98 protein-coding genes, 1 pseudogene and 1 riboswitch are annotated in these 101,663 nt (G+C 70.7%); of the genes and pseudogenes, 51 read left to right on the top strand and 48 right to left on the bottom strand.

The window, feature by feature from the left end; all coding sequences use genetic code 11:
• The 3 genes from BZZ08_RS13765 to BZZ08_RS13755 form a co-directional block, all read right to left on the bottom strand.
• On the bottom strand, positions 1 to 648 hold a 648-nt coding region (locus BZZ08_RS13765; protein ID WP_104632478.1), incomplete at its 3' end, for an NADH-quinone oxidoreductase subunit C.
• Positions 645 to 1,262 (bottom strand): NADH-quinone oxidoreductase subunit B, encoded by a 618-nt coding sequence (locus tag BZZ08_RS13760; RefSeq protein WP_104632477.1) that lies wholly within the window; start codon positions 1,260 to 1,262, stop codon positions 645 to 647. The genes BZZ08_RS13760 and BZZ08_RS13765, both read right to left, overlap by 4 nt.
• The gene (locus BZZ08_RS13755; RefSeq protein WP_104632476.1) at positions 1,253 to 1,693 is read right to left on the bottom strand and encodes an NADH-quinone oxidoreductase subunit A; all 441 of its coding nucleotides are present in this window, start codon (positions 1,691 to 1,693) and stop codon (positions 1,253 to 1,255) included. The genes BZZ08_RS13760 and BZZ08_RS13755 overlap by 10 nt, the downstream gene beginning before the upstream one ends.
• 195 nt (positions 1,694 to 1,888) lie before the next feature.
• On the opposite strand from BZZ08_RS13755, the gene BZZ08_RS13750 reads away from it, so the two are divergent.
• The 7 genes from BZZ08_RS13750 to rarD all read left to right on the top strand — a co-directional run bounded on the left by BZZ08_RS13750 (position 1,889) and on the right by rarD (position 11,091).
• Positions 1,889 to 3,115, top strand: a complete 1,227-nt coding sequence (locus BZZ08_RS13750) for a sensor histidine kinase (protein ID WP_104632475.1) — start codon at positions 1,889 to 1,891, stop codon at positions 3,113 to 3,115.
• A gap of 112 nt (positions 3,116 to 3,227) precedes the next feature.
• On the top strand, positions 3,228 to 4,595 hold the full coding sequence (locus tag BZZ08_RS13745) for a sensor histidine kinase (protein WP_104632474.1): 1,368 nt from the start codon (positions 3,228 to 3,230) through the stop codon (positions 4,593 to 4,595).
• Between the two features lie 369 nt (positions 4,596 to 4,964).
• Positions 4,965 to 5,624 (top strand): response regulator transcription factor, encoded by a 660-nt coding sequence (locus tag BZZ08_RS13740; RefSeq protein ID WP_007443820.1) that lies wholly within the window; start codon positions 4,965 to 4,967, stop codon positions 5,622 to 5,624.
• A gap of 270 nt (positions 5,625 to 5,894) precedes the next feature.
• Entirely contained in the window at positions 5,895 to 7,832 is a 1,938-nt protein-coding gene (locus BZZ08_RS13735) for a 2-oxoacid:acceptor oxidoreductase subunit alpha (RefSeq protein WP_104632473.1), read from the top strand.
• A complete protein-coding gene (locus tag BZZ08_RS13730) occupies positions 7,825 to 8,883 on the top strand; it encodes a 2-oxoacid:ferredoxin oxidoreductase subunit beta (RefSeq protein WP_104632472.1) in 1,059 nt (352 codons plus the stop codon). The genes BZZ08_RS13735 and BZZ08_RS13730 overlap by 8 nt, the downstream gene beginning before the upstream one ends.
• A 158-nt stretch (positions 8,884 to 9,041) precedes the next feature.
• The gene (locus tag BZZ08_RS13725; protein WP_104632471.1) at positions 9,042 to 9,896 is read left to right on the top strand and encodes an SDR family oxidoreductase; all 855 of its coding nucleotides are present in this window, start codon (positions 9,042 to 9,044) and stop codon (positions 9,894 to 9,896) included.
• Between the two features lie 139 nt (positions 9,897 to 10,035).
• Positions 10,036 to 11,091 carry an EamA family transporter RarD gene (gene rarD, locus BZZ08_RS13720; protein ID WP_104632470.1) on the top strand — a complete coding sequence of 352 codons (1,056 nt, stop codon included), beginning with the start codon at positions 10,036 to 10,038 and terminating at the stop codon, positions 11,089 to 11,091.
• A gap of 21 nt (positions 11,092 to 11,112) precedes the next feature.
• Here rarD and BZZ08_RS13715 read toward each other — a convergent pair whose 3' ends face one another.
• Complete coding sequence (locus BZZ08_RS13715; RefSeq protein ID WP_198601455.1) at positions 11,113 to 11,748, bottom strand: CGNR zinc finger domain-containing protein; 636 nt, start codon at positions 11,746 to 11,748, stop codon at positions 11,113 to 11,115.
• A 21-nt stretch (positions 11,749 to 11,769) separates the two neighbouring features.
• Here BZZ08_RS13715 and BZZ08_RS13710 point away from each other — a divergent pair, with 21 nt between their 5' ends.
• Together BZZ08_RS13710 and BZZ08_RS13705 are read left to right on the top strand one after the other, a co-directional pair.
• Positions 11,770 to 12,240 carry a VOC family protein gene (locus BZZ08_RS13710; RefSeq protein ID WP_104632469.1) on the top strand — a complete coding sequence of 157 codons (471 nt, stop codon included), beginning with the start codon at positions 11,770 to 11,772 and terminating at the stop codon, positions 12,238 to 12,240.
• A gap of 166 nt (positions 12,241 to 12,406) precedes the next feature.
• Entirely contained in the window at positions 12,407 to 13,372 is a 966-nt protein-coding gene (locus tag BZZ08_RS13705; protein WP_104632468.1) for a M28 family metallopeptidase, read from the top strand.
• Positions 13,373 to 13,436: 64 nt separating this feature from the next.
• Here the strand turns inward: BZZ08_RS13705 and BZZ08_RS13700 are convergent, their stop codons facing one another.
• A complete protein-coding gene (locus BZZ08_RS13700) occupies positions 13,437 to 14,846 on the bottom strand; it encodes a tetratricopeptide repeat protein (RefSeq protein ID WP_198601454.1) in 1,410 nt (469 codons plus the stop codon).
• A gap of 248 nt (positions 14,847 to 15,094) precedes the next feature.
• On the opposite strand from BZZ08_RS13700, the gene BZZ08_RS13695 reads away from it, so the two are divergent.
• Complete coding sequence (locus BZZ08_RS13695; protein ID WP_104632467.1) at positions 15,095 to 15,697, top strand: flavodoxin family protein; 603 nt, start codon at positions 15,095 to 15,097, stop codon at positions 15,695 to 15,697.
• Here BZZ08_RS13695 and BZZ08_RS13690 read toward each other — a convergent pair.
• The 4 genes from BZZ08_RS13690 to BZZ08_RS13675 all read right to left on the bottom strand — a co-directional run bounded on the left by BZZ08_RS13690 (position 15,687) and on the right by BZZ08_RS13675 (position 20,330).
• Positions 15,687 to 16,631, bottom strand: a complete 945-nt coding sequence (locus BZZ08_RS13690) for an ABC transporter permease (protein ID WP_104632466.1) — start codon at positions 16,629 to 16,631, stop codon at positions 15,687 to 15,689. The genes BZZ08_RS13695 and BZZ08_RS13690 overlap by 11 nt on opposite strands.
• Positions 16,618 to 17,601, bottom strand: coding sequence for an ABC transporter ATP-binding protein (locus BZZ08_RS13685; protein WP_104632465.1), 984 nt, complete (start codon positions 17,599 to 17,601; stop codon positions 16,618 to 16,620). Before BZZ08_RS13685 ends, BZZ08_RS13690 begins: the two co-directional genes overlap by 14 nt.
• Positions 17,602 to 17,653: 52 nt before the next feature.
• Positions 17,654 to 18,907: a LolA family protein gene (locus tag BZZ08_RS13680; RefSeq protein ID WP_104632464.1), complete on the bottom strand. Its 1,254-nt coding sequence runs from the start codon at positions 18,905 to 18,907 to the stop codon at positions 17,654 to 17,656.
• A gap of 412 nt (positions 18,908 to 19,319) precedes the next feature.
• Positions 19,320 to 20,330, bottom strand: coding sequence for a polyprenyl synthetase family protein (locus BZZ08_RS13675; protein WP_104632463.1), 1,011 nt, complete (start codon positions 20,328 to 20,330; stop codon positions 19,320 to 19,322).
• A gap of 794 nt (positions 20,331 to 21,124) precedes the next feature.
• Positions 21,125 to 21,281, top strand: a riboswitch (cyclic di-AMP (ydaO/yuaA leader).
• A 1-nt stretch (position 21,282) separates the two neighbouring features.
• Here BZZ08_RS13675 and BZZ08_RS13670 point away from each other — a divergent pair.
• Positions 21,283 to 21,774: a transglycosylase SLT domain-containing protein gene (locus BZZ08_RS13670; protein WP_104632462.1), complete on the top strand. Its 492-nt coding sequence runs from the start codon at positions 21,283 to 21,285 to the stop codon at positions 21,772 to 21,774.
• 23 nt (positions 21,775 to 21,797) lie between these two features.
• Here BZZ08_RS13670 and BZZ08_RS13665 read toward each other — a convergent pair whose 3' ends face one another.
• Entirely contained in the window at positions 21,798 to 22,607 is an 810-nt protein-coding gene (locus tag BZZ08_RS13665; RefSeq protein ID WP_104632461.1) for an HAD family hydrolase, read from the bottom strand.
• A 580-nt stretch (positions 22,608 to 23,187) separates the two neighbouring features.
• On the opposite strand from BZZ08_RS13665, the gene fahA reads away from it, so the two are divergent.
• The 8 genes from fahA to BZZ08_RS13625 all read left to right on the top strand — a co-directional run bounded on the left by fahA (position 23,188) and on the right by BZZ08_RS13625 (position 32,698).
• Complete coding sequence (gene fahA / locus BZZ08_RS13660; RefSeq protein ID WP_104632460.1) at positions 23,188 to 24,414, top strand: fumarylacetoacetase; 1,227 nt, start codon at positions 23,188 to 23,190, stop codon at positions 24,412 to 24,414.
• Between the two features lie 244 nt (positions 24,415 to 24,658).
• Positions 24,659 to 25,597, top strand: a complete 939-nt coding sequence (locus BZZ08_RS13655) for a M56 family metallopeptidase (RefSeq protein ID WP_104632459.1) — start codon at positions 24,659 to 24,661, stop codon at positions 25,595 to 25,597.
• 186 nt (positions 25,598 to 25,783) lie between these two features.
• The gene (locus BZZ08_RS13650; RefSeq protein ID WP_104632458.1) at positions 25,784 to 26,572 is read left to right on the top strand and encodes a GntR family transcriptional regulator; all 789 of its coding nucleotides are present in this window, start codon (positions 25,784 to 25,786) and stop codon (positions 26,570 to 26,572) included.
• A 41-nt stretch (positions 26,573 to 26,613) separates the two neighbouring features.
• On the top strand, positions 26,614 to 26,841 hold the full coding sequence (locus BZZ08_RS13645) for a 4Fe-4S dicluster domain-containing protein (RefSeq protein ID WP_030145386.1): 228 nt from the start codon (positions 26,614 to 26,616) through the stop codon (positions 26,839 to 26,841).
• Between the two features lie 14 nt (positions 26,842 to 26,855).
• Positions 26,856 to 28,214: an ABC transporter substrate-binding protein gene (locus tag BZZ08_RS13640; protein WP_104632457.1), complete on the top strand. Its 1,359-nt coding sequence runs from the start codon at positions 26,856 to 26,858 to the stop codon at positions 28,212 to 28,214.
• A complete protein-coding gene (locus BZZ08_RS13635; RefSeq protein ID WP_104632456.1) occupies positions 28,211 to 29,107 on the top strand; it encodes an ABC transporter permease in 897 nt (298 codons plus the stop codon). Before BZZ08_RS13640 ends, BZZ08_RS13635 begins: the two co-directional genes overlap by 4 nt.
• A complete protein-coding gene (locus tag BZZ08_RS13630; protein WP_104632455.1) occupies positions 29,085 to 29,957 on the top strand; it encodes an ABC transporter ATP-binding protein in 873 nt (290 codons plus the stop codon). The genes BZZ08_RS13635 and BZZ08_RS13630 overlap by 23 nt, the downstream gene beginning before the upstream one ends.
• Before the next feature lie 11 nt (positions 29,958 to 29,968).
• Positions 29,969 to 32,698, top strand: a complete 2,730-nt coding sequence (locus BZZ08_RS13625) for a fumarate reductase/succinate dehydrogenase flavoprotein subunit (RefSeq protein ID WP_104632454.1) — start codon at positions 29,969 to 29,971, stop codon at positions 32,696 to 32,698.
• A gap of 39 nt (positions 32,699 to 32,737) precedes the next feature.
• On the opposite strand, the gene recQ is transcribed toward BZZ08_RS13625, so the two are convergent.
• A complete protein-coding gene (gene recQ / locus BZZ08_RS13620) occupies positions 32,738 to 34,762 on the bottom strand; it encodes a DNA helicase RecQ (protein WP_104632453.1) in 2,025 nt (674 codons plus the stop codon).
• 232 nt (positions 34,763 to 34,994) lie between these two features.
• Here recQ and BZZ08_RS13615 point away from each other — a divergent pair, with 232 nt between their 5' ends.
• Positions 34,995 to 35,594, top strand: coding sequence for a Uma2 family endonuclease (locus BZZ08_RS13615; RefSeq protein WP_104632452.1), 600 nt, complete (start codon positions 34,995 to 34,997; stop codon positions 35,592 to 35,594).
• Between the two features lie 76 nt (positions 35,595 to 35,670).
• Here BZZ08_RS13615 and nuoN read toward each other — a convergent pair whose 3' ends face one another.
• Genes nuoN through BZZ08_RS13545 form a run of 14 tightly spaced genes read right to left on the bottom strand, consistent with a single transcriptional unit; the run spans position 35,671 to position 51,833 of the window.
• Entirely contained in the window at positions 35,671 to 37,329 is a 1,659-nt protein-coding gene (nuoN, locus tag BZZ08_RS13610) for an NADH-quinone oxidoreductase subunit NuoN (protein ID WP_104632451.1), read from the bottom strand.
• Positions 37,326 to 38,897 (bottom strand): NADH-quinone oxidoreductase subunit M, encoded by a 1,572-nt coding sequence (locus tag BZZ08_RS13605; protein WP_104632450.1) that lies wholly within the window; start codon positions 38,895 to 38,897, stop codon positions 37,326 to 37,328. Before BZZ08_RS13605 ends, nuoN begins: the two co-directional genes overlap by 4 nt.
• Positions 38,898 to 38,902: 5 nt before the next feature.
• Positions 38,903 to 40,867, bottom strand: a complete 1,965-nt coding sequence (gene nuoL / locus BZZ08_RS13600; protein WP_104632449.1) for an NADH-quinone oxidoreductase subunit L — start codon at positions 40,865 to 40,867, stop codon at positions 38,903 to 38,905.
• Between the two features lie 14 nt (positions 40,868 to 40,881).
• Positions 40,882 to 41,181 carry an NADH-quinone oxidoreductase subunit NuoK gene (gene nuoK, locus BZZ08_RS13595; RefSeq protein WP_104632448.1) on the bottom strand — a complete coding sequence of 100 codons (300 nt, stop codon included), beginning with the start codon at positions 41,179 to 41,181 and terminating at the stop codon, positions 40,882 to 40,884.
• A complete protein-coding gene (locus BZZ08_RS13590; protein ID WP_104632447.1) occupies positions 41,178 to 42,050 on the bottom strand; it encodes an NADH-quinone oxidoreductase subunit J in 873 nt (290 codons plus the stop codon). The genes nuoK and BZZ08_RS13590 overlap by 4 nt, the downstream gene beginning before the upstream one ends.
• The gene (gene nuoI / locus BZZ08_RS13585) at positions 42,047 to 42,724 is read right to left on the bottom strand and encodes an NADH-quinone oxidoreductase subunit NuoI (protein WP_241965469.1); all 678 of its coding nucleotides are present in this window, start codon (positions 42,722 to 42,724) and stop codon (positions 42,047 to 42,049) included. The genes BZZ08_RS13590 and nuoI overlap by 4 nt, the downstream gene beginning before the upstream one ends.
• A complete protein-coding gene (gene nuoH, locus BZZ08_RS13580) occupies positions 42,717 to 44,096 on the bottom strand; it encodes an NADH-quinone oxidoreductase subunit NuoH (RefSeq protein WP_104632446.1) in 1,380 nt (459 codons plus the stop codon). Before nuoH ends, nuoI begins: the two co-directional genes overlap by 8 nt.
• A complete protein-coding gene (locus tag BZZ08_RS13575) occupies positions 44,093 to 46,624 on the bottom strand; it encodes an NADH-quinone oxidoreductase subunit G (RefSeq protein ID WP_104632445.1) in 2,532 nt (843 codons plus the stop codon). The genes nuoH and BZZ08_RS13575 overlap by 4 nt, the downstream gene beginning before the upstream one ends.
• Positions 46,621 to 47,970 (bottom strand): NADH-quinone oxidoreductase subunit NuoF, encoded by a 1,350-nt coding sequence (gene nuoF / locus BZZ08_RS13570; protein WP_171987339.1) that lies wholly within the window; start codon positions 47,968 to 47,970, stop codon positions 46,621 to 46,623. Before nuoF ends, BZZ08_RS13575 begins: the two co-directional genes overlap by 4 nt.
• Positions 47,967 to 48,839, bottom strand: coding sequence for an NADH-quinone oxidoreductase subunit NuoE (gene nuoE / locus BZZ08_RS13565; RefSeq protein ID WP_104632444.1), 873 nt, complete (start codon positions 48,837 to 48,839; stop codon positions 47,967 to 47,969). The genes nuoF and nuoE overlap by 4 nt, the downstream gene beginning before the upstream one ends.
• Positions 48,836 to 50,158 (bottom strand): NADH-quinone oxidoreductase subunit D, encoded by a 1,323-nt coding sequence (locus BZZ08_RS13560; RefSeq protein WP_104632443.1) that lies wholly within the window; start codon positions 50,156 to 50,158, stop codon positions 48,836 to 48,838. Before BZZ08_RS13560 ends, nuoE begins: the two co-directional genes overlap by 4 nt.
• Positions 50,155 to 50,910, bottom strand: a complete 756-nt coding sequence (locus BZZ08_RS13555; RefSeq protein WP_104632442.1) for an NADH-quinone oxidoreductase subunit C — start codon at positions 50,908 to 50,910, stop codon at positions 50,155 to 50,157. Before BZZ08_RS13555 ends, BZZ08_RS13560 begins: the two co-directional genes overlap by 4 nt.
• The gene (locus BZZ08_RS13550; RefSeq protein WP_006133126.1) at positions 50,907 to 51,461 is read right to left on the bottom strand and encodes a NuoB/complex I 20 kDa subunit family protein; all 555 of its coding nucleotides are present in this window, start codon (positions 51,459 to 51,461) and stop codon (positions 50,907 to 50,909) included. The genes BZZ08_RS13555 and BZZ08_RS13550 overlap by 4 nt, the downstream gene beginning before the upstream one ends.
• A gap of 12 nt (positions 51,462 to 51,473) precedes the next feature.
• The gene (locus BZZ08_RS13545; protein ID WP_003974383.1) at positions 51,474 to 51,833 is read right to left on the bottom strand and encodes an NADH-quinone oxidoreductase subunit A; all 360 of its coding nucleotides are present in this window, start codon (positions 51,831 to 51,833) and stop codon (positions 51,474 to 51,476) included.
• 823 nt (positions 51,834 to 52,656) lie between these two features.
• Between BZZ08_RS13545 and BZZ08_RS13540 the strand changes: the two genes are divergently transcribed.
• Both BZZ08_RS13540 and def read left to right on the top strand, forming a co-directional pair.
• Positions 52,657 to 53,490 (top strand): C40 family peptidase, encoded by an 834-nt coding sequence (locus tag BZZ08_RS13540; protein WP_104632441.1) that lies wholly within the window; start codon positions 52,657 to 52,659, stop codon positions 53,488 to 53,490.
• Positions 53,491 to 53,621: 131 nt separating this feature from the next.
• Positions 53,622 to 54,248 carry a peptide deformylase gene (def, locus tag BZZ08_RS13535; protein ID WP_104632440.1) on the top strand — a complete coding sequence of 209 codons (627 nt, stop codon included), beginning with the start codon at positions 53,622 to 53,624 and terminating at the stop codon, positions 54,246 to 54,248.
• 70 nt (positions 54,249 to 54,318) lie between these two features.
• On the opposite strand, the gene BZZ08_RS13530 is transcribed toward def, so the two are convergent.
• A complete protein-coding gene (locus BZZ08_RS13530) occupies positions 54,319 to 55,611 on the bottom strand; it encodes a geranylgeranyl reductase family protein (RefSeq protein ID WP_104632439.1) in 1,293 nt (430 codons plus the stop codon).
• Between the two features lie 97 nt (positions 55,612 to 55,708).
• Between BZZ08_RS13530 and BZZ08_RS13525 the strand changes: the two genes are divergently transcribed.
• Positions 55,709 to 56,230 carry a GNAT family N-acetyltransferase gene (locus tag BZZ08_RS13525; RefSeq protein WP_104632438.1) on the top strand — a complete coding sequence of 174 codons (522 nt, stop codon included), beginning with the start codon at positions 55,709 to 55,711 and terminating at the stop codon, positions 56,228 to 56,230.
• Positions 56,231 to 56,341: 111 nt separating this feature from the next.
• Positions 56,342 to 56,698 carry a PASTA domain-containing protein gene (locus BZZ08_RS13520; RefSeq protein ID WP_104632487.1) on the top strand — a complete coding sequence of 119 codons (357 nt, stop codon included), beginning with the start codon at positions 56,342 to 56,344 and terminating at the stop codon, positions 56,696 to 56,698.
• Here BZZ08_RS13520 and BZZ08_RS13515 read toward each other — a convergent pair.
• The 4 genes from BZZ08_RS13515 to BZZ08_RS13500 are packed head-to-tail and all read right to left on the bottom strand — an operon-like array spanning position 56,685 to position 61,150.
• Positions 56,685 to 57,380, bottom strand: coding sequence for a demethylmenaquinone methyltransferase (locus tag BZZ08_RS13515; protein WP_104632437.1), 696 nt, complete (start codon positions 57,378 to 57,380; stop codon positions 56,685 to 56,687). The genes BZZ08_RS13520 and BZZ08_RS13515 overlap by 14 nt on opposite strands.
• Positions 57,381 to 57,422: 42 nt before the next feature.
• The gene (locus tag BZZ08_RS13510; RefSeq protein WP_104632436.1) at positions 57,423 to 58,508 is read right to left on the bottom strand and encodes an acyltransferase family protein; all 1,086 of its coding nucleotides are present in this window, start codon (positions 58,506 to 58,508) and stop codon (positions 57,423 to 57,425) included.
• On the bottom strand, positions 58,508 to 60,721 hold the full coding sequence (locus tag BZZ08_RS13505; RefSeq protein WP_104632435.1) for a bifunctional polysaccharide deacetylase/glycosyltransferase family 2 protein: 2,214 nt from the start codon (positions 60,719 to 60,721) through the stop codon (positions 58,508 to 58,510). The genes BZZ08_RS13510 and BZZ08_RS13505 overlap by 1 nt, the downstream gene beginning before the upstream one ends.
• 18 nt (positions 60,722 to 60,739) lie before the next feature.
• Positions 60,740 to 61,150 carry a hypothetical protein gene (locus BZZ08_RS13500; protein ID WP_104632434.1) on the bottom strand — a complete coding sequence of 137 codons (411 nt, stop codon included), beginning with the start codon at positions 61,148 to 61,150 and terminating at the stop codon, positions 60,740 to 60,742.
• A gap of 193 nt (positions 61,151 to 61,343) precedes the next feature.
• On the opposite strand from BZZ08_RS13500, the gene BZZ08_RS13495 reads away from it, so the two are divergent.
• Positions 61,344 to 62,354, top strand: a complete 1,011-nt coding sequence (locus tag BZZ08_RS13495) for a chitinase (protein WP_104632433.1) — start codon at positions 61,344 to 61,346, stop codon at positions 62,352 to 62,354.
• A gap of 31 nt (positions 62,355 to 62,385) precedes the next feature.
• Here the strand turns inward: BZZ08_RS13495 and BZZ08_RS13490 are convergent, their stop codons facing one another.
• The 4 genes from BZZ08_RS13490 to BZZ08_RS13475 form a co-directional block, all read right to left on the bottom strand.
• On the bottom strand, positions 62,386 to 62,985 hold the full coding sequence (locus tag BZZ08_RS13490) for a hypothetical protein (protein WP_104632432.1): 600 nt from the start codon (positions 62,983 to 62,985) through the stop codon (positions 62,386 to 62,388).
• A 7-nt stretch (positions 62,986 to 62,992) separates the two neighbouring features.
• On the bottom strand, positions 62,993 to 64,192 hold the full coding sequence (mqnC, locus tag BZZ08_RS13485; RefSeq protein ID WP_104632431.1) for a cyclic dehypoxanthinyl futalosine synthase: 1,200 nt from the start codon (positions 64,190 to 64,192) through the stop codon (positions 62,993 to 62,995).
• A gap of 78 nt (positions 64,193 to 64,270) precedes the next feature.
• The gene (locus tag BZZ08_RS13480; RefSeq protein ID WP_104632430.1) at positions 64,271 to 65,014 is read right to left on the bottom strand and encodes a prepilin peptidase; all 744 of its coding nucleotides are present in this window, start codon (positions 65,012 to 65,014) and stop codon (positions 64,271 to 64,273) included.
• Positions 65,011 to 68,010 (bottom strand): bacterial transcriptional activator domain-containing protein, encoded by a 3,000-nt coding sequence (locus tag BZZ08_RS13475; protein ID WP_104632429.1) that lies wholly within the window; start codon positions 68,008 to 68,010, stop codon positions 65,011 to 65,013. The genes BZZ08_RS13480 and BZZ08_RS13475 overlap by 4 nt, the downstream gene beginning before the upstream one ends.
• A gap of 304 nt (positions 68,011 to 68,314) precedes the next feature.
• Here BZZ08_RS13475 and BZZ08_RS13470 point away from each other — a divergent pair, with 304 nt between their 5' ends.
• Together BZZ08_RS13470 and BZZ08_RS13465 are read left to right on the top strand one after the other, a co-directional pair.
• Complete coding sequence (locus tag BZZ08_RS13470) at positions 68,315 to 68,941, top strand: hypothetical protein (RefSeq protein ID WP_241965468.1); 627 nt, start codon at positions 68,315 to 68,317, stop codon at positions 68,939 to 68,941.
• A 23-nt stretch (positions 68,942 to 68,964) separates the two neighbouring features.
• On the top strand, positions 68,965 to 69,987 hold the full coding sequence (locus tag BZZ08_RS13465; protein WP_104632427.1) for a hypothetical protein: 1,023 nt from the start codon (positions 68,965 to 68,967) through the stop codon (positions 69,985 to 69,987).
• Here the strand turns inward: BZZ08_RS13465 and BZZ08_RS13460 are convergent.
• On the bottom strand, positions 69,977 to 70,222 hold the full coding sequence (locus BZZ08_RS13460; protein ID WP_241965467.1) for a hypothetical protein: 246 nt from the start codon (positions 70,220 to 70,222) through the stop codon (positions 69,977 to 69,979). The two genes, BZZ08_RS13465 and BZZ08_RS13460, sit on opposite strands and share 11 nt — an antisense overlap.
• A 35-nt stretch (positions 70,223 to 70,257) precedes the next feature.
• Complete coding sequence (locus BZZ08_RS13455; RefSeq protein ID WP_104632426.1) at positions 70,258 to 70,683, bottom strand: ATP-binding protein; 426 nt, start codon at positions 70,681 to 70,683, stop codon at positions 70,258 to 70,260.
• Between the two features lie 212 nt (positions 70,684 to 70,895).
• Between BZZ08_RS13455 and whiJ the strand changes: the two genes are divergently transcribed.
• The 8 genes from whiJ to BZZ08_RS13420 are packed head-to-tail and all read left to right on the top strand — an operon-like array spanning position 70,896 to position 75,355.
• Positions 70,896 to 71,747 carry a transcriptional regulator WhiJ gene (gene whiJ, locus BZZ08_RS13450; protein ID WP_104632425.1) on the top strand — a complete coding sequence of 284 codons (852 nt, stop codon included), beginning with the start codon at positions 70,896 to 70,898 and terminating at the stop codon, positions 71,745 to 71,747.
• Between the two features lie 11 nt (positions 71,748 to 71,758).
• Positions 71,759 to 71,950 (top strand): DUF397 domain-containing protein, encoded by a 192-nt coding sequence (locus tag BZZ08_RS13445; protein WP_104632485.1) that lies wholly within the window; start codon positions 71,759 to 71,761, stop codon positions 71,948 to 71,950.
• Positions 71,951 to 72,009: 59 nt separating this feature from the next.
• Positions 72,010 to 73,224, top strand: a complete 1,215-nt coding sequence (locus tag BZZ08_RS13440) for a putative T7SS-secreted protein (RefSeq protein ID WP_241965466.1) — start codon at positions 72,010 to 72,012, stop codon at positions 73,222 to 73,224.
• Positions 73,181 to 73,606, top strand: a complete 426-nt coding sequence (locus BZZ08_RS39520) for a hypothetical protein (protein ID WP_241965465.1) — start codon at positions 73,181 to 73,183, stop codon at positions 73,604 to 73,606. The genes BZZ08_RS13440 and BZZ08_RS39520 overlap by 44 nt, the downstream gene beginning before the upstream one ends.
• Before the next feature lie 25 nt (positions 73,607 to 73,631).
• On the top strand, positions 73,632 to 74,027 hold the full coding sequence (locus BZZ08_RS39515) for a hypothetical protein (protein WP_241965464.1): 396 nt from the start codon (positions 73,632 to 73,634) through the stop codon (positions 74,025 to 74,027).
• A gap of 37 nt (positions 74,028 to 74,064) precedes the next feature.
• Positions 74,065 to 74,670 carry a hypothetical protein gene (locus BZZ08_RS13430; protein ID WP_104632423.1) on the top strand — a complete coding sequence of 202 codons (606 nt, stop codon included), beginning with the start codon at positions 74,065 to 74,067 and terminating at the stop codon, positions 74,668 to 74,670.
• Positions 74,671 to 74,692: 22 nt separating this feature from the next.
• Entirely contained in the window at positions 74,693 to 75,034 is a 342-nt protein-coding gene (locus tag BZZ08_RS13425; RefSeq protein WP_104632422.1) for a hypothetical protein, read from the top strand.
• 24 nt (positions 75,035 to 75,058) lie between these two features.
• The gene (locus BZZ08_RS13420) at positions 75,059 to 75,355 is read left to right on the top strand and encodes a hypothetical protein (protein WP_133169196.1); all 297 of its coding nucleotides are present in this window, start codon (positions 75,059 to 75,061) and stop codon (positions 75,353 to 75,355) included.
• A gap of 47 nt (positions 75,356 to 75,402) precedes the next feature.
• On the opposite strand, the gene BZZ08_RS13415 is transcribed toward BZZ08_RS13420, so the two are convergent.
• From BZZ08_RS13415 to BZZ08_RS13375, 9 genes are all read right to left on the bottom strand, one after another.
• Positions 75,403 to 75,864, bottom strand: coding sequence for a TadE/TadG family type IV pilus assembly protein (locus tag BZZ08_RS13415; RefSeq protein WP_104632420.1), 462 nt, complete (start codon positions 75,862 to 75,864; stop codon positions 75,403 to 75,405).
• The gene (locus BZZ08_RS13410) at positions 75,861 to 76,295 is read right to left on the bottom strand and encodes a TadE/TadG family type IV pilus assembly protein (RefSeq protein ID WP_104632419.1); all 435 of its coding nucleotides are present in this window, start codon (positions 76,293 to 76,295) and stop codon (positions 75,861 to 75,863) included. Before BZZ08_RS13410 ends, BZZ08_RS13415 begins: the two co-directional genes overlap by 4 nt.
• On the bottom strand, positions 76,296 to 76,676 hold the full coding sequence (locus BZZ08_RS13405; RefSeq protein ID WP_241965470.1) for a TadE family protein: 381 nt from the start codon (positions 76,674 to 76,676) through the stop codon (positions 76,296 to 76,298). It lies immediately after the preceding gene.
• A gap of 193 nt (positions 76,677 to 76,869) precedes the next feature.
• Positions 76,870 to 77,130, bottom strand: coding sequence for a hypothetical protein (locus tag BZZ08_RS13400; RefSeq protein WP_104632418.1), 261 nt, complete (start codon positions 77,128 to 77,130; stop codon positions 76,870 to 76,872).
• 89 nt (positions 77,131 to 77,219) lie between these two features.
• Positions 77,220 to 78,140: a type II secretion system F family protein gene (locus BZZ08_RS13395; RefSeq protein WP_198601453.1), complete on the bottom strand. Its 921-nt coding sequence runs from the start codon at positions 78,138 to 78,140 to the stop codon at positions 77,220 to 77,222.
• Positions 78,137 to 79,138 carry a type II secretion system F family protein gene (locus tag BZZ08_RS13390; RefSeq protein ID WP_198601456.1) on the bottom strand — a complete coding sequence of 334 codons (1,002 nt, stop codon included), beginning with the start codon at positions 79,136 to 79,138 and terminating at the stop codon, positions 78,137 to 78,139. The genes BZZ08_RS13395 and BZZ08_RS13390 overlap by 4 nt, the downstream gene beginning before the upstream one ends.
• Before the next feature lie 50 nt (positions 79,139 to 79,188).
• Positions 79,189 to 80,496 (bottom strand): CpaF family protein, encoded by a 1,308-nt coding sequence (locus BZZ08_RS13385; RefSeq protein ID WP_104632416.1) that lies wholly within the window; start codon positions 80,494 to 80,496, stop codon positions 79,189 to 79,191.
• A complete protein-coding gene (locus BZZ08_RS13380; protein ID WP_104632415.1) occupies positions 80,493 to 81,386 on the bottom strand; it encodes a hypothetical protein in 894 nt (297 codons plus the stop codon). The genes BZZ08_RS13385 and BZZ08_RS13380 overlap by 4 nt, the downstream gene beginning before the upstream one ends.
• A 17-nt stretch (positions 81,387 to 81,403) precedes the next feature.
• Complete coding sequence (locus BZZ08_RS13375) at positions 81,404 to 82,126, bottom strand: hypothetical protein (protein WP_104632414.1); 723 nt, start codon at positions 82,124 to 82,126, stop codon at positions 81,404 to 81,406.
• 502 nt (positions 82,127 to 82,628) lie between these two features.
• Between BZZ08_RS13375 and BZZ08_RS13370 the strand changes: the two genes are divergently transcribed.
• The 3 genes from BZZ08_RS13370 to BZZ08_RS13360 are packed head-to-tail and all read left to right on the top strand — an operon-like array spanning position 82,629 to position 85,233.
• A complete protein-coding gene (locus BZZ08_RS13370) occupies positions 82,629 to 83,537 on the top strand; it encodes a hypothetical protein (RefSeq protein ID WP_104632413.1) in 909 nt (302 codons plus the stop codon).
• 47 nt (positions 83,538 to 83,584) lie between these two features.
• Positions 83,585 to 84,352: a hypothetical protein gene (locus tag BZZ08_RS13365; RefSeq protein WP_104632412.1), complete on the top strand. Its 768-nt coding sequence runs from the start codon at positions 83,585 to 83,587 to the stop codon at positions 84,350 to 84,352.
• Complete coding sequence (locus BZZ08_RS13360; RefSeq protein ID WP_104632411.1) at positions 84,349 to 85,233, top strand: hypothetical protein; 885 nt, start codon at positions 84,349 to 84,351, stop codon at positions 85,231 to 85,233. Before BZZ08_RS13365 ends, BZZ08_RS13360 begins: the two co-directional genes overlap by 4 nt.
• 27 nt (positions 85,234 to 85,260) lie before the next feature.
• On the opposite strand, the gene BZZ08_RS39835 is transcribed toward BZZ08_RS13360, so the two are convergent.
• Entirely contained in the window at positions 85,261 to 85,395 is a 135-nt protein-coding gene (locus BZZ08_RS39835; protein WP_274543267.1) for a hypothetical protein, read from the bottom strand.
• 613 nt (positions 85,396 to 86,008) lie between these two features.
• Here BZZ08_RS39835 and BZZ08_RS13350 point away from each other — a divergent pair.
• The 12 genes from BZZ08_RS13350 to BZZ08_RS13295 all read left to right on the top strand — a co-directional run bounded on the left by BZZ08_RS13350 (position 86,009) and on the right by BZZ08_RS13295 (position 95,287).
• Positions 86,009 to 86,680, top strand: coding sequence for a hypothetical protein (locus BZZ08_RS13350; protein WP_198601452.1), 672 nt, complete (start codon positions 86,009 to 86,011; stop codon positions 86,678 to 86,680).
• Positions 86,677 to 87,762: a hypothetical protein gene (locus BZZ08_RS13345; protein ID WP_104632410.1), complete on the top strand. Its 1,086-nt coding sequence runs from the start codon at positions 86,677 to 86,679 to the stop codon at positions 87,760 to 87,762. Before BZZ08_RS13350 ends, BZZ08_RS13345 begins: the two co-directional genes overlap by 4 nt.
• A gap of 104 nt (positions 87,763 to 87,866) precedes the next feature.
• Entirely contained in the window at positions 87,867 to 88,439 is a 573-nt protein-coding gene (locus BZZ08_RS13340) for a hypothetical protein (protein WP_133169195.1), read from the top strand.
• 122 nt (positions 88,440 to 88,561) lie between these two features.
• Complete coding sequence (locus BZZ08_RS13335) at positions 88,562 to 88,861, top strand: WXG100 family type VII secretion target (protein ID WP_104632408.1); 300 nt, start codon at positions 88,562 to 88,564, stop codon at positions 88,859 to 88,861.
• Positions 88,862 to 88,865: 4 nt separating this feature from the next.
• Positions 88,866 to 90,227 carry a putative T7SS-secreted protein gene (locus BZZ08_RS13330; RefSeq protein WP_241965463.1) on the top strand — a complete coding sequence of 454 codons (1,362 nt, stop codon included), beginning with the start codon at positions 88,866 to 88,868 and terminating at the stop codon, positions 90,225 to 90,227.
• Between the two features lie 58 nt (positions 90,228 to 90,285).
• On the top strand, positions 90,286 to 90,669 hold the full coding sequence (locus BZZ08_RS13325) for a hypothetical protein (protein ID WP_133169194.1): 384 nt from the start codon (positions 90,286 to 90,288) through the stop codon (positions 90,667 to 90,669).
• A complete protein-coding gene (locus BZZ08_RS13320) occupies positions 90,656 to 91,312 on the top strand; it encodes a hypothetical protein (protein ID WP_241965462.1) in 657 nt (218 codons plus the stop codon). The genes BZZ08_RS13325 and BZZ08_RS13320 overlap by 14 nt, the downstream gene beginning before the upstream one ends.
• Positions 91,309 to 91,911, top strand: coding sequence for a hypothetical protein (locus BZZ08_RS13315; protein WP_104632405.1), 603 nt, complete (start codon positions 91,309 to 91,311; stop codon positions 91,909 to 91,911). The genes BZZ08_RS13320 and BZZ08_RS13315 overlap by 4 nt, the downstream gene beginning before the upstream one ends.
• Before the next feature lie 111 nt (positions 91,912 to 92,022).
• The gene (locus BZZ08_RS13310) at positions 92,023 to 92,328 is read left to right on the top strand and encodes a hypothetical protein (protein ID WP_104632404.1); all 306 of its coding nucleotides are present in this window, start codon (positions 92,023 to 92,025) and stop codon (positions 92,326 to 92,328) included.
• Positions 92,329 to 92,330: 2 nt separating this feature from the next.
• Complete coding sequence (locus BZZ08_RS13305; RefSeq protein WP_104632403.1) at positions 92,331 to 93,548, top strand: hypothetical protein; 1,218 nt, start codon at positions 92,331 to 92,333, stop codon at positions 93,546 to 93,548.
• Between the two features lie 54 nt (positions 93,549 to 93,602).
• Positions 93,603 to 94,517: a hypothetical protein gene (locus BZZ08_RS13300; RefSeq protein ID WP_104632402.1), complete on the top strand. Its 915-nt coding sequence runs from the start codon at positions 93,603 to 93,605 to the stop codon at positions 94,515 to 94,517.
• A gap of 53 nt (positions 94,518 to 94,570) precedes the next feature.
• A complete protein-coding gene (locus BZZ08_RS13295; RefSeq protein ID WP_198601451.1) occupies positions 94,571 to 95,287 on the top strand; it encodes a hypothetical protein in 717 nt (238 codons plus the stop codon).
• 407 nt (positions 95,288 to 95,694) lie between these two features.
• Here BZZ08_RS13295 and BZZ08_RS13290 read toward each other — a convergent pair whose 3' ends face one another.
• Complete coding sequence (locus tag BZZ08_RS13290) at positions 95,695 to 95,997, bottom strand: WXG100 family type VII secretion target (protein WP_016326975.1); 303 nt, start codon at positions 95,995 to 95,997, stop codon at positions 95,695 to 95,697.
• 286 nt (positions 95,998 to 96,283) lie between these two features.
• On the opposite strand from BZZ08_RS13290, the gene BZZ08_RS13285 reads away from it, so the two are divergent.
• The gene (locus BZZ08_RS13285) at positions 96,284 to 100,858 is read left to right on the top strand and encodes an FtsK/SpoIIIE domain-containing protein (protein WP_104632400.1); all 4,575 of its coding nucleotides are present in this window, start codon (positions 96,284 to 96,286) and stop codon (positions 100,856 to 100,858) included.
• A 75-nt stretch (positions 100,859 to 100,933) separates the two neighbouring features.
• On the opposite strand, the pseudogene BZZ08_RS39510 reads toward BZZ08_RS13285, so the two are convergent.
• Positions 100,934 to 101,663, bottom strand: a pseudogene (locus BZZ08_RS39510) (serine/threonine protein kinase); the annotation flags it as partial.

Below are 101,663 nucleotides of genomic sequence, written 5' to 3'. Positions count from 1 at the left end.
GCGTTCGCCCGCCCCGCGGGCCGGGCGCTCCCCGGCCGCACGCCCCGCGCCCCGGGCCGGGCGCGCCGGAGCGGGAGGCAGCTGGCCCTTCAGCGGGCCCCACTCGTTGGGATCGGGCACGCCCGGCGGCAGCATCTGGCGGCGACGGGGACCGCCGTGATCGGACTCGCCGGGCTCCTTGGCCCCGGGCCAGGCCTTGGCGACGCGGGCGGCGAGGACGAAGTCCTTGCGCAGCGGGTGGCCCTCGAAGCCCTCCGGCAGGAGCAGGTGGTCCAGCGCGGGGTGGCCCTCGAAGGCGACACCGAACATCTCGTGGGTCTCGCGCTCGTGCCAGGCCGCACCCGCGTACACCGCGACGGCGGTGGGCAGCACCGGGGCGTCGTGCGGGACGGTCGTACGCACAAGCAGCCTGCGGACCGGTCCCAGCGCGACGACGTGTGCCGCGACGCGGAACCCGGTGCCCGGCTCGTCGACCGCGCTCAGCCAGTCGAAGTAGGTGCAGCCGAGCCGGTCGCGTGCCGTCTCCAGGGCGGTGATCCAGGACGTCGGCGGCACGTCGACGGTCAGGAGGTCGTACGACTCCCCCGCCTCGGCGTCCGGACCGAAGAGTTCCTCGGCGCCCGCGGGCAGCCAGCCGACCGCGGTCATCGGCCCTCCTCGGCGTCGGGGGCCGGAGCCGGAGCCGAGGCCGGCGGTCGTACCAGGCCGCTCCGCAGCGCGGCGGTCGACGGCCGGGGCGAGGTGCCGTACCGCTCCCCCAGCGACTCCCGCGCGATCTTCTCCTGGAGCTTGAGGATCCCCTGGAGCAGCGCCTCGGGGCGCGGCGGGCAGCCGGGGACGTAGACGTCGACGGGGATGATCTGGTCGACGCCCTTCGTCACGGAGTAGGAGTCCCAGTACGGGCCGCCGCAGTTGGAGCAGGCGCCGAAGGAGATGACGTACTTCGGCTCGGGCATCTGCTCGTACAGGCGTTTGACGGCCGGTGCCATCTTGTCGGTCACCGTGCCCGAGACGACCATCAGGTCGGCCTGGCGGGGGCCGGGCGCGAACGGGATCACGCCGAGCCGGATGAAGTCGTGGCGGGCCATCGACGCGGCGATGAACTCGATCGCGCAGCAGGCGAGGCCGAAGTTGAAGACCCAGAGCGAGTAGCGGCGGCCCCAGTTCAGGACGACCTTCATCGGCTCCGGAGCGAGGCGTGCGAGCGTGCCCAGCCTCTTGGGCTCGGGGAGCGGCACGGGTGGGGAGGGGTTCACGTCCATGACAGGACGCCCTTCTTGTATGCGTACAACAGACCCACGGCGAGGAAGCCGAGGAAGATGAACATCTCCACGAGGGTCGTGGCCCCGTAACCAGGGTCGGCGAAGACCGTCGCCCAGGGGAAGAGGAAGATCGAGTCGACCGCGAAGATGACGTAGAGGAACGCGTAGACGTAGTAGCGGACCTGGGTGTGCGCCCAGCCCTCCCCCACGGGGTCCACGCCGCACTCGTACGTGAGCAGCTTCTCGGGCGTCGGGACCACCGGTCGCAGCAGCCGTCCGGCGCCGAAGGCCACGGCGACGAAGAGCACTCCCACGACGGCGAGCAGGCCGACGACCGAGTACGACTGGAAGTAGTCCGCGGCGAGCCCGACGGTCGCGTCGGCTGTGGTCACGGCGCCGGCGGTCGCCTCGCCGACGGTCGGTTCCGGCACGTGCGCCCCTCGCTCCCTGTCGTGGACGGCGTGAACGCCGCTGTTCGACGATCTGTACGCACGGGAGTCTAGGGCCTGATAAAGACGCGGTAAGCAGCCCGTCGCACCTTGAGACGCGGGGGTGGGGTTTTCCTCAGTGCGCCCCGGCGGTCCACCTCATGGCGCGGCGCCGCACCGCACGGCACGCTGACGTGTATGACCGAACGTCTCTCGACCTCCAGCCTCGCCGGGACCACCGGCGCGGCGGCCGGCGACCGCCTGCCACCGGCCCGTTTCGCCTACGACCGGCACACCTGGAAGGAGATCGCCCATCTGCTGGCGAATCTTCCGGCGGCGCTGCTCGGCTTCGTCTACGTCGTGACGACGCTGTCCGTCGGTATCGGGTTGACGGTCACGGTGATCGGGCTCCCGCTGCTGGCGGCCGGCCTGCTGGGCGCGCGGCAGTTGGGCAAGCTGGAGCGGGCCCGGGCCCGGAGGCTGCTCGGCGTGCGGGTGGACGAGCCGAGCCCGCTGCCGCTGCGGGGCAGGCGCGGCTTCTTCGCCCAGTTGTGGATGTCCCTGAAGGACCCGGTGGGCTGGCGCACGGTCCTGTACGACGTCATCCGGCTCCCCTGGGGCATTGCCACCTTCGTCGTCACGTTGACGTCGTTGATCGTGCTGTGGCCGGTGCTGCCGTTCATCGCGCGGGGCCTGGCCAACGTCGACCGGGCCATGGTGCGCGGGCTGCTGTCCCCGTCCGACGAGCTGGAGCGGCGGATCGCCGAGCTGGAGTCGGACCGGGGGGTCGTGGTCGACACGGCCGCGGCCGACCTGCGGCGCATCGAGCGCGACCTGCACGACGGGGCACAGGCCCGCCTGGTCAACCTCGCGATGGGTCTGGGCCTGGCGAAGGAGAAGCTCCTGGAGGACCCGGACACGGCGGCGGCCATGGTCGACGAGGCGCACGGCGAGGTGAAGCTGGCCCTGCAGGAGCTGCGGGACCTGGCCCGCGGTATCCATCCGGCCGTCCTGACCGACCGCGGTCTGGACGCGGCGCTCTCCTCGGTCGCCTCCCGCTGCACCGTGCCGGTCAGGGTCTCCGTCGACCTGGCGGAGCGCCCCGCGGCGGCCATCGAGGGCATCGCCTACTTCACGGTCTCGGAGCTGCTCCAGAACGTCAGCAAGCACAGTGGCGCCGGCTCGGCCTCCGTGGAGGTGTGGCGGTCGTCCGACCGACTGCTCATGCAGGTGGCGGACAACGGCCGCGGAGGCGCGCGCCTCGACGGCGGTACGGGGATGAAGGGCCTCGCCGACCGGCTGTCCGCCGTCGACGGTCTCTTCCTCGTCGACTCCCCGGAGGGCGGCCCGACGACGATCACGGCCGAGCTGCCGTGGCGCGACCGCACGGAGGCCGACGCGGCGGGCTCCGTCGCCAGGAGGTAGGGAAAACCCCCCTCCCCGGACGCCGACGGGCTCCATTGGCCGTGGCGGTGCGGCCGAGGAGGGTGGAGGTAGGACGGCACAGCCGCAGACCACGAGGAGAAGGACGGCACCGATGGCCACGGAATACGGACAGGGTTACGGGCTCGGGAGCGGGTCCGGCTTCCCCGGGGACACCGGTGCGCGGCACCACCGGCTGCCGGCCGGACTGCGGGCTCCGTTCGAGGCGCGCAGCTGGCGGGAGTTCGGCTACGTGCTGATGGGCCTGCCGGTCGGCATCCTGCTCTTCACGTACGCCGTGACGATGGTGTCGCTGGGGGCGGGCCTGCTGGTGACGTTCCTGGGGGTGCCGGTGCTGGCGGCCGCGCTCGCCGGGTGCCGGGGCTTCGGGGCGATGGAGCGGGCGCGGGCCCGTGCGCTGCTGGGGCTGCGGGTGTCCGACCCGGAGCCGCTGCGGCTGAAGAAGCAGGGCGCGATGGGCTGGATGGGGGCTGTGCTCAAGAGCGGCGCCTCCTGGCGGAGCCTGCTGTACGCGGTGCTGCAGTTCCCGTGGGCCGTGTTCTCGTTCGTCGTCGCCCTGAACGTGTGGGCGCTCGGCTGGGCGATGCTGACGTACCCGCTGTGGTTCTGGGTGTTCCCGGTGTACGCCGGCCAGGACGGGCTCCAGCTGTACGGCGACGAGACGCACCGGATCTACCTGGACAACCCCTTCGAGATCACCGTGACCGCGCTGGTCGGTCTGCTGTTCACCCTGGCGACGCCGTGGCTGGTGCGGGCGCTGACCACGGTGGACCGGGTCATGGTGCACGGGCTGCTCGGACCCTCGCGGCTGGCGACGCGGGTCGTGGAGCTGGAGTCGGACCGGGGGGTCGTGGTCGACACGGCCGCGGCCGACCTGCGACGCATCGAGCGCGACCTGCACGACGGGGCACAGGCCCGCCTGGTCAGCCTCGCCATGGACCTGGGGCTGGCCAAGGAGAAGCTGAAGGAGGACCCGCGGGCCGCGGCCGTCATGGTGGACGAGGCGCACGGCGAGGTGAAGACGGCGCTCCAGGAGCTGCGGGACCTGGCTCGGGGCATCCACCCGGCGGTGCTGACCGACCGCGGTCTGGACGCGGCGCTGTCGTCGGTGGCCTCGCGCTGCACCGTGCCGGTGCGGGTGGAGGTCGACCTGGCGGAGCGGCCGGCGTCGGCGATCGAGGGCATCGCCTACTTCACCGTCTCGGAGCTGCTCCAGAACATAAGCAAGCACGCGCGGGCCACGTGGGCCGCCGTGGAGGTGTGGCGGGTGGAGAACCGGCTGATGCTCCAGGTCGTGGACAACGGCGTGGGCGGCGCGCAGGCGTCGGCCGGGTCCGGGCTGGCCGGTCTGGCGGAACGGCTCGACGCGGTGGACGGCATCCTCGTGGTGGACTCGCCGGCCGGAGGCCCGACGCGGATCACGGCCGAGCTGCCGTGGCGGAACGAGCCGGTCACGGGCTGATCCGCCCGTGGGCGGCGCCGCCCTCGGCCCGTGCCGCTCAGCCCTCGATCGGCACGGGCCCGCGCCGCACGGGACCGAGCGGCACGGGCCGAGGGACACGGGCCGAGGGACACGGACCGAGGGACACGGGCCGAGGGACATCGCGGCGGCCCGGCAGCGGCCCGGTGGCGTGATCGAGAACCGGCCATCGGGTGGCCGAACCCGGACTGACACGCAGGACTTCCCGTTCTCTTCCCGTTGCCCGAGGGCGTCCGGCCCCGGATGCTGGGATGCTGGACCCGTCGCACGGACGGTTCGTGGACGCGGCGTGGGCCGCGCGGACCGCGCAGGTGCACGGGCTGTGGGGGGCCGAAGATCGTGGAGGACAGGGTGCGGGTGGTCATCGCCGAGGATTCAGTGCTGCTCCGAGAGGGGCTGACCCGGTTGCTGACCGACCGCGGGCACGAGGTCGTGGCCGGTGTCGGCGACGGTGAGGCACTGATCAAGACCATCACCGAGCTGGACGCCCAGGGCGAGTTGCCGGACGTCGTGGTGGCGGACGTGAGGATGCCGCCGACGCACACCGACGAGGGGGTGCGGGCCTCGGTGCGGCTGCGCAAGGCGCATCCCGGTCTCGGCGTGCTGGTGCTGTCCCAGTACGTGGAGGAGCGCTACGCGACGGAGCTGCTGGCCGGTTCCAGCCGGGGCGTCGGCTATCTGCTGAAGGACCGGGTGGCCGAGGTCCGGGAGTTCGTGGACGCCGTGGTCCGCGTCGCGCAGGGCGGTACGGCGCTGGACCCGGAGGTGGTCGCGCAGTTGCTCGGCCGCAGCCGCAAGCAGGACGTACTGGCGGGGCTCACCCCGCGGGAGCGGGAGGTGCTGGGGCTCATGGCCGAGGGCCGGACGAACTCGGCGATCGCCCGGCAGCTCGTCGTGAGCGACGGGGCCGTCGAGAAGCACGTCAGCAACATCTTCATGAAGCTGGGTCTGTCCCCGAGCGACGGTGATCACCGCAGGGTGCTCGCCGTGCTCACCTATCTCAACTCCTGACATCACCGGCTCACGCCTCGGAAGCACCGGCAGGCTCGGCGGCGCGGACGCTCATCCGGACGAATGAGAAACCGGAGGGTGGGCGGGGTGCGTCCTCGAGGGTGCCGGGGGGCGGGGAAGCCTTGGGATTCCAGGGCTGTGGGCCATCTCGAAGTCGTGTCCATCATGCGAATGTCCACCGGAAGTCATGGCGTGCGGACGTAGGGTTGATCCTGGGACGGTCGGTGGGAGACCAGTCCCCGGACAGCCGTCCCTAGGGAGGTCCAGTAAGTGACCAGCCAGGTCAGCAGCCCAGCGGAGCAGGCCGACGGTACCGACGAGTCCGCCGTGGGAGCGCAGCGCAAACCGGTCGGGGCGAAGGACGTCCGCCGGCTGGACCGAGTGATCATCAGGTTCGCGGGGGACTCGGGCGACGGGATGCAGCTCACCGGCGACCGTTTCACCTCGGAGACGGCGTCGTTCGGCAACGACCTGTCGACGCTGCCGAACTTCCCGGCCGAGATCCGGGCACCCGCCGGCACCCTGCCGGGCGTCTCTTCCTTCCAGTTGCACTTCGCCGACCACGACATCCTCACCCCGGGTGACGCGCCCAACGTGCTGGTGGCGATGAACCCGGCCGCGCTGAAGGCGAACGTGGGCGACCTGCCCCGCGGCGCGGAGATCATCGTCAACACGGACGAGTTCACCAAGCGGGCGATGCAGAAGGTCGGCTACGACACCTCTCCGCTGGAGGACGGCTCCCTCGACGGGTACCACCTGCATCCGGTGCCGCTGACGACGCTGACCGTCGAGGCGCTCAAGGACTTCGACCTCAGCCGCAAGGAGGCCGAGCGCAGCAAGAACATGTTCGCGCTCGGGCTGCTGTCCTGGATGTACCACCGGCCCACCGAGGGCACGGAGAAGTTCCTGAAGTCGAAGTTCGCGAAGAAGCCGGGCATCGCCGCCGCCAACATCGCGGCCTACCGCGCGGGCTGGAACTTCGGTGAGACCACGGAGGACTTCGCGGTCTCCTACGAGGTGGCGCCGGCGGCGACGGCGTTCCCGCCCGGCACCTACCGCAACATCTCCGGGAACCTGGCCCTGGCCTACGGCCTGATCGCCGCCTCCCGGCAGGCGGATCTGCCGCTGTTCCTGGGCTCGTACCCGATCACCCCGGCGTCCGACATCCTGCACGAGCTGTCCCGGCACAAGAACTTCGGCGTGCGCACCTTCCAGGCGGAGGACGAGATCGCCGGGATCGGTGCGGCGCTGGGGGCGGCCTTCGGCGGGTCGCTGGCGGTGACGACGACGAGCGGTCCGGGGGTGGCGCTCAAGAGCGAGACGATCGGGCTCGCGGTGAGTCTGGAGCTGCCGCTGCTGGTGGTGGACATCCAGCGCGGCGGCCCGTCGACGGGTCTGCCGACCAAGACGGAGCAGGCCGACCTGTTGCAGGCGATGTACGGGCGCAACGGCGAGGCGCCGGTCCCGGTCGTCGCCCCGCGCACCCCGGCCGACTGCTTCGACGCCGCCCTGGAGGCCGCGCGGATCGCGCTGACGTACCGGACGCCGGTCTTCCTCCTGTCCGACGGCTACCTGGCCAACGGCTCCGAACCATGGCGGATCCCCGAGCAGGAGGAGCTGCCCGACCTGGCGGTGCGGTTCGCGCAGGGCCCGAACCACACGCTGGACGACGGCACCGAGGTGTTCTGGCCCTACAAGCGTGATCCGCAGACCCTGGCCCGTCCGTGGGCGGTGCCGGGCACGCCGGGACTGGAGCACCGGATCGGCGGCATCGAGAAGCAGGACGGCACCGGCAACATCTCCTACGACCCGGCCAACCACGACTTCATGGTCCGCACCCGGCAGGCCAAGGTCGACGGCATCGAGGTCCCCGACCTGGAGGTCGACGACCCGGACGGCGCGCGGACGCTGGTGCTGGGCTGGGGCTCGACGTACGGGCCGATCACGGCGGCGGTGCGGCGGATCCGCAAGGAGGGCGGCCGGATCGCCCAGGCCCACCTGCGCCACCTCAACCCCTTCCCGGCCAACCTCGGCGCGGTGCTGAAGCGGTACGACAAGGTGGTGGTCCCGGAGATGAACCTCGGGCAGCTCGCCACCCTGGTCCGGGCGAAGTACCTGGTCGACGCCCAGTCGTACAACCAGGTCAACGGCATGCCGTTCAAGGCGGAGCAGCTCGCCACCGTCCTGAAGGAGACCATCGATGGCTGACACCAACGCACTGCTCCAGCTCGTTCCCAGGGCCGAGGGCAAGCAGTCCATGAAGGACTTCAAGTCCGATCAGGAAGTGCGCTGGTGCCCCGGCTGCGGCGACTACGCCATCCTCGCCGCCGTGCAGGGCTTCATGCCCCAGCTCGGCCTGGCGAAGGAGAACATCGTCTTCGTCTCCGGCATCGGCTGCTCCTCCCGCTTCCCGTACTACATGAACACCTACGGGATGCACTCCATCCACGGCCGCGCCCCCGCCATCGCCACCGGCCTCGCCGCCTCCCGCCGGGACCTGTCCGTGTGGGTCGTCACCGGTGACGGCGACGCGCTGTCCATCGGCGGCAACCACCTCGTCCACGCCCTGCGCCGCAACGTCAACCTCAAGATCCTGCTGTTCAACAACCGGATCTACGGCCTGACCAAGGGCCAGTACTCCCCGACCTCCGAGGTCGGCAAGATCACCAAGTCGACGCCGATGGGGTCGCTGGACGCGCCCTTCAACCCGGTCTCCCTCGCCCTCGGCGCGGAGGCGTCCTTCGTCGCCCGGACCGTCGACTCGGACCGCAAGCACCTCACCGAGGTCCTGCGGCAGGCCGCCGAGCACCCCGGCACGGCCCTGATCGAGATCTACCAGAACTGCAACATCTTCAACGACGGCGCCTTCGACGCCCTCAAGGACAGGGAGCAGGCCGAGGAGGCGGTGATCCGCCTGGAGCACGGGCAGCCGATCCGCTTCGGCACCGACAACGCCAAGGGCGTCGTACGCGACCCGCGCACCGGCGACCTGGAGGTCGTCACCGTGACGGAGGACAACGAGGCGGACATCCTGGTCCACGACGCCCACGCCGCGTCCCCGACCACGGCCTTCGCACTCTCCCGCCTCGCCGACCCGGACACCCTGCACCACACCCCGATCGGCGTCCTGCGCTCCGTCGAGCGGCCGGTCTACGACACGCTCATGTCCGACCAGCTCGACACCGCCGTCGAGCAGAACGGCAAGGGCGACCTCGCCGCGCTGCTCGCCGGCAACGACACCTGGACGGTCGTCGGCTGACGGGCCGCCGTTCACAGCACACGAGGGCCCGGGCGGGAAGCGTCCGGGCCCTTCGCCTTACCTGGAGGTAAGTACCTTACTTCAAAGTGGGCACTTTCCAGAAGTTAGCGCAGCGCCTAGGGTCAGTGGCAACACACCCCCCAAGGAGCACTGAAGCCATGAGCATCGTCGTCACCGGAGCCACCGGACACCTCGGCCGCCACGTCGTGCGGCAACTGCTGGAGAAGGTGCCGGCCGACCAGGTCACCGCCGTCGTCCGGGACCGCGACAGGGCCGCCGACCTCGCCGCCCGCGGCGTACGGCTCGCGGTCGCCGACTACAACTCCCCCGAGACCTTCGACGACCTGTTCGCGGCCGGCGACCGGGTGCTGCTGATCTCCGGGAACGAGTTCGACAAGGGCCGCGTGCGGCAGCACACGATCGTCATCGACGCGGCGAAGAAGGCCGGCGTCGCCCTGCTCGCCTACACCAGCGCCCCCAGCAGCCTCAAGGCCGCGCTCGCCGACGACCACCGCGCCACCGAGGAGGTGCTGGTCGGCTCGGGCGTGCCGTACGTGCTGCTGCGCAACGGCTGGTACCACGAGAACTACACCGAGCAGCTCGCCCCGGTCCTGGAGCACGGCGCCGTCGTGCAGGCGGCCGGCGAGGGCCGGGTCTCCTCCGCCTCCCGCGCCGACTACGCGGCCGCCGCCGTCGCCGTACTGACCGGCGAGGGCCACGAGAACACGGCGTACGAGCTGGGCGGCGACGAGGCCTGGAGCTTCGCCGAGTACGCCGCCGAGCTGAGCCGGCAGACGGGCAAGGAGATCGTCTACAACCCCGTCTCCATCGAGGACTACACCGGCATCCTGACCGGCGCCGGGGTGCCCGGGCCGCTCGCGGACGTCTTCGCGGGCGTGGACGCCGCCATCGCCGAGGGCGAGCTGGTCGTCTCCACCGGCGACCTGTCCCGGCTGGCCGGCCGCCCGACGACGCCGCTCGCGGAGGCCGTCGCCGCCGCACTCAAGGGCTGACCCCCGCCCTCACCGGCCCCCATCCCGCCTGTCATGACCGTATTCCGATACGGGCATGACAGGCGGCCGGGTGCGGCGCTACCTTCGTCCTCGCATGCCTCCCCGTCCCCGGCATGCCGTGTGCGAGAAGGAGGTGCCCGTGGCCGGGTCGTCCAGGAGTGATCAGCGAATAGGCCTGCTGAACGGCTTCGCGGCGTACGGGATGTGGGGTCTCGTCCCGCTGTTCTGGCCGCTGCTCAAGCCCGCCGGGGCCGGGGAGATCCTCGCCCACCGGATGGTGTGGTCCCTCGCCTTCGTCGCCGTCGCCCTGCTCTTCGTACGGCGCTGGGCCTGGGCCGGCGAGCTGCTGCGGCAGCCGCGCAAGCTCGCCCTGGTCACGGTCGCCGCGGCGGTCATCACCGTCAACTGGGGCGTCTACATCTGGGCCGTGAACAGCGGCCACGTCGTCGAGGCCTCGCTCGGATACTTCATCAATCCGCTGGTCACCATCGCTATGGGCGTGCTGCTGCTCAAGGAGCGACTGCGGCCCGCGCAGTGGGTGGCGGTCGGCACCGGCTTCGCGGCCGTGCTCGTCCTCACCCTCGGCTACGGCCAGCCGCCGTGGATCTCGCTCTGCCTCGCCTTCTCCTTCGCCACCTACGGACTGGTGAAGAAGAAGGTCAACCTCGGGGGCGTAGAGTCGCTGGCCGCGGAGACGGCGATCCAGTTCCTGCCGGCGCTCGGTTATCTGCTGTGGCTGGGCGCCCGGGACGAGTCGACCTTCACCACCGAGGGGCTCGGGCACTCGGCCCTGCTCGCCGCGACCGGCATCGTCACCGCGATCCCGCTGGTCTGCTTCGGCGCGGCGGCGATCCGCGTACCGCTGTCCACGCTGGGGCTGCTGCAGTACCTGGCGCCGGTCTTCCAGTTCGCGCTCGGCGTGCTGTACTTCCACGAGGCCATGCCGCCCGAGCGCTGGGCGGGTTTCGGGCTGGTCTGGCTGGCGCTGACGCTGCTCACCTGGGACGCGCTGCGCACGGCCCGGCGGACCGCGCGTGCGCTGCGGGAGCGGTTGGACCGGACGGGCGCGGGCGTACCGCCGGTCAAGGCGGACGCCGTCGCGCGCGAGTCGGGGGTGGTGGCCTCGGGGACCCCGGTGGCCGATTCCACCGACGCGCCCCGGCAGCAGCACGGCACCAGGGCGGGGCGGCCGTAACGGCACCTGGTGAGGACCGGGTCAGTGCTGGTCCGGCGCCCGCCGGGCGCGGTGGGCACGGACCTTCTCCCGGTTGCCGCAGTGTTCCATCGCGCACCAGCGGCGGCGGCCGGGACGTGAGGTGTCGACGAACAGCAAGTAGCAGGTGTGGGCACCGCACTCGCGAATGCGGTCCGCGTACGGACCGGTGAACAGCTCGATCGCGTCGCGCGCCACGGTCGACAGCAGCCGGGACCCGTCGGCGCCCGGGGCCCAGCCGCGCGTGCCGTCCGGTTCGAGCCGGGGGACGAGCGGGGGCGCGGCCGCGGCGGCGTTGACGACGTCCAGGTGGGCGGGGCGGAGCGGTCGTCCGTGGGCGCGGTCCGCGGCGAGGAGGAAGAGGGCGTCGCGCAGGGCCCTGGCCCGTTCCACGTCCGTCCGGTCCACCGACAGGTCCAGCCCGTCCGGCAGCCGGCTGTGGCCGACCCAGGTCATCAGGTCGGCGGGCTCGTGCAGCACCTCCCAGCGAGCGAAGGCGCCCGGCCCTCCCGTGGTCAGCAGTTCGAGGCAGAGCGCACCCGGGTCGAAGCGGTACGACGTGCCCTGGGACGACACCAGCGTCAGTCCGGGGGGACGGCCCAGGGCCGACTTCGGCGATTCCGCTGCCCGCTCGGTCATGCAACCAGTATAAGTGGTTACATGACATCGACCTCAAGACCGGCTCCTCTGCACATCAAGATCGTCATCGACGCGGCCGCCCCGCACGCCCAGGCGGACTTCTGGGCCGCGGCCCTCCACTACGAGGTGGAGGACAACAGCGCGCTCATCGAGAAACTGCTGGGCTTCGGGGCGGTACCGGCGGAGCTGACGGTCGAGTCCCACGGCCGCCGCGCCTGGCGGGACCTGGCCGCCGTGCGCCATCCCGACGACCCCTTCCAGGAGGAGAGCGGCACCGGGCTGGGGCGGCGGCTGCTGTTCCAGCGCGTGCCGGAGGCCAAGACGGTCAAGAACCGGGTCCACCTCGACGTGCACGCGCCGGACGGCCGGCGCGAGGAGGAGGTCACCCGGCTCCAGGCGCTGGGGGCGAGCGTGCAGCGGCAGGTGAAGGAGCCGGGCGGCGAGTGGGTGGTGATGACGGACCCCGAGGGGAACGAGTTCTGCGTGCACTAGGACCGGCCGGGCACGACAGCGGCTGACCGGACGGCTTCCGGTATGTGTGACACCGTGGCCGAATAGCGGTCTTGACGGGCGGTCAGTCCCGCCCGCACCATCCAGGCACCCCATTCACTGCGGAGTCCCCACCCCAGGGACCCCCTAGGAATCCGGAGCCCCCCACATGAAGCTCCTCCTTTCCGGGCGTGCGCTGACGGCCGGAGCCGTCGCCGTCGCCACGCTGGTGACCGGCGGTTCCGCCGCGGGCGCGGCGACCGCTCCCGCGCACCCCGCCGCCTCCGCCACCGTCGCTGCCGCACCCGACATACCGATAGCCAACGTCAAGGCCCATCTCTCGCAACTGCAGTCGATCGCCACGGCGAACGGCGGCAACCGCGCCCACGGCCGCGCCGGCTACCAGGCCTCGCTCAACTACGTGAAGGCCAAGCTGGACGCGGCCGGATTCACCACCCGCGTCCAGCAGTTCACCGCCTCGGGCCGCACCGGGTACAACCTGATAGCGGACTGGCCCGGCGGCGACGCGAGTCAAGTTGTCATGGCCGGGTCACATTTGGACAGCGTCACCTCCGGGCCCGGCATCAACGACAACGGCTCCGGCTCCTCGGCCGTCCTGGAGACCGCGCTCGCCGTCGCCCGGTCCGGCTACCAGCCCACCAAGCACCTGCGCTTCGCCTGGTGGGGCGCGGAGGAGCTGGGACTCGTCGGCTCCCGCTACTACGTCAACAGCCTCGGCTCCGCCGAGCGCGCGAAGATCAGCGGTTATCTGAACTTCGACATGATCGGTTCGCCCAACCCCGGCTACTTCGTCTACGACGACGATCCCACGATCGAGAAGACGTTCAAGGACTACTTCGCCGGTCTGGGCATCTCCACGGAGATCGAGACCGAGGGCGACGGACGCTCCGACCACGCGCCCTTCAAGAACGCGGGTGTCCCCGTGGGCGGTCTCTTCAGCGGCGCCGACTACCGCAAGACGTCCGCGCAGGCGGCCAAGTGGGGCGGCACCGCGGGCCAGCCGTTCGACCGCTGCTACCACTCGTCCTGCGACACGACCGCCAACATCAACGACACCGCCCTGAACCGCAACAGCGACGCCATCGCGTACGCGGTCTGGGAACTGTCGCAGTAGGACGGACGGCCCCGCGCGGGCGTCGTCCGGGCGGGACGGCACCCACGGCGCCTCCCGGTCGGCGTCAGCCCGCCTGGGCGCCGACGCGTCGGGTGAGGCGGCCCATGCGGTCGCGGGCGGACCGCAGTTCCTCGGCGTCCTCGGCGGCCGGGCCGTCCTCGGCGGCGAGTTCGTCCCACAGGCCGACCAGGTCGCCCCCCAGCTCCAGGCCCCGTGCGGGGTCGCGTACGGCACGCCAGGCGGTCGCCGCGCTCTGGACGTTGCCGTACGCGGCCTCGGCGTCGCCCGAGCGCCGGTGTATCCGGGCCAGGTCGAGGGAGAGCTGGAAGGCGCGGTCCGGGTCGCCCGACAAGTAGGCGATGTACGCCGTGAGTTCACGGAGCCGGAGCACCTCGGGGTGCTCCGGCCCCAGCGTCCGCGAGGCCTCCGTCACCGTCTCCTCCGCCAGCCGCGCCGCGACCTCCGTACGCCCCTCCTTGACGGCCTCGTTGATGCGCAGCGTCGGCTCCGCGAGCAGCGCGGGGGCGGTGGCGTCGCCGGGCGCGGTGAGCGGGGCGTCCCCGAGCACGGCCTCGGCCACGGCGTCGAAGCCGCGGGCCGGCGTGGGCTTGGGGTCGGGATCGGAGTACGAGCCGGGGCGGGGGCCGAGGTCGGGGACGGGGGCGGTTTCCGGCTCGGGGGCGGGGGCCGGCTCGCAGGCGGGGGCCGGCTCGGAGGCGCGTACCGGTGCCGGGATCGGCTCAGGTATCGGCTCCGGAACCGGTACGGGTGCGGGAGTCGGCTCCGGCGCGGTGGCGAAGGGGCCGGGCGTCGGCCGCGGCCCCGCGTCCTGCGAGGCGCCGGCCGTGGAAGCGGCGTCCATGCGGGGCGGCGGCCCGAACTCACCCGTCGGCGGCGCCACCGTGCCGGGTGGCGTGCTCCCGGCCGGTTCCGGCAGGGCGCGCAGCGTGAACGTCGGCGCGCTGTCCCGGACCGGCGCCACCGCGCGCAGGACGTGCGTGAGCCGGTCCTGCCGTACGGGTGCTTCCACGGGCGCCTCCGTGGGCACCTCCGTGGGCGCCTCCGTGGGCACCTCCGTGGGCGCCTCCGTGGGCACCTCCGTGGGCACCTCCACGGACGCTTCCGGGGGCGCCTGCACCGATGCCTCCTCGGGTGTCGTCGGCACCGGTTCCGCCGCGAGGTGGCTGGAGCCGTCCGGATCGACCCGGAGGGGCACGGAGTAGCCGAGGCGACGGTCGTGGATCGTGGCGAGGACGGGGCGACCGGCGGCGAGGGCGAGGCGGTGGAGGCGGTTCAGGACGGCGTTCTGGATCTCCTCGCCCGGGGCCGCGACGACCGGTGAACCGTCGACCGTGGCCCCGCGTGCGCCGAAGTCGCCCTCCGGCACGCGGACGTCGATCGGCGTCGTCGCGGGATCGGGCGAGCCCTCGGCGCGCTCGTGTTCCCGCTGTTCGTCGCGGCCGAGTCGAGACATCGTTCCCCCACTCATCGGCGGCTTCCGTCGGCGGTTCCCGTTCCCTGCCGTCCAGAGCCTGTCATGCCTGTCTTACACCTGTTGTCGAGTCTCTCCGCTCGCTCCCGGTTCTCGCGTCACCGGGGTGTCACAGGCTCGTTCCAGGAGGTCACGCCGCGGGTTGACCGTGCACGCAGACGCCGTCTCGATGTGTGTGCATATAATGCATGCGCAGGTTATCGTCTGTCGCCTATCAAATTGAGGTCCTCATGACGCGCCGCTTCCTCTTCCTGCCGGGCAGCACCCGACCCGACGGCAACACCGAGTCGCTCGCCCGCCGCGCCGCCGACCAGTTGCCCGCGGACGTCGAGCAGCGCTGGATCGACCTGGCCCGGCACCCCTTGCCGGAGTTCGAGGACCTGCGCCACGACAGCGACCACAAGCGCCCCACGGAGGGCAACGCGCGTCTGCTGCTCGACGCCACCCTCTCCGCCACGGACATCGTGATCGCCTCGCCGCTGTACTGGTACACGCTGTCCACGCCGGTCAAGCGCTACCTCGACCACTGGTCCGGCTGGCTGCGCACCCCCGGCCTCGACTTCAAGGCGACCCTGGCCGGCCGCACCCTGTGGGGCGTCACCGCGCTCGCCCACGAGGAGCAGGAGGTCGCCGACCCGCTGATCGGCGCCCTGAACAACTCGGCGGCGTACATGGGCATGCGCTTCGGCGGGGTGCTGCTGGGCAACGGCAGCAAGCCCGGTGACGTCCTGCGGGACACGGAGGCGCTGGCCCGCGCCAAGACCTTCTTCGCGCAGGAGGCGCCGTTCGCACGGTTCGCGTACGAGCGGGCGGAGGCCGGGGTTACGCGGTGATGTCCTTGGTCGTGAACCGGGCCCAGGCCGCCGAGCCGAAGACCGCCGCGTAGAGGGCCTGGAGGCCGAGGTTCTTCACCAGGTCGTCCCAGTAGACCGGTTCGCGCATCACGTCGGCGAAGGAGAGCCAGTAGTGCGAGAAGAAGTACGGCTGGAGGGCGTCGAGCTGGGGGATCTGGTCGAGGATCTGGACGGTGATCAGCAGTCCGACCGTGGTGGCCATCGCCGCGATGCCGCTGCTCGTCAGGGTGGAGACGAACAGGCCCAGGGCCGCGATGCCGACCAGTGAGGCGGCCACGACGAGGGCGATCAGCAGCGCCCGTCCCAGGCCCTCGGCGTACGTGATCCGGGTGCCGGAGATGGTGATCAGATCGCCGACGGGGAACAGCAGCGCGCCGACCGCGAGCGCCGAGACCGCGACCACCAGGGTGGCGGCGAGGCAGAAGGCGATCACCGTCGCGTACTTGGTGAGCAGCAGCCGGGAGCGGCCGGCCGGGGCGACCAGGAGGTAGCGGAGCGTGCCCGCGCTCGACTCGCCCGCGATCGCGTCGCCCGCGACGACGCCGATGGCCATCGGCAGGAAGAACGGGAGGGTCGCGGCGAGCGCGGTGAAGACCAGGAACAGCCCGTTGTTGCTGACCTGCGAGATGAACGCCGGTCCCGCGCCGCCACCGCCACCGCCACCGCCACCGGGCGAGGACCCGTCGCTCGTCTCGATCTTCACCGCGATGCCCACCAGGACCGGTACGGCCGCGAGCACGGCCAGCAGGGCGAGGGTGCGCCAGCGCCGGAAGGTGGTCAGCAGCTCGCTGCGGAGCAGCCCGAGGGACCACAGCGGACTCGGCTTCCGCGCGGCACCCGGGTCCGGCGCCGCCCGCGATACCGTAGCCCGGGACTCCCCCAGCGGCTCGCCCCGCACATCAGCCCGCGACATCGAAGCCCTCCCCGGTCAGCGCCACGAACGCGTCCTCCAGCGAGGCCCGTTCCAGGACGAAGCCCCGGACCCGGACCCGGGCCGCGACCAGCGCCGCGTTCACCTCGGCGAGGTCGCGCTCCGGCGGCTCGGCCGTCACCCGGTCCCCGTCGACGACCACGTCCGCGGCCCCCTGCTCCTTCAGCACCCGGGCGGCCTCGCCCGCGTCCGGCGTGGTCACCACCAGCCGGCCGCGCGCCCCGGCCGCCAGGTCGGCGACCGCACCCTGGGTGATCAGCCTCCCCTGTGCCATCACGGCGGCGTGGGTGCACACCTGCTCGATCTCGTCCAGCAGGTGGGAGGAGAGGAAGACGGTGGTGCCGTCGGAGGCCAGTTCGCGCACGAGGGTGCGGATCTCACGCATGCCCTGGGGGTCGAGTCCGTTGGTCGGCTCGTCCAGGACGAGCAGCCGGCGCGGCTGGAGCAGCGCCGCGGCGAGGCCCAGCCGCTGCTTCATGCCGAGCGAGTACGCCTTCGCCTTCTTGCCGCCGGCGGCCGCGAGGCCCACCCGGTCCAGCGCCGCCGCGACGCGCTCGCGCCGGGTGCGCGGGTCGGCGGTCGGGTCGGCGGCGTCGTAGCGCAGCAGGTTGTCGCGCCCGGAGAGGAAGCCGTACAGGGCCGGGCCCTCGATGAGCGCGCCGACCCGGGGCAGTACGGCGCGGGACGCGCGCGGCATGGGCCGGCCGAGGACCCGGGCGCTGCCCGAGGTGGGTTCGATCAGCCCCATCAGCATGCGGATGGTGGTGGTCTTGCCGGAGCCGTTGGGCCCGAGGAAGCCGAAGACGCTGCCCGCCGGGACGGTCAGGTCCAGACCGTCGACGGCGAGCTGTCCGCCGCGGTAGCGCTTGGTGAGCGCGCGGGTGGCGATGACGGCGTCATCCGCGCTCTCCTGGTCCGGGCGCTCCGGTTCCGCGGCGGACGGTTCGGCCATCGGCTCCCTCTTTCGTCCTCTTCGCCGTACGGGTGGGGATGCTGCGCGGGTCCTACTTGGCGGCGTCGGCCGCCTTCACCAGCGCGTCCTTGGTGACCGCACCGGCGTAGACCTTGCCATCGTCCGTGATCAGGGCGTTGACCAGGCGGGTCTTGAAGACCGTACCCGAGCCGAAGTCGCCCTTGACCTGGTCGCCGAAGGAGCCGAGGAAGCCGCCGAGGTCGCCGCCCGCGGACGCCGTGGGCAGGCCGCCCCCGGCGCCGGTGTCGAAGGTGGCGATCGAGTTCCAGCCCTCGCCGACGACCTTGAGGCCGTCCATCCCCTTGGCGAGGTCGCCCTCGGCCTCCCGCCCGTGCTCGGGGGCCTCGGCCCGCTTGCCGGCCTCGTCGCCCTCGGTGACCTTCGCGCCCTCGGGCGGCGTGAAGTCGAACGTCGACGCGTCCGGCTTCGCGAAGCTGACCTTGGTGAAGCCCACGTCCACGACGGCGGCGCCGCCGCTCGCCGGGGTCAGGGTGAACTTCAGCGGGGTGCCGGTCTCGGCGTCCACGGCCACGGTGATCGCGCCGACCGTGGAACCGTCCTGCTTGGGCTCGACGACCAGGCGGTAGGCGTCCCGGCCCGCCACCTGCGCGGTGCCGCCGACGGTCACGGACGTGGTGTCGTCGATCGACTTGAGCGCCTGGTCGGCGAAGTCCTTCGGGGTGGCCGGCACGTCCTTGCCCGGCACGTCCTTGCCCGGCGCATTCCTGCCCGGCCGCTCGGTGCTGTCGGCGGCGGTGGAGTGGTAGACCTCGTTGGACCCGCTGTCGTAGCCCCAGACGTCCTTGCCGTTGTGGATCAGGCTGTACTCGGCGGCGTTCTCCAGCAGGGAGAGCTTCTGCCGGTCGGGACCGTCGGCCGCGACGCGCAGGGTGTGGCTGCCGGACACCAGCTCGGTGAGCTTGGCCGACGGGTCGGCCGCGGAGCCCTCGCCGTCCTCACCGGAGCCCGGACCGCCGGACATTCCGGACATCAGGCCGCTCTCCAGCCCGCCGAGGTCCGGCAGACCCAGGTCGGTGTTGATGCGCACGGTGCCGGACAGCTGCTGGACGTCCGACTTGGCGATCTTCTCAATGAGCTGCTCCGCCGTGACCTTCGGCAGGTCGGGGTCGCCGGAGTCGGCGAGCGCGGGGACGAGCCCGATCGTCGCGGCCGCCACTCCCATCACCGCGACCGGGACGACGTACCGTGCGGCCTTGCGCCGTCCGGCCCGCAGCTCCTCGCCCTCCCCGGCGGTCGTGTTGTCGTCGGAATCGATCGGTGCCATGTGTGCCCTACCTCCGTCGTCGGCGGCGGCTGTCTCGCGACCTCGCACTCGTTCACCCGTGAGCCGCCATTCTCACCCGAATCGGTGAGGATTGGTGTTTTCCGTGGTGTCCATCTGACCAAATCACCGGAGCACAGGCGTCAGACCCCGGGCTCAACTCCGCCTACTCCTGCGGGATGACACAGAGGGGTGACGAGTCCCCCGGCCCGTAGGGGCGGCCGTACGCCACCCGGCAGCGGACGGTCCCACGCGTGACGCACGTCACGGCCGGGGCGCGACGGGTGACGCACGACGGGAGACCCGTGACGGGCGCCAGGAGACCCCTGACACGCGACACGCGACACGCGACACGCGACACGCGACGGACGGCACGCGACAGGCGACGGACGGCACGCAACGGATCGCTGGGCGGTCAGCCGGCCCGGTGGACCACCGCGTCGCACAGCTCGATCAGCGCGGCCTTCGCGTCGCACTCCCGCAGCGGGGCCAGCGCGGCCCGGGCGTCCTTGGCGTACCGGACGGTGTCCTTGCGGGCCTGCTCCAGCGCGGGGTGGGCGCGCAGCAGACTCAGCGCCTCGGCGTGCCGCGCGTCGTCGCTCAGGTCGGAGTCGAGCAGCTCGCACAGCGCGATGTCCTCGGCGAGCCCCAGCCGGGCCGCCCGCTCGCGCAGCCGCAGCACGGGCAGGGTGGGGATGCCCTCGCGCAGGTCGGTGCCGGGCGTCTTGCCGGACTCGTCGGAGTCGGAGGCGATGTCCAGGACGTCGTCCGCGAGCTGGAAGGCGACGCCGAGCCGCTCGCCGTACTGGGTCAGCACGTCCACCACCGTCTCGTCGGCGCCGGACATCATCGCGCCGAACCGGCAGGAGACGGCCACCAGCGAGCCCGTCTTGCCGCCCAGTACGTCCAGGTAGTGGTCGACCGGGTCGCGGCCGTCCTGCGGGCCGGCCGTCTCCAGGATCTGACCGGTGACCAGCCGCTCGAACGCGAGGGCCTGGACGCGGACCGCCTCGGGGCCGAGGTCGGCGAGGATCTGCGAGGCGCGGGCGAACAGGAAGTCGCCGGTGAGGACCGCGACCGAGTTGCCCCAGCGGGTGTTCGCGCTGGGCACCCCGCGCCGCACGGCGGCCTCGTCCATCACGTCGTCGTGGTACAGCGTGGCGAGGTGGGTCAGCTCCACCACCACGGCCGAGGGCACGATCCCGGGGGCGTAGGGGTCGCCGAACTGGGCCGAGAGCATCACCAGCAGCGGACGGAACCGTTTCCCGCCGGCCCGCACCAGGTGCTGGGCGGCCTCCGTGATGAACGGCACCTCGCTTTTGGTTGCCTCAAGCAACCCTTCCTCGACAGCAACCAATCCGGCCTGGACATCGGCTTCCAGAGCCTGGTCCCGCACGCTCAGCCCGAACGGCCCGACGACGGTCACGAGGGGTCTCCTGTCTGCTGGTGTCTACTGGCGATTACCTGGTTTGTCGATAGGTCGCTGCCACCACTCAAGTCAGCGTATCCGGTCACGTTTCGATCACCGCTAGCGCCCACCGTTACAGGCTGGTCGGTATCGGATCATGAACGGTATGTTTTTGATCAGGTGATATGAGCAGATTTTGATTGATATCGCCAGAGGAGATGAGCCGGACCCGGCGGGCGAACGGGCCGGAAGCCGCCACCGAAGATCCCACCACTCCTCCCAACGGCCCGCACTTCGAGAACGTCACCCAATCGACACACGCGCTCGCACCGGTCACACACACCCGCCCGCACCGGTCCACGCACACCCGCCCACTCCGCGGTCCACGCACACCCGCCCACACCGATCCGCGTACGCCCGTCCGACGGGCGCGACAGGCATCTCCCCGGCCGCCCACTCCCCCTCCCGCTTCCCTCCTCCCGCCGCTCGACACCCGAAGCCGTCCCCGCCTGCGGCCGGTTGGCGCACGGTTGAGACGAATGCCCGTTTTGCCGCGCTTGTTGAGGCCAGTGAGTTGGCTCACTCCGGACCGCCCGCAGGCAACCCCGTCCGAACCTGTGCCCTCCCTTTGCCCCGCAAGCCAGTTGGGACTTGGCAACAGCAAAGGATCAAGAGCCTCAAACACCTCAGACCAAGGTCAACAGGCACTTGGGGTGATTCCTGCACTTGTTCCGGACATGTGCTCTCGCATACGTTCCCGGCCTGTCGGGCGGACGCCGAATCCTGCCACCGCCCGTCGCACAGTCATCCACCCAACAAACTCGCCGGCAGGAGCGGGGGACCCAGGTAAGTCGCCGCACCGGTCACCACCGGAGCGGCTCGGGGTGAAGCCGTACCCGTCGAGGGCGCGGCCGGGCACCTCCCCGCCCGAACCCGACAGCTCACCTCGTAGGCGTAAGGAGAGGGACACATGTCTGCCAACGGTCAGAACCGTCACGCCCGCACCGGCCGCCTCGCCCGCAAGCTCGCGGTGGCCGGCACCGGTGCCGCGGTGCTCGCGCTGCCGCTCATCGGCGCCGCCACCGCATCCGCGGCCACCCCGGCCGCCGCCACGACCGCCGTCACGGCGGCCACGACGTACCCGGACAACCTCGACGGCTGGATCCGCGAGTCGCTCGACATCATGGCCCAGCACGGCATCCCCGGGACCTACGAGGGCATTCACCGCAACATCATGCGGGAGTCCTCCGGCAACCCGCTCGCCATCAACAACTGGGACATCAACGCCGTCAACGGCACCCCGTCCAAGGGGCTGCTCCAGGTGATCGACCCGACCTTCCAGGCGTACCACGTGCCCGGCACCTCCTGGGACCCGTACGACCCGGTCGCCAACATCACCGCCGCCTGCAACTACGCGGCCGACCGCTACGGCTCGATGGACAACGTCTTCAGCGCGTACTGAGCCGTACGCCGCCTGAGCCTCGCCTAAGAGGTACCGAAGATCCGCTCGAGGACGACGGCCACGCCGTCGTCCTCGTTCGTCGTGGTGACCTCGTCCGCCACCGCCTTGAGTTCGGGGTGGGCACCGGCCATGGCGACGCCGTGGGCCGCCCAGTGGAACATGGGGATGTCGTTGGGCATGTCCCCGAAGGCGATCGTCCGCCGCCGGTCGAGGCCCAGGTGCTCGGCGGCCAGCGCCAGGCCGGTCGCCTTGGTGATGCCGCAGGGCTGCAGCTCCACGGTGCCGGGCCCGGACATGGTGACCGTCGCGAGGGAACCGACCACCGCGCGCGCCGTCGTCGCCAGTTCGTCGTCGGTCAACTCGGGGTGGCGCAGCAGCACCTTGCTGATCGGCGTGGACCACAGCTGCTCGCGCCGCTCGACGCGCACCGCGGGCAGCGTCGGGTGGGGCATCAGGTAGCCCGGCTCGATGAGCGTCAGCCCGTCGACGCCGTCCTGGTCGACGGCGGCGTGCACCTGACCCACCTCGGCCTCGATCTTGCCGAGCGCGGTCTCGGCCAGCTCCCGGTCCAGGGTGACCGACCACAGCATCCGGTGCGCCCCGGCGTCGTACACCTGCGCGCCCTGCCCGCACACCGCGAGTCCCGTGCGGCCGAGCCGGTCGAGCAGGGGGCGCACCCGGGGGGCCGGCCGGCCCGTCACGACCAGGTGCCGCGCACCCGCCCCGGCGACCCGCGCCAGCGCGGCCAGCGACCGGTCGGAGACGGTGTCGTCGCCGCGGAGCAGCGTGCCGTCCAGGTCGGTGGCGACGAGTGAATATGCGGTGCGGTCCATGATCAGAGAATACGGACACCGCACCCCTCCGACTCACCCGTGACCGCTTCCGAACGAGGGCGTAGCGAGTGCGTTCGAAGCGGAACGACGATGCACGAGGACGCCCGATCATGTCCGAAACCTGACAGATCATCGGCTAAGGCCGGTTGAGGGGCCTGTGCACCGGTTGGCGACAGCATGGCCCACTACCTGCTGTCCGGGCGATCCCGGCAGCACCTTCCCTTTGTTCGGGGGGACTTGATCGGCGGGGGCCGGGGTGAACGGCGGACGGGTCTCCCCGGCCGCGCGTCGGCCCGCACCGAGCCCGGACCGGCCTCCGACACCCGCCCGGAGTGACCCCGTTCGCCGCCACTGCGTCGAGATCGCGTCCCGGGCGCCGCCACCTTCGGCCGCACTGCCCAAGACCGGTAGGTCAGCCGTAACGTGTGGCACGTGTGGCCCGACCATGTGTCACGTGACCACACCGATCACGTGGCACAACGGTTCGCACAGCACGCAGCACGCAGCACGCAGCACAGAGCACAGAGCAGACACGGCGCGCACGGCGCACATGGCGAGCACGAAAGCGAGGCAGCACCTGATGCCCCCCTTCGATGTCCCCGAGGGCGATCCCTTCGGTCCGCACAACCTTCCGTACGGCGTGTTCTCGATCCCCGGCTCGCGCGACCGGACGGTGGGCGTCCGGCTCGGCGACCACGTCCTCGACGCGGGCGCGGCGGCCCACGCTCTCGGCTCGCCGTACGCGTCCCTGCTCGCGCGGCCCACCCTCAACCCGCTGCTGGCGGCCGGGCGGACGGCGTGGTCGGACGTGCGGCGCGCGCTGACGGCGTGGGTGACGGTCCCCTCCCACCGCGAGGTCCTGGAGCCGCTCTTCCATCCGCTGTCGTCGGTGACCCTGCACCTGCCCTTCGAGGTCGCCGACTACGTCGACTTCTACGCCTCCGAGAACCACGCCCGCAACGTCGGCCAGATCTTCCGCCCCGACGCCGCCGACTCCCTTACCCCGAACTGGAAGCACCTCCCGATCGGTTACCACGGCCGCTCCGGCACGGTCGTCGTGTCCGGCACGGACGTCGTACGTCCGTCGGGGCAGCGCAAGGCACCGGCCGACGCCGCTCCCGTCTTCGGCCCGTCCGTCCGCCTGGACATCGAGGCCGAGGTCGGCTTCGTCGTGGGCGTGCCGTCCGAGCCGGGCAGCCCGGTGGCGCTCGGCGACTTCCGCGAGCACGTCTTCGGGCTCTGCCTGCTCAACGACTGGTCCGCGCGGGACGTCCAGGCCTGGGAGTACGTGCCCCTCGGCCCGTTCCTCGGCAAGTCCTTCGCCACGTCGGTGTCGGCGTGGATCACCCCGCTGGACGCGCTGGAGGAGGCACGGGTGGCGCCGCCCGAGCGCACGCACGAGCTGCTGCCCTACCTGGACGACACCCACGACGACCAGGACGGCCCCGGCGGCTACGACCTGCGGATCTCCGTCGCGCTCAACGGCCACGTCGTCTCCGAGCCGCCGTTCTCCACCATGTACTGGACGGCCGCCCAGCAGTTGGCCCACATGACGGTCAACGGCGCCTCGCTGCGCACCGGTGACCTCTACGGCTCGGGCACGGTGAGCGGGCCGACCGAGCGGGAGCGGGGGTCGCTGCTCGAACTGACCTGGAACGGCCGCGACCCGCTGGAACTGCCCGACGGCAAGCGGACGTTCCTGGAGGACGGGGACGTGGTGACCCTCTCGGCCTGGGCCCCGGGACCTGACGGGGTCCGGGTGGGGCTGGGAGAGGTGACCGGGCGGGTGGTCGGCCGGGACGTCTGACCGGGCGCGGGAAGGCCCCCGGCGGCGCGTGCGGCGACCTGTGCGGCGGCGCGAGCGGCCGGGAGGCTCCGTCCGACCGGTCGGTGGCGGCACGAATTCCGGAACCGGTGCCCGCCGACACCTGACTCGCACCGCCCGGCCCCGTCATACTGGCGTCGGGCGGTGTCCGCGCACGGCCCGGTCCAGCACAGCCCCTGTTCAGCCAGAGCCGCCCATCCTTCGACCAGGATCCGGAGCCAGTGGCATGACCGTCTGCCTGCTCCTGCTGTTCGTCGTCGCCGTGACCGCCGCGGTGCCGGTGCCGCGCGCGCTGACCCGTTCCGCGTGGCCCGAGCGGGACCCCGTGGTCGGACTGTGGGTGTGGCAGTGCCTGGTCGCCACCGTGCTGCTGTGCTGTCTGACGGCACTGATCCTCGGTGCCACAGCGGTCTTCGGGACCGTCCGCGCCCAGCTGTTCGCACCGGCGCCGCCCGCGGTGACCGCGGCGTACAACCTCTCCGCCGGCCCGGTCTGGGCGGCCGTCCTCACCCTGCTGCTGGCGGCCGGTGCCGCCTGGACGACCGCGATGCTCGCGCGCGAACTCGTGGAGGCCCGCCGCCGGCGCGCCCGGTCCCGCGCCCATCTGCGCGAGCGCGCCCCCGACCTGCCCGCCGGGCTTCCCGCCGCCCGCGGGCCGCTGCTGGTCCTGGAGGACGAGTACCCGGACGCCTGGTGGATGCCCGGCAGCCCGCCGCAGCTGATCGTCACCACCGGCGCCCTGCACCGCCTCACCGACCATCAGCTGGACGCCGTCCTCACCCACGAGCGCGGCCACGCCCGGGCCCGCCACGACTGGCTGCTGCACCTGTCGACCGCCCTGGCCACCGGGTTCCCGAGTGTCCCGCTCTTCGCCCACTTCTGCGACCAGACCCACCGCCTGGTCGAGCTGTCGGCCGACGACACCGCCTCCCGGCGCTGCGGCCACCTGACCACCGCGCTGGCCCTGATCGAGCTGAACCAGCACCGCGGGGTCCTGTCCTGCGCCTCCAGCCACCGGCTCCTCGGCGAACGGGTCGACCGCCTCCTGGAGCCCCAGCCCCGCCTGCCCCGCCGCCACCGCGCCCTGACCACGGCGACAGCGGCCCTGGTCCCGCTCCTCCCCCTCCTGATCACCTTCGCCCCGGGTCTGACGGCCTTGGCATAGCCCCACAGCCGCGGGCGCCCGCTTCGGCACCCGGCGCCCCCGGTGAAAGCCACGATGAGAGCCACGGTGGCAGAACTCCCCCACCCCGGACGGAAACCCCAGCTCACCCCCACCACCGGCGGAGCTCCAGGTGGCGCAACATTTCAGCAACACCACTAATCCCACTGGATAGGTATGGTTCCAGCCATGCCGCCCACCGCACGCATCCGAGACCACGCCGGCCAGGGCGCGACCACCGTCGCCGCCCACCGCACGCGGCGTCGGCTGCGCGCCGACCAGGCCCGTCAACTGGCCGACCTGCTCCGCCGCCAGCTCCTCGACGACGCCTTCCCCGACGGCACCCTCCCCCACGAGGACACCCTCGCCGCCGACTACGACACCACCCGCAACACCGTCCGCCTGGCGCTCGACCTGCTGCGCGCCGAAGGGCTCGTGGCCCGTCGGCCCGGGATCGGCACCGTGGTCGTGGCCCGCAAGTACGCCCACGGGCTCGACCGGCTGATGGGCCTCGCGGAGACCCTGCACGAACACGGCCGCGTCACCAACGAGGTCCGCACGACCGTCCCCGTCCCGGCTCCCGCCCCGGTCGCCGAACGCCTCCGCGTCCCACCCGGCGCCGACGTCCTCTACATCGAACGCCTGCGCCGCCTCAACGGCGTCCCCCTCTCCCTGGACCTCACCTACCTCCCCCTCGACATCGGGACCACGCTGCTCGGCGCGGACCTGGAGAACACCGACGTGTTCCGTCTCCTGGAATCCGTCACCGGCCGGCCGCTCGGCCACGCCGAGATCACCCTGGAGGCCGTCACCGCCGACGCGCACTCCGCCGCCGTACTGGAGGCACCGCGCGGCACGGCGGTCCTCATGCTGGAACGGCTCACCCACCTCGCCGACGGCCGCCCCGTCGACCTGGAGTTCGTCCGCTTCCGCGGCGACCGCATCGCGATGAGCGGCCTGCTGCACCGGTCCCTGTGACCCGCTGAACCCCCTTTCGCGCACCCTCCCTGGAGACAGCCATGCCCTTGGCGCCCCAGCGGGCCGACGTGCCCGTGACCATCGACGAGTCGAAGTGCATCGAAGGCTGCACGCTCTGCGTGGACATGTGCCCGCTGGACTCCCTCGCCATCGACGAGCGCAACGGCAAGGCGTACATGCACGTCGACGAGTGCTGGTACTGCGGCCCGTGCGCCGCCCGCTGCCCCACCGGGGCGGTCACGGTCAACATGCCCTACCTGCTCCGGTGAGAGGCCGACTCCCCATGAAGGCGAAACGCACCCCGCTCCCCGCCGCTGCCGCCGTGGCTCTGCTCCTCTCCCTCACCGCCTGCGGCGGCGACGCGTCCGCCGACGGGGACGGCTCCACGGTCACCGTGACGGTCGGCTACCAGTCCAGGACGATCAACACGGTCACCGCCGGCACCCTCCTGCGCTCCCTCGGCTACTTCGAGAAGCAGCTCAACTCCCTCGGCGACGGCATCACCTACAAGGTCGACTGGCAGGACTACGCGACCGGCGCGCCCATCACCGCCCAGATGACCGCCGGGAAGATAGACATCGGCTCGATGGGCGACTTCCCGCTGCTCATCAACGCGGCCCGCGGCAAGCAGCTCGGCAAGCCGACCCGTCTGGTCTCGGTGACCGGCTACAACCTCCGCGGCGGCCTCAACACCATCGTCGTCGCCCCCGGTTCCCCTCTCACCTCCCTCAAGGACCTCAAGGGCAAGAAGGTCTCGACGAGCGTCGGCTCGGCCGCCGACGGGACCCTCGTGCGCGCCCTGCAACGCGCCGGTCTCGACCCCGCCGAGGACATCGAGAAGCTCAACCAGCAGCCCGCCGTGGGTGCCTCGGCCCTGGACGCGGGAAGTGCGGACGCCCTGTCGCAGTTCGTCGCCTGGCCCGGCCTGCTCGCCCACCAGGGCAAGGCGAAGGCCCTGTACGACGGAGCGCAGCTGAACCTGCCCACCTTCCACGGCGTCACCGCCGTCGAGGACTTCGCGAAGCGGCGCCCCGCCGTGCTGGAGGCGTTCCTGAAGGCCCAGACGCAGGCGACCGACTACCTGGACGCGCATCCCGTGGCCGCCGCGGAGAAGGTCGCGAAGGCCACCGGCCTGCCCGCCGAGACCGTCTACCTCTACAACGGCTCCCAGGGCATCGCCACCTTCGACCCGGCGGTCAAGCCGCAGCTCGTCGAAGCCCTCAAGGAGGACGTCTCGATCCTCAAGGACGCGAAACTCACCGGCGACGTGGACGTGGACGCCTTCGTCGACGACCAGTACGTGAAGAAGGCGCTCGGCCCGACCGAGTACGCCGAGCGGCTCGCCGCCACGCCCCCGGAACCGGCCGGCGAGGTCTGGCCCGAGGGCGCGGAGAAGACCCTGTCCTTCTCCTCCCCGGCCGCGCTGCTGCGGCACGTGGCCGGGCATCGCGACGAGGTCCGCGCCGCCTACGTCCCCGACAGCACCACCGGCACCCTGTGGTTCGCCGACCAGGCGGTGTGGGTGGCCGACGGCGGCGACCTGCTGCCCTTCGTCGCACCCGAGACCGCGCGGGCGTACGTCGCCGGGCACGGCGGAGCGCGCGTCGTCCCGTACGCCGAGGCACTGGAGCGGGCGTCGTGAACCGCTACGCCCGCTACGCGCTGCGGATCGCCTCGCTCGCCGTGGCCCTGGGCCTGTGGCAGTTGCTGACCGCCCAGGACATCGACCTGTGGCTGCGCTTCTCGCAGTTCCCCACCGTCACCGACGTGGCCCACACCTTCGCCGACCGGCTGGCGGGGCCCGACTACTGGACCGACCTCACCGACAGCCTGACCCGCATCCTCACCGGCTTCCTGCTCGCCGCCGTCCTGGGCGTGGCCACGGGCGTGCTGGTGGCCCGCTCGCGGCTCGCCGAGGACCTGCTCGGTCCGGTCCTCGAGGTGATCCGGCCCATTCCCGCCATCGCCCTCGTCCCCGTGGCGATCCTCCTCTTCCCCTCCAACGAACAGGGCATCGTCTTCATCACCTGCGCCGCCGCCTTCTTCCCCGTCCTGGTCTCCACCCGGCACGCGGTACGCGCGCTGACCCCCGTGTGGGAGGAGGCGGTCCGCACCATGGGCGGCGGCCGGTGGCGGGTCCTCGGCTCGGTGGTCCTGCCGGGCGCGCTGCCCGGTGTCTTCGGTGGTCTGTCGGTCGGGATCGGCGTCTCGTGGATCTGTGTGATCTCCGCCGAGATGATCTCCGGTCAGTACGGCGTGGGATACCGCACCTGGCAGGACTACACGGTCGTCGACTACCCGGGCGTCTTCGTCGGCATGGTCACCATCGGCGTGCTCGGCTGGCTGACCTCCACGGCCGTGGAACTGCTGGGCCGCCGCCTCACCCGCTGGCTGCCGCGCACGGCGTACGTCCCCACCGCCCGTCCGAAACCCGCACGGACCGGTGCGCCGCCGTCGCCTGCCCGCGCCGCCGTACGCAAGGACACCCGCGCCCATCCCGAGGAGGCACGCGATGAGCACCTCGTCCGAGACTGAGACCGGGACCGAGACCGAGGTCGGGACCGAGACCGGGACGGGTACCGAGGTCGGGGACGAGGCCGGAGCCGGGGTCCGTACTGGGGACCGGCCGCCGGCCGGCGCCGGGGCATCCGGCCGCGGCACGCGGCTCACGCTGCGCGACGCCACCCTCGGACGCCCGGACGCCGCCGCGGTGAGCGGTGTGGACGTCGACGTCTCCCCCGGCGAGATCCTCACCGTGGTCGGGCCCTCGGGCTGCGGCAAGTCGACGCTGCTGCGCACACTCGCCGGCCTGTTGCCGCCGCTGGCCGGAACGGCGGAACAGGACGGGCGTCTCGTCGTGAGCCCGGGCGCGGACCGGGCGCTGGTCTTCCAGGAGGACGCCCTCCTGCCCTGGCGCACCCTGCGCGGCAACGTCGAACTCCCCCTCGCCATCCAGGGCCTGCCCCGCACCGAACGCCGGGAACAGGCGACGGCCTGGCTGGAGCGGGTCGGCCTCGCCGCACAGGCCAGGCAGCTGCCGCACCGTGTCTCCGGGGGACAGCGCCAGCGCGCCCAGCTGGCCCGGGCGCTGGCCGGACGTCCCCGCGCCGTCCTGATGGACGAACCCTTCGGCGCCCTCGACGCCCAGACCCGCGTCGGCATGCAGGACCTGCTGGTGGAGGTGCTGCACGGCACGGGAGCCACGGTCGTCTTCGTCACCCACGACGTGGACGAGGCCCTGTTCCTCGGCGACCGCGTCGCCCTGCTCGGCGCCGGCCGCCTGACCGCCGTACGCGACGTGCCCCGCCCCCGTGACCGCGCCGCGCACGACGACCCGGCCCGCGTGGCGCTGCGGCGCGACGTCCTGACATCCCTCGGCACCTGAAAGGCCACCTGGTGGAGATCCCCGCGCTCACCGACGCCGAAGAACTCTCCTGCGACGTCCTCGTCATCGGCGGCGGCACCGCCGGCACCATGGCCGCGCTGACCGCCGCCGAGCACGGTGCGGACGTGCTGCTGCTGGAGAAGGCCCACGTCCGCCACTCCGGCGCCCTCGCCATGGGCATGGACGGCGTCAACAACGCCGTCGTCCCCGGCCGCGCCGAACCCGACGACTACGTCGCCGAGATCACCCGCGCCAACGACGGCATCGTCGACCAGTCCACCGTCCGCCAGACCGCCACCCGCGGCTTCGCCATGGTCCAGCGGCTGGAGTCGTACGGGGTGAAGTTCGAGAAGGACGAGCACGGCGACTACGCGGTCCGCCAGGTGCACCGGTCCGGCTCCTACGTGCTGCCGATGCCGGAGGGCAAGGACGTCAAGAAGGTCCTGTACCGGCAGCTGCGGCGGCGCGAGATGCGCGAACGGATCCGCATCGAGAACCGTGTGATGCCGGTGCGGGTCCTGACCGCGGAGGGGCGGGCGGTGGGCGCGGCGGGCTTCAACACCCGCACGGGGCGCTTCGTGACCGTCCGCGCCGGTGCCGTGATCCTCGCGACCGGCGCCGCGGGCCGGCTCGGTCTGCCCGCCTCCGGCTACCTCTACGGCACCTACGAGAACCCCACCAACGCCGGTGACGGCTACGCCATGGCCTACCACGCGGGCGCCGAACTGACCGGCATCGAGTGCTTCCAGATCAACCCGCTGATCAAGGACTACAACGGCCCGGCGTGCGCCTATGTCGCCAATCCCTTCGGCGGTTACCAGGTCAACCGGCACGGCGAGCGCTTCGTCGACTCCGACTACTGGTCGGGCCAGATGATGGCCGAGTTCGCAGCGGAGGTCGCCAGCGACCGCGGCCCGGTGTACCTGAAGCTCAGCCACCTCCCGGAGGAGTCGGTCTCCGCCCTGGAATCCATCCTGCACTCCACCGAACGGCCGACCCGCGGCACCTTCCACGCGGGCCGCGGGCACGACTACCGCACCCACGACGTCGAGATGCACATCTCGGAGATCGGTCTGTGCGGCGGCCACTCCGCCTCCGGCGTCCGGGTCGACGACCACGCCCGCACCACCGTCCCCCGCCTCTACGCGGCCGGTGACCTGGCCTGCGTGCCGCACAACTACATGATCGGCGCGTTCGTCTTCGGCGATCTGGCGGGCGCGGACGCCGCCCGGTACAAGCCCTACGCGGGCGAACTGCCACCCGAGCAGCTGCGCGAGGCGCACGAGCTGGTCTACCGCCCGCTGCGCAACCCCGACGGCCCACCGCAGCCGCAGGTCGAGTACAAACTGCGGCGCTTCGTCAACGACTACGTGGCGCCGCCCAAGTCCGGCGCCCGGCTGTCGCTCGCCCTGGAGTCCTTCGAGCGGATGCGCACGGACATCGCGGCGATGGGCGCCCGCACCCCGCACGAGCTGATGCGCTGCGCCGAGGTCACCTTCATCCGCGACTGCGCGGAGATGGCCGCCCGGGCCTCCCTGGCCCGCACGGAGTCCCGCTGGGGCCTGTACCACGAGCGCGTCGACATCCCCGAACGGGACGACGCGTCCTGGTTCCACCACCTCGATCTGCACAAGTCCCCCTCCGGTGCGATGGAGTTCACGGCTCGTCCCGTGGCTCCCTATCTGGTTCCGATCGACGAGTTCACGCCGGTCGGTGGCCCCTCCAGGCACCTCGGCGAGGTGCACCCGGAGCAGGTGGCGACGGCCGGGGCCCGCGATGCCGCGCCCCTCGCCACCGGGGGCCGTCCCACGGCCACCGCGGTCACCGCGGTCACCGCGACCGCCGAGCCGGGCGCCGCCGGTTCCCCCCGGCTGCTGGAGCTGCTCGCCCTGGCCGAGAGCGAGCCCGAACTCGCCGCCCTCCGCCCGTATCTGTCCGATCCCGAACCGGGCGTCCGGCGCACGGCGGTCACCGTGCTCACCGAGACCGTCCCGGCCGGTACCGGTCCGGCGCTCGCCGCCGCCCTGTCCGATCCCGACAGCGAGGTGCGCTCCGCCGCGGCCGCCTCGCTGCGTGAACTGGCCGAGACGCTGACGCCCGAACCCGCCCTGGGCGAACCCCTCGCCGAGGCACTGGCCCAGCACGACCCCGTCGTCCGCGCCACCGCCCTCGACCTGCTGCGCATCCTGCGGCTGGGCAGCACCGGCACCTTCGCCACGGCTCTTTGCGACACCGACGTTCCGGTGCGCATCGAGGCGGTGCGCGGGCTGGTCTCACTGGACGCCGCCGAGTCGCTCTCCCGGGCCGCCGACGATCCGTCCCGTGAGGTGCGGGTCGCGGTCGCCAAGGCACTGGGGACGCTGCGGGCGGCGCCCCGCACCGGCGGTGCCCTCGACCGGCTCACCGAGGACCCCGACGTCCTGGTCCGCGGCGCCGCTCTCGCGGCCCTGGCGGACACGGGCTGCCCCGCCCCACTGGCGGCCCGTGCGGTCACCGCGCTGTCCGACCCCGCCTGGCAGGTGCGGGCGGGCGCGGCCACCGCGCTGTCCGCCGCCGGTTCCGACCGCGCGGTCCCCGTCCTCGCCAAGGCCCTCGCCGACCGGAACGCCGACGTCCGCAAGGCGGCCGTCCTCGCGCTGACCCGGCACACGGCCACCACCGAGGACGCCCGGACGGCGCTCGCGACCGTCACCGGTGACACGGACGCCGACGTCAGGGCGTACGCGACCCGGGCGCTGTGACGCCACGGACGGACCCAGGGGCTCCCCCCCGGCGAGTGCCTATATCCAGTCGTCGGGCTCGGGCTCCGGCTCGTGCTCGGGCCAGTCGTCCGCGCCGGAGTGCGAACCGGAACCGGTGCCCGGGCCGGCCGCCGGGGCCGGGCCTGCCGACGGGGCCGGGGCGCTGCCCGGTCCCTCCAGTCCCGCGAGCACCTCGATCACACCCTCCCCGTACGTCGTCAGCTTCTTCTCACCGACGCCGCTGATGCCCCCGAGCTGCGCCACCGAGGTGGGCCAGACGGCGGCGATCTCCCGGAGGGTGGCGTCGTGGAAGATGACGTACGCCGGGACGCCCTGCTCGCGAGCCTGTTCCGCACGCCAGGCGCGCAGCGCCTCGAAGGCGGGGACCAGCTCCGCGGGCAGCTCGGCCGCGGCGGCCTTCGCCTTGCGCTCGCCGCGTCCACCGCCGGTCGACTTGGCCGCGGCGGGCTTCGCGCGCTCCTTGCGCAGGGGCACCTCCCGCTCCCGCCGCAGGACCTCGCCGCTGGTCTCGGTCAGCACCAGCGTGCCGTACTCCCCCTCGACCGCGAGCAGGCCCTGGGCCAGCAGCTGCCGGGCGACGCCCCGCCACTCGCCCTCGGTCAGCTCCTCGCCGATGCCGAACACGGAGAGCTGGTCGTGGTCGAACTGGATCACCTTGGCGGTGCGCTTGCCCAGCAGGATGTCGATGATCTGCCCGGCGCCGAACTTCTGCCCGCGCTCCCGCTTCAGCCGGACCACCGTCGACAGCACCTTCTGCGCCGCCACCGTGCCGTCCCAGGTCTCGGGCGGGGTCAGGCAGGTGTCGCAGTTGCCGCAGCCGGCCCGGTCCGGGTCCTGGCCGAAGTAGGCGAGGAGCTGGCCGCGGCGGCACCGGGCGGTCTCGCACAGGGCGAGCATGGCGTCCAGGTGGGACTGGGCCCGGCGCCGGAACGCCTCGTCGCCCTCGCCGGACTGGATCAGCTTCCGCTGCTGTATGACGTCGTTGAGACCGTACGCCATCCAGGCCGTGGAGGGCAGGCCGTCCCGCCCCGCGCGGCCGGTCTCCTGGTAGTAGCCCTCGACCGACTTGGGCAGGTCCAGGTGGGCGACGAACCGCACGTCCGGCTTGTCGATGCCCATGCCGAAGGCGATGGTCGCCACGACCACCAGGCCCTCCTCGCGCAGGAACCTCGACTGGTGCGCCGCGCGGGTGCCCGCGTCCAGGCCCGCGTGGTAGGGCACCGCCTCGATGCCGTTGCGCGAGAGGAACTCGGCGGTCTTGTCGACGGAGTTGCGCGAGAGGCAGTACACGATGCCCGCGTCCCCGGGGTGCTCCTCGCGCAGGAAGCCCAGGAGCTGCTTCTTGGGATCGGACTTCGGCACGATCCGGTACTGGATGTTGGGACGGTCGAAGCTGGCCACGAAGTGCCGCGCCGCCGGCATGTTCAGCCGCTCGGTGATCTCGCGGTGGGTGGCGTCGGTGGCCGTCGCCGTGAGCGCGAGCCGGGGCACGTCCGGCCAGCGCTCGCCGAGCAGCGACAGGGCGAGGTAGTCGGGCCGGAAGTCGTGGCCCCACTGGGAGACGCAGTGTGCCTCGTCGATGGCGAAGAGGGAGATCTTGCCGCGGGAGAGCAGGTCGAGGGTGCTGTCCAGGCGCAGCCGCTCGGGCGCCAGGTACAGCAGGTCCAGCTCGCCGGCGAGGAACTCGGCCTCCACCACGCGCCGCTCGTCGAAGTCCTGCGTGGAGTTCATGAACCCGGCCCGCACGCCGAGCGCCCGCAGCGCGTCGACCTGGTCCTGCATGAGCGCGATCAGCGGCGAGACCACTATGCCCGTGCCGGGCCTGACCAGGGACGGGATCTGATAGCAGAGCGACTTTCCGCCCCCGGTCGGCATGAGCACGACGGCATCGCCACCGGCGACCACGTGCTCGACGATCGCCTCCTGCTCGCCGCGGAAGGCGTCGTACCCGAAGACCCGGTGCAGGGTGGCCAGCGCCTCGCTGTCCTCGTCCCTCACCTGCGCCGTCCCTGTCATCTCGCCGATCACACCCGTCCCGCCCATCGTCTCGTCCCCCGTACGTACTGCCTCGCCCGTCCGGTCTGTCTGGTCCGTCCTGCCCCGACCACTGCCTCCACGATAGGGGTCGGCGCCGACAGCCCCGGAGTTATCCACAGGCTGCCCGACGCGGCCCGCGTCAAGAACACGACGATCGTTCACACGTTCGCGGGAGGCCCGCCCGTTTCCGGCGGATAGTCTGATTGCACCCGCGAGACTCCGTCCCATGGGAGCACTGATGAGCGTCGCACCGAAGGCGTCCACGCCCGATTGGCCGGTCCCGCCGGAGGGCGGCTGGACGGCGGACGACCTGGACCGGCTTCCGAACCTGCCTCCGCACACGGAGCTGATCGACGGGAGCCTCGTCTTCGTGAGTCCGCAGACTCTTTTCCACTCACGCGCTGTGAGCTTCTTCGAATGGCAGCTTCAGTCCCTCGCCCCGGCGGAGTTCGAGGTCATCCGCGAATTCACGATCGACATCGACCGGCAGAACCGGCCCGAACCGGACGTGATCGTCGTGCGAGGCGACGTGGTGGACGACCCGGAGCAGACCCGCTACCCCGCCGAGGCCGTCACCCTGGCCATCGAAGTCGTCTCCGCGGAGTCCGTCTCCCGCGACCGCGAGACCAAGCCCCTGAAGTACGCCCGGGCCGGTATCACCCACTACTGGAGGGTGGAGAACGAGAAGGGCCTCGCCGTCGTCCACGCCTTCGAGCTGGAGCCCACCACTCGTGCCTACACCAGCGTCGGTATCTTCCGCGAACGCATGAAGGTGAGCGCGCCCTTTCCGATGGATCTGGACCTGACCGGCATCAAAGCGCGCCGCGGCGGCGAGTAGCGCAAACGCACACGACTGTGGTCCGGCACCCCTGCGAAGAGAGCCGGACCACAGTCGCAAAGCCGCAAGCGCGGCGTCAGCGCACGAACACCCCCGCCTGACCCGCCAGGTCCAGGAAGTACTGCGGCGCCACACCGAGCACCACGGTGACGGCCACGCCGACACCGATCGCCGTCATCGTCAGCGGGGACGGCACCGCGACCGTCGGGCCCTCCGGGCGCGGCTCGCTGAAGAACATCAGCACGATCACCCGGATGTAGAAGAACGCGGCGATCGCCGACGAGATCACACCGACCACGACCAGCGGGGCCGCGCCGCCCTCCGCCGCCGCCTTGAACACGGCGAACTTCCCCGAGAATCCGGAGGTCAGCGGGATACCGGCGAAGGCCAGCAGGAACACCGCGAAGACGGCCGCCACCAGCGGCGACCTGCGGCCGAGCCCGGCCCACTTCGACAGGTGCGTCGCCTCGCCGCCCGCGTCGCGCACCAGCGTGACGACCGCGAAGGCGCCGATCGTGACGAAGGAGTACGCGGCCAGGTAGAAGAGGACGGACGAGATGCCCTCCGGCGTGGTCGCGATGACACCGGCGAGGATGAAGCCCGCGTGCGCGATCGACGAGTACGCCAGCAGCCGCTTGATGTCGGTCTGCGTGATCGCGACGATGGCACCGGCCAGCATCGTGATGATCGCCACGCCCCACATCACCGGCCGCCAGTCCCAGCGCAGGCCGGGCAGGACGACGTAGAGGATGCGGAGCAGGGCGCCGAAGGCGGCCACCTTGGTCGCCGCCGCCATGAAGCCGGTCACGGGCGTCGGCGCGCCCTGGTACACGTCCGGCGTCCACATGTGGAACGGCACCGCGCCCACCTTGAACAGCAGGCCCATGACGATCAGCGCGGAGCCGACGAGGAGCAGCGCGTCGTTGCCCATGGTGTCGGCGAGCGCCGGGGTCACGTTCTGGACGGTGCCGTCGACGACCTGGGCGATCGTGCCGTACGACATGGAGCCCGCGTAGCCGTAGAGCAGGGCGATGCCGAACAGGGTGAACGCGGAGGCGAAGGCGCCGAGCAGGAAGTACTTGACCGCCGCCTCCTGCGACATGAGCCGCTTGCGGCGGGCCAGCGCGCACAGCAGGTACAGCGGGAGGGAGAAGACCTCCAGGGCCACGAAGAGCGTCAGCAGGTCGTTGGCCGCCGGGAAGACCAGCATGCCGACGACGGCGAAGAGCAGGAGCGGGAAGACCTCCGTGGTGGTGAAGCCCGCCTTGACCGCCTTCTGCTCGCTCTCGCTGCCCGGTACGGCCGCCGCCTGCGCGGCGAAGGAGTCGACGCGGTTGCCGTGCACCTCCGGGTCGAGACGCCGCTCGGCGAAGGTGAACAGGCCGACCAGACTGGTCAACAGGATGGTGCCCTGGAGGAACAGGGCCGGTCCGTCGACGGCGACGGCGCCCATCGCCGTGATGCCGGCCTTGGTCGTGCCGTACCCGCGCGCGGCGAGCGCGACGACCGCGGCGAACGCCGCGATCAGGGCGACGGCGGACACGAACATCTGGGCGTAGTAACGGGACCTGCGCGGCACGAAGGCCTCGACCAGGATGCCGATGATCGCCGCGCCGATGACGATGAGGACGGGCGACAACTGCCCGTACTCGATCTTCGGCGCGTCGATCTTGGCGATCGGATCGGCCGCCGTCGCCGCCGTTGTCCACAGGCTGTGGACGGCTGTTGCGCTCACTTGGCCGCCTCCACCTCAGGCTGGGGGTCCGTCTTGTGTACGTCGGACATGGTCTGTTCCACCGCCGGGTTGACGATGTCCGTCACGGGCTTCGGGAAGACGCCCAGGAAGATCAGCAGCGCCACCAGCGGTGCCACCACCACCAGCTCGCGCACCCGCAGGTCGGGCATCCCGTTCACCTCGGCCTTCACCGGGCCCGTCATCGTCCGCTGGTAGAGGACGAGGGTGTAGAGCGCGGCGAGGACGATGCCGAGGGTGGCGATGATGCCGATCACCGGATAGCGGGTGAACGTGCCGACCAGGACCAGGAACTCACTGACGAAGGGGGCCAGTCCCGGCAGCGACAGGGTCGCCAGGCCGCCGATCAGGAAGGTGCCGGCCAGGATCGGGGCGACCTTCTGCACACCGCCGAAGTCGGCGATGAGCCGCGAGCCGCGCCGCGAGATCAGGAATCCGGCGATCAGCATCAGCACCGCGGTCGAGATGCCGTGGTTGACCATGTACAGCGTGGCGCCGGACTGGCCCTGGCTGGTCATCGCGAAGATGCCCATGATGATGAAGCCGAAGTGCGAGATCGACGCGTAGGCGATCAGCCGCTTGATGTCGCGCTGGCCGACCGCGAGCAGCGCGCCGTAGATGATGCTGATGACCGCCAGGACCAGGATGACCGGCGTCGCCCACTTGCTGGCCTCCGGGAAGAGCTGGAGGCAGAAGCGGAGCATCGCGAAGGTGCCGACCTTGTCGACGACCGCCGTGATGAGCACGGCGACCGGCGCGGTCGACTCCCCCATGGCGTTGGGCAGCCAGGTGTGCAGCGGGAACAGCGGTGCCTTCACCGCGAAGGCGAAGAAGAAGCCGAGGAACAGCCAGCGCTCGGTGTTGGTCGCCATGTCCAGCGAGCCGTTGGCCCGCGCCTCGGCGATCTCCGTGAGCGAGAAGTTCCCGGCGACCACGTAGAGGCCGATCACCGCGGCCAGCATGATCAGACCGCCGGCCAGGTTGTAGAGCAGGAACTTCACGGCCGCGTACGAGCGCTGGGTCGCCGCGGTCTTCTCGCCGTGCTCGTGTGCCCGGTCGCCGAAGCCGCCGATCAGGAAGTACAGCGGGATCAGCATGGCTTCGAAGAAGATGTAGAAGAGGAAGACGTCGGTGGCCTCGAAGGAGATGATCACCATCGCCTCGACGGCCAGGATCAGGGCGAAGAAGCCCTGCGTCGGCCGCCACCGGCTGCTGCCGGTCTCCAGCGGGTCGGCGTCGTGCCAGCCCGCGAGGATGATGAACGGGATCAGCAGGGCGGTCAGCGCGATCAGCGCCACCGCGATGCCGTCCACGCCCAGTTCGTAGCGGACGCCGAAGTCCGCGATCCAGGAGTGGGACTCGGTGAGCTGGTAGCGGTCGCCGTCGGGGTCGAAGCGGACCAGCACCGTGATCGCCAGCGCGAGCGTGGCCAGCGAGACCAGCAGCGCCAGCCACTTGGCCGCGGTGCGTCGCGCGGCCGGCACGGCTGCCGTGGCGATCGCCCCGACGGCCGGGAGGGCCGCCGTGACTGTCAGCAGGGGAAAGGACATCGGTATCAGACCGCCCTCATCAGCAGGGTCGCGGCGACGAGGAGCGCCGCACCGCCGAACATCGAGACCGCGTACGAGCGCGCGAAGCCGTTCTGCAGCTTGCGCATCCGCCCGGACAGGCCGCCGACCGAGGCCGCCGTGCCGTTGACGACTCCGTCGACCAGGGTGTGGTCGACGTAGACCAGGGAGCGCGTGAGGTGCTCGCCGCCGCGGACCAGGACGACGTGGTTGAAGTCGTCCTGGAGCAGGTCGCGACGGGCGGCCCGGGTGAGCAGCGAACCGCGCGGGGCGACGGCCGGGACCGGACGGCGCCCGTACTGCGCCCAGGCGAGGGCGACGCCGATGACCATGCAGGCCACCGTCGCCCCGGTGACCGTACCGGCGCTGATCGGCGCGTCGCCGTGGCTGTGGCCGGTGATGGGCTCCAGCCAGTGCAGGAAGCGGTCGCCGATGCTGAAGAAGGCACCGCCCGCGACCGATCCGACGGCCAGCACGATCATCGGGATCGTCATGAGCCCCGGCGACTCGTGCGGGTGCGGCGGCTCGTACTCGCCGCGCGTCTCGGCGGCGGGCTCCACGTCGGGCTTGGCCGGCGACGGCGTCGGTGCGTTGCGCCAGCGCTCCTCGCCGAAGAACGTCATCAGCATCACGCGCGTCATGTAGTACGCGGTGATGGCCGCGCCCAGCAGGGCGCAGGCGCCGAGGATCCAGCCCTCGGTGCCGCCCTTGGCGAACGCCGCCTCGATGATCTTGTCCTTGGAGAAGAAGCCGGACAGGCCCGGGAAGCCGATGATGGCGAGGTAGCCGAGGCCGAAGGTGACGAAGGTGACCGGCATGTACTTGCGCAGTCCGCCGTAGCGGCGCATGTCGACCTCGTCGTTCATGCCGTGCATGACGGAACCGGCGCCGAGGAACAGCCCGGCCTTGAAGAAGCCGTGCGTCACCAGGTGCATGATCGCGAAGACGTAGCCGATGGGGCCGAGGCCCGCGGCGAGCACCATGTAGCCGATCTGCGACATGGTCGAACCGGCCAGCGCCTTCTTGATGTCGTCCTTGGCGCAACCGACGATCGCACCGAACAGCAGCGTGACCGCGCCGACGATGGTGACCACCAGTTGCGCGTCCGGCGCGCCGTTGAAGATGGCGCCGGAGCGGACGATCAGGTACACGCCCGCCGTCACCATGGTCGCGGCGTGGATGAGGGCCGAGACCGGGGTCGGGCCCTCCATCGCGTCACCGAGCCAGGACTGCAGCGGCACCTGGGCGGACTTGCCGCAGGCGGCGAGCAGCAGCATCAGGGCGATCGCGGTGAGCTTGCCCTCGTCCGCCCCGGCCGCGAGCCCGGCCTCCCCGTGGCCGCCGAGCACCGGCCCGAAGGCGAAGGTGCCGAACCACAGGAACATCAGCATGATGCCGATGGACAGGCCCATGTCACCGACGCGGTTGACCAGGAAGGCCTTCTTCGCGGCGGTGGCGGCGCTGGGCTTGTGCTGCCAGAAGCCGATGAGCAGGTAGGAGGCGAGACCGACGCCCTCCCAGCCGACGTACAGCAGCAGGTAGTTGTCGGCGAGGACGAGGATCAGCATCGCCGCGAGGAACAGGTTCAGGTAGCCGAAGAAGCGGCGGCGGCGCTCGTCGTGCTCCATGTACGCGACCGAGTACAGGTGGATGAGCGAGCCGACGCCGGTGATCAGCAGGACGAACGTCATCGACAGCTGGTCGAGCCGGAAGGCGACGTCGGCCTGGAAGCCCTCCACCGGGATCCAGCTGAACAGGTGCTGCGTCAGGGTGCGGTCCTCGGCGCCGCTGCCGAGCAGGTCGGCGAAGAGGACGACGCCGATCACGAAGGACACGGCGGCCAGCAGCGTGCCGATCCAGTGGCCGACGCGGTCCAGCCGGCGTCCGCCGCACAGCAGGACGACCGCTCCTAGCAGGGGCGCCGCCACCAGCAGCGCAATCAGGTTCTCCACGTTTCAGCAGCCCCTCACAGCTTCATCAGGCTGGCGTCGTCGACCGAGGCCGAGTGGCGGGAACGGAACAGGGACACGATGATCGCGAGCCCGACCACGACCTCCGCGGCGGCGACGACCATCGTGAAGAAGGCGATGATCTGGCCGTCGAGATTGCCGTGCAGGCGGGAGAAGGCGACGAACGCGAGGTTGCAGGCGTTGAGCATCAGCTCGATGCACATGAAGACCACGATCGCGTTGCGCCGGATCAGCACGCCGGTGGCGCCGATCGTGAACAACAGGGCCGCGAGGTAGAGGTAGTTGACGGGACTCACTTAGACGCCTCCTCGGACCGCTGGGAGTCGGACCGCCCGGTCTCGTCCCGCCCGGAACCCGCCGGGCCGACGGCCTTGCGCTCCAGCCGCTCCTCGGCCCGCTGCTCCAGCGCCTTCAGGTCGCCCAGAGCCTCCATCGACACGTCGCGGATCTGACCCCGCTCGCGCAGCGTCTTGCTGACGGTCAGCTCGGAGGGGGTGCCGTCGGGCAGCAGGCCCGCGATGTCGACCGCGTTGTGCCGGGCGTACACGCCGGGGGCCGGCAGCGGCGGCAGGTACTTGCCGTCGCGGACGCGCTGCTCGGACAGCTCGCGCTGGGTCCTGGCGCGCTCGGTGCGCTCGCGGTGGGTGAGCACCATGGCGCCGACGGCCGCCGTGATGAGCAGGGCGCCGGTGATCTCGAAGGCGAAGACGTACTTGGTGAAGATGAGGGACGCGATGCCCTCCACGTTGCCGTTCGCGTTGGCCTGGGCGAGGCCGGTGAACTCGGTGACGGAGGCGTTGCCGATGCCGGCGATCAGCAGGATGCCGAAACCGAGCCCGGACAGCAGGGCCAGCCAGCGCTGGCCCTTGATGGTCTCCTTCAGCGAGTCCGCCGCGGTGACGCCGACCAGCATCACCACGAACAGGAACAGCATCATGATCGCGCCGGTGTAGACGACGATCTGCACGATGCCGAGGAAGTAGGCGCCGTTGGCGAGGTAGAAGACCGCCAGGACGATCATGGTCCCGGCGAGGCACAGCGCGCTGTGCACGGCCTTCTTCATGAAGACGGTGCACAGGGCGCCGATCACCGCGACGGTGCCGAGGATCCAGAACTGGACGGCCTCTCCGGTAGAAGTGGAGTAGGCGGCGAGCTGCGCGCTCATCGGCGGATCACCTCCTCCGACGCCGGTTCCGTCCCGCCGAAGGTCGAGTCGCCCTCCTGGACGACCTCCCCCTTGGAGTGGGCGACCTGCTGGACCGTGCCGGGCGCTGCCTCGGTCACCAGGCCCCGGTAGTAGTCCTGCTCGTCGGTACCCGGGTAGATGGCGTGCGGCGAGTCGACCATGCCCTCTTCCAGACCGGCGAGCAGCTGCTCCTTGGTGAAGATGAGGTTGGCGCGGCTGGAGTCGGCCAGCTCGAACTCGTTGGTCATCGTCAGCGCGCGCGTGGGGCACGCCTCGATGCACAGGCCGCACAGGATGCAGCGGGCGTAGTTGATCTGGTAGACGCGGCCGTACCGCTCGCCCGGCGAGTAGCGCTCCTCGTCGGTGTTGTCCGCGCCCTCCACGTAGATGGCGTCGGCGGGGCAGGCCCAGGCGCACAGCTCGCAGCCGACGCACTTCTCCAGGCCGTCCGGATGGCGGTTGAGCTGGTGCCGTCCGTGGAAGCGCGGAGCGGTGGTCTTCTGCTGCTCCGGGTACTGCTCGGTCAGCCGCTTCTTGAACATGGCCTTGAAGGTCACGCCGAAGCCGGCCACCGGGTTCAGGAAACCGGGGTCGGTCCCCCTGTGCTCCACGTGTTCCGTGTCTTCCCTGTGCTCCTTGTGTTCCTCAGCCATCGGACGCCTCCTTTCCATCCGTAGATCCGCCCACAGGTCCGTTACTGTGAGTATCGGGCCCGCCACTGACAATCAGCTCCCGCTCCCGGCGGGAGCGGCGCCTGGGCACCGGCGGCACCTGCTGTCCGGGCATCGGCGGGACGGGGAATCCGCCGGCCATCGGGTCGAAGGCGGCCTCCTCCTCGACGGGCTGTCCGGCGTCCTTGCCGCCCTTGTCGCGGTACATGTCCACGAGGAAGGACAGCAGCAGCAGGACCAGGACGCCGCCGCCGATGTAGAGGGCGATGTCGGTGAAGCCGTAGTTCTCGTTCCTGAGGGCCCGCACGGTCGCGACCAGCATCAGCCAGACCAGGGAGACCGGGATGAGGACCTTCCAGCCGAGCTTCATCAACTGGTCGTAGCGGACCCGGGGCAGGGTGCCGCGCAGCCAGATGAAGAAGAACAGCAGCAGTTGGACCTTGACCACGAACCAGAGCAGCGGCCACCAGCCGTGGTTGGCGCCCTCCCAGAAGGTGCTGATCGGCCAGGGGGCCCGCCAGCCGCCGAGGAACAGCGTGGTGGCGACCGCCGAGACCGTCACCATGTTCACGTATTCGGCGAGCATGAACATCGCGAACTTGATCGACGAGTACTCGGTGTTGAAGCCGCCCACCAGGTCGCCCTCGGACTCGGGCATGTCGAACGGGGCGCGGTTGGTCTCGCCGACCATCGTGACGATGTAGAGGATGAAGGAGACCGGCAGCAGCACGATGTACCAGCGGTCGTCCTGCTGGGCGACGATCTCCGAGGTCGACATCGAACCGGAGTAGAGGAACACCGAGGCGAACGCGGCGCCCATCGCGATCTCGTAGGAGATCATCTGGGCGCAGGAGCGCAGTCCGCCGAGCAGCGGGTACGTCGACCCGGAGCTCCAGCCGGCGAGCACGATGCCGTAGATGCCGACCGAGGCGACCGCCAGGATGAACAGCATCGCGATCGGCAGGTCGGTGAGCTGCATGGCGGTGCGGTGGCCGAAGATCGAGACCTCGTTGCCGGCCGGTCCGAAGGGGATCACCGCGATCGCCATGAAGGCCGGGATGGCCGCGACGACCGGCGCGAGGATGTAGACCGCCTTGTCGGCGCGCTTGACGACGAGATCTTCCTTGAGCATCAGCTTGATGCCGTCGGCGAGCGACTGGAGCATGCCCCAGGGGCCGTGCCGGTTCGGGCCGATGCGCAGCTGCATCCAGGCGACGACCTTGCGCTCCCACACGATGGAGAACAGCACGGTCACCATCAGGAAGGCGAAGCAGAACACCGCCTTGACGACGACCAGCCACCAGGGGTCGGTGCCGAACATCGAGAGGTCTTCAGCGGCGAGGTACGGGCTCATGCCTCCACCTCCTTGGGGGCGTCGCCCGCGGGCGTCGCCGGACCGATGCGGACGAGGGTTCCGGGCAGTACCCCGGCGTCGGAGGCGACGCCGGTGCCGGCCGAGTTCAGCGGGAGCCAGACCACCCGGTCGGGCATCTCGGTGACCTGGAGCGGGAAGGCGACGGCTCCGGCCGGCCCGGTCACGGCGAGGAGGTCGCCGTCCTTGACGCCCGCCTCGGCGGCCGTGGCGGCCGACACGCGCGCGCGTGCGGCGTGCCGGGTGCCGGCGAGTGCCTCGTCGCCCTGCTGGAGCAGTCCCTGGTCGAGCAGCAGCCGGTGCCCGGCCAGCACGGCCTCTCCGGCGGCCGGCCGCGGCAGCGCGCTCGCGGTCTGCAGCGGCTCGCCGCCCCGCGGTCCGTCCCAGGCGCCGAGCCGGTCGATCTCCGTGCGCGTGGTGCGCAGATCGGGCAGGCCCAGGTGTACGTCCATGGCGTCGGCCAGCATCTGCAGGACGCGGGCGTCGGTGGGAGCGAGCCGGCGCGTCATCTGGTCGGGCTTGAGCGCGGCCTCGAAGAAGCGCACCCTGCCCTCCCAGTTGAGGAAGGTGCCGGGCTTCTCGGCGACCGCGGCGACGGGCAGGACCACGTCGGCGCGTTCGGTGACCTCGCTGGGCCGCAGCTCCAGCGACACCACGAACCCGGCCTCGTCGAGTGCCGCACGCGCACGTGCCGGGTCGGGCAGGTCGGCGACCTCCACGCCCGCCACCAGCAGCGCCTGGAGTTCGCCCCGGGCCGCGGCCTCGACGATCTCGCCGGTGTCGCGGCCGTAGCGGTGCGGGAGGTCGGCCAGGCCCCACAGGGTGGCGACCTCCTCACGCGCGCGCGGGTCGGTCGCCGGACGGCCGCCGGGCAGCAGCGACGGCAGCGCGCCCGCCTCGATCGCGCCGCGCTCTCCGGCCCGGCGCGGGATCCACACCAGCCGGGCGCCGGTCGCCGCCGAGGTTCGTACGGCGGAGGTGAGGCCTCCGGCCACGGACGCCAGCCGTTCGCCGACGACGATCACGGCGCCCTCGGCGCGCAGGGCCTCGGCCGCCTGGGCGCCGCCCTCCTCCAGGCCGACGCCGCTCGCGAGGGCGTCCAGCCACTCGGTCTCGGTGCCGGGAGCGGCGGGGAGCAGGGTGCCGCCCGCCTTCTCCAGGCCCCGCGTGGCGTGCGTGGCCAGCGAGAAGACCTTCTGCCCGTGCTTGCGCCAGGCCTTGCGCAGCCGCAGGAAGACGCCGGGCGCCTCCTCCTCTGCCTCGAACCCGACCAGGAGCACCGCGGGCGCCTGCTCCAGCGACGTGTACGTGACGCCGGTGCCTCCCCCGGAATCCGTCCGGGAGGTGCCCCCAAGGTCGCGGCCCCGTCCGGCGACGTGGGCGGCCAGGAAGTCGGCCTCCTCGGCGCTGTGCACGCGCGCGCGGAAGTCGATGTCGTTGGTGTCGAGCGCCACGCGCGCGAACTTGCTGTACGCGTAGGCGTCCTCGACGGTGAGCCGCCCGCCGGTCAGGACGCCGGTGCGGCCCCTGGAGGCGAGCAGTCCCTGCGCGGCGATCTGGAGCGCCTCCGGCCAGGAGGCCGGCTCCAGCTCCCCCTCCGCGTTGCGCACCAGGGGCGTGGTGAGCCGGTCCCGCTGCTGTGCGTACCGGAACCCGAAGCGTCCCTTGTCGCAGATCCACTCCTCGTTGACCTCGGGCTCGTTGGCCGCCAGGCGCCGCATGACCTTGCCGCGCCGGTGGTCGGTGCGGGTGGCGCAGCCGCCGGAGCAGTGCTCGCACACGGAGGGCGAGGAGATCAGGTCGAAGGGCCGGGAGCGGAACCGGTACGCCGCCGAGGTGAGCGCGCCGACCGGGCAGATCTGGATGGTGTTGCCGGAGAAGTACGACTCGAACGGGTCGCCCTCGCCGGTGCCGACCTGCTGGAGCGCACCCCGCTCGATCAGCTCGATCATCGGGTCGCCCGCGACCTGGTTGGAGAACCGGGTGCAGCGGGCGCACAGCACGCAGCGCTCGCGGTCGAGCAGGACCTGGGTGGAGATCGGCACGGGCTTCTCGTAGGTCCGCTTCTTGCCCTCGAAGCGGGAGTCGGCCTGGCCGTGCGACATCGCCTGGTTCTGCAGGGGGCACTCGCCGCCCTTGTCGCAGACCGGGCAGTCCAGCGGGTGGTTGATGAGCAGCAACTCCATCACCCCGTGCTGGGCCTTCTCGGCGACGGGCGAGGTGAGCTGCGTCTTCACCACCATGCCGTCGGTGCAGGTGATGGTGCAGGACGCCATGGGCTTGCGCTGGCCCTCGACCTCGACGATGCACTGGCGGCAGGCGCCGGCCGGGTCGAGGAGGGGGTGGTCGCAGAACCGGGGGATCTCGATGCCGAGCTGCTCGGCGGCCCGGATGACCAGGGTGCCCTTGGGCACGCTGATCTCGGCGCCGTCGATCGTCAGCGATACGAGGTCCTCCGGCGGGACCGCCGCCTCTCCCCCTCCCGAGGGAGCATTGGTGGTCACTGTCATGCCTTCACCTCCGTGCGGTCGGCCCAGGCCGTCGACTTGGCCGGGTCGAAGGGGCAGCCGCGGCCCGTGATGTGCTCCTCGTACTCCTCGCGGAAGTACTTGAGCGAGGAGAAGATCGGCGAGGCGGCACCGTCGCCGAGGGCGCAGAAGGACTTGCCGTTGATGTTGTCGGCGATGTCGTTCAGCTTGTCGAGGTCGGACATCTGTCCCTTGCCGGCCTCGATGTCGCGCAGCAATTGGACGAGCCAGTACGTGCCTTCGCGGCAGGGTGTGCACTTGCCGCAGGACTCGTGGGCGTAGAACTCGGTCCAGCGGGTGACGGCGCGCACGACGCAGGTCGTCTCGTCGAAGCACTGGAGCGCCTTGGTGCCGAGCATGGAACCGGCGGCGCCCACTCCTTCGTAGTCGAGGGGGACGTCGAGGTGCTCGTCGGTGAACATCGGCGTCGAGGAGCCGCCGGGCGTCCAGAACTTGAGGCGGTGGCCGGGGCGCATGCCACCGCTCATGTCGAGGAGCTGGCGCAGCGTGATGCCGAGCGGGGCCTCGTACTGGCCCGGGCCCGCGACGTGGCCGCTGAGCGAGTAGAGAGTGAAGCCCGGGGACTTCTCGCTGCCCATCGACCTGAACCAGTCCTTGCCCTTGTTCAGGATCGCGGGAACTGAAGCAATCGATTCGACGTTATTCACCACAGTCGGGCACGCATAGAGGCCCGCGACGGCAGGAAAGGGGGGACGGAGCCGCGGTTGACCCCGGCGGCCTTCGAGCGAGTCGAGCAGTGCGGTCTCCTCACCGCAGATGTACGCGCCCGCGCCCGCGTGCACGGTGAGAGTGAGGTCGAGTCCGCTGCCCAGGATGTTCTCGCCGAGGAAGCCGGCCGCGTAGGCCTCGCGCACGGCCTCGTGCAACCGCCGCAGCACTGGGACGACTTCACCACGCAGATAGATGAAGGCATGCGAAGACCTGATGGCGTAACACGCGATGACGATGCCCTCGATGAGGCTGTGCGGGTTCGCGAAGAGGAGCGGGATGTCCTTGCAGGTCCCCGGCTCCGACTCGTCGGCGTTGACAACTAGATAGTGAGGCTTGCCGTCCCCCTGAGGAATGAACTGCCACTTCATCCCCGTCGGGAACCCGGCACCGCCGCGTCCACGCAGACCGGACTCCTTGACGTACGCGATCAGGTCGTCCGGCGCCATCGCCAGCGCCTTGCGGAGTCCCTCGTACCCCTCGTGCCTCCGGTAGACGTCGAGAGTCCACGACTCGTCCTCGTCCCAGAAGGCCGACAGCACGGGTGCGAGCAGCTTCTCCGGGCTGCTGCCCCTGATCTCGGCTGCCACGGTCATCACTCCCCCTCCTCGGCGGTAGGCCCTGCCGGGTTGGAAGGGTCGGATGCCGATGTGTCCTGCGGCGCGTCGTGCGAGCTCAGGTGTTCCGTCGGGGACGGGTCGTGCACGTCCCGGTCCTGCGACGCGTCGTGCGGCCCGCCGTCCCGCGGGTGCACCACACGTGCGGCGGACGTCTCGCCCTTGGCGAGCTTGAGCCCGGCCAGGGATGCGGGACCCGCGCTGCCGCCGGCCGCGACGGCGCCGTCCCGCTCGTCGGGGAAGCCCGCCAGGATCCGGGCGGTCTCCTTGAAGGTGCACAGCGGGGCACCGCGCGTGGGCGTCACCGGCCGTCCCGCGCGCAGGTCGTCGACGAGGGACTTGACGCTCGCCGGGGTCTGGTTGTCGAAGAACTCCCAGTTGACCATCACGACCGGTGCGAAGTCGCAGGCCGCGTTGCACTCGATGTGCTCCAGGGTGACCTTGCCGTCCTCGGTGGTCTCGCCGTTGCCGACGCCGAGGTGCTCCTGGAGGGACTCGAAGATCGCGTCGCCGCCCATCACCGCGCACAGCGTGTTGGTGCACACGCCGACCTGGTAGTCGCCGCTCGGCCCGCGCCGGTACATGGTGTAGAAGGTCGCGACCGCGGTGACCTCGGCGGTGGTGAGGTCCAGCATGTCCGCGCAGAACTGCATCCCGGTGCGCGTGACGTGTCCCTCCTCCGACTGCACGAGGTGCAGCAGCGGCAGGAGGGCGGACCGGGAGTCCGGGTAGCGGGCGATGACCTCGCGCGCGTCGGACTCCAGCCGGGCCCGGACGTCGTCCGGGTAGGCGGGCGCGGGCAGTTCCGGCATGCCCAGGCTGACGCCCCGCTCCGAAGAAGAGGTGGTCACCGGTCGACGCCTCCCATCACGGGGTCGATGGACGCCACGGCGACGATGACGTCGGCGACCTGGCCGCCCTCGCACATCGCCGCCATGGCCTGCAGGTTGGTGAAGGACGGGTCGCGGAAGTGGACCCGGAAGGGGCGGGTGCCGCCGTCGGAGACGACATGCACCCCCAGCTCGCCCTTGGGGGACTCGACCGCGGTGTACGCCTGTCCCGGCGGCACCCGGAAGCCCTCGGTGACCAGCTTGAAGTGGTGGATCAGGGCCTCCATGGAGGTGCCCATGATCTTCTTGATGTGGTCGAGGGAGTTGCCGAGACCGTCCGGCCCCAGGGCGAGCTGGGCGGGCCAGGCGATCTTCTTGTCGGCGACCATGACCGGGCCGGGCTGGAGCCGGTCCAGGCACTGCTCGACGATCCTGAGCGACTGGCGCATCTCCTCCAGCCGGATCAGGAAGCGGCCGTAGGAGTCGCAGGTGTCGGCGGTCGGGACGTCGAAGTCGTACGTCTCGTAGCCGCAGTACGGCTGGGTCTTGCGCAGGTCGTGCGGGAGGCCGGTGGACCTGAGGACGGGGCCGGTGGCACCGAGGGCCATGCAGCCGGCCAGGTCGAGGTAGCCGACGTCCTGCATGCGGGCCTTGAAGATGGGGTTCCCGGTGGCGAGCTTGTCGTACTCCGGGAGGTTCTTGTTCATCTTCTTCACGAACTCGCGGATCTGGTCCACCGCGCCCGGCGGCAGGTCCTGCGCGAGTCCGCCCGGGCGGATGTACGCGTGGTTCATCCGCAGGCCGGTGATCAGCTCGTAGATGTCGAGAATCAGTTCACGATCACGGAAGCCGTAGATCATGATCGTGGTGGCGCCCAGTTCCATGCCGCCGGTGGCGATGGCCACCAGGTGCGAGGAGAGCCGGTTCAGCTCCATCAACATGACCCGGATGATCGTGGCCCGGTCCGGGATCTGGTCCTCGATGCCGAGGAGCTTCTCGACGCCCAGGCAGTACGCCGCCTCGTTGAAGAACGGCGTCAGGTAGTCCATGCGCGTCACGAACGTGGTGCCCTGCGTCCAGTTCCGGTATTCGAGGTTCTTCTCGATGCCGGTGTGCAGGTAGCCGATGCCGCAGCGGGCCTCGGTGACCGTCTCGCCGTCGATCTCCAGGATGAGGCGGAGCACACCGTGCGTGGACGGGTGCTGAGGGCCCATGTTGACGACGATGCGCTCGTCGTCGGCGCGGGCCGCGGACTGGACGACCTCGTCCCAGTCGCCGCCGGTGACCGTGTAGACGGTGCCCTCGGTGGTCTCGCGAGGGGATGCGTGGGAAGTGCTCACGAGTACGACCTCCGCTGGTCCGGAGCCGGGATCTGGGCGCCCTTGTACTCGACGGGGATGCCGCCGAGGGGGTAGTCCTTGCGCTGCGGAAAGCCCTGCCAGTCGTCCGGCATCATGATCCGCGTCAGGGCCGGGTGGCCGTCGAAGACGATGCCGAAGAAGTCGTACGTCTCGCGCTCGTGCCAGTCGTTCGTCGGGTAGACGGGGACCAGCGACGGGATGTGCGGGTCGCTGTCGGGCGCGCTGACTTCGAGGCGGATCAGCCGGTTGTGGGTGATCGAGCGCAGGTGGTAGACGGCGTGCAGCTCGCGGCCCTTGTCGTGCGGGTAGTGGACGCCGCTGACGCCGGTGCACAGCTCGAAGCGCAGGGCGGGGTCGTCGCGCAGGGTGCGGGCGACGCGGACCAGGTGCTCGCGCTCGATGTGGAAGGTCACCTCGCCCCGGTCGACGACCGTCTTCTCGATGGCGTTGTCGGGCAGGAGACCCTGCTCCTCCAGCGCGCCCTCGAGTTCGTCGGCGACCTCGTCGAACCAGCCGCCGTAGGGGCGGCTCGCCGGTCCCGGGAGCCGGACGGAGCGGACCAGTCCGCCGTAGCCGGAGGTGTCGCCGCCGTTGTTGGCGCCGAACATGCCGCGCTGGACGCGGATCTCCTCGCCGCCCTGGCCCCGCTGGCCGGGGAGGTTCTCCGCGGACAGGTCCTTCTCGGGGTTCACACCGTTCGCGTCACCCGCGGTGTTGTTCGCGTCGCTCACCGCAGCAGCCCCTTCATCTCGATCGTGGGCAGGGCCTTGAGCGCCGCTTCCTCCGCCTCGCGGGCCGCCTCCTCGGCGTTCACACCGAGCTTGGAGCTCTGGATCTTCTGGTGGAGCTTGAGGATGGCGTCCATCAGCATCTCGGGCCGCGGCGGGCAGCCGGGGAGGTAGATGTCGACCGGGACGACGTGGTCGACGCCCTGGACGATGGCGTAGTTGTTGAACATGCCGCCCGAGGAGGCGCAGACCCCCATGGAGATGACCCACTTCGGGTTCGGCATCTGGTCGTAGACCTGCCGCAGCACCGGCGCCATCTTCTGGCTGACCCGGCCCGCGACGATCATCAGGTCCGCCTGCCGCGGCGAGCCGCGGAAGACCTCCATGCCGAAGCGCGCCAGGTCGTAGCGGCCGGCGCCGGTGGTCATCATCTCGATGGCACAGCAGGCGAGGCCGAACGTGGCCGGGAAGACGGATGACTTGCGCACCCAGCCCGCGGCCTGCTCGACGGTGGTCAGCAGGAAACCGCTCGGCAGTTTTTCTTCGAGTCCCATGTCAGAGGCCCCTCAGTCCCATTCCAGGCCGCCGCGCCGCCATACGTACGCGTACGCGACGAAGACGGTGAGCACGAAGAGCAGCATCTCCACGAGCCCGAAAATCCCCAGGGCGTCGAAGGTGACGGCCCAGGGGTAGAGGAAGACGATCTCGATATCGAAGATGATGAAGAGCATCGCCGTCAGGTAGTACTTGATGGGGAAGCGCCCGCCGCCGGCCGGCGTGGGGGTCGGCTCGATGCCGCACTCGTAGGCCTCGAGCTTCGCCCGGTTGTACCGCTTCGGACCGATCAGCGTGGCCATCACCACGGAGAAGATCGCAAAGCCTGCCCCGAGGGCTCCCAGTACGAGGATGGGCGCATACGCGTTCACCGCTCCTCGCTCCTCTCAGTCGGCACTGACTGCTGGCGGTTGCACTGGACTCACAGCCGCCCCAACAGCCCCACGAGCCACGCCCGTCCCGGCGAAGATCGCGAACATGTGAAGCAGGTCACAAGCCCAACTGCCTCGCATCCTATGCCCGACGCTCTGTGATCTGCGACACGGGGTATTCCACAAGCTTTGTGATCTCCACCACCTGACGAACGATCATGAAGTCGGATGAGCGGTGATCTTCACACAGGAAGCGTTCACTTGATCACCAGAGGTGACAATTTCGCTCGTCGTCGCTGGCCAGAGGGCCCGAGCAAGGTGCGTCTCCATATCAAGAGACTTCCTTTGCATGCAAATTGGCGCTGGACGCACCCCCTTGATAGAGGAGGCGTTCACACATGAGGGGGAGGGCCGGGGGTCGGTGTGGACACGTGCACGCATTCACGAGCGCGGGCGAGTGCCGTCGAACGACCACCACACCGGCCACCGCGCCGACCACGGCACCGGGGAGCCACGGCCGGCCTGACCACCTCGCACGCGACGGACGCGTGCGCCGGGGTAACCGTTCCGTGACCTGTGCCACATTCATGAGAGGCGCCTGAGAACCGGGCTTGGCCAAGTGTCCCAACAAGTGGTAAGCGCGGGGCAATTCGGGCGTAACGATCAAAGACCGTGATCACAGGCCGGTTACGGCCCGTCCGCAATGTCCGTTACGGCGTCAATAAAGAGCGACACGCCCGGGATTCGGCGGCCTGATTGAACAACTGTGGCGCAGCACACGTTTCTTGAAGGTATGGAGGAGCTACTGATACCGCTTGTCCCTATGTCCCACACCGCTCACATACGCAGCCACCGGAAGCCCCGCCGCAGCGCGTCGACGATCGCGATGCGGGCCGGAGTTGCCGGTGGCGTCCTCAGCACCCTGGCAGTGGCCGGTGCGTCGGGGTCGGCCAACGCGGCCGAACCGGTGACGCAGACCCTCGAACTGCCCACCCTGACGGCCGACCTGGCCGCTCAGGTCGCCCAGTCCGCGGACGTCACGCAGCAGGCGGCCGCGAGCTACCAGCTGCAGGCCGAGCGTGACGCGGCGGCCGCCAAGGCCGCCAAGGAGGCCAAGGCCGACCTCGCCGAGGCCAAGAAGAAGGCCGCGGAAGCCAAGAAGAAGGCCGAGGAGGCCGCGCGCAAGGAGGCCGCCGAGCGCGCCTCGCGCGCCGCCGAGCGCACCACCCTGAGCGCGTCCTCGGACACCGGCTCCTCCACCGGCACTGGCAGCAGCACCAGCACCAGCACGTCCACGGCGACCGGTTCGGCCGCCGCCGTCGTCTCCTTCGTGCAGGCCCAGGTCGGCAAGGCGTACGTCTCCGGCGCCACCGGCCCGTCCGCCTACGACTGCTCCGGTCTCGTGCAGGCCGCCTTCAAGCAGGTCGGCATCAGCCTGCCCCGCGTCTCCCAGGCGCAGTCGACGGCCGGCACCCAGGTCGGCCTGGACAACCTCCAGCCGGGCGACATCCTCTACTGGGGCGGCGCGGGCAGCGCGTACCACGTGGGCGTCTACGTCGGCGGCGGCATGTTCGTCGGCGCGCAGAACTCCTCCACCGGTGTCGTCGAGAAGCCGCTGTCGTACGACCCGCCGAGCGGCGCGGTGCGCGTCCTGTAACCCGCACCCACCCGTACATACGCGACAGGGCCGCAGCCGCTCGGGGGCTGCGGCCCTTCGCGGGCTCCTGGCATGCTCGGGCACGGGCCGGTGCTCCACCGGCCCGTCCACGAGCCGAAGGAGAGAACGTCATGCCGAGTGTGTTCGTCCAGGGGCGGCCCACCGCCTCCTATCCCCCGTTCGCGCCCGAGGCCCGGCGCGGATCGGTGCGACGTGTCACCGAGGTCGGCGAGGAGGTGCTGCACCGGCCGTGCCGTGACGTCACGGAGTTCGGGCCCGACCTCGCCGCGCTCATCGACGACATGTTCCGCACGATGTATGTCGCGGAGGGGGCCGGACTGGCGGCCAATCAGGTGGGGGTCGACCTGCGCCTGTTCGTCTACGACTGCCCGGACGACGACGGTGTCCGACATGTCGGGTACATCGTGAATCCGGTCCTCGATGCCCTCGACCCGGCCGCGCGCCGGCTGCTCGACGAGGGCGAGGGGTGCCTGTCGGTGCCGGGCGCCGTCATGGCCGTACCGCGGCCCGACCGGGCGGTCGTGCGCGGCCTGGACAAGGACGGCACGCCGCTCCTCGTCGAGGGCACGGGCTACTTCGCGCGCTGCCTGGCCCACGAGACCGACCACGTGAACGGGCAGGTCTACCTGGACCGGCTCTCCGGCCGGGAACGGAAGGCGGCACTGCGGCAGTCGGCGGACCGGCGCGAGGAGGTCTTCGCGCGCCGGGCCGCCAACGCCGCGGCCTTCGCCGCCTGATCAGGCACCTCGGATCAGGTGCCGACGATCAGGCACCTCCCACCAGGGACCGTTGACCAGGCGCCTCTGATCAGGCCTTCGGCGCGACCTTGCTCAGTCCGTTGATGATGCGGTCCATCGCGTCGCCGCCCGTCGGGTCCGTCAGGTTGGCGAGCATCTTCAGGGTGAACTTCATCAGGATCGGGTGGGTGAGGCCGCGCTGGGTCGCGATCTGCATGACCTTCGGGTTGCCGATGAGCTTCACGAAGGCGCGGCCCAGGTTGTAGTAGCCGCCGTAGGTGTCCTTCAGGACGCGCGGGTAGCGCTGCAGGGCGATCTCACGCTGGGCCGGCGTGGCCCGCGCGTGGGCCTGGACGACGACGTCGGCGGCGATCTGGCCGGACTCCATGGCGTAGGCGATGCCCTCGCCGTTGAAGGGGTTCACCAGGCCGCCGGCGTCGCCGACGAGGAGCAGGCCCTTGGTGTAGTGGGGCTGGCGGTTGAAGGCCATGGGCAGGGCGGCGCCGCGGATCGGGCCGGTCATGTTGTCCGGGGTGTAGCCCCAGTCCTCGGGCATGGACGCGCACCAGGCCTTGAGGATCTCGCGCCAGTCCAGCTCCTTGAAGGCGGCGGAGGTGTTCAGGACGCCCAGGCCGACGTTGGAGGTGCCGTCGCCCATGCCGAAGACCCAGCCGTAGCCCGGCAGCAGGCGGTCCTGCGCACCGCGCCGGTCCCACAGTTCCAGCCAGGACTCCAGGTAGTCGTCGTCGTGGCGGGGCGAGGTGAAGTACGTGCGGACCGCCACGCCCATGGGACGGTCCTCGCGGCGGTGCAGCCCCATCGCCAGGGACAGCCGCGTGGAGTTGCCGTCGGCGGCCACGACCAGCGGCGCGTGGAAGGTGACCTCGCGCTTGTCCTCGCCCAGCTTGGCGTGCACGCCGGTGATGCGGCCGGTGCGGTCGTCGACGATCGGGGCGCCGACGTTGCAGCGCTCGTACAGGCGCGCGCCGGCCTTCTGGGCCTGCCGGGCGAGCCGCTCGTCGAAGTCGTCGCGCTTGCGGACGAGTCCGTAGTCGGGGAAGGAGGCCAGGTCCGGCCAGTCCAGCTGGAGGCGGGAGCCGCCGCCGATGATGCGCAGGCCCTTGTTGCGCAGCCAGCCGGCTTCCTCCGAGATGTCGATGCCCATGGCGACGAGCTGCTTGACCGCGCGCGGGGTGAGGCCGTCGCCGCAGACCTTCTCCCTGGGGAACGCGGTCTTCTCGAGCAGCAGGACGTCGAGTCCCGACTTGGCCAGGTGGTAAGCGGTCGTGGAGCCGGCCGGCCCCGCGCCCACGACGATCACGTCGGCGGTGTTCTCGGAGAGCGGCTCAGTCTCGACGGTCACGGCGGGATCTCCCCAAGTTCGGAATCTGCGTGCCGACCGGCACTGGTCATGGGCAGTCTATTCAGCGACACCGATCACCCGGCTGAAGGGCTGCCCAGTGAAGCGACCTCTCCCCGTTGTACGGTTGCGCGTCCCCACCGACGAGGACGCCGTCACCTGGCACCGGATCTTCGACGACCCGGACGTCATGGAGTTCCACGGCGGGAGGCCCGCGGAGCTGTCCGTCTACGAGGAGCTGACCGCCCGCCAGCGCCGGCACGACGCCGAGCACGGCTTCTGCCTGTGGACCATGGTGGACGAGTCGGGCCGGGTCATCGGGTTTACGGGCGCCCAGCCGTGGCCGGGCGACTGGGGCCCCAAGGGCGAGATCGAGATCGGCTGGCGGCTCGGGCGGGCGCACTGGGGCCAGGGGTACGTCACGGCGGCCGCCCGGCAGGCGCTGGAGCGGGTGCGCGGCGCGGGTGTGGCGGAGGTGGTCGCGATGGTCAACGCGCGCAACGCCCGGTCCATCGCGGTCACGGAGCGGCTGGGCATGCGGCTCGCCGAGGTCTTCACGATCCCGTCCTCCGAGCAGCGGGGGCACTGCTACCGCCTTCCCCTGTCCCCGTCCTCCGTCTGACCCCCACCAGGGCGTGACGCAGGGTAATCGACTGTCACAGTAAGCCACTTGACGCTTCCGGGCGGTGCGCGGCGGGACTACTCTGCCGGGTACCGCTGGGGGGTGACGTCCGTGCGCCTGGTACCCGAGGATCCCGAGAACCGTGGCGTCCGTGTGCCGCGCCTGGTCGGTCTGATGGCCGTGGACGCGCACGGGGCCGCCCGCGCGCAGGGCCTGTTCCTGACCGCGCCGGACCGGCCCGATCTCCGGGCCGCCGTCGTCGACCACGTCGTACGCCAGTACCCGCCGCCCGGCGCACAGGTGCCCCGGGAGTCGACGGTGTACGTGTGGTTCGACTTCGGAGAGGGCGAGGGCGGCGGCGGCATCCGCGAGCCGCGCGTGCCGCGTCCGCCGCTGGGCGGGCTCCGCCGGGAGCTGGCGGAGCCGGGGGAACCGCCGTCCTGCTGCGCCGCGCTCAGCTCGCCTTGAACCCCCGGTGCAGCGTCACCACGCCGCCCGTCAGGTTGCGCCACGCCACCTTGGACCAGCCGGCCCTGCCCAGCCGCTCGGCGAGCGCCGGCTGGTCGGGCCAGGCCCGGATGGACTCGGCGAGGTAGACGTACGCGTCGGGGTTGGACGACACCGCGCGGGCGACGGGCGGCAGGGCGCGCATCAGGTACTCGGTGTAGACGGTGCGGAACGGCGCCCAGGTCGGGTGCGAGAACTCGCAGATGACGACCCGGCCGCCGGGCCGTGTCACCCGGTACATCTCGCGCAGCGCGGCGTCCGTGTCCTGCACGTTGCGCAGCCCGAAGGAGATGGTGACGGCGTCGAAGACGTCGTCCTTGAACGGCAGCCGCGTCGCGTCGCCCGCGGTGAACGGCAGCCAGGAGTGGCGTTCCTTGCCGACCTGGAGCATGCCCTGGGAGAAGTCGCAGGGGACGACGTAGGCGCCGGTGCGGGCGAAGGGCAGGGAGGAGGTCGCCGTGCCGGCCGCGAGGTCCAGGACCTTCTGCGCGGGGCGGGCGTCGACGGCGCCGGCGACCGCCTTGCGCCACGCCCGGTCCTGGCCGAGCGAGAGCACGGCGTTCGTCAGGTCGTACCGTTCCGCGACGTGGTCGAACATCGAGGCGACTTCGTGCGGCTGCTTGTTCAGGGAAGCGCGGGTCACGGGCCCATTGTTGCAGCACCTCCCCTGTCGCCGCCGACGGGCTCACGGCAGCAGGCGCGGCCTCCGCCGCGCGGCGACGTCCTCCACCCACCCGAACAGCAGCACGAACACCGCGATCAGGACCCAGCCCACCGCCAGCAGGAACCACTGGCTGTCCAGCGGCAGATAGGCCTCGAAGGCGGGCACGTCCCAGAACCGGTCGATCAGCGGCACGGCCAGGACCAGGGCCAGCTCGTGCCAGAGGTAGACCGTCACCGCGCGGGCGTTGAACACGCTCACCAGCCGGTCCAGCCACCGCAGCCGGACCAGTCCCGAGAAGTCGGTCCCGAGCCGTGCCTTGGAGTACATCAGCAGCGTCACGAACCCGGCCGACCAGAGGGCCTGCGCGAACGGGATGTCGTCGAGGTCGTAGGTGCCGTACTCGGCCCGGTGCGCGAAGGCGTACCAGGCGCCGCAGGCGAGGGCGGCGAGCGACAGGGCGACGACGGCGGCCGGCCTCAGGCGAGCCAGCACGCCGTCGCGGTGGGCGAAGCCGAGCACCCAGCAGAAGGCGTAGGTCGCCAGGTCGAGCAGTCCGGTGCCGAAGCGGTTCTCCGGCGGCCGCCAGAGGAACTGGAACGCCACGATCGGCGCGAGCGACAGCAGCAGTACCGGCACGGGCGCGAGCCGGAAGACCCGCAGCAGCAGCGGGGAGAGCAGGACGAACCACAGATACGTCCTGAGGTACCAGAGGATCTCCCAGGCCTGCTCGCCCCACGCGCTGCCCGGCGGGTCGCCGAACGGCACGACCCAGTAGACGATCTGCCACCCGGGCAGCCAGCCGCGCGCCAGCATCGCGCCCACCACGAACAGGCCCCAGCACCAGAACGGCGGCAGCAGGCGGCGCAGCCGGCTCCGGAGCACCGCCGGGGCGGGCCGCTGGAGCGAGCGGGCCATCAGGGTGCCGGCCAGGCCGAACATGACCCCCATGGAGGGGAAGACCAGCCCGGCCCAGGGCCAGCCGAAGGCGTGGTACGCGACGACCCGGACCAGGGCGAGGGCGCGCAGCGTGTCGAAGTACCGGTCCCGTGCCGGGGCGTCCCCTGCCGCACGGGCGGCGCGCACGGCGCCCTTGCTGTGGGCCCCCATCAGCCGGTCCCCGCGGGCGTCCCGACCTCGCCGGTCCGTTTCAGCTTCTGCCAGCGCAGCCGCCCGCCGGTCAGCGCGGTGACGCAGGAGTGGATGAGGACGAGGTACATCATCTGCCGGTACGCCAGCTGCTGGAGCGGCATCATCAGCAGGTACCGGTACTTCTCCCGGTCGAGCCGGAAGGCGTACGCCGCGCACACCAGCTGGACGCCCAGCACCGCGACCCAGGCGAGGAGCGCCGCGCGGAAGTCGACGAAGACCATCGAGTAGACGGTGAACACGTCGATGAGCGGCGCGAAGAGCGGCGTGACCACCTGGAAGAGCACCACCAGCGGCATCCCGACCCGCCCGAAGCGGCCCGAGGGACCCTTGTCCGTCAGGGAGCGGCGGTGCTTCCACAGCGCCTGCATCGTGCCGTACGACCAGCGGTAGCGCTGCGACCAGAGCTGGCCGAGCGACCCCGGCGCCTCCGTCCAGGCGCGGGCGTGCTCCTCGTAGACCACCCGCCAGTCCGCGCGGTGCAGGGCGATGGTGATGTCGGTGTCCTCGGCGAGGGTGTCGTCGCTCATGCCGCCGACCTGGAGGACCGCCGCGCGCCGGAACGCGCCGATCGCGCCCGGGATGGTCGGCATGCAGCGCAGCAGGTCGTACATGCGCCGGTCGAGGTTGAAGCCCATCACGTATTCGATGTGCTGCCAGGCGCCGATGAGGGTGCGCCGGTTGCCGACCTTGGCGTTGCCCGCGACCGCGCCGACGGAGGGGTCGGCGAAGGGCTGCACCAGGTGCCGCACGGTGTCGGGTTCGAAGACGGTGTCGCCGTCCATCATCACGACGATGTCGTACCGGGCGTGCCGGACGCCGTTGTTGAGGGCGGCGGGCTTGCCCGCGTTGGCCTGCCGGACGACCCGGACGCCGGGCAGCCCGAGGGACTCGGCGATCTCCGCGGTACCGTCCGTCGACCCGTCGTCCACGACGATGATCTCGACGGGATGCGTACTGCGCGCCAGGGATCTCAGCGTCGCCTCGATGCACTCCTTCTCGTTGTACGCCGGGACGATCACGCTCACCGGCCGGGTGACGGGCGGGCCCCAGCCGAAGCGCCGTCTGTTGCGCTGCCGGTGATGCCGGCGGGCGAGGAGGAGCATCATGGCGAACCGGCCCATCACGGCCACGCCCACGATCACCAGCCCGGCCGACAGCGCCGGCACCGTCCACTCGGCGACCGCGACGGCCGCGATCAGCGCCTTGCCCTCGTAGAGGGTGGCGCCGGTGGCCTTGTGGTGGGCGGCCTGGAGGCCGCCTCCGGGCTGCCGCGGCTGCTGCTCGGCCATGGCACCGCTGACGGTGGTGAAGGTGTAGCCCTTCGCCTTCATCTTCTCGATGTACTGCGGCAGCGCCTCGATCGTCTGAGACCGTTCGCCCCCGGCGTCGTGGAAGAGGACGGACGCGCCCTCGCCGTCCTCCGGCGTCGCCCACTGCACGATCTTCGAGACGCCGGGCCGCTTCCAGTCGTCGCTGTCGGTGTCGATGAAGACGCTGGTGTACCCGTCCGCGCCGAGGCTCTCGTAGACCGGCCAGCTGTAGTCGTCGATGGCGTCCGTCTCGGAGGAGTACGGCGCCCGGAACAGCGTGGTGGTGATGCCGGCCGCGCCCGCCAGGGCGAGCTGGGTCTGCTCGATCTCGCGGGTGACGCGGGCCTGGCTCTGGTAGGAGAGGTCGACGTGGGTGAAGGTGTGGACGCCCACCTCGTTGCCCTGCTCGACCATGTCCCGCACGATGCCCGGGTGGCGCGAGACCATCGAGCCGACCAGGAAGAACGTGCCGGGCACGTCGTACTTCTCCAGGATCTCCAGCACCTGCGGCGTCCAGGTGGGGTCGGGGCCGTCGTCGAAGGTCAGCACGATCGTCTTGTCCGGGACGGAGACGGTGGTGGCCCGTCCGCCGGGGAAGGACAGGATCGGCCCGCCGTCCAGTACGTCGTCGGGGACGTCACCGGCCGAGGCGCCGGTGCGGACGCGCTCGTCGCCGCCGACCTCCGCGCGCAGGTAGCCGTCGAGGAGCATCACGCAGGTCAGCGCGAGCAGGAGCAGCAGGGCGAGGAGGACGCGGGGGCGTTGCAGTGCGGCGGCCCGGCCCGCGGCCCGTTCCATGCGGGAGGGGGCGCGACGGCGGCCCCGGGCGGGCGGGGCGGGGGGTGTGCTGGGCGTGGTCATGAGGGTGGGGGCGTCCGGTCAGTCGGTGCGGGCGGCGGCGGGAGAGGCGGGAGCGGTGCTGGGGACAGCGCTGGGGGAGCCGGTGGGCGGCGCGGTGCTCGGCGGGGCACCTCTGGGAGCGACCCCGCCCTGCGGACGCGTGCCGCCGCCGGGACCGGTGCCGCCCTCGGGTCCGCCACCGCCATCGCCGACGCCGAAGGGCAGCAGCGAGGACGGGTTGACCGAGATGCCGACGCCCATGAAGGCCAGCCCCAGGACGGCCGTGTAGCCGACGCACACGGCCCCCATCAGCAGTCCCAGCCGGCGCAGCAGCCGGGCCCGGCGTCCGGTGCTGTCGACGAACACGGGGCCCTCGGCGGATCCGTCGCCGCGTTTGCGGCGGCGACCGCGCGTGGCGGCGCGGGAGGCGGTGGCAGGCTCGGATTGCATTCCCCGGACGTTAGGGAGCCTTGCCTGTCGCGAACTGGCAGTTCCTTGAGAGATCCCGGTGAAAACCGCCCCGTCCTGTCCGTTTCCTGAGAGATGAGACCCGACGGCGCCCTTTCCTCAGCGAAGACCCAGGAACGCGTGCCACCTTCACTGGTCCGACGACGACAACGGACGAGTACGGGAGAGAGCGCTCATGAGGGTTCACCGGAACGCGGCAGCCGGGTGCGCCCTGTTGTTCGCCCTGGCCGCCGCGGGCTGCGCCGGACACGACGGCACCACCGACGCGGCCACCGCCGCACCGACCGCACCGTCCGCGTCCGCCACACCGGCCACCGCCTACGCCCCCTACGTCAGCGCCGGCACCGCTTCCGCCACCGACACGGCGGGCTCCCCCGCGGCGTACAACCTGGCGTTCGTCATCTCGTCCGGCGACGACTGCGTCCCCCGCTGGAACGGCGTCCAGGACATCGACGACGCCTCCGTCGCCTCCCGCGTCGAGAAGCTGAAGGAGTCCGGGGCCTCCGTCCGCGTCTCCTTCGGCGGCGCGTCCGGCACGGAGCTGGCGGCGGCCTGCGACAGCGCCTCGGCACTGGCGGCGGCGTACGGCGCGGCCCTGGACGCGGCCGGTTCGACGCGGGCGGACTTCGACATCGAGGGCGACGAGCTGACCGACGCCGACTCCGTCGCCCTGCGCTCGGAGGCGATCGCCCTGCTCCAGGAGCAACGCGGCGGCCTGGAGGTCTCCTTCACCCTCCCGGTGATGCCCTCGGGTCTGGACACCGACGGCCTGGCGCTGCTGGCGTCGGCCAACGACCACGGCGTACAGGTGTCCGCGGTCAACCTCATGACCATGAACTACGGCGAGTCGTACACCGACGACATGGGCGACTACGCCCTCGCCTCGGCGAAGGCCGCGCACACCCAGCTGGGGAAGGTCTTCGGCACGTCCGACGCGGAGGCCTGGCGGGGCATGGCGCTCACCTCGATGCTCGGCGCCAACGACGTCGCCGGTGAGACGTTCACGCTCGCGGACGCGGCCGAGGTGCGCGCCTTCGCCGAGGAGAAGGGCATCGCCTGGGTGTCGATGTGGGCGGCCTTCCGCGACCGGCAGTGCGGCGCGGACGCGTCGGCCACCGACGCGCTCACCACGTGCAGCGGCGTGGCGCAGGAGGACGGGGCGTTCGGGACGGCGTTCGGCGCGTAGGCCCGACGGACGAGCCCCGGGGGCCGCGCGCTCAGCGGCCCCGGTACACCAGACGGCCGCCCACGACGGTGGCCACGCACGTGGACGCGCCCTCCCGCACGAGCGCGGCCCGGTCGGGTACGTCGAACACCGCGAACCGGGCGGGCTTCCCGGGGGCGAGGGCGGGAAGCAGCACCAGCGGCACCGGCGAGAAGGACGCGGGCCCGGGCAGGGTGGCCGGACGCGCCGCCCCGGCGAGCCCCGCTCCGCGCACCGCGTCCAGGGCCGCGCGGCCTCGCAGCTCCCCGGCGACGGCGACCGTGCCGTGCGCCAGCATGCGTTGCACCCCTCGGCGCGCGCTGGCGCCCCGCGCGGACGCGTTCGCGCCGAGGAGTGCGAGCGCGCGCTCCCCGAAGATCGGCTCGGTGCCCAGCCGGTCCGCTTCGCGCGGGTCGGGGTGGTACGCCTGCTCCAGCAGTTCCGGTCCGTACGGGTTGAGCAGTCCGGGTGTCAGGATGCCGGGCCACCGGCGCACCCGCGCCCGCGGGTGGTCGGCGGCCAGTGCCTCGTACGGGCCGACGTCGGCGAGGCGCGCGCCGTCGACCACGACGGCCGTCTCGGGCGAGGCTTCGCAGGCGTGGATCGTCAGCACGGCGGCATCAGTTGGAGGCGAGCAGCTTCAGCTCGGGGTGGGCCGTGCCGCCCGCGATCGCCGTGGAGGAGATGTGGGAGACGACGCGCTCGTCGACGGGGTCGTTCGCCGGGTCGTCGTGCACGACGAGGTGCTCGTACGTCGTGGCCCGCTGCGCGGGGACGCGTCCCGCCTTGCGGATCAGGTCGATGATCTCCAGCCGGTTGGACCGGTGCTTGGCGCCGGCGGAGGAGACGACGTTCTCCTCCAGCATGATCGAGCCGAGGTCGTCCGCGCCGTAGTGCAGGGAGAGCTGGCCGACCTCCTTGCCGGTGGTCAGCCAGGAGCCCTGGATGTGGGCGACGTTGTCGAGGAAGACGCGGGCGATGGCGATCATCCGCAGGTACTCGAAGAGCGTGGCCTGGGTGCGGCCCTTCAGGTGGTTGTTCTCGGGCTGGTAGGTGTACGGGATGAAGGCGCGGAAGCCGCCGGTGCGGTCCTGCACGTCCCGGATCATGCGCAGGTGCTCGATGCGCTCGGCGTTGGTCTCGCCGGTGCCCATCAGCATGGTGGACGTCGACTCGACACCCAGCCCGTGCGCGATCTCCATGATCTCCAGCCAGCGCTCGCCGGACTCCTTCAGCGGCGCGATGGCCTTGCGCGGCCGCTCGGGCAGCAGCTCCGCACCGGCACCGGCGAAGGAGTCGAGCCCGGCCGCGTGGATCCGGGTGATGGCCTCCTCGACCGACACCTTCGAGATCCGCGCCATGTGCTCGACCTCGCTCGCCCCCAGGCTGTGGATGACGAGCTGCGGGAACTCCTTCTTGATGGCGGCGAAGTGCTTCTCGTAGTACTCGACGCCGTAGTCCGGGTGGTGGCCGCCCTGGAACATGATCTGCGTGCCGCCCAGCTCGACCGTCTCCGCGCAGCGGCGCAGGATGTCGTCGAGGTCGCGGGTCCAGCCCTTCTTGGTGTCCTTGGGGGCCGCGTAGAAGGCGCAGAACTTGCACGCCGTGACGCACACGTTCGTGTAGTTGATGTTGCGCTCGATGATGTACGTGGCGATGTGCTCCGTACCGGCGTACCGGCGCCTGCGTACCGCGTCGGCCGCGGCGCCCAGCGCGTGCAGCGGAGCGTCGCGGTAGAGGACGAGCGCCTCTTCCGGAGTGATCCGCCCACCGGCGGCGGCGCGGTCGAGGATGGGCTGAAGGTCGGCCTTCTCGGTCACCGGCGTCCCTTTCGCAAGGTTCGTAAGGGTTGTGGACGGACCCGCCCAGCGTACGCCAGGCCGGTTGCCCGCTCGTGGTCAGGCCGCGTACGCCCCGGCCAGGACCCCGAGGAAGGCGCCCGCGATGAGGAAGGGACCGAAGGGGATGGCCGTCTTGCGGTCCGCGCGCCGGGCGACGAGGAGGGCGCCGCCGTACAACGCCCCGAGCAGGAACCCGGCGAAGGTGCCCAGCATCAGCGTGGGCCAGCCGTACCAGCCGAGGACCGCACCGGCCGTGAGGGCGAGCTTGACGTCACCGAAGCCCATGCCGGCCGGGTTGATGAGGAACAGCACGAGATAGCCGGCGCCGAGGGCGAGGGCGCCCAGCAGGGCGGTGGTCCACTCCCCCGCGTGCTCGGGCACGAGCGCGGTGAGGCCGAGCAGGACGAGCGCGGCGCCGGCGAGCGGCAGGGTGAGCGGGTCGGGCAGCCGCCGTACCTTCAGGTCGACGACGGCCAGCAGCACGCCGACCGGGGCGAGCAGCAGCCAGACGGCGACCTCGGGCCGGGTGCCGGTGGCGGCGGCGAGCGCGGCGCAGACGACGGCGGTGACGACGGCGAGGGACGCGGCGCGGGTGCCGTGGGACGCCCGATCGGCCGGGCACTGCCCGCACCGGGCCCGGCCGAGCCAGCCCCGAACGGGGTGCCCGTCCGGGCACCGCTCGCGCCACGCCTCCCCCGCCGGTGCGGAGAACCGGTACGCCGCGCGGGGCAGCAGCGCGCCCGTCGCCGCGCCCCACAGCACGGCGACGAGGACGACCAGGAGGTCGGGGTCGATGCTCATCCGGCGGCGGAGACGCCCTCGCGCCAGGTCGGCAGCAACTCGTCGAGCAGCGCCTCGGTGCGGGGCGGCAGTCCGCGTGCGCCGCTGCGGTCGACGAGGTCGGCGGCGAGGGCGCGCAGCCGGCCGGGGTCGCCGGTGGTGTGCGTGGCGCGCAGCAGCTCGTGCCACAGGCGCTCGTCGGCGGGGGCCGTGCGCAGCGCCGCGTTCAGCGCCTCGATGGCCTTCTCCGCGCGGTTCTTCTCCAGGTGGAACTCCGAGAGCGCCAGCCCGGTGTCGGCGACGAGCAGGGGGAGCTGGGCGTCGACGATCTCGTGGGTGAGCCAGCGGTAGCGGCCCTCGGGACGGTCGGCGAGCAGCGGCCCGCGCACCAGCACCAGCGCGTCGGTGAGCAGCCGCCCGCGCACCTGCCGGCTGCCGACGCCCCGGCCCTGCGTGGCCTCGTAGTAGAGGGAGCGCAGAACGTCGAGGTCGGAGACGACGGACTTGGCGAGGGTGAGCCGTCCGGTGGCGTCGGTGGCGAGCCGCGGGGTGCCGTCGGGGTCGGTGCCCAGCCAGGCCCGCAGCCGCTCCAGCAGCGCGTCGCGTACGTCCGCGGTCACGCCGCGCGGCCACAGCGCGGAGGACAGCACGCGCGGGTGGACACCCTCGCGGTGCAGCAGGAGCAGCGCCAGCGCCTCGTGCAGCAGGGCGCTGCGCTCGCCGTCGGGCGCGTCCAGACCCATGATCTCGTACGACCCGACGAGGCGGGCGTACACGGCGGGCCGGCCCTGCTCGCTGATGTCGACCAGGAACGGCGGTGCGTTGGCCGGCCGGCCCGGCCCGCCCTCGGGGTCGGAGCCGGGGTCGGCGTCGGTGAACAGCTCGACGACGGCACGCCGCTGCGCGGCCGGCAGCATCTGGGCGTCCAGCTCGAGCCCGAGCAGCGGTGCGAGCAGCCGGCCCTCGCCGGTGATCTCCATCTCCCAGGCGGCGCCGGGCAGGTCGGTGCCCTGGGTGCCGACGAGGTAACCGATGCCGAGCCGACCGGCGTCGGCGGCCAGCTCGGCCAGCCGCAGCGCGTCGTCGTCGGAGGGCTGGGCGGCGAGCAGGACGAGGTGCGGGGCCCAGCGGGTGTGCTGGGCGGGCCCGGTGCGGCCGGTGAGCACGGAGTCGTGCCCGGCGGCGCCGAGTGCGCCGCGCCGCTGCCGGGTCTCGGCCGACATGGTCTCGAAGAGGTCCTCGAACCCGTCGAGATGCCGGATCCGGTTGGGCGCGAGGGGCGTGAGGTCGTCCCCGAACCCGACCAGGGTGATGGTCATGCGGTCCGACCAGCCGTTGGTGGCCAGTTCGGCGGCGACCGACGCGAACACGGCGGCCCGGTCGGCCTCGGCGCCGCCGAGCGAGACGATGCCGGGCACGGCCTCCAGGTTGAGCAGCAGCCGGGAGTCGTCCATGGTGCCGAGGCTGACGAGACCGGGGTAGGGCGCGGCCGTCTCGGCGTCCTCGTACCGCTCGGCGTCGGCGCGGGCCAGCATCCAGAAGGTCTGGTCCTGCCCCTGCTGCCAGGGCGTGGGCGGCTTCCCGGCGGGCTGGGCGAGCTGGAGGTGCAGGTCGCCGTTGCCGCTCATCCAGGCCGCGTAGACGACGGGCAGCGGGCGGGACTCGGCGGCGAGGGAGGCGGACAGCCCGCGCAGCGACCGGTCGAGCAGGCGTACGCCCTCGGGGTCGGCGCCGACGAGCAGCGCGTCCTGGACGTCCTGGGCGTCGCCGGTCGGTGTGGGCGGTTCCATGCCGCGCCGCCCGCCGACCGCGCCGAGCGCCGACTGCCACATCGCCTGCCGGCGCCGGCGCCCGAGGGCGCCGAGGAGACCGGCGGCGAGCAGCGGCGCGGCGAGGAGTGCCTCGGGCAGCCCGAAGGAGTGCTCGGCCTGTCCGGCGGCGGGGGTGGCGCGTTCCTGCCCGGTGCCGGGAACCGGGGTGGCGGGCGTGACGGGGTTCGCGGGCGTGGGCGCGGGCCGCTGCTCGGGCAGGGAGACCTGGGCGTCGCCGCCGCCACTTCCCTGGTGGGCGTGGTCCCCGGTCCGGGCGTAGTCGCTGATTTGCTGCTGCACCTGCTCGGAGACGTTCGGCGCCTCGTCGGGCATCTCGACCAGCTCGCCGCCACGGGCGTCGCCGGGCATCTCCATGATCCAGCCGGGCCGGATGAGGCTGGCCTCGGACAACCGGGACCCGTCCGGCTGCACCCGGTCCTTGTTGAGCTCGAAGATCTCCTTGTACCGCCGCCCGTCGCCGAGGTGCCGTTCGGCCACCTCCCAGAGGGAGTCGTGGTGACGCCCCTCGGGCGGCTGGATCCGGTAGTACTTCGTGTCGCCGTGCGCGGCGGAGGAACCGCCGTCGGCACGCGCGGCGGCCTGGCCCGCCTGTCCCGCCTGCTCGGCGAGGGCGCCCGCGGTGGCGGCGGCCTGCTCCTGCTGCTGGGCGAAGAGTCCCGGCGTCTGCTGGGCGGCGGCGACGGAGGGCTTCTGGTTCCCCTCCAGGCTCTGCCCCAGCTGCGACAGCCCCGGCGTGAGGCTCGCCGCGGTGGCACCGACGAGGAGCAGGGCGGCGACGAGCTGCCTGGCCAGCAGCTGGCTGGGCCCGGACCCGGGCACCCGCCCCGGCACCCCGACGCCGGACAGCGCGGCCTTGACCTCGACGAGCACGCAGGCGGTGAACTGCGCCCAGGCGAACCAGACGATGACGGTGAGGATGTGCAGGAAGGTCTGCACGGTGATCTCACGCTGCAGCCAGTCGAGGCTCGGCGCACCGTCGGGCAACGGCCACCCGATCTGGGTGGCCAGCGCGAGGGGCACCCCGACGACCAGCACGAGCAGCACCAGGAAGGCGAGGAACGCCTTGACGAAGTCCCCGAACGACCGCCGCCGCACCCGCACGGGCTGGGGCGTGCGGTTTCTCGGAGCAGAGGGTGCCGGGGGAGCCGTCGAGCTTGAGGAGCTTGATGTGCGGCGTCGCGGCATGGGCGGAGTCCTGGGTCGTGGTCGTGGGCGGCGAAGGCCGCGGGGGTGTTTGGTATGAGGGGTGTGCTGAGCCTACCGAGATCTTATGGACTCCCACCGACAGCGGCGAAGGGGCGAGCGAGGCCCACCTCACAACTTCCGCCCGCTTCATGTGGTTTGCCCGCTTCTGCGGGCACCCCCTTCACACTCCGCACACAATCCCCGAAAACCGGCCAGAGGCCGCGCACGCCTCCCTGGTAGCTTCGTTCCCTGTCGCACACGTCGTACCCCGGGGGGAACACCAGTGGCCCGCAGCGCCCTCACCATGACCGCCGCCACCTTCGCCGCGACGGCGGCCCTTCTCCTGACCGCCTGCGGCGGAGACGAGTCCTCACCGGACGACATCAAGGGGGCGGAGACAGGGAGTCCTTCGGCATCGGAGTCGGCCTCCCCCTCCACATCACCCGGCGTCGAGCGTCCGGCGATCGAGCTTCCCAGCAGCTTCCAACTGACCTTCGAAAACTGGAAGAGCAGCGACGCCAAGGAGCAGGCTGTTCTCAACGACGCCAAGGAAGAGCTGCGGGCGGGATACGCCGCGATCATCGCCAACGACCCCGACAGCGAAGCCGTCGCCTTCTACGACACTGACTCAGGCCACGCGCAGAGCAAGAAGTGGATCAAGTCGTACACCGACAAGAACGTGACGGTCATTGGCAAACTGCCGGTCTTCGACCCCAAGGTCAGCCTGCTCGACGACGGCAGCACGGCGTCTCTCGGCTACTGCACGAACGAGACCGACGCGTACACGAAGCACCGGAAGACCGGGAAGGTCGAAGGGAATCCCAAGGACATGGATCCCGAGGTGTATTACCTGGTAACCCTCCGCAAGAGCAGCCAGGGCGTGTGGCAGAACGCCTCCGTCCGTTCGGAGAGGGGCGAGTGCGCGAAGTGAGGGCCTGGCACAGGGGCTTGCCGGTGATCGCCGCGTCACTGGCCACCGTCCTGGTGTACTCCGCTCCCGCCCACGCTTTCGGCGGATCCGACACGAGAGGCGAGGCCGAGGGCAAGGAACTGACCGCCTCGGCCCAGCGCACCAGCATCAGGGTCACGCAGGTAAGTGGCCCGACGGGCGGCAAACGGGGAAGCCTGAGCGCAACCGACGTCAACTGGGAACCGCCGCCCTGCTGGTACGAACCGGTGTTCACTCCTGAGGAACTCAAGGACTTCGCGGAGCACGATGCCGGTGGTGACGTCAGCCTCCGCCAGGGGTGGTACGGGTCGCAGTTGTGGACCGATCACTTCAAGGACGGCAAGGACGCGCCCAACTATTTCGGGACCCCGTCGTCGGTGAAGGGCTACAAGGACTACAACCTGGGCAAGAAGGGCTACTTCTGGCGCGGAGTCGCTCCGCGGCTTGCCGGCCTCGACGATACGTCCCTCTGCAACAGGCTCATGTTCTGGCAGGACGCGGGCGAGATCCCCGACGACCCGAATGCACCGACTCCGCAGACCCTCGCGGAGTACGCCTACGACAAGGTCGAGGTCCCCGCCACCGAGATCGAGGCGAAGCCGGCCGCCAAGTCCACCGTGAACCTCCCCACCTGGGTCTGGCTGGACAAGGGCACCTTCAAGGAGGTCAAGGTCCGGGCGGAGCTGCCCAACACGGGGCTGTGGGCGGAGACGACCGCGAAGCCCGTCGCCCTCCACCTGGAGCCCGGCACGGCCGACGCCGAGACCTTCCCCGCCTCCGGCGACTGCGAGATCAACGCCGACGGCTCCATCGGTACGCCGTACACGAAGGGCAAGGCCGACCAGACCCCACCCTGCGGCATCCGCTACCTCCGGGCATCGAACGGCGAGCCGTACCAGCTGAGCGCCTCGATCACCTGGGAGATCTCCTGGGAGGGCACCGGCGGCGCCCAGGGCGACCTGCCGGACGGCACCTTCGAGACGACCCAGGACATGGAAGTCCAGGAGATCCAGTCCATCAACCGCTGAACAGCTCCTCGGCCCGCTCCACGGTCAGCGCACGCCGCGCCCACACTTCGAGCTGGCCGAGGTCCCAGCAGTCGAGCACACGCTCCCGCAGAGCGAAGCACACCGGGATGTCCCGCCATTCGAGAATGCGGAGCGTCATCCGGGCACGCTCCTCGATCCGGCCCTCCACCCGGCCTTCCTCGCGCACCTGCAGAGCCACGGGGTTGTCGAAGAAGTAACGGATCCTCCTAGGCACGCGGCCTCCCACTCCTGTACGGCCTGATCGACCCGCTACGCCGCGACAAGGTCACACCACACGTACTTGCCCCGGTTCCCGCCCCTGGCCAGCGGCTGCCACCCCCACAGGTCCGCACACGCCCGCACGAGCGCGAGGCCGCGCCCCTCCTCTGCCTCCGTGAGCGCGTCCAGGTTCCCGGGCGGCTCCGGCGGCCCCGGGTCGGCGTCCCACGCCCCGACTCGCAGCACCCCAGCCGCCCATCGCACCCGCAGCGCGGCGGGCCCCTTTGTGTGCCGTACGGCGTTGGCGACCAGCTCGGTCGCGAGCAGCTCGGCGGTGTCCACAAGGCGGATGAGGCCGTGCATGGTGAGGATCAGGCGCAGGGTGCGGCGACAGACGGTGACGGCACGCAGGTCGTTCGGGATGTAGAGGGTGTACTCCCAGGGGGCCGCCGGGTCGACGGGCTCGGATTCGGGCATGGGGGACTCCGTTCGGTGAGAGGGGGAGGCAGGTGGCATCGCCGCAACCGTCACGGTCAGGACGGCGCGGTGCACTTCCGGCAGATCAACAGCACTCCGTGTGCGTCGCATCACCGACGGTAGAGCAAAAATTTTTGCCCACGCAAGCCGTTGCTCTAATCTGACCCCGTAAGCGGTACGGCGACAGACGAGTTGAGGCCCGGAGGAAGCACGTGGCGCCAAGGAGTCGGCCAACGGCGCGGCAGGTACGTCTGGGTACCGAACTGCGCAGGTTGCGCGAGGCCGCCGGGCTCAAAGCGCGCGAGGTGGCGGGGCTGATCAGCTCGACTTCGGCCCAGATGAGCCAGGTTGAGGCAGGCTTCGCCGGGGCGAGCGAGGAGCGTGTGCGACGGCTGGCCGCTCACTACGCCTGCGCCGACGAAGCCCTGGTCGACGCCTTGGTGGCAATGGCAACCGATCGCACTCAGGGCTGGTGGGAGGACTTCCGCGGAATCCTGCCTCCGGTTTTCTTGGACGTCGCCGAGTTGGAACACCACGCGACGTTCCTGCACGAGGTCGTGATCACTCATGTCCCGGGGCTGCTACAGACGCCCGACTACGCACGCGCGGTCTTCGGTTACATGGTGCCGGAGTTGCCGGACAGCGAGCTGAGACCACGCGTGGAGCATCGCCTGAGACGCCGTGCGGTGATCGAGCGCGAGGCTCCCGCGGCCTACGAGACCGTGGTCCACGAAGCCGCGCTCCGCATCCGTGTGGGCGACCGCGGAGTGTCGCGAGCGCAGTTGCGCAGGCTCCTGGACGAGTCGGAGAGGGAACACGTCACGGTGCGGGTCATCCCGTTCGACACCGATCACTTCGCCGGCGCCAGCGCCGCCATGATGCATGTGGGCGGACCCCTCGCTCAGCTGGACACCGTGCTTCGCGACTCCCCCAACGGCACGGCGTTCCTGGACGCCCAGTCCCAACTGGAGCGCTTTCGAACGCTGTTTCGTAAGGTGGAGCAGGCGTCACTCGATCCCAACCGGACGCGTGATTTCATCCACCACCTGGCGAAGGAATTGTGAGGTACGGGACCGTGACCGTACGCCCCCGCTGGCGGAAGTCCTCCTACTCCGAGGGAGGCGACGGCAATACCTGCGTGGAGATCGCAGACCTGTACACCCGCATAGCCATACGCGACTCGAAGGCGCCCTCCCAGGGCACACTCACCGTCCCGGTCGGCTCTTTCACCGCCCTCGTCCAGAGCCTCAAGAGGACCACTGTCTGACCGGCAGCCCGATCAGGTGCGATAAGTTCAGACGCGCGTTCTAAGCGGAGGCATCGCACGTGCACGGGGAGAACACGGTGTCGCACAGGCCGGCGGACTGGCACGTACTCGACCTGGACAAGGACCCGACACCGGGCGATCCGGACCGCATTCGCAAACTCGCCGGCACTCTGCACGACTTCGCCGACGACGTGTCCGACGTCCTGCGCGGCCTCAAGGGCATCGCCAAGGAAGAGGAGATCCTCTCCTGGGCGGGCAAGACGGCGGAGGTGTTCGCCGAGGAGTTCGAGGACGCCCCGAAGAAGCTGCGCAAGCTGAACAAGTCGTACAACCTGGCGGGCGATGCGCTGGCTACCTTCTGGCCCGACCTACAGGACGCTCAGGAGAAGGCCGACAAGGCGCTGCGTGACGGACGCAAGGCTCGTGAGGAACTCAGCACCGCTCAGACCGCGCTGACCGGTGCCGAGGACTGGGTGCGCAGGGCGACCGAGAAGACCGACTCGTACGACCCGGCCAAAAACGGCGGCAAGGACGTGCCCAAGCCCGACGAGGCCGACGTCCGCCGCGCCACCCGCGACGCTCAGCATGCGAAGGCCCGCCAGGCGGCGGCCGAGCGGAACGTGGAGGGTGCTCAAAGCGCCCTCGACGCGGCCAAGAGGCTGGCCGGTCAGGCGAAGGGGCTGCGCGAGGAGGCCGCTCGCCGGACGGTGACCAAGCTCCGGGAGGCCTCCGACGCCGGCATCCCGAACCGGCACTGGTGGGAGGAGATCGGCGACTGGGTCTCCGACCACTGGGACGAGATCGTCACCATATGCAAGTGGGTGGTGACGATCGTCGGCATCATCGTGATGATCGTGGGCGGCCCGCTGGGCTGGTTGGTCTTCGCGGCGGCGCTTGTCGTGATGGCGGACACGATAAGAAAAGTCATCAAAGGTGAGGCGGGCTGGGGCGATCTCCTATGGGCCGCCTTGGACTGCATACCCGCCACCAAGGGCTTCACCAGCCTCGCAAAGCTAGGCAAGCTGTGGAAGGCGGGCGGTCTGAAGGCACTCGGCGCCGGCGCCTGGTGGCATCGGTGGTGGTTTGAAGAACCTCGCCAACAGCGTACGCAACCTGAAAAACGTGCGCTTCTCGCTGTTCAGCATGATGGGAAAGAGCCGATGGTGGAAAGCAGACTCACCCCACGTCGCTCCGCCTGGCCGACCAGCAGACGACGCCCTGCCGTCCGACATGCCCATCTATCACAAGCCGGGGGCAACTGCTATCGGATATGACCCGGCAACCCTCCGCAATTTCGATGTCGCGGAGCGACTGCCCGGCTACCAGGATGTCATCATTCACGGCACGACCGATGGCCGAATGGTTGCCGGCCAGGTCAACCGAGCAGGACAGCGAGCGGGCGGACACGACGTGCATCCCAACCACGTCCTCGACACGATCAATCGCATACCGGGCTACAATGGCGAGCCCGTCCGAATGCTCACCTGTCATTCCGGGACGGCTCAGCCCGAAGCGATCCAGCACATGGCCAACTCTTTGGGGGTTCCCGTCAAGGCCCCGACCAACGCAGTTGGTGTTCCCTCCTTTGGAGACGGCCCCTTCACCCCGCAAATCAAGGACAACGGGTCATGGCTCACCTTCCTGCCCATGGCGTGAGCCTCAGTAAACATATGGAGCCCACATGATTAGCCCGGTAGGTTTCTTTTCAGAACTCAGCCCTGGATGGGGGCTCCCTGAGAGCGGTTCGATCAGAGACGCAGTACGGCCTTCGGGCGAGACGGACGAAGCAGGAATCGTCTCCTACCTGCTGAACGGTACTGAGATCTGGAGCGAAATGAGTGCGGGGCCAGATGTACTGGACCCCGATGGTCAACTCTTGACCGGCATCGGCTCTTTGTACACTGACGGCGAATGGATCTGGCGCGGAGACTTGTCATATTACGTTTCCCACCATCACGTCGCCCTGCCCGATCAATTCGTCACGCACATCCGAGACGCAAACTACTCACCACCGAAGGTTCCAGAAAACAGGCTCGTCACGATCGCGACAGAAGATCTTGGCATGACCCTCGATTAATGATTCACAGAGCGGGCAGAAAGGGAATGGTAAATCGATGCCCAGCTTCTCGCTGGCAGTTCCGGATTCCTGGTGGGAATTTGATATACGCCCGGAGGGGCGTGAGGCCACGGTACGGACAATGGTCGATGAACGTGTCCGAGAGACACCGGAATTGGCCCCCTACCGCACCGACCTGACCGCCATGCTCCGAAAGATGGCTAAGGACGCTCACGACTCCGGAGCCCTTTACCTGGGCTGCATGGCCGAGAACTTCGACGGCGTCCCGCTCTCCGCGACCGTCACCGTGTCCGTCCTCGGCGCCAAGAACGAGCAGGGGGTCGCCCTGTCCACCGATCCCCGGGCCATCGCCGGCAGCCTGCGGACGATCACCGCGCGCCGCGAGGGCGATGCCTGGCGCAAGGTGACGACCGTCGACATCCCTGAAGTGGGCCCGGCCGCGCGGACGTACGGCGTGGAAGACGTGCCCGTCGCGCAGGGCGACAGTCGTACGCTTCGTATGGTGCTGACGCAGACGTACATCCCCGTCCCGGGAACCACCGACCAGGTCGTCCTCGTCTCCGGAGCCAGCCCGGTGCTGGATCTCGCCGAGGCGTTCCACGACATCTTCGACGCTGTGACCGGTACGTTCCGTTTCGTCTGATCCGCAGAAAGGACATCGGGCCATGGGCAAGAGCGACCTCGCGATCCCGTTGACCGAGTTGGAGGACTACGGTCGCCAGCTGCGGTCGCTCAAGACGCGGCTGAACCACACCAAGAAGCTCTTCGAGTCCTACAAGGACGACATCGGCGACGGCAGCGTCAACGACGCGCTCGACGACTTCGAGTCCAACTGGGAGGACGGCCGCGAGGACATCACCCAGCAGATCGACGCCCTCGCCAGCATGTCGGACGCCGTGGTCCGCGAGTTCAAGAAGCTCGACGACGACCTCACCAAGAAGGTCAACGACGCCGTGAAGACGGAGGACAAGCGGAAAGGAAGCAAAGGTGGCGGTGGGGCCAAGTAGCGCCTTCGGAGGCCGGTGCTGGCGATGGCCTTCTCTCTGCGCCTGACCTTCGTGCGGGGTGTCTCCTCCTCCACATTCCTGTTCCGGGCAGAGGTCAACGACGATGCCGTTCTGCATCTCCTGTTGGACCGAGAGTCGGGTTCCGTCCGTCCGGCCGACGAGGACGGTCGCCCCGTCGGGGTGCGTCGGCTGGATCTCCAGGACGGGACGTTCCATTCGGTGGACGCCGACGACGATTTCGTTCTGCTGGCCTCACACCTGGCCGCGCAGTGGCGCAAGTCGGGGACCTCTCAGCGGGAGGTCCGCAAGTACTTCTGCTGAGGACCGGCAAGGACACCAGTGGACCGGCGCCTGCCGATGGCGCCCGGTCAGCCCACCTCGTTCTCCGCCACCGCCTGGCCGTGGACCACCACGTCGCCGCCGTAGAACATGCCGGTGAAGACCGGGGAGTAGGTGAGCTGGACCTCGACCTGTACCTGGGCCGCGTCGGCCGTGACGCAGTGGGTCGCGGCGATGTCCGCGCCGGTCATGTCCATCTCGGCGGCGAACGCCTTCACGCGGGCGTTGCAGTTCTCGTAGTTGATGGGGGCGGGGCCGCCCACGTCGTCGTAGAGGGCCTCGCGGTCGATGTCCTGGGCGGCGTAGCGGGCAGCCTGTTCGGCGATGTCCGCGGCGCGTTCGCGCTTGGAGATGGACATGCCGCCGTCGATGACGAAGGCCGAGAGGGACAGGAAGACCAGCGCGAAGATGATGACCGCGCCGGCGCCCGAGCCGCGGTCGTCCAGCCGGGTGCGCCGGTCCGCGAGCCACGCGCGTACCAGAGATCTCACGCCGTCCTCCGGTACGGGTCCAGCGGGGAACTGAAGGTCGCCGACAGGGTGGTGGGGATGTCCAGGCCGATCGAGGCCAGGCCGCGTACCTCGCAGCTCACCTCGACCGTGAAGAGGGTGTCCGGTTCGAAGCCCGCGCTCTTCTGGACGACCGAGACCGGGCCGGAGCAGACGTCCGAGAGGTTCGCCTCGGCGGCCTTCTTCGCCTCCGCGATCGCCGTACCGTGGTCCTTCTGGATCGAGCCCGCGCGGGCCGCGTCCCTGGCGGCGCCGTCGAGTGCGCCGCGGCCGTCGACCAGCTGGCCGAAGGCCACCAGGACGAGGATGAAGAGGATCATCACGGGGGCCAGGATGACCACCTCGATGGTGGACAGGCCCCGGTCACCCTCGTCCCCCCGCGGTCGGCTGCCCCTGAGGCGGGAGAGGTCCATCTAGTTGCCCCCCTCCTGCACGAAGCGCTCGACCGGGCCCATCGACTGTGCGTGCACCGTCAGGTCCAGGCCCGGGAAGACCGTGGGGATGCGGGCCGTGATCTCCACTCCGACGGTGTTCTGCTCGGGCTGCACGGTCTTCACGTCGGGTGACAGGACCAGTTGCGGGCCGAGTTGGCGGATGTAGCTGTCGACCACGTCCTGGGCCTCGCCCCGCCACGCGCCGGGCTGGGCATCGGCCGTCGCGCGGGCCTTGCGCGCGCCCGCCTGGGCCGCGGCCTGCGCCACGTGGTCGGCGAAGAAGTACAGACCGAACTGCACCGTCGCGAAGATCATGAAGAACAGGACCGGAGTGAGCAGCACGAACTCGATCGCGGTCATGCCGGAGTCGTCACCGCGGGTGGTCGCGGCCTCCCGCGCGGCGTCCACCCTGCGGCGCACCCGTCTGTGCACGCTCCCGAGTGCGCCCCAGAGCACGCCGTGCACAGCGCCCGGCGTCCTCGTCCCCGTCTGTCCCGTCACGTCGTCCCCGTCAGCGCCCATAGCCGTAGAGCCGTACAGCCGCGTACGGCCGTCAGCAGGTCTTGCCCGCGTCCGCGCCCTTGATGCAGTCGCCGACCTTGTTGGCGCCGTCGCTGAGCGCGGCGTTGATGATGGCGGCCACCACGCCGACGATCGCGACGACGACCGCGGAGATGATGACCCACTCGACCGCGGAGGCGCCGCGGTCCAGTTCGCCGGAGCGGGCGCGGTCCACGCGGGCCCGCAGGTAGGTGATCAGGAAGTCGACGGGCACGATGCCCGTGGTGCCGGTGCGGAAGTTCCGTCCGTTCATGGTGGGTTCTGTCCTCTCGTATCAGTTCGGGGAGCGAAGCCGCTCGATGCTGCTGGATCGGGTCCGGGGCGGGTGCGGGGAAAGCTGCGTCACACCTGGAACACCCTCATCGCCGCCGGATAGATCAGGAACACCAGGAACCCGGCGCACAGCAGGAGCTGGGCCACGAGCATCGACTGGGACTTCTCACCCGCGCTGCCCTCGATCTCGGAGAGTTCGCGGTGGCGCATGGTCTCGGCGCGGGAGGCGAGGGACTCGCGGACCTTGGCGCCGTCGTCCGCCACCAGGGCGAGCGAGGCGGAGAGGTCCTTGAGTTCCTCGACGCCCAGGTCCTCGCCGAGCTGGCCCAGCGCCTGCCACTGGCTGATGCCGGTGATGCGCGCGTCGGCCAGCGCGTTGCGGATGCGGTGGGTGGCCCAGCCGTCCGACACCTCGGCCGCCGCCATCAGCGCCTCCGGCAGACCACGTCCGCCGGCCAGGCTCATGGAGACCAGGTCCAGATAGGCGCCGATCACGCGCCGCAGGTCACGGCGCTTCTCGGCGGCGTCCCTGCGGACCTCCAGGTCGGGGAGGAAGAAGAAGAGCGCGGCGCAGAGCAGGGCCAGCCAGACCGGGATGATCGGGCTGCTGCCGAAGCCCAGCTGCCACACGATGGCGAACAGGAACGGGCCGAAGAACAGCCCGCCCGCGGCCAGCAGCGCCTTCGTCGCCAGGAACTTCTCCCAGCTGCGGTCGAGGACCGCGAGGTCCGCGCGCAGCGAGCGCTGCTCCCAGCCCTGCTGGAGGTACAGCTCGGCGACCCGGGCGCCGACCTGGGCCCGCAGCGAACCGAGACGGCTGGTGTCCTTCGCCGCGCGGGACGACTCGTACGCCGCTCCACGTGCCCGCATGGCGTCGATCCGGGCGACCTGCTGGATCGGGCTGCGTCTGCTCGGCATCAGGGCCCGGACCAGGGCGTAGATGCCCAGGCCGATGACGGCGCCGACCAGGACCGGCATGGTCAGATTCATCGTCGTACCCCCTCGTCCCCAGACGCCGGCGACGGCTGCGCCGGTTGCGGCAGGCGCTGCACGGGCTGTCCCGGCTGGCCGGAGGGGCCCGGCTGTCCCGGCGTGCGGGGGCGTACGAACTGGACGTCGGAGCCGTCGCGGACCAGGAAGCGTTCCGGCGTCTCGATGGTCGACAGCTTGCGCAGCCACCAGAAGCCCAGCGCGAACAGCCCGCACACGCAGGCCAGGACGAGCTGGCCGACGGGTGAGCCGTACGGCTCGACGAAGTCCCGGTTGAAGATGGACAGGCCGAGGACGAAGAGGACCGACACCGCCACCACGATCTGCACGGACCGGCGGGTCGAGGCGCGCTGCGCCATCACGCGCTGGCGCATGTCGACCTCCTCGCGCGCCGACTTGGCGAGCGCGCCGAGGACCTGCCGCAGACCCGGGCCGCGCAGCCGCGCGTTGAGGATCAGCGCCGCGACGATGATGTCGGCGGACGCGTCGTCGATCTCGTCGGCGAGGTGCTGGAGCGCGTCGGGCAGCGGGGTGCGCGAGCGCAGCCGGTCGACCAGGGCGTCCAGGTGGGGCCGCAGGACCGGGGCGGCGGCGCGGGCCGAGGCGGGGATGGCCTGCTCCAGGCCGACCGCGCCCGCGATGGTGTCGCGCAGCGACTCCGTCCAGGAGGCGAGGGCCTCGACCCGCTTCATGGCGGCGCGTTCCTCGGAGGCACCGCCGAAGAGGCGGTCCCAGAAGAAGACGAGGACACCGGCCGCGATGCCGAGCACCGCCCAGCGGGTCAGGAGCAGGACGGCGAGGCCGACGAGGGCCGCGGCGGAGCCGCGCCGGCCCGCCCAGCGGACCAGCTCGTTGACGCGCTCGCTGGCCTGTCGCTTCTCGTGCTCGGGCTTGGCGGGCAGTCCGCGTACCGCGATCAGGAGGAGGGCGAGGCCGCCGCCGACGGCGACACCGCAGCCGAGCGCGTACAGGACGGTGGGCGAGAACAGTCCGCCCATGGAGCCGAGCGAATCCGGTGCCGCGAGTGTGGTCATCCGCATCCTCCCCGTCACCCCCACGTTCCGTTGGGCCGGTAGCCGTAGGCGATGAGATCCTCCAGGCAGGCGATGGGGGCGTGCGGCACGACCTGGCCGTCGGGCGCTTCGGCGAACACCTCGCTGGACAGCACGCGGCCGTCGACGCCGTTGACCTCGCGGACCGAGGTGACCGTGCGCTGGAGGCGGCCGCCGCTCTGGAAGTCGTTGCGCCGCTGGACGAAGACGACGAAGTTGACGGCGCCGGCCACCAGCATCTGGCTGGCCTCGATCGGCAGCCGCTCGGTCGCCTGGAGCGCGTACGTGGAGATGCGGTTGAAGACCTCGTGCGAGCTGTTGGCGTGGATCGTGGAGAGCGAGCCGTCGTTGCCCTGCGACATCGCGTTCAGCATGGTGACGATCTCGTCGCCGAGCACCTCACCGACGATGACGCGGGAGGGGTTCATACGCAGCGAACGGCGGACCAGTTCCGCCATGCCGATGGCGCCCTGTCCCTCGGAGTTGGGCAGCCGCTCCTCGAACGCCACGACGTTGGGGTGGAGTTCGGGGAAGGTGTCGAGGCCCAGCTCCAGCGCGCGCTCCACCGTGATCAGCCGCTCGTGCGGCGGGATCTCGTTGGCGAGGGCGCGCAGCAGCGTCGTCTTTCCGGCGTTGGTGGCCCCCGCGATCATGATGTTCTTGCGGGCCCGGACCGCGCAGGCCAGGAAGTGGCCCAGCTCGGGGGTGAGGGTGCCGTTGCCGACCAGGTCGGAGATGAAGACCTTGCCCAGGCGGGCGCGGCGGATGGAGAGCGCCGGGCGCCGGGCGACGTCCATGACCGCCGACAGACGCGAACCGTCGGGCAGCCTGAGGTCCAGCTGCGGGTTGGCGGAGTCGAAGGGGCGGGAGGAGAGGCCCGAGTAGGCGCCGAGGATCTGGATCAGCTCGATGAGCTCCTCGTCGGTCTCGGCGACCGGCTCGCCGCGCATCTCGCGCCCGTCGGAGTAGCCGACGAAGACGTGGTCGCAGCCGTTGATGTCGATGTTCTCGACCTCGGGGTCGTCGAGCAGCGGTTGCAGCCGCCCGACACCGAAGAGCGCGGCGTGCACGGCCGCCGCGTACGCCTCCTCCGTCTCCGCGTCCAGCGGGGTGCGCCCGGCGTTGATCTCGGCGCGGGCGTACTCCTCGAGTATCTGCGCGATGACGGCGCGCGCGTAGTGCCGTTCGTCCTCGGTGGACATCGGCGTGACGCCGGCGACCTGGTCCTGGCGGCGCTGCTCGGAGATGCGGTCGCCGGCGTCCTGCCGGAACCGCTTGACCAACGAGTGGTCGACAGCGGTCATCGGCCGGCCCCCGCGTGGCCGGACATGCCGGCCGGACCGGCATGGCCCGCGGCACCGGGACCGGCGTGACCGGTCGGACCCGTGGGCATCGACCAGGCGGCGCCGAACTGCTGGTAGAGGTCCGAGGTGACCTTGCGGGCCGAGCGGATGAGCAGCGACTTCTCCAGCCGGCCGCGCCTGCGGCCGGCCAACTGGTCGGCCCCGGCCGGGTCGTCGGCGATCGTGCCGACCACGCGGGCACCGGTCTGGGCGTGCACCAGCATGTCGTTGACCTGGCTGGAGAGCTTGCCGGCGCTGTTGGTGTCGGCGACGAGGACGACGCCGATCAGCGGCATGCCGAGGCTCGCGGCGCCGCGCGCTCCGCCGTGCAGCTTGTTGGACAGGGCGGCGGCGCGGTCCCGTACCCGGGCGATGGCCTCCGGCTCGGTGCGGGAGATCAGCAGCACCAGGGCGGCGTGCGGGAAGAGTTCCGTGGCCGGGGAGTCCCCGCTGACACGGCCGCAGTCGGCGATGACGTCGGCGGGCGCGTTCGGGGAGTCGGCGAGGGAGGCGAAGGCCCGGCCGAGGGTGGGCCACAGCCCGGCGAGCCCGGCGGCCTGCTCGGAGATCCCGAGCCCGACGAGGACTTCGAGGCCGCCGCTGAGCGGCTGTACGTGGTCCCAGAGCTGGTCGGGCACGAGGCCGCGGCGCGCGGTGGCGGCGATCGACAGCATGCCGGTGTTCGGGTTCAGCGGACCGCCGTGCGCGGCGGCCGACCGGTACACCAGGTCGCCGCCCGCCGGGTCGGTCTCGGCGAGCAGGACACGGCGCGGCCAGACCGCCGCGAGGGCGACGGCCGCGGTGGTGACGCCGGGGGAACCCTTGTCGGCGGCGAGGGCGATGAGGGCCATGGCTTCTGCGTCGCCTTCTAGTTGCCGGGGATCAGGACGACGGCGACCTCGCCGGCGGACGCGGCCTGTGCCAGCGCAGCGGCGTCGGCGGCGTCGACGGTCAGCGTGACGGGCAGGTTGGTGCTGGCGAGACTGTCGCCCGAGGTCGCGTCGGCGGACTCGACCACCGCGCGCTCGACCAGCAGCGAGCTGTCGGCGCCACCGGCGGAACCGGACGCCCCGCCCTGATCGCCGCCGCCGGAGGTCTTGTTGCCGACGCGGTAGACGGCGACGTTGTCGCCCGAGCCCAGGCCCTTCGGGTACTGGCCCTCCTTGAGGGAGACGCCGACCGTGGCCTTGCCCTCCTCCATGGCGGACTTGGCGGCGAACATCTCCCCGACGACGACCGTGCCCTTGTAGAGGGTGGACTTGGCCTGGAGCTTCTTCAGGCTCTCGCGCTGGGACCAGGCGACGAAGTTGGCGCCGGAGTCGTCGTTCACCATGACGGACTTGGTGTTGGCGTCGGTGATGGACTCACCGGCCTTGATGTCGGCCGTCAACTGGATGGCCTCCACCCGGTCCCCGGCCCGCAGCACCAGCATCGTCGCGCCCAGCGCGCCCACCAGGATCAGCAGCACCGCCAGCGCGGCCAGCGCCGGTTTGCGCTCGCGAGGGGGGCTGGGAAGCCGGTCACCGACCGACGGCTGAGCCGGAGCCGCGGAACGTCCCGCGCCCGCCCCCGTACGCTCCTGGATCTTCACGCAACCGCTCCCCGTACAACCAAGAAAATTGTCTGCCACGTATCAACTCGGACGCCGATCGCCCAAGTGCGCAGAATCATCTGCAATTTCGGACACTTCGCCCGTGTCCGCCCGACCGCTGGCGTCCCGGGGCATCCCCTGACGCACCCGCCCGACCTGGGCGAATAACCAGCAGTAAGGCGAGTGTCAAGCCATCGCACCGTATCAGCCGCTCATAAGCCCCTCAAGGCATGCCCACCTACTGCCCACCCGCCCCGTCCACCGTTATTCATCTGCAACTTCGCACCATTGCAACCCCGTTGAGCACGGCCCGCGGAGCGGCCCCTCCCACTGTGCTCGCGCTAATTCAGCACGGCCAGTCCCGGACACCCTCCGCGTGCAGTTCGTCACGGAGCACCCATGGGTCCTGCACGAATCACTCACGAGGGGCCCGACGGCCCGTGCCATGATCTTCGCTCGGATCAGTGACGGGGCACGTACGGAGAGAGAACGGGGGGAACAGATGAGTCTGCTTCCGGTGAGCGGGGCGGCGTTGCGGTCCGACGCCCGGGTACGGGATGCCGCGCGGGACATCGGCGCCCGGTACGGCGTCGACTACACCGACGACGCGGCCGTGACGGAACTGCTGGCGGAGCGCCGCAAGGCCCTGGAGGCGGAGCAACGCCGGCCGGCGGCCTGGCTGGGCCTGCTGGCGCTGATGGCGGGCCTGTTCCTGCCGTTCGGGATCTCGATGTCCCCGGCGCTGGACGCCCACCTGTTCGCCGTACTGGGTGCCGCGGCCGCCCTCACCGTCATCGGCGTGGCCCTGGTCGTACACGCGCGCACCCAATGGAAGCGCGCCCTGCGCAACGGCCCCCTCGCCGGCTACCGCGAGGTCCTCGGCACCGCCCGCGCCCACGGCATCCCGCTGGCGCACATACCGCCGTGGCTGGAGGGTCGGACGACGAGCGGGGGCGGGAAGGGCGCGGCGCCGATCCCGACGTATCCGCCGGTGGAACCGGCACCGGCAGCCCCCGCGGAGACAGCGACGGCGCCTTCGGCCACGGCCACGGCCTCCGTGCCTGTCCCTGTTCCTGTACCGGCGAAGCCCTGGGCCGTCTCGCGCTACGAGCAGACGGCGGACGAGGGCGGCTGGCACGACGAGGCGGGCTGCCTCCTGATCCTCGTCGGCGCGGGCGGCGTGACCTGGGCCGTCACCGTGGGCACCGGGGTCGGATACGCGGCCCTCCTGCTCGTTCCCCTGGCCGTCTGGATCTGGCTGGCGGGCCACCGCCAGGGCCGCGAGAAGGAAGCGTTGCGCGAGGAAGCCCGGCAGTACGTCAAGGAGCTGGAGGCGGCGCAGGCAGCGGGCGCACGCGTACCGGAGCTCTCTCCGCAGCTGCGCGAACTGGTCGACGGCCACGGCCACTGACGCCGTCCCCACCACCTCCCGTCCTCGGAGCAACGGAGCACCTACCCGTGAACCGCCCCCCATCGGCAGCCCTCGCCGCCCTGTCCCTGCTGTCCCTCACCGCACTCACCGCGTGCGGCGGCTCGGACCCGGACCCGGACCCGGCGGCCGACAAACCGAGGGCGAGCACGTCGTCGTCCTCGCTGAAGGCCCCCTCCCCCGCCGAGCGCCTGGCCACGACGATCGTCACGGAGGCCGACACCGGCGGCTTCAAGGTGGACGAGCCGGACGACGCGTACGCCTTCGCCAAGTCGACGGACGAGGTGACGGTCGTCAAGCCGGTCTGCGCGCCCCTCGCGTACGCCATGAACCAACTGCCCCTCGGCACCCCCGAGGCCGACCTGACCCGGCTGACCTCGGGACCGACGGACGCGCCGACGAAGCTGACGAAGGGTGTCACCTTCACGTACGTCACGCTGGCGTCCTACGCCCCGGGGAAGGCGCGGTCCTCCTTCGCCGACGCGCGAAAGGCCGTGGACGCGTGCGGGGACGGCTTCACCGCCGAGGCGAACGGCAACGAGAGCCCGTACGACTCCGTCACGGCGGAGCAGGTCACCCCGACCGGTGACGAGTCGCTCGGCTTCACGTCCACGATGACCTTCCGCGGCGTCCGGCACGTCCTGCACGGCGAGATCGTCCGCAGCGGCGACGTACTCGCCGTCTACTTCTCGGTCGACGGCATGGCCATCGCCAACGGCAGACCGAGCGACGCGAGGCTGTCGCCGACGGTGGTGAAGGCGCAGAACGGGAAGCTGGCAGGCGGGGCGAGTTCGTGAGCGACATCCGACCGCGGGTGGCGGCGGGCGTCACCGCGGGCCTGCTCGCCCTCGCCCTGACGGTGCTGTTGGCGGTGTCCCGGCCCGAGCTGGTCGAGTGGGCCAGGGCGAAGGCCGAGGAACGGGACCGGACCGGCGAGGCCTCCCTCTTCGCCTGGGCCCTGATCGCGCTGCCCGTCGCCGGGCTGCTGCAGACACTGGTGGCGCGAAGGCGCGGGGCGCGGATCGGCGCGGGCTGGGCCCTGCTGGCCGGTTACTGGCTCCTCGTCCTGCTCCTGGCCCCGGTGGCCTGGTGGGCGGAGGGGCTCTTCCCCTCGACCGACGGTCCCGGCAGGAGCGGCGGCATTTTCGGAGCGGCGATCGTGCTGGTGATCGGCACGCCGGTGTACGCGGTGGTCTCGGGGGCGGTCTTCCGTACGGTGCGGCCTGAGGAAACCCTGGGCGAGCAGGTGCGGGGTCATGCGGCGGGCGTCGTCGTCCTCACGAGCGTCCTGGCCGGTGCCGTCGTGGGCCTGGCCTGCGGACTCGGCTTCCGCTTCCCGGCCGCGGGCGCGCCCGCCCTCGTCCTGCCGGGCGGCATCCTGTGGGGACTGCACGCGGGTGCGGCCCTGGGCTGCTCCGTCGCAGCCCGCCTGCAACCGGCACCCGCCCCACGCCGTACGACGACCTCAACGGCGCTCGCCTTCGCCCGTACGGGTGCGGCCCTCCTCGTCTGCTGCCTGTGCGTGTCCCAGCTGGGCTGGGTGCTGCCGGGGTGGGCGGTCGCGGTGGTCGGGGTTCCGGCGCCGTTCCTGCTGTTCGCGTGCGCGGTGCGGTGGGAGTGGCTGGGGCGGTGGGTGAGTTTGCGGACCGTGGAGCTTCCGAGGCGGGCATTCGTGTGAGCGCGGGCCGGCCGGGCGTGCCGCCGCCTACGGCCGCCGGACGGCACGGCTCTTCCCCTTCCCCTTCTTGCGCAGCTTCCGCAGGCGTTCACGCTCCCGCGCACGGCGCTCTTCGAGGACGGCGCGGCGCCGCCGGTAGGTGAGCCAGCCCACGACGGCCACGCAACCGACGTACACGAGCAGCGCGGGGCCGGTGCCGGGGACGTACGAGCAGTCCGGCTCGTAGGACCGGCAGTTCTTGCCCTGAGGCCGCTGAACAGGTAGAAGACCGGCGCGACGGCAGCCGCACAGCACGCGCCGCGGGCAGCTCTGCGCAGGACCACACCGGACGCAGGCCGCCCCGACAGGGCACCGCCCCACCCGAGGAGGGTGACCAGCCCAAGGACGCCCCCGACGCCCCAGGACCCTCCGGGCAGGTCGTACAGCACGGGCGCGCTCTCGCGTGCGGCCCACCGCGACCCTGCGAACACGCCGACGAGCACCGCCGCTCCGACCAGGACGAACAGCACGAGTCCGACGCCGTCCCGCACCCGGAACCGACGGCTGCGATCCACCGCCCCGTCCATGGGCCGCTCACGCACCGTCATACGCTCGATCCCACCTGCAGCGGTCGCGCCCCCGGACGCCGTGCCACGTGACTCCTCGCCCCTCATTAGCCCCTCGCGTGTCCAGGGCACCGTAGCGATTCCCGAAGCAGTTCACTCTGGCGAAACCGGGAAGCACGCAGATACCGTCAGTAGCCTTGACCGCACTTCTGTCTCACGGGGAGTCCACTGTGAAGCGCCGCTCTTTGCCCGTTGCTGCCGCGCTCGCCGCCTCAGCCGCACTGCTGCTGACGGCCTGCGGGGGCGGGGACGACAAGTCCAGCGACAACGACAAGATCGCGGGGGCGGACCAGGGAACGGAGACTCCGAAGGAGTCGGCGAAGCCCTCGGCGGCACCCGCGGAGGACAAGCCGGATGGCGTCGACGTGTCTCTCCCCAAGGACATGAACCTGGTCTTCGACTGGACCAAGCCGAAGGACGAGAACGAAGCGGCCGCGATGGAGGATGCGGCGAACTACATCCGCGCGATCTATCGCGGCGTCGACAAGCGCACGGCCAAGGACGCCGCCGTGGCCGCATACGCCACCGGCGACGGGCTGCACTACGCCGAGACGCAGATCAGCAGCCGCATCGACGGCGGGTGGACTTCGATCGGCACCCGACGTCACTACGACGTCTCCACTCGATCTGCCTCCAACGGCAACTCGGTGGAGGTCGCCTTTTGCGTGGACTCCAGCAAGTTCTACGGGAAGGAGGTCAAGACCGGGAAGGTCCTCAAGAGCGAGCCCAGCATCGCCGACTTCGACCACTTCGAGATCATCATGGTCAAGTACCCCACGGCCGAACGCCTCTGGCAGGCATCCAAGGTGTTCGTCGAGACGAAGGCGAAGCAGTGCCAGTGAAGGGGGGAGCGCGTACGACACTGGGCGCCGGCACAGCAGCACTGCTGCTGGCCTTCGGCACTGTCGTACTCGGTGCGCCAGTCCACGCCGCGGAACCGACCGGGAACGACCAGGGCGCCGGCGTCAAAGAGGTCGGGGGCCGCAAGGGTTCCAACATCTACGCCGCCGTCCGCATCCAGTACTCCGGATCCGTCGCGCCGAACGGCGGCACTGGAAACGTGACGTCCGCCGACGTCAACTGGACTCCCCCACCCTGCTGGTACGCCCCCTACCTCGGCGCCAAGGACTTCAAGAAGAAGATGTCCGCCGACATCAAAGAGGCCGCGAGCGCACCCGGGATGACGGGGACTCCCGCCGCGGCGATCGGGGAGACGAAGCGCCATTACGAGGACGAGTACGGCTGGACGGACACCCCTGGTTACAAGGACTACAACGTCGCCAAGGACGGCGAGGGCATGTTCTGGGCCGGCGTCGAGAATCCCAACGAGCCCGACTATCTGAAGCGCAACTCCTGCACGGACCTCCCCTTCTGGGTCGACAACGGCGAGGCCCCGCCTCCCCAGTACGAGGAGGCCATCACCCCGGAGATACTCGCCGCCCTCGCGTACCAGCACATGGAGCTGCCCGGCACCGAGGTCACCCTCGCCCCCGCCGGGACCACGAAGGTGAACCTGCCGACCTGGGCCTGGCTCGACAAGGCCGACTTCCACGAGGTGCAGGCCACCGCGGCCATCAACGCCCCCGGCTTCGCCCTCACGGCCACGACCACCGCGAAGCCGGTCTCGCTCAAGCTGGAGCCGGGCGCCCCGGACGCCGAGACGTATCCGGCGTCCGGCGAGTGCACGATCAACGACGACGGCTCCATCGGCGAGCCCTACGCCAAGGGCAAGGCCGACGGAACGCCACCTTGCGGCATCAAGTACCTCCGCTCGTCGGGAGACGGCACCTTCGACCTCCAGGCCACCATCACCTGGGAGATCGCCTGGACCGGCACCGGCGGCGCGGGCGGCGACCTGCCTGACGGCACCTTCCAGAACGCCCAGGCGGTCACGGTCCAGGAGATCCAGGCGGTCAACCGCTGATGAGATCGACAGGGCTCGCGAAGGTCGCGAAGACGCGACTCGGCCTTGAGGCGGACTGTGCCGCCTGGTGTCGGATCAGCAAGATTCCAGAACCGCCCACGGAGATGCGCAGGGCTGCGGGCGGAGCGTCCGTACGCCCTGCGCTCATCCGGCCGCTCGGCATGCTGGGCGTCGCGCTCATAGCCGTCCTCTGGCCCGTCGGGGCGCTCTTGGCGCTGCTCGCTTCGTTGGAGGACTTGGCGGAATGGCTCCTGAGTTCCAAGAAGCGTGCCAGGGCCCGCGCTCGGGCCCTGGACGAGGAGGAGCGGAAGAAGGCCATCAAGGCCCACGCCCTGGACCAGCTCTTCGACGGGGACTGGACGGCGGCGGCCGGACAGTTCCTGCTGCGCTGGTACGGGCACTCGTCACACCCCAAGCGCCTGCTCGTACTGACACCGGACCGCATCGTGCTGGCCGCTCCTCCCAAGCGGGTGTCCGTCCGGCAGGCCGAGCGCATGGTGGTCGTCGCCGAGATTCCCGCCTCGGAAGCCCGGGTGGAGGATCCACTCCTCGGCGTCCACCGAAGCGACAGGCTCCGCATCGTCTTCTCCGACGGATCGTGGCTGACCGTCATCACCGACGAAGAACGCAGCGAGATCCACAAGCACCTCATGCGGCGGCTACGCACCGTGTCCTGAACCGTCGGAGAAGTTCGCGCTGGCGAAACCGCCAACCCCACCACTAACGTCAGACGTCTTGGCCGAACCTTTGCCTCACGGCGCACGGCACAGTCAGATCGAACACGGGGGAAGGACACTGCATGGGCGAGCCGGACCTGACGGTCGACTACGACTTTCTCGCGGATTGCGAGCGTAAGCTCGGCCAGCTCAAGAAGACCTTCGAGGACATCGAGAGCCGCCGGGACGACATGAAGGAGCACTGGGGGTCCGGTGCCGTCGCCGGAGCCATGGAGGACTTCGTCGACAACTGGGACGACTACCGCACCAAGCTCGTCGAGTCGATCGAATCGGTCGGCAAGCTCGTGGCCGGCAGCAAGAAGGCATTCGAGGACCTCGACGAGCAGCTGGCCAAGAAGGACAAGAAGAAGCAGAAGAAGTGACGCCATGACACCGACATCCACGCGCCGTCCGGTGGACTGGCAGCCGCTCTGCGACTCCGATCCCGTACCCGGTGATCCGGAGGAGATCCGCGCCGAGGTCAAGCACATGATCTCGGTGGCCAAGAAGCTCCGGGACCAGGCCAAGAACCTCAAGGCGATCAGCGACGACGAGACGCTCAAGGGCAAGTACGTGAAGGCCCTGCGCGAGCAGTCATCGACGCTGGAGAAGCACATGCGGGAGGTGGCCGGCCGGTACGAGCGGGTGCACGGCCACCTGACCAAGTGGTCGAACGAGCTGGAGGACTTCCAGGGCGACGCCGACGAGATCCTGCGCCAGGCCAAGGAGAAGCAGGGGGAGGTCGATGCCGAGAAGGCCAAGAAAGCCGCCTCGGAGGACAAGGACGTCCCGCACGCGTCGCCCAGCGGCACCAGTCCCGTCGACGACCCCCTCCAGTCGTACCGCACCCGGCTGCACACTCTCACCGGCGACCGGGACTCCCGCGCCAACCACCATGCGGGGAAGATCCGCGACGAGATCGACGACGTGATCGAGGACTCGTGGTGGGACGACGTCAAGGGGTGGATGCACGACAACGCGGACTGGATCAAGAAGGTTCTGGACGGGATGGGGTGGGTCGCGACCATCGCGGGAATCGTCGCCATCTGGATCCCCGGACTGAACTTCCTGGTCCTCGGCATCGCCGTACTGACCATCCTGACCAGATCCCTACTGGTCGCCTCCGGGGACGCCTCCTGGACCGACCTCGCCTTCGACGTCGGCGGCCTGCTCCTGATGGGCATCGGCCGAGGGGGCATCACCGCGCTCAAGGGCGCGAACAAGGCAGCCTCCACGGCCGCGCAGACCAGCAGGACCGCCGGTCTCAAGGCGGGGCTCCGGTCGCACAAGGGGATGCTGAACGACCTGAGCCGGGCCATGGCCGGCGCGCAGGACGACGTGTCCCGGAAGTTCTTCTCCGATCTGCGCCACTTCACGCTGAAGAAGATCTCCCGCGAGGCAGGACTGGTCACCAAGGGACCCACCGCGGTGTCGACGCTCGGCAAATGGAAGCACCTGGGCGATGACGAGGCCGCCGGCCTCTTCGGACAGCTCCGTGCGAACAAGGGGGCCTTCCCCGGTGCCGTGTCGGGCGGCACCACCACGCTCGGAAACCTGGGCTACGGGGCCGCCATGACCGCCGGGTACGGTGGCATGGCCGTGGACGTCATGGACAAGTCCCTGAGCAAGAGCGACTCGGTGGGGTGGCTGGCCGAACACGGTCTGCTTCCCGGAGACAAGCCCTACAACGACGACTACAACACCTGGAAGGAAAGCGGCTGGATGCCGGCACCGGACACCCACTGGTGATCAAGCGGGCAGAGCGCCGTTGAACGGTCGGGCGCACACGGCAGGGAGAGCGGGAGACATGGCAGGTTCGGTCAGAGAACAGTTGGGCACAGGCGCGAACTTCAGGGTCCGGGTGACCATCATCGGCGCCCTGGTGTCGATCGTCCCGCTGATCGGCATCGCACTGCTGCTTCCCGATTCCGGCCGGGACATCCTGTTCTGGATCTACTGGATCCTGCTTGCGGGCTGCCTCCTGAACCTGCTCTGGATCCTGATCAAGAACCCGGTGCCGAGTGCGCGACCGCCCCTGCTGACGCGTGACCTCGCCATGGGCTGGGCGCTGCTGCTGCCGAGCCTGTTCACTTCCTTCTGGCCGGGCATCGTCGGAGCCCCGCTGTTCACCGTGCTGGTCGGTGCGACGTCGGTCGCGGAGAGGGTCAGGAACCGCAGTGCCGTCTCGTGAGAACACCGTGGACGACCCGGAGACAACGGACTCCGGGCGCGTCCCGACCGGCTTCAATCTCGTTCCGCCGCCCGGCTGGGACACCATTCCGCTGCAGGCCGGTACGAAGGACGCCATCCAGCGGATCGTGCGCACCTCGGTGTCTCAACTCCCGGCCGGCTTCCCCAAGGACGACATACCCAAGGCCCGGATGCAGCTCGTCAAGGAGCTGAAGCAGGCGGTCCGCAAGGCCCGCGACTCCAACGGGCTGACGCTGTACCTCCCCGTGGAGCGCGTGCACGGAATGCTCATCCCGGCCTCGTTCATCGCCTCCGAACCGCTGGCTTCACCGACGGGCAACGCGAAGCACGAGTCGGTACTGGTCGACCTCGCGCGGGACGCCGATGACGCCTCGGCGCGCGAACTGGACGGTACGGCCGCCGTCCGCACCCTGAGCAAGCTGCCCGCCGATCCCGACCGAGGGGTCGAGGTCCCTTCCTGGCGTGTGCAGTACGCCGTGCCGATCCCGCACAGCGCCCCGGCCAAGTGGCTGACGTTCTCCTTCAGCACACTGGTCGCCCCCGACATGGACACCGAGTTCACCGAGACACTGGTCGAACTGTTCGACGCCGTGATGACCACCTTCCGCTGGAGCCACACATGATGATCGTCGACACGGACGCTGACCCGGCACTCTGGTTCCACATGCCCCTGAGGCTCGGCAAGTCGGAGTTCGCCGAGTGGCTGGACCTCCAGTTGGAGGCGATCGGCCTACTCCACCAGCGCAAACTCACCTGGCGCGAGAAGCGGCAGATGAAGAAGTTCCTGGAGGGCTCGGCGGCCATGCTGGGACACCGCGTCGAGGCGGACCAGGCGTTCATCTTCGGCCCCATGCCGCCGCAGGCGGCCCCGCTGGTGTTCTTCGCCAAGCAGTTCGCCTGCGACGAGGAACACAGCGAGCTGCACCTGAGCATGCTCGCGGAGCCGGATCCAGGCACCGCGGAGGCCAGCGAGCGAGTGGAGACGACGCCCTTCGACTCCCCTCACCTCGGAACCGGCCTGCGCTGCCTGCGCAGCTGGACGGCCCCCGAGGGCCACCTGATGCTTTCCGTCAGCTACGCGTGGAACGACCCGTCCAACAACATCGATCTGCTCCTCAAGGGTCACTACGACGACCCGGCCCTCCTGGAGGCGTCCTTCGACGCGATCGACGACTTCGCAAGGAGCGTGCGGCTGCGGAAGCCGTCCGAGTACGAGGGCTGACCCAGGCCGGCGGCCCGGCGACACTTGACCAGTTCGCGGTGGCGAAATCAGGCGGCTGATCGATACGGTCAGTGAGCTTGACCCCAACGCCCGGAGGGACCCGACCGCCGCATGAGCGATCTGACACTCGACGACACCATCTTCCAGCACCTGAAGGAGACGTTCTCCACCATCAGCGACCGCATGGAAGCCACGCGCCGGACGTTGCGCGGCGCCGACGCCTCGGCTGTCGGTGAACCGAAACTCATCGACGACGTCCAGGACTTCGCGGACGAGTGGAGCTACGGGATCAAGCAGCTGGGCAAGCACACGCAAGGCGCCGTGAAGATGATCAACCACATCGGCGACACGTTCGGCGACCTCGACCTGGAGCTGGCCGAGTCCCTCAAAGCCGCCAAGGCCAAGAAGGGGAAGTAGACGTGGCCGGTACGCGTCCCGCGTTCCCGAACATAGGCTGGGACCCCACCCCTGGAGATGTCGAGGACACCCGCGACCTCGCCAAGAAGCTCGGTGGTCTGGCCAGTGACCTGGGCACCGCGGTGAGAGAACTCGAGCGCATCGAATGCGGCGCCTGGAAGGGCAAGACCGCGATCGCGTTCACCGAGTACATAGGCGAGGACGTCACCCCGCTCATCCGCAAGAGCTTCGAGTCGTTCGACAAGGCCTCACGCGCGTTGCACCGGTGGTCCAACGAGCTGAAGGAGTTCCAGGACGAGGCGAACCGGCTGGAGAAGTCGGCCGGCGAGAAGCTCGACGCGAGGTCCGACGCCGAGGCCAAGGCAGACGGCAAGGGCAGCAAGGAACTCGGCGAGGCGTCCAGCGCGGTCGACGGAGTCATCCAGAAGGTCCACGACCTGGAGGAACGTTTCAGGGAAGCGGCCCGCAACATCGGCAAGGAGCTGGACAAGGCCGCCGACATCGCGCCCAACGAGCCCGGCTTCTGGGACAAACTCGGCAAGGGCATCGCCGACGCCTGGGACGCCACCGGCGACTGGCTGAAGGAACACGCCGACCTGATCAAGGCGATCGGCGACGTGCTGAGCGACATCACGGCAGTACTCGGCATGCTGGCCATCGTGACCCTTCCGTTCCCTCCCCTCTCAGCGATCTTCGGAACGGCCGCACTCATCGGCGCCGGGTTGTCACTGGCGACTCATGGGGTGGCGAAGGCGGCAGGTGCCGACGTGGGCTGGGCACAAATCGGTCTCGACGCCGTGGGGTTGCTGCCGGGCATCGGCATGCTCGGCAAGGGAGCGAAGGTCGTCGGTGCAGCCAAGGCGGCCACTACCGCGAGCAGACTGGGCAAAGGATTCAAGGCCACCGAAATCGGTAGGGCGCGCGTGGTGCTTTCCTTCGGCAAGGAGTCCGCCAATATCACTGGGGGCCTGGGCAAGGCAGGCCTGGTGAAGATCGGCGGCCTCTCCGACGAGGTCTTCGAGGTCGCGCACTCGACCAGCGGCCTGATGTCGCGCATGGGCGGCCTGTCCTACGCCGGTTACCACCCGGGTCAGTTGATCGGAACCAAGGGCGCGAACCTGATACCGGGAGTGAATCTGGAACCCTTCAGTGCGGCCGGGATAGCGCTGGACGCCGGCCTCAAGGTCGCCCCGAAGATCTACGGGCACCTGAGTGACTGATATTCCGGAGGAACGCATTACCGCCATGCCCGCTATGGAGAAGGAACGACGGCCATGACTCTCTGGCTACCCCCGCGGGGGGAGACTCTTCTCGCTCGCGCCCCCGTCGTGTTCGCCTCCGGCGCGGCGATGCGCGTCAGGGGAAAGCGTTGGTTCCGCGACACAGAGCGCAAAGACATCCAGGGGCAACTGCCCGGCTGGCCGGAAGGACCCGTCTACACGGCGCGGTCGGCGCCGAAGGCCACCGCGCTGAACACGCTCAAGGGCACGGCGATCGCTGCGGTCACCCTGGCATGGGGAGCGCTGTCCTCCCAAGGCGGGAGCGTTGGCGGGCCGTCCGGGGGGACCGGTGCAGACATCTCTGACGACCGTGCGGACGAGGTCGAGGATTTCCCGGTCATCTGGGCCGCCCCGGACACCACGGCTCGGACCCTGCCGTGGCAGTTGGACCCGGGTCGGTCCTCGCCCGATCACTACCGCACGCACGCGGTCGTCACGGACCGTCGCTTGGTGATCGTTGGCTTCCCGTACGTCAAGGGAGACGACACCCTCATCGACGACGAACCTCTGTGGGAGATTGGGCGGTCCGGCATCAAGAGCGTGGAACTGCGGGACTTCAAAGTCGGCAACGACGTGAAAATTGTTTTCACGGACGGTTCGTGGGGCAGGTTCAGCAGCGTGAAACGAGAGAGACTGACTCGTTATCTCATCGAGCCGCTCGACTTCATCCCTCTCGGTTCTCTGACAACCGCTCAACGGGAAACTGCGGAGCGGTTCGCATCGACACGGGCGCCGGATTCCCAGGCGCCGCTCGTCAAGCGGAACGCATGCGGCTGCTTTCGCATCGAGGTAATCGCTCCCAGTACAGTAGACGCCTTTTTCGGACACTCCGGCATGAACACCGTCATGAACACAGAGGGCACCGAACTCGAACTGACTGAATATCACCCGGACGACTTTCTCACCTGACAGGGACACACGGTGCGTGCCTCACACCGGACGAGAACGGCACAATATTTCATATGACGTCTGACATATCCATTCCACAGGCCGTACCGGGCACGGACGGCCTTCCGCCCCTCTGGTTCGTCGCCCCGGAGGGGTTCTTCGCCCTTCCACTGGACGCCACTCCGGAGGGACGCGCGGAGCGCGCATCAGCGCTGGTACGGGAGTTGTACTCCCGCGGTGATGAAAGCATCTGGGAATCTGCTGCCCCGTACTACGCGGCCATGGGGGAACTGATGGCGTCTACTGGGCTCTCTTACTCCGCCCTGGGCCTCTTCTCCACCGCCGAACACGACACGACCTCGGACACCGACGAGGAGAGGCGTTACGAACCTGCCGAGGGGGTCGCCCACTGCGCCTTCACCGTGGGAATCATCCCGACCGACCATTCCGAGGAAGACACCGATGTGGTCGCGCAGGGCATCCTGGCGACTCTGTCCGGCGACCCGTACAACAACGCCATCTGGGTCGATCTCCCCTGCGGCCCGGCGGTCTCCTGCATCACCTTGCGCGAGTACCCTCTCAACCCCGAGGCCACGAACGACTCCAAGGAGACGAAGCTTCTCACTGGCCAGATTCAGGTGCACGTCCCCTTTCCCACAGGTCCGTACACGGCGGTGTTCACCCTCAACACACCGTCCATGGACTACTGGACCGAGATCTACCACTTGATGTCAGCCATTCTCCGGACCGTGTCGTTCGACGATCCTCTCGCCCAGAATTCTTCGGGGTGACCGTCCGAGATATCGATGTCACACCCTTCTTCATCCAGCACGAGTCTCACTTCAGAGGCCCCGAAGGCAGCAGCGAGCCGTTCGGGCAGAGTCTTGGAAGTTTTCCAGTCCTGCCGCACCGATCTCTGCGCGTGGAATCTGCCAGAGAACTTCATCGTCGACCGAGCAGTGAAGGACGGACCCTCTGGCCACCCCGGAAGCTCGTGCTGGATGTCGTTGCGCTCCGTGTCAGGGAGACCGGCGCGTCCTTCATGCCTGTGGCGCCGCACCGGTCGCGAAGGTGACGGGCGCGCGCGCCAGCAGCATTTCGCGGGGTGCTGGCGGCGATACGGTCGCGAAGAGCGGCCCCCGGAACCAGGTTCCGGGGGCCGCTCCCGGCGGGGATGTGCACGCCTACCGGCGAGGAGTCACTTGCTCCGCGCCTGCTTGGCCAGTTCGTCGTCGATCTGCTCGAACTTGTCGGCCGCCATGGTGAGATAGTCGCCCATGCCGTCGAGGCCGTCGAGGGTGTCCTTGGCACCGCGGGTGAACTCGTCGAAGTTGTCGTCGAAGGCCTTGGAGGAGGACTTCGTGACGTAGCCCGACTCGACCAGGTTCGCGATGTACTTGCGGAGGCCGTCGAGCTTCTCCTGGAGCTTTTCCTTCTCCTTCACGACATGCTTGGCGGCATCCCGCATGTCCTGATATGTGATGTCAAGGTCTTTGGGCATGAAGCCGCTTCCTCTCACAACGCCGCAGGGCCAACCCCCGTGGCTCCTCGTTTGCGGATCGAACCGGCGCACCGGTCACACCGGTCGGATGTAACGACCGGTGTGATCGTCCGCTCTTGATGCAGCAGCTTACGGGGGAGGCCACTGGTGTCACATCCCTGCGTTGCCAAGGGGAACGTCCGGTCACCGCCCTGTTGCAGGACCGCGACACCCAGCGGATATCGTCGCCTGGACTGTGAGCCGTGGTGTGGAAGCGGCCGCAGGGGCTCGCCTGGGGAGGACAAGCGTGCGACTGACTCTGACCGTCGTCGATCCGTACGGCGGGGGCTCCGCCGACGTCGTGCTCGACGCGGACCCCGAGTCCACCGTCGGGGACATCGCCGAGGAGCTGGCCAGGCAGGTCGGGGTCGCGGGCGCGCAGGTCATTCCCATCGGGCATCAGGGCCAGGCGGGCGCCGGCGGTGCGCCGCTCGTCTACGTCGACGGGTACGCCGTCGATCCGTCCGCCACGGTCGTCGGGTCGCCGTTGCGCGAGGGCGCGGTCGTCAGTCTCCAGGATCCGTCCGGGTGTCTGCCCGGGGAGCCCACCGGGCTCGTGGAGTTGCGGGTCGTCGGCGGGCCGGGGGCCGGGTTCGTGCACCGGCTCGGGGTGGGGAAGTACGACATCGGGAGCGGTCCGGCCGCGTACGTCCGTATCGAGGATCCCGAGGTCGACGCCCGTGCCCTCACCCTCTCCGTCGCCACCGACGGGACCTGCAAGGTCGCCGTGCACGGTGACAAGGAGGGCGTCACCCTCGACGGGGAGCCCGTCAAGGACCGGGACGGGGACGACTGGCCGCTCGGGGGGCAGATAGCGGTCGGGAACTCGCTGGTCGAGCTGGCCCGGTACGCGCCGCCCAACGCCGCGCTCAAGTGGTCCGAGGACGGGGTGGGACTGGACTACAACCGGCCGCCCCGGCTGCGTCCGGCCGAACGGCAGACCAACTTCCGGCTGCCCTCGCCGCCCCGCGAGTACGAGGCCCGGCCGCTGCCCTGGCTGATGGCGCTGACGCCGCTCGTCGGTGCCGTGGTGGCCGTGGCGGTGTTCGGGCGCTGGTACTACCTGATCATGGCGGGGCTCAGTCCGATCCTGCTGTTCGCCAACTACTTCAACGACAAGAAGCACGGGCGCAAGTCCCATGCCAAGCAGGTCAAGGAGTACGAGGAGCAGAAGGCGCGGATCGAGAAGGACGCGCAGGACGCGCTGGTCGCCGAGCGGAACGACCGGCGGCAGGCCATTCCCGACCCGGCGGTCGTCCTGTCCATCGGGACCGGGCCGCGGACGCGGCTCTGGGAGCGGCGGCGGACCGATCGTGATCACCTGCTGCTTCGGGTGGGGACCGGGCGACTGCCGTCCGAGGTCGTGCTCGACGACCCGGAGCAGGACGACCACCGGCGTCAGGTCACCTGGAAGATCGAGGACGCGCCCGTCGCACTGTCGCTGCGCGGCCTCGGGGTCGTCGGCATCGCGGGGCCCGGGGACTCGGCGCGGGCGCTGGGGCGGTGGGCCGTCGCGCAGACCGCCGCGCTGCACAGTCCGATGGACGTGCAGTTCTACGTGCTGAGCGAGAACTCAGCGCAGAGCGAGTGGGACTGGGTGCGGTGGCTGCCGCACGCGCGGCCCTCCGGGGGCCAGGACGTCAACCTCCTCATCGGCACCGACGCCGAGACCGTCGGCGCCCGCATCGGCGAGCTGACGCAGATCCTCGACGCCCGCAAGAAGGCCGCCGAGCAGAAGGGCGGCGGCGCGCAGGGGTCCAGTTTCGCCGATCCGGACATCGTGGTGGTGTGGGACGGCTCGCGGCGGTTGCGGTCGCTGCCCGGCGTCGTACGGCTGTTGCGCGAGGGGCCGGCGGTGTCGATGTTCGCCGTCTGCCTCGACGCCGAGGAGCGGTTCCTGCCGGGCGAGTGCCAGGCGTTCGTCGTCGCCGAGCCCAAGGCCGAGGAGGACGGGGGCCGGCGGCAGGCCGAACAGCAGCCCGCGCGCCAGGTCGCCGGAGGGTTCCCGTCCTTCCAGGCGTGGCACGCCAACTCCCCCGCCGAGCCCGAGCAGCGGGCCCGTACCGAGAAGCTGCGGCTGCGGGTCGAGGAGGCGGGGGTCGAGCGGATCACGGACGTACGGCCCGACTTCGTCACGCCCGCCTGGTGCCTGCGGCTGGCGCGTTCGCTGTCCGCGCTGCGCGACATCAGCGGCGAGACCGAGGACTCGGCGCTGCCCGGCGCCAGCCGGCTGCTCGACGTGCTCCAGTTGGAGCCGCCGACGGCCGACGCGATCGGCGCGCGGTGGCGGATGGGCGGCCAGTCGACGATGGCCGTCGTCGGCGAGTCGTACGACGGCCCGTTCGGCATCGACATGCGCAAGGACGGGCCGCACGGCCTCATCGCCGGTACGACCGGTTCCGGTAAGTCGGAGCTGCTGCAGACCATCGTGGCGGCCCTCGCCGTCGCGAACACGCCCGAGAACATGACCTTCGTGCTCGTCGACTACAAGGGCGGGTCCGCGTTCAAGGACTGCGTGAAGCTGCCGCACACCGTCGGCATGGTGACCGACCTCGACGCGCACCTGGTCGAGCGGGCGCTGGAGTCGCTGGGGGCCGAGCTGAAGCGGCGCGAGCACATCCTCGCCGCCGCCGACGCCAAGGACATCGAGGACTACCAGGATCTCGTCAGGCGCGACCCCTCGCACGCTCCGGTGCCCCGGCTGCTCATCGTGATCGACGAGTTCGCCTCCATGGTGCGGGACCTGCCGGACTTCGTGACCGGGCTCGTCAACATCGCCCAGCGAGGGCGTTCGCTCGGCATCCACCTGCTGCTCGCCACGCAGCGGCCCAGCGGTGTGGTCTCCCCCGAGATCCGCGCCAACACCAACCTCCGGATCGCGCTGCGCGTGACCGACGGCGGCGAGTCGTCGGACGTCATCGACTCGCCCGAGGCCGGGCACATCTCCAAGAACACCCCGGGCCGCGCCTACGTGCGCCTCGGCCACTCCTCCCTGGTCCCCTTCCAGTCGGGGCGCGTCGGTGGCCGTCGGCCCGGCGCCGCCGACCCCACCGCGCTCGCGCCCTGGGTGGGGCCGCTGGGCTGGGAGGACCTGGGCCGGGCGGCGCTGACCAAGCCGAAGACCGAGTCCCGCGAGGACGACGAGATCACCGACCTCAAGGTGCTGGTCGACGCGGTGCGCGAGGCCAACCGGTCGATGGGCATCCCCGCCCAGCACAGCCCCTGGCTGCCGGCGTTGGACGAGATGCTGCTGCTGGACGAGATCGAGGTGCCGGCGCTCGCCGGTGCCGCCCCGGGCAAGCTGCCGCCCGCCCCGTACGGCATCGAGGACCTGCCTTCCGACCAGGCCCGCCGCCCGGTCGTCGTCGACTTCGCGAGCTTCGGGCACCTGATGATCGGCGGTGCTCCGCGCAGCGGCCGTTCCCAGGTGCTGCGCACCATCGCGGGCTCGCTGGCCCGCACCCACTCCACCGCCGACGTCCACCTGTACGGCATCGACTGCGGCAACGGCGCCCTGAACGCGCTGACCCGGCTGCCGCACTGCGGCGCGGTGGTGGGCCGCAACCAGACCGAGCGGGTCGTACGGCTCGTCAACCGGCTCAAGGGCGAGCTGTCGCGCCGTCAGGACCTGCTGGCCGACGCCGGGTTCGCGGACATCGGTGAGCAGCGGGCCTCCGTGGCGGAGAGCGAGCGGCTGCCGCACATCGTCGTGCTCCTCGACCGCTGGGAGGGGTGGGTGCCCACCCTCGGCGAGGTCGACCACGGGTCGCTGACCGACGAGTTGCAGACGATGATGCGCGAGGGCGCCAGCGTCGGCATCCACCTGGTCCTGACCGGTGACCGCACGCTGCTCGTGGGCCGCATCGCGACCCTCACCGAGGACAAGTACGGCCTGCGGCTGGCCGACCGCAGCGACTTCGCCTCGCTCGGCATCCCCACCCGCAAGGTGCCCGAGGAGATCCCGCCGGGCCGCGCCTTCCGCAACGAGGCGGGTACGGAGACGCAGTTCGCGCTGCTCTCCGAGGACACCACCGGCCAGGGCCAGGCGGCGGCGATCTCCGCGATCGGCGAGGCCGCCGCCGCGCGCGACGCCGACGTGCCGCGCGCCCGGCGTCCGTTCCGCGTCGACAGCCTGCCCAGCCGGATCTCCTTCCCCGAGGCCTGGGAGATGCGGGACCCGGAGGCGTCCCGTTCCAAGCTGTGGGCGCTGATCGGCATCGGTGGCGACGAGATCGTCGGCTTCGGCCCCGACCTGGCCGACGGCGTGCCGTCCTTCGTCATCGCGGGACCGGCCAAGTCGGGCCGCTCCACGGTGCTGATGAACGTCGCCCAGTCGCTCCTCGCCCAGGGCACCCGGCTGGTCGTGGCGGCGCCCCGCCAGTCGCCGGTGCGCCAACTGGAGGGCGCGGAGGGCGTGCTGAAGGTCTTCACCGGGGACGACATCGACGAGGACGAGTTCGAGGAGCTGATCGACGGGGCGAGCCTGGAGGAGCCCATCGCCGTCCTCGTCGACGACGGCGAGATCCTGGAGGACTGCGACGCCGAGAGTCAGATGAAGAAGATCGTCTCCCGGGGGGCCGAACGCGGCCTCGCCCTCGTCATCGCCGGTGACGAGGAGGACGTGTGCAGCGGCTTCTCCGGCTGGCAGGTGGACGCCAAGAAGGCCCGCCGCGGCATCCTGCTCTCCCCGCAGGAGTCCTCCAGCGGCGACCTCATCGGCCTGCGCGTCTCGCGCCAGATGGTCGGCGGCCAGGTCACGCCGGGCAAGGGCATGCTGCACCTGGGCGACGGGGAGCTGCGTACGGTCGTGGTGCCGGGCTGAGCCGGTGGACGGCGGGGCCCCCGCGTCCCACGGGCGGGGGCCGTCACCGCGGTCCTCGCCCTCCTGCCGCCCCGGCTACCCGATCTTCGACAGCCGTGCCTCCGGTCGTCCCGACTCCTCGCTCTTCGAGGCGTAGTCGAGGTCGTCGCCGACCGGGGTGAAGGTGACGGTGGTGGGGGCGGGGTTGCAGCCGTCGTGGTTGCCCTCGGCGCCGACGGACCCGGCGACGATCTGCTTCTCCGTCACCTTCTTGAGGGTGATCACGTCGACGCAGACGCCGCCCAGCGGGTCGGTCTGGCGGAGCCTGCCCAGCTCCTGGCCGGCCGTCGCCTGCTTGATGGTGATCCGGAAGGTGCCCAGCGGCAGCTTGCCGTCCAGGGCGGCGGCCTGCCCCTCCCAGGTGCCGACGTAGCGTGCGGGCAGCCCGCCGGGGGTGGCGGCGGGCGGCTCGTGGGCGCCGTCGTCGCTCCCCGCGTTGTGCGCGTCGTCGCCCGAGCCCGGCAGCAGGTCCAGGACGAACACCGAGCCCACCGTCACCGCCGCCAGCGCTCCGGCCACCGCCAGCGCCACGGTGCAGCTGATCCGCCGCCCGCGCCTCTGGGCGCCCTGCGTCGAGGTCGCCGCGACGGAGAGGGCGAGCCTGCCGGACGGGTGCCCCGCGCCCGGCCCCAGGCCCCCCGGCCCGGCACCGGCAGCGCTACCCGGCCCGGGGTCCCTCGGGCCGGGGACGGACGAGGGCGAGGCCGACGCCGGGGACGGGGGCGACGCCGACGGCGCCGTGGGCGTCGGCATCACCGGCGGGGGG

It is taken from the genome of Streptomyces sp. MH60, assembly GCF_002939385.1.
In the GTDB taxonomy this organism is placed as follows: Bacteria; Actinomycetota; Actinomycetes; order Streptomycetales; family Streptomycetaceae; genus Streptomyces.
This window is presented reverse-complemented; position numbering and strand designations above follow the sequence as displayed.

Coding starts and splice junctions, on each gene's coding strand:
- BZZ08_RS13670 (WP_104632462.1), top strand. CDS start 21,283: ATGTCTGCCAACGGTCAGAACCGTCACGCCCGCACCGGCCGCCTCGCC.
- nuoH (WP_104632446.1), bottom strand. CDS start 44,096: ATGAGCCCGTACCTCGCCGCTGAAGACCTCTCGATGTTCGGCACCGAC.
- BZZ08_RS13745 (WP_104632474.1), top strand. CDS start 3,228: ATGGCCACGGAATACGGACAGGGTTACGGGCTCGGGAGCGGGTCCGGC.
- BZZ08_RS39520 (WP_241965465.1), top strand. CDS start 73,181: ATGCCCATCTATCACAAGCCGGGGGCAACTGCTATCGGATATGACCCG.
- BZZ08_RS13315 (WP_104632405.1), top strand. CDS start 91,309: ATGATGATCGTCGACACGGACGCTGACCCGGCACTCTGGTTCCACATG.
- BZZ08_RS13685 (WP_104632465.1), bottom strand. CDS start 17,601: ATGGCCGAACCGTCCGCCGCGGAACCGGAGCGCCCGGACCAGGAGAGC.
- BZZ08_RS13650 (WP_104632458.1), top strand. CDS start 25,784: ATGCCGCCCACCGCACGCATCCGAGACCACGCCGGCCAGGGCGCGACC.
- BZZ08_RS13495 (WP_104632433.1), top strand. CDS start 61,344: ATGAGGGTTCACCGGAACGCGGCAGCCGGGTGCGCCCTGTTGTTCGCC.
- BZZ08_RS13395 (WP_198601453.1), bottom strand. CDS start 78,140: ATGAATCTGACCATGCCGGTCCTGGTCGGCGCCGTCATCGGCCTGGGC.
- fahA (WP_104632460.1), top strand. CDS start 23,188: ATGCCCCCCTTCGATGTCCCCGAGGGCGATCCCTTCGGTCCGCACAAC.
- BZZ08_RS13370 (WP_104632413.1), top strand. CDS start 82,629: ATGAGTCTGCTTCCGGTGAGCGGGGCGGCGTTGCGGTCCGACGCCCGG.
- BZZ08_RS13645 (WP_030145386.1), top strand. CDS start 26,614: ATGCCCTTGGCGCCCCAGCGGGCCGACGTGCCCGTGACCATCGACGAG.
- BZZ08_RS13300 (WP_104632402.1), top strand. CDS start 93,603: ATGACTCTCTGGCTACCCCCGCGGGGGGAGACTCTTCTCGCTCGCGCC.
- BZZ08_RS13665 (WP_104632461.1), bottom strand. CDS start 22,607: ATGGACCGCACCGCATATTCACTCGTCGCCACCGACCTGGACGGCACG.
- BZZ08_RS13630 (WP_104632455.1), top strand. CDS start 29,085: ATGAGCACCTCGTCCGAGACTGAGACCGGGACCGAGACCGAGGTCGGG.
- BZZ08_RS13475 (WP_104632429.1), bottom strand. CDS start 68,010: ATGCCGCGACGCCGCACATCAAGCTCCTCAAGCTCGACGGCTCCCCCG.
- BZZ08_RS13605 (WP_104632450.1), bottom strand. CDS start 38,897: ATGTCCTTTCCCCTGCTGACAGTCACGGCGGCCCTCCCGGCCGTCGGG.
- BZZ08_RS39515 (WP_241965464.1), top strand. CDS start 73,632: ATGATTAGCCCGGTAGGTTTCTTTTCAGAACTCAGCCCTGGATGGGGG.
- BZZ08_RS13730 (WP_104632472.1), top strand. CDS start 7,825: ATGGCTGACACCAACGCACTGCTCCAGCTCGTTCCCAGGGCCGAGGGC.
- BZZ08_RS13640 (WP_104632457.1), top strand. CDS start 26,856: ATGAAGGCGAAACGCACCCCGCTCCCCGCCGCTGCCGCCGTGGCTCTG.
- BZZ08_RS13500 (WP_104632434.1), bottom strand. CDS start 61,150: ATGCAATCCGAGCCTGCCACCGCCTCCCGCGCCGCCACGCGCGGTCGC.
- BZZ08_RS13575 (WP_104632445.1), bottom strand. CDS start 46,624: ATGACAGTGACCACCAATGCTCCCTCGGGAGGGGGAGAGGCGGCGGTC.
- BZZ08_RS13615 (WP_104632452.1), top strand. CDS start 34,995: ATGAGCGTCGCACCGAAGGCGTCCACGCCCGATTGGCCGGTCCCGCCG.
- BZZ08_RS13410 (WP_104632419.1), bottom strand. CDS start 76,295: ATGGACCTCTCCCGCCTCAGGGGCAGCCGACCGCGGGGGGACGAGGGT.
- BZZ08_RS13420 (WP_133169196.1), top strand. CDS start 75,059: ATGGCCTTCTCTCTGCGCCTGACCTTCGTGCGGGGTGTCTCCTCCTCC.
- BZZ08_RS13310 (WP_104632404.1), top strand. CDS start 92,023: ATGAGCGATCTGACACTCGACGACACCATCTTCCAGCACCTGAAGGAG.
- BZZ08_RS13550 (WP_006133126.1), bottom strand. CDS start 51,461: ATGGGACTCGAAGAAAAACTGCCGAGCGGTTTCCTGCTGACCACCGTC.
- BZZ08_RS13710 (WP_104632469.1), top strand. CDS start 11,770: ATGACATCGACCTCAAGACCGGCTCCTCTGCACATCAAGATCGTCATC.
- BZZ08_RS13425 (WP_104632422.1), top strand. CDS start 74,693: ATGGGCAAGAGCGACCTCGCGATCCCGTTGACCGAGTTGGAGGACTAC.
- BZZ08_RS13400 (WP_104632418.1), bottom strand. CDS start 77,130: ATGAACGGACGGAACTTCCGCACCGGCACCACGGGCATCGTGCCCGTC.
- BZZ08_RS13405 (WP_241965470.1), bottom strand. CDS start 76,676: ATGACCGCGATCGAGTTCGTGCTGCTCACTCCGGTCCTGTTCTTCATG.
- BZZ08_RS13385 (WP_104632416.1), bottom strand. CDS start 80,496: ATGACCGCTGTCGACCACTCGTTGGTCAAGCGGTTCCGGCAGGACGCC.
- BZZ08_RS13700 (WP_198601454.1), bottom strand. CDS start 14,846: ATGTCTCGACTCGGCCGCGACGAACAGCGGGAACACGAGCGCGCCGAG.
- BZZ08_RS13715 (WP_198601455.1), bottom strand. CDS start 11,748: ATGACCGAGCGGGCAGCGGAATCGCCGAAGTCGGCCCTGGGCCGTCCC.
- BZZ08_RS13325 (WP_133169194.1), top strand. CDS start 90,286: ATGGCAGGTTCGGTCAGAGAACAGTTGGGCACAGGCGCGAACTTCAGG.
- BZZ08_RS13505 (WP_104632435.1), bottom strand. CDS start 60,721: ATGACCACGCCCAGCACACCCCCCGCCCCGCCCGCCCGGGGCCGCCGT.
- BZZ08_RS13690 (WP_104632466.1), bottom strand. CDS start 16,631: ATGTCGCGGGCTGATGTGCGGGGCGAGCCGCTGGGGGAGTCCCGGGCT.
- BZZ08_RS13455 (WP_104632426.1), bottom strand. CDS start 70,683: ATGCCCGAATCCGAGCCCGTCGACCCGGCGGCCCCCTGGGAGTACACC.
- BZZ08_RS13295 (WP_198601451.1), top strand. CDS start 94,571: ATGACGTCTGACATATCCATTCCACAGGCCGTACCGGGCACGGACGGC.
- BZZ08_RS13380 (WP_104632415.1), bottom strand. CDS start 81,386: ATGGCCCTCATCGCCCTCGCCGCCGACAAGGGTTCCCCCGGCGTCACC.
- recQ (WP_104632453.1), bottom strand. CDS start 34,762: ATGGGCGGGACGGGTGTGATCGGCGAGATGACAGGGACGGCGCAGGTG.
- BZZ08_RS13695 (WP_104632467.1), top strand. CDS start 15,095: ATGACGCGCCGCTTCCTCTTCCTGCCGGGCAGCACCCGACCCGACGGC.
- BZZ08_RS13590 (WP_104632447.1), bottom strand. CDS start 42,050: ATGAGCGCGCAGCTCGCCGCCTACTCCACTTCTACCGGAGAGGCCGTC.
- BZZ08_RS13705 (WP_104632468.1), top strand. CDS start 12,407: ATGAAGCTCCTCCTTTCCGGGCGTGCGCTGACGGCCGGAGCCGTCGCC.
- BZZ08_RS13540 (WP_104632441.1), top strand. CDS start 52,657: ATGTCCCACACCGCTCACATACGCAGCCACCGGAAGCCCCGCCGCAGC.
- BZZ08_RS13655 (WP_104632459.1), top strand. CDS start 24,659: ATGACCGTCTGCCTGCTCCTGCTGTTCGTCGTCGCCGTGACCGCCGCG.
- BZZ08_RS13390 (WP_198601456.1), bottom strand. CDS start 79,138: ATGGGCGGACTGTTCTCGCCCACCGTCCTGTACGCGCTCGGCTGCGGT.
- BZZ08_RS13335 (WP_104632408.1), top strand. CDS start 88,562: ATGGGCGAGCCGGACCTGACGGTCGACTACGACTTTCTCGCGGATTGC.
- nuoI (WP_241965469.1), bottom strand. CDS start 42,724: ATGGCTGAGGAACACAAGGAGCACAGGGAAGACACGGAACACGTGGAG.
- BZZ08_RS13480 (WP_104632430.1), bottom strand. CDS start 65,014: ATGAGCATCGACCCCGACCTCCTGGTCGTCCTCGTCGCCGTGCTGTGG.
- BZZ08_RS13510 (WP_104632436.1), bottom strand. CDS start 58,508: ATGGGGGCCCACAGCAAGGGCGCCGTGCGCGCCGCCCGTGCGGCAGGG.
- BZZ08_RS13290 (WP_016326975.1), bottom strand. CDS start 95,997: ATGCCCAAAGACCTTGACATCACATATCAGGACATGCGGGATGCCGCC.
- BZZ08_RS13470 (WP_241965468.1), top strand. CDS start 68,315: ATGACCGCCGCCACCTTCGCCGCGACGGCGGCCCTTCTCCTGACCGCC.
- BZZ08_RS13330 (WP_241965463.1), top strand. CDS start 88,866: ATGACACCGACATCCACGCGCCGTCCGGTGGACTGGCAGCCGCTCTGC.
- BZZ08_RS13340 (WP_133169195.1), top strand. CDS start 87,867: ATGCGCAGGGCTGCGGGCGGAGCGTCCGTACGCCCTGCGCTCATCCGG.
- BZZ08_RS13430 (WP_104632423.1), top strand. CDS start 74,065: ATGCCCAGCTTCTCGCTGGCAGTTCCGGATTCCTGGTGGGAATTTGAT.
- BZZ08_RS13680 (WP_104632464.1), bottom strand. CDS start 18,907: ATGGCACCGATCGATTCCGACGACAACACGACCGCCGGGGAGGGCGAG.
- def (WP_104632440.1), top strand. CDS start 53,622: ATGCCGAGTGTGTTCGTCCAGGGGCGGCCCACCGCCTCCTATCCCCCG.
- BZZ08_RS13725 (WP_104632471.1), top strand. CDS start 9,042: ATGAGCATCGTCGTCACCGGAGCCACCGGACACCTCGGCCGCCACGTC.
- BZZ08_RS13750 (WP_104632475.1), top strand. CDS start 1,889: ATGACCGAACGTCTCTCGACCTCCAGCCTCGCCGGGACCACCGGCGCG.
- BZZ08_RS13760 (WP_104632477.1), bottom strand. CDS start 1,262: ATGGACGTGAACCCCTCCCCACCCGTGCCGCTCCCCGAGCCCAAGAGG.